Raw genomic sequence first — 112271 nt, forward strand, 5'->3', positions numbered from 1 at the left:
GCGCGGAGCCGCCCGCCGGGCCGGCGTCGGGCGCGGACGGGCCGCCGGCCTCGCCGCCGGGCCCGGGCGGGACGGCCAGCCGACGCCGTCGGCCGGTCGGCGTGGGCGCGGCGGGCTCGGGCGGCGCGGGCGCCGGACCGGCCGGCAGGGCGTGCTCCAGCCCCGGGTAGACGGGGGTCTCGGTGCCGCCGGGCAGGGCGAACCCGCCGGAGGAGTCCTCGGTGCCGGGCAGCGCGCGGCGGCGCCGGGACGGCCGGGGCTCGGCGTCCCCGCCGTCGTGGCCGGCCGGGGCCTCCGGGGCGGTGTCGCCGCCGCCCGGGCCCAGCGCGATCGGGGTGCGTGCGGCGCCCTCGCCGGCGGCGGCCCGGCGCTCGCCGTCACCGGGGGCCGCGCCGTTCGGCTCGCCGGGGCGCCCGTCCGGACGCCCGCCGTCGACCGGGACGGCGTAGGCGGTGCCGGAGCGGCCGTCGTCCTTGCCCCAGGGGTCGTTCTGCGGGCCGTTCGGGCCGCCCAGGCGCTGGCGCCCGTACGCGGGGTCGTTGCCGGTGCCGTTCCACTGCTCGGGGACGGCCCGTTCGATCCGGGCGGGGGCGTTGGGCCACTGGTCGGCGGGGATGTCCGGGGCGACGGCGCCGGCCGGGGCGGTGGGTTCGGCGGCCTCGCGGCCCGGCTGCTCCGGGGCGGCGGGCGGCAGCTCCACGGCCGGCCGGCCGCGGCGTCCGCGCCGCTGCTCGACCACCGGCTCCTCGCCCGGCGCACCGGTGGCCGGGGACGGTCCGGCCGCGGCCTCGGCTCTCCGGGCGTCGGCGGAACCGTCCGGCGCGCCCTCCCGGGGGCCCTCGGCCGGGGCCTTCGCGGGGGTGCCCTCGGCGGTGGCCGGCTCCTCGGCCGGGGCCGCGGCCGGCAGCTGCGGGATGCCCGGCAGGTCGGGCAGGACGGCGCTGTCGCTCTCCTTCGGCCGGTCCGACCGGCCCTCGGCGGACGCGCGCTCGGCGGCGGCCTTGGCGGCGGCCGGGTCCAGCGGCAGTTCCACGACGTACGTGGTGCCGGCGCGTCCCGGCAGCTCGTGCGGCTGGAGCACCCCGCCGTGGCGCTCGACCACCGCGCGGGCTATCGGCAGGTGGACGGGGCTGCCACCGCGTCCCGGGCCGCGGATCTCCACCCGGGCGACCTCGCCGCGCTGGGCGGCGGCGAGCACCACGGCCGGCGTGTCCGCGCCGGCCGGCGGCAGGGCGGGCGCGCCGGGGGCGGCGAGTCCGGGGGAGGGCAGTTCGGGGGCGACGTCGTCCAGCGCGAGGCCGATGCCGCTGACGTCGGCGACCAGGTGGGCCAGCGCGTGGGCGAGCCGCTGCTCGTCGGCGATCACCTCGACGGCGGCGGCGTGCACGGAGAACCGCACCCGGCCCGCGCCGACCAGCTCGCCGGCGTGCTCGACGGCCCGGCGGACCACCTTGTCCAGGGCGACCGGCATCCGCTCGGCGCTCTTCCGCCCGGCCTTGCCGCCTTCCGTACCGCCCTTGCCGCCGGCCGCGGCGTCCTTGCCCTCGGCGGCGCCGCTCTCGCCGGCCTCGGAGCGCTGGTGGGCCAGCACGCCCTCGATCAGCTTGCCGTAGCGGCGGCACTCGTCGGCCAGCCGGCGCAGGGTCCAGTTGGCCTCCGGCCAGAGCTGCCCGGCCGGGTCGGTGGCGAGCGCGTCGATCCGCCGGTGCAGCGCGGTCAGCGCGCCGCCCAGCTCGCTCTCCAGGACGGCGGTGAGGTGCTCGTTGCGGGCGACCAGCGCCAGCTCGCGGCTGCGGTCGGTGAAGGTCATCACGGCGCCGACCAGCTGGTCGCCGTCCCGGACCGGGGCGGTGGTGAGGTCGACGGTGACCGGGCGGCCGTCCTTGCGCCACAGCACGGTGCCGCGCACCCGGTGCTTGCGCCCGGAGGTCAGGGTGTCCAGCAGCGCGGACTCCTCCAGCGCCAGCGGGGTGCCGTCGGCGCGGGAGTGCTGGATCAGCGGGTGCAGCTCGCGGCCGCCCAGCTCGCTGGCCCGGTACTCCAGGATGTGCGCGGCGGCCGGGTTGACCAGGACGCAGCGGCCTTCGAGGTCGACACCGAGCACGCCCTCGGCGGCGGCCCGCAGGATCATCTCGGTCTGCTTGTGCTGGCGGCGCAGCTCCGCCTCGACGCCGAGCCGGCCGGTCAGGTCGCGGACCAGCAGCAGGAGCAGGTCGGAGGAGCGGGAGCCCTCGCGGTAGGGGTCGTAGGGCGCCGGGGGCGCGTAGCCGGCGCCGGTGCCGGTGCCGGTGCCGTCGTCGTCGAAGTCGTTGCCGGAGACCTCGACCGGGAAGGTGGTGCCGTCGGTGCGCCGGGCGGTCATCCGCACCGGGCGGTCGAGGGCCTCGTCCTCGCGGGCGGCGGGCCGCATCGAGCCGGGGATCCGACTGGGGTCGAACTCCGGGAGCAGGTCGAGCACGCCCATGCCGACCAGTGAGGTCCCCGGTGCCTGGAGCGCCTGGACGGCCGCGTTGTTGGCATCGACGACGGTGCCGTTGCTGTTCACCAGCAGCAGCGCGTCGGGCAGGGCGTCGAGTATGGCGGCGAGGCGAGCAGCGCCTCGGATCGGCCTGCTGCTCACGTCGACAGGTCTCCTCGGCTCAGGGCAGCTCTCTCCGGAGACGGCAGTATCTCATTCTTCTTTGCGGCGGGGACGACCCGCCTAGTAACGTTGGCGGCGGTTGGTGCCGGGCCCCCGGGTTGTGGCATCATCACAGGCACAAGGAACGGGTCCGCGCACGTGGGCTTGCTCCATGTGGAGGAGGCTTCGCCTAGTCCGGTCTATGGCGCCGCACTGCTAATGCGGTTTCGGGGTTATTCCTGATCGAGGGTTCAAATCCCTCAGCCTCCGCCAGCCGAAGAGCCCCGCCGACGATCTCGTCGGCGGGGCTCTTCGCATGTCCGGAGCGCGCCCGGAGCACGCGCGGAGCATCTCCGGACATGATCGGAAGGGCGTTCGGCCGGTGGGTCCGGGGCGCCCGGATCAACCGATTTCGCCCCGCGCCGCAGGTCATGTAATGTTGTCCCCGCACCGCCCCGGAGGAACGTTCGCCAGGGCGAGCGCTCATAGCTCAACGGATAGAGCACTTGACTACGGATCAAGAGGTTGCAGGTTCGAATCCTGCTGAGCGCACCAAACCCCGCAAGACCGGGTCCGCCCGGCACTTGCGCTCATAGCTCAACGGATAGAGCACTTGACTACGGATCAAGAGGTTGCAGGTTCGAATCCTGCTGAGCGCACCAGCGAGAAGCCCCCGGCCATGGGCCGGGGGCTTCTGCGTTTCCCGGGCCCGTTCCGGCCCGGCCGGGGTGCCGCCCGGACACCCCTCGGCGCCCGCGACGGCCCGCGACCCCTGGCGGTACCTCGCGATACCTCGCTCAAGGGGTGAAATGCGGTTCTTTCGGGTACATCCCGTCCTGCCGGACGGAGGACCGCCAATCGGGTGTCATGCGGCCGAGAGCGCAAGTGTCGCCATATGACCGGCTCAGGATCGTGATTCCGTTTTGTCTGATCTTGTGTCCAGACTGCCCGGCCATCCAGGCCGCTCCGGCAGCCGATGCGAAGGAGAGCCGGATGAACCGACAGTTCCCGGCAGCGGCCGGCGCCGCGGTCCTGGCGACCGGACTGGTGATCGGTTGGAATCCGCCGCCCTCGGCCGCCCGGCAGGTTGAGCCGGACCGCCCGTCCGCCGGCCTCCACCAGGGCGGCGCCACCGCGCTCACCCTGTCCGAGTCCACCAACGACCCCGGCATCCGGCTGACCGGCACCGGCGAGCCGGGCGGCACCGTCGTGGTCACCGACCGGTCGCCCGGCGGCCAGGAGGACGACCTCTGCTACACGACCGTCGGGGCCGACGGCGGCTGGTCCTGCCTGCCGGTGGAGAACCTGGCGGACGGGCGGCACCGGCTCACCCCGTCCGCCGCCGATCTCGCCGGCAACCGGACCGCCGGCCGGCCGGCCGAGCTGGTGGTCGACACCGCGCCGCCGGACCGCCCGCTGCTCACCGCGCCCGCCGCCGGGGAGACCGTCCGGGTCGCCCGGCCCCGGCTGTCCGGGAAGGCCGAACCGGGGGCGCGGGTGATCGTCACCGCGGGGCCGGACCGTGGTGACGGGCCCGCGCGGATCGTCGCCTGCGGAGCGACGGCGGCGGTCGACGGCAGCTGGACGTGCACGGCCAACCGGGACCTGACGGACGGGGAGCGGTGGCTGATCGTCACGGCGACCGACCCGGCGGGGAACAGTACGGCGGCCGAGGCGGTGGTGGTCCGGGTGGAGACGATCGGTCGGCCGGCGGTGACGACGCAGGTTCCGCTCCCGCCGTTCCCGACGCGGACGCCCACACCCACGCCCACGCGCACGCCGTCGTCGGCGCCGACACCGTCGCCTGCGCCGTCGCCTTCAGCGTCGAAGGCCGCGGCGCCTTCGCCGGTGGCCACCCCCTCGCAGGACGCGCCCTCGGCTCCCCGGCCGTCGGCGGCCGCCCCGTCGCCGACGGTCACCGCGCCGCCGTCGCCGACACCCTCGGTCCCGGTACCGGCGCGACCGTCCCCGGCCGCTTCCGCTCCCACTCCCACTCCGGCCGGGCGGCCGTCGCCCGTCCTGCCGGCGGCCCCGGTCCCGACCGTCGCCGTTCCCGCCCCCGCTCCGGCCTCGCCCGCGTCCGCCGCCGTGCCCGCCACTGTGCCGGCCCCCGTTCCGAGCGGGCTGCTGCCGTTTGTCGTGCCACCGGCCATCGGCTCGCCGGCCGGGGCGGCGGCGCCCACTCCGACGCCGACACCCACGCCCGCACCCACGGCGCCCGGCCCGGCTCCCGCTCCGGCCCTGTCCGTCCCGAGCCCGACGTCCCAGGCTCCGACGCCCCGGGCTCCGGCTCCGTCGTCGGCCTCGGCCGTCCCCTCCGTCGCCTCCGTCCCCTCCCTCGCCTCCGCCGCCCCGGACCGGGAGCGGGCCGAGCGGGCGCCGGCCGCGCCGCCGCCGGGCGGGGCACGGCCGACGGTCCGGGCCGCGGGCGCCGCAAACAGCGCCGCCGTGGCCGAGACCGCCGCCGAGGAGCCGTCGTCGCCGACGGCCGCCGACCGACACCCGTCGGACGGCTGGCGGGGCGTGCTCGCCGCGGTCCTGCTGGTGCTCACCGGTATCGGGTTGATCACTCGTCGGGTGATCGGCCGGGGATCCGGTCCCGGGCGGCACTGAGCCGCTCACCCCTGTCCGCTCATGTGCCTGCGCGTCAGGTCCGGTCTCGGATGATTCGTCAGTAAATGTCGACACGCACCGGTTCAAATGTCGCATTTGATGACGTATGAACTTAGCCTGGCCCTGGCACTGCCCGTCAGATCCGGGCCGCCCGTTGCGCGACACACTGAACCTGAGGATCCGTGCATGGACGTCACCCGCGATTCTTCGCAGCGACCCGACCACCTGCCCAAGACGCTTCCCCCGGGAATGCCGGAACGTTCCGCCTCGGGCTCCAGCCCGCTGGCGAGGGCGACGAGGGCATCCAAGCCCGCCCAGCCGACCGACCACGGCCCGGCCACCACCCCGATCGCGGTGGTCCCGGGTCCGGCCGACGGCAGGCACATCGACCTGCGCGATCCGCTGGAGCTGGCGGACCCGGTGGACCCGGCGGCCCGCCCGACGCCGACCGCCCCGCTGCCGCCGGTGGCCTCGACGGTCCTGGCCGCGGACGAGCCGGAGGGCGCCCCGGCCGGGGCGGCGACCGCCGTCACCTCGCGCCGGCCCCCGCGCGCCGACCAGACGCTTCGTGAGCGCACCGCCGCCGCCCTGCCCGGCTGGGTCGCCCTGCTCGGGCTGCTGCTCGGCACGGCCGCCGTGCTGCTGGTGCTGCTGCGCGACGGTGTCATCCCGTACTGGGACGTGCTGCCCGACCTGCGCACGGAGGCCGCCCGGGCCGCCGGCGGGGCCGAGGTGACCGCCCGCTCGGTGGCCGCCGTGGCCGCCGCCGGGCTGCTCGTCGTGCTCTCGCTCGCGGGTCTGCTGGCCAACGCGGGCGGCGAGACCCGGGTGCTCACCCGCTGGGGCCGCTACCGGGGCACCGTCCGCCGCACCGGTCTGGTCTGGGTCAACCCGCTGCTGCGCCGCCGTCGGGTGGACGTCCGGCTGCGGCACTGGCGCAGTGAGCCGGTCAAGGTCGTCGACCGCACCGGGACCCCGATCGTGGTCCGGCTGCTGATCGTCTGGCGGGTCAAGGACACCGCCCGCGCGATGCTGGCGATCGAGGACCACGAGAGCTACCTGCGCGAGCAGGTCCAGGCGGTGCTCACCCGGACCGCCTCGACGCTGCCCTGCGACAGCAATGCGGCGCCCGGGCCCGCGCTGCGCGACGGCCAGTGGTTCGCTGACGAACTGACCAGGGCGCTGGCCGCCGAGGTCGCGCCGGCCGGGCTGGAGGTCTACTCGGTGCAGCCGCTGGCGCTGGACTACGCGCCGGAGGTGGCGGAGTCGATGCGCCGCCGCCGACTGGCCGACCTGGACGCGGGCCTGCGCACCGTGCTGGTGGACGACGCCGTGGAGGCGGCGGCGCTCGCCGTGCGCCGGCTGGAGCGCGCCACCGCGCACGAACTGGACGAGGCCGCCCGGAGCGCGCTGATGGAACAGTTGCTGGTCGCCTTCGTCGCCCCGGCCGGAGTGGCCGCCTCGGTACCGCCCCCGGCCGCCCGGGCCGGGCGGAAGGAAGGACGACCGGCATGAGGATAGCCACCGGCACGGACGCCGCCGCGGTGCTCGCGGACGCGGACGACACGGCGTTGATCGGCTTCGAGGAGAGCCTCGGTACGATCCCGGCGATCACCGGCTGCGCCTGCCCGAACTGCGTGGTGCGGCCGCGCGCCGCCCGCCCGGCGGAGCCGTACGGGGGAGGCCGAATACACCGTGCGGTGCGAAATACCTGCCTGGCCACCACGGTGCTGGCCGGCGCCGGAGTGGTCGGCCTGACGGCGGGGGCCGGGGCCGCGCACGCCGCGCCGGGTAAGCAGGGCTGGGACGGCTCGAAGTACTGGTTCAAGAACGGCGACGGCGAGTGGCGGTACACCAGCCACTACAGCGTGTACACCGACGCCGTGGGGTCCGGCGATGCCGGCTCGGCCGGCACGCGGACGGCCACCAACGGCTCGGCCGGTTCGGGCGGGATGCGCCAGGGCTGGGACGGTGAGAAGTACTGGTTCAAGAACGGCAGCGGCGAGTGGCGGTACACCAGCCACTACGACGTCTACCTGAGCCGCACCGGCCAGTCCGGCGGCGGGGCGGCCGCCTCGGGCACCACCACCACCGCGCCCGCCCAGGCCGAGACCCGGTCCGGCGGCCGCCTGGAGTCCGCGATCGAGTACGCGCTCGCACAGCTGGGCAAGCCGTACGTGTGGGGCGGCGACGGCCCCTCCGGTTACGACTGCTCGGGGCTGGTGCAGCAGGCCTACCGGCGGGCGGGCATCAGCCTGCCGCGGGTGGCCGACGACCAGTACGCGGCGACCACGCCGATCGGCGCGGGGCAGCTGCGCCGCGGCGACCTGCTGTTCTGGTCGGACAGCGGCCGGGCCTCGGGCATCCACCACGTCGGGATCTACCTCGGCAACAACAAGTTCGTCGAGGCGCCCCGGCCGGGCAAGACGGTCCGGGTGTCGACGATCAGCAGCGGCTTCTACCCGACCCACTTCGGCCGGCCGTAGGGGAGGGCCCAGCGGCCCGGCCCGGGAGAACACGAAGGGGCGCGCCGTCCGGCTGCGGACGGCGCGCCCCTTTCGGGTGACGGTGCTCAGGCGGAGGCTTCGTCCAGCAGGGCGGTCTGCGCCGGGGTGAGCTCCAGCCCGGCGGCGGCCAGCAGCGGCGGGAGCTGGCCGACGGTACGGGCGCTGGCGATCGGGGCGGCGACGGTCGGCCGGGCCGCGAGCCAGGCCAGGGCGACGGTGGCGGGCTCGACGTCGTGCTCGGCGGCCACCGTGTCCAGCGCCTCCAGCACCTTGGGGCCGCGCGGGTCGCCCAGGTAGCGGCCGGCGCCCTCGGCCCGCGCGCTGGCCACCTCGGCGCCGCCCGGGCGGTACTTGCCGGTGAGGAAACCGGAGGCCAGCGCGTAGTACGGCACGGTGGCGAGGCCGTGCGCGGCGACCACGTCGGCCAGCGGGCCCTCGAAGGTGCCGCGGGAGACCAGGTTGTAGTGCGGCTGGACGGCGGTGTACGCGGCCAGGCCCTCGCGCCCGGCGAAGGCGAGCGCCTCGGTGAGCCGCTCGGCGCCGATGTTGGAGGCGGCGACGGCGCGCACCTTGCCCTCGCGCACCAGCGCGTCCAGGGCGGTGACGAACTCCTCCACCGGGGTGTCGTCGTCCTGGTGGGTGTAGTAGAGGTCGATGTGGTCGACGCCGAGGCGGCGCAGCGAGCCCTCGGCGGAGGCCTTGATGTTGGCCGCGCTCAGCCCGCGGGCCTCGGGGTGCAGGCCGACCTTGGTGGCGACGACCACGGAGTCGCGGTTGCCGCGGCTGCGCAGCCACTTCCCGATGATGGCCTCGGACTCGCCGCCGGTGTTGCCCGGCACCCAGGAGGAGTAGGTGTCGGCGGTGTCGACGAAGTTGCCGCCGGCCGCCGTGTAGGCGTCGAGGACGGCGAAGGACTCGGCCTCGTCGGCGGTCCAGCCGAAGACGTTGCCGCCGAGGGAGAGCGGGAACACCGAGAGCTCGGAGTTGCCGAGCTGCACGTAACGGGGGGCGTCGCTGCGGGAATCGGTCATGGTCCGAGTCAACCCGATCGGCCGGGCCGGCATTCCGTGAACGAGGCGTACTTCACACGCCCGTTGCACGTCCGCAGCACGGAGACCGGGTGTCGGGGTGGTCCGCGGATTCGTTAGAGTCCCTGCCATGGCTGACAACGAGTACGACCCCGCCGGCAGCACCCAGATGTTCCGGGCCTTCGTCGAGGAGACCCCGGCACCGCAGGCGCCGGGCTCCGTCAACACCTACGGCAACACCGGCGGCGGCAGCCGGACCGGCGTGATCGCGATCATCGCCGTGGTCGCCCTCGCCGTGCTGGGCGCCGTCGTCTGGCTGGCCGTCAAGTAGTCCTCGCGGTGGAGTGCCTGGCGGTCCGGTGGCCCGCGGGTGCCGGTCCCTGTTCCCTCAGCAGGGCTTCCGCCAGGCGTCCAGTTCGAGCTTCTTCTGCATCGAGCTGAAGCCCAGCGCCTTGGTGCGGCCGCAGAACTTCTCGGTGCCCAGCTTGTACTCGACGTGGAAGACCGCCTTGCCCGCCTGGACGAAGGGGGAGAGGCGGGCGCACTCGTCGAACTGCGCGCACTCCTCGTTGACGGCGAAGTCGAAGTCGTTCAGCAGCGCCGGGACCTGCTCCAGGTCGTTCTTCAGACCGATCGCCAGGCCGCGTTCGTGGGCGAGCGAGGCGAGCATGCGGTTGTAGCGGAGCTGGTCGTCCGCGGTCAGCGGGAAGCCGCTGTTCTGGTTGTAGGCCTCGATGGTGTCGGGCTCGACGGCGTCGAAGCCCTTCTGCCGACACATGTCGAAGCGGGCCGCCATGAGGGGCTTCAGCTGGTCGATCTTGCGGATGTCGAACCACTTCTCGCCCTTCCAGCCGTTGCCCGAGCCCTGGAGGGCCTGGGCGAAGGCGGCGGAGTCGGGGCGGAAGTCCTCCCAGGAACCGGCGTTGATGTAGCAGATCACCTTGCGGCCCTTGGCGTGCAGGGCCGCGACCACGGAGGCGTCGGTCTCGAAGCCGTCGACGTCGTAGACGGGGACGTCGACGGACTGGTCGACGGAGCCGCCGAGTTGCCACTGCCAGGCGAGGCCGGGGGTGGGCTGCCAGCGGGCGCCGGTGGTGCCCGGGACGGCGGGGGTGCCGGGGGTTCCCGGGGTGCCGGACGGGGCCGACGGCCGGCCGGACGCGGTCGGCGAGCCCGGGCCGGTGGTGGCGTCCGGGGTGACCGGCGTGCCGGGGGTGCCCGGCGTGGCCGGTGCGTCCGGGGTGGCCGGGGTGCTCGGAGCGCCCGGGACGGGGGCGGCGGTGGCCGCCGGGGGCGCGCTCGCGCCGGTCTCGGCCGAGGTGTCGTCGTCCGAGCCGGAGCTGCTGCACGAGGTCGCCAGCAGCGCGGTGGCGGTGGCGAGGGCGAGGGCGGCCCACACGGGCCGGGTTGCGCGGGTCACGGTGCACGGACTCCGGATCGGGTCGGATGCGTTCTCAGATGGGTTCGGTGAGCGGCCGTCCGGCGGTCAGCTGGTGCGGCAGGGTGCTCCAGGGGTTCTCCCCGGCGCCCGGCACCGCGCAGCCGACCCCGGCCCGGCGGGCGGCGATCAACGCGGCCACCTCCGCGGCCCGTTCGGCGGGCACGTCGTAGACCAGGTGGCAGAACCGGGCGGCGGCGTGCCGGCCGGTCCACAGCGGCAGGGCCAGCGCCTGGTAGGCGGCCCAGTCGCCCTCGAAGGTGACCAGCAGATCGGCCAGGCCGACCTCGGCGTACCCGGGGTCCGGGTGGTCTCCGTGGCCGAACACCACGGTGGCGCAGCCGGCGGCCCGGGCCGCGGTGGCCAGGCGCCGGTAGTGCGGCAGCGCGCCGGGCGCGGCCGACACCTGGTCGAGGTAGACGCCGGAGATGCCGTGGCGCTGACGGTAGGTCAGGATGTCGTTCACCACGGCCGCGTGCGACCGCCGGCCGTAGTCGGTGTCGGCGTAGCCGAGCAGCGGCAGGCCGGCCTTGCGGAGCTTCTCGGCGGCCTCGGTGAAGACGTGGTCGGGCTCGCCCGGACCGTCGGCGAGGTTGAGCACGACGGCGGCGATGCGCTGGGGATCGGCGGCGGCGACCGCCTGCCAGGCCGCCGGGTCCACCGCGGGGTGGACGTACAGCGGCACCAGCAGGCGGCCGTCGGGGTGGTTGCCCCCGGTCATGCGGTGACCAGTTCGGTGGAGAGCCAGAGGTCGCGCAGCGTCTCGTCGAGCCCGGTCTCCGGGCGCCAGCCGAGCACCCGGGCGGCGGCCGACACGTCGGCCTGCTGCCAGGAGACGGCCGCGGAGCGCTCGGAACCGGCGCCGCTCTCGTCGATGCGGCCGGCGAACCCGGCCGCCGCGACCAGACCGTCGGCGATCGCCCGGACCGGCCGGGCCTGCCCGGAGGCCAGGTTGAGCACCCGGGGCAGCGCTTCCCGGGCGGTCACGGCGAGCGTGACGGCACGGGCGACGTCCCTGGCGTCGACGAAGTCGCGGTGGGCCGAGAGGTCCCCGACCCGCACCACTCCGTCGACACCCTCGGGCGCGGCCCGGCGCAGCTCGGCGGCGAGCCGGCCGGGCAGCGAGCCGGCCGGGGCCCCGGGGCCGACCGGGTTGAACACCCGCAGCACCACGGCGTCCAGCGGCGAGCCGGCCACCGCGAGGGAGCCGGCCAGCTTGGTGGCGCCGTAGACGCCGACCGGGCGGGCGTCGGCGTCCTCGGCGAGCGAGTCGCCGGGGGCGCAGACGCCGTACTCGCCGGCCGAGCCGATGTGCACCAGCCGGGCCTTCGGGGCGCCCCGGCCGAGCGCCTCGCAGAGCACGGCCGGCCCGCGGGCGTTGACCTCGGCGAGGGTGACGGCGCTGCCGGAGACGGCGCCGGCGAAGTTGACCACCGCGTCCGGGGCGAGCACGGCCAGGTCCTCGCCGAGCGGGCCGGCCTGGGCGGAGGCCAGGTCGAGCCGCAGGTCGTGGTCGGGCCGCCGCCCGGCGGTCAGCACGGTGGCGCCGGGCAGTGCCCGCAGGGCGGCGGCGGCGTGCCGGCCGAGGAAGCCGTCGGCGCCGAGCAGCAGGATCCTCACGCGGCCCGTCCGTCGTTCTCGGGGCCGGCGGGGACGGTCGCGGCCGTGGCCGCGGTGGCCGTCGGCTGCCCGTCGGCGGCCTCGGGTGCGGTTCTGGCGGCGGGGATCGGCAGGGGCTGGCCGTTCGGCACGGCGTACAGGCCCTCGCCGGGGGCCGGGGCGGCGCTGGCCGGCTCGCCCGGGAGGAGCAGCGAGCGGTTGAGCGCGAACTCGGCGTTGGCGCGGTCGTAGTCGTCCGGGCGGCCGATGTCGAGCCAGTAGCCGTCGAACTCGTAGGCGGACGGCGGCGTCTGGGCGCCCAGCAGGTCCAGCACCAGCTCGTCGAAGCCCAGCGGCAGGCCCGGGGTGTACCGGGCGAGCGCGGCGCGGGAGACGCCGTAGACGCCCATCGAGACCCGGTAGTCGATGCTCGGCTTCTCCTGGAAGCCGGTGATCGAGCCGTCCTCGGCGGTCAGCACGCCGAAGTCGATCTTCACCTGGCGGGCGTAGGTCGCGATGGTGAGCGGGGCCCCGGACGCCTCGTGGTGCTTGAGCACCCCGGCGAAGTCCAGGTCGGTGAGGACGTCGCCGTTCATCACCAGGAAGTTGTCCGGCAGCCGGTCCTGCATGGTGAGCAGCGGGCCGAGGGTGCCGAGCGGGCTGTCCTCGACGGCGTAGCCGACCCGCAGCCCCCACTGGGAGCCGTTGCCGACGTAGGCGCGGATGATGTGCCCGAGGTGGCCGATGGCCAGGGTGACGGTCTGGAAGCCCGCGGCGGCGAGCTGGCGCATCACGATCTCCAGGATCGCGTGCTGGTCGCCGATCGGGACGAGTGGCTTGGGAAGCGCGGTGGTGTACGGGCGGAGGCGTACGCCCTTACCGCCGGCCAGGATCACTGCGTGCATGTGGTTCCCCCACAGAAGTCGGTTCGACAAGGGGCCTTCGGTGCCGGGAGCGGACGGAAGGCGGAGCCGGGTCAGACGTTGTAGATGTCGGTCTTGTAGCGGGCCAGGTTCGCCGGGTCGCGGAAGAACTCGATGGTCTGCTCCAGACCCTCGTCCAGCGAGAACCGGGGGGCCCAGCCGGTGGCGGTGCGCAGCCGGGTGGCGTCCGCGACCAGGCGCATGACCTCGGAGTTGGCCGGGCGGATGCGCTGCTCGTCCTCCTTGACGGTGACGTCCACGCCCATCAGCTTGCCGACCAGGGTGACCAGGTCGCCGACCGAGATCTCGCCGCCGGTACCGGCGTTGAAGGTCCTGCCGACCACGGTCTCGGCGGGGGCGGTGCCGACCGTGCGGAAGGCCAGCGCGGTGTCCTTGACGAACATGAAGTCACGGGTCGGACGCAGGTCGCCGAGGGTGATCTCGGTCTCGCCGGCGGCGAGCTGGGCGATCACGGTCGGGATGACGGCGCGCATCGACTGGCGCGGGCCGAAGGTGTTGAACGGGCGCAGGGTGACGACCGGGGTCCCGAAGCTGGCGTGGTAGCTGTCGGCCAGCCGGTCCCCGCCGGCCTTGGAGGCGGCGTACGGGGACTGGGTGTTGATCGGGTGGTCCTCGGTGATCGGCACGGTCTGCGCGGTGCCGTAGGTCTCGCTGGTCGAGGTGTGCACCAGGCGGGGGATCTCCTGGTGGCGCACGGCCTCCAGGACGTTCAGGGTCCCGGTGACGTTGGTGTCGACGTACGAGTGCGGGGCCAGGTAGGAGTACGGGATCGCGATCAGGGCGGCCAGGTGGTAGACCGCCTCGGTGCCCTTGACCAGGCCGTTGACGGAGCCGGGGTCGCGGACGTCGCCGAGGACGATCTCGACGGAGTCCAGCACCTCCTTCGAGAGGGTCTCCAGCCAGCCGAACGACGAGAACGAGTTGTACTGGACCATCGCGCGGACCCGGTGGCCGTCGGCCACCAGGGTCTCGACGAGGTGGGAGCCGATGAATCCCTCGGCTCCGGTGACGGCGACGCTGCTCATGGTGAATCGCTTCCTGTGTCTTCAGGGGACGTGTCGTGCGGGCCCGGCCGGGTGGTGCGACGGTGTGGTGACCCGGCCGGGCCGGTACGGGTGGTGCTGTTCCGTCGGTGCGGGTTCCGTGGTGCGCTGTTCAGCTGTTCGGCGGTGCCCGTTTCAGCGGTGCTTGGTGGTGCGGCCGAGCACGGGCCCGGCGGTGCTGGTGAGGACGGCCGCCGCACCCCCGCAGCCGATCAGCTGCAGGACGGTCGGGTCCCAACCGGTCAGCAGCCCGGCGCACTCGGCGCCTGCGGCTGCCAGACAGATGAGGGCGGTGCTCCAGCTGAGCCCGAAGGCGTTCAGCAGCAGCGCCAGCCAGAGCGAGCCGCCGAGCAGCAGCAGCGCGCCGAGCTCCGGGACGCCCAGCGCCGGGGCGCCGGGCCAGAGCACGGTGGCGGCGGCGTCGAGGGCGGCCACGGTGGTGAGGTAGATGAACAGGCAGCCGAGCAGCACGCCGCCGGTGCGGCGGGCGAACTCGACCGGGGTGTGACTGGTGCGCAGCGCGGCCACCGCCATCGCCCGGTAGCGGAAGAGCAGCCACTCGGCGAGGCCGAGGCTCAGCGTCAGGGCGATCATCGCCGGGCCGGTCGGGCTGGCCGAGGCGCCCTGGGCGCTGCCGGTGCTCACCGCCTGGTGGACGGTGACCCCGAGTCCGGCGATCAGGGTCAGCGTGCCGACCGCGAGTCCGAACAGCAGGTGCGGGATCTCCTTGTGCAGCGGCAGCCGCAGCGGGACGGGTTCCGCCTCGGCGCGCCGGCAGCGCAGCAGCTCGCGGGCGGCGAGCCCGACGGCCAGGCCGAGCGAGGCCAGCAGCACCGCGGTGCGGACGGCCTGCGGCACCGAGACGGCGAGCACCACGCCCGCGCCGACCGCCGACGGTGCCAGCGCCAGCAGCAGGAACTTCTCCCGGCCGAGCACCAGCAGCACGGTGGCGGCCGCCAGGTAGCCGGACTGCCCGGCGGCGAAGCAGAGCGCGCCCAGCGGTCCGCCGACCACGTACCCGGCGGCGGCCGCGGTCAGCGCGCCGAGCGGCGCCCCGATCGCCAGGCAGGCCGCGGCCGACCGGCGCCGGCCGCGGCCGAGCCAGGCGTACGAGCGGTGGGCCAGCGCCTGGTTCCAGGACCAGCTGACCAGGGTCGCGACGGACAGCGCGAGCATGCCCGAGGGCAGGCCGAAGCGCATCCGGTCGGCGGCGAACAGGTTGGCGCCGAGCAGGTAGCCGAGGCCGGGCAGGGCGAACACCAGGCCGCGCACGACGCACCGCCAGGGATCGGCCCGCCAGGGGTTGGCGAACTCGGCGCTCGGCCCGGGGTAGCGGCGCTCGACCCGTTCGAACAGCTCCTCGGCGACGGTGAACGCGTCGGGGCGGCCGTAGAGCAGACCGGCCTGTTCGTCGGAGAGGCCGTCGGCCTCCAGGAAGGCCGCGATCTCGTAGGGGTGGACGGCGTCGGCGCAGATGTCCTGCAGCCGATCGGCGAGTTCGTCCAGCGGGTCGGGGGAGAGTTCGAGCTGGTCCGCGTCCGGCCCGGGACGCTGCGCGGGCAGGGTCGGGCGGCGCCGCTTCAGCGGCAGCACCCGCAGCTGGACGGTCTCGTCGGCCTCGTTCGGAACGAGGCGCAGTGGCCCACTCATGCGCCCACCTCGCTGCGCTCGCGCTCGGTCGGCTGCTCCCAGTCCGGGTCCGGCGGTCCGTCGGTGACGGCGACCACGCCCTCGGGCAGCCAGCGGGCGGTGCCCAGCAGTTCGGTGTAGATGCCGCGGAAGCCGTCGATGTTCTGGCGGAGCGTGAACTGCTCGATCACCCGCAGCCGGGCCTGCTCGCCGAGCCGGGCCCGGCGCTCCGGATCGCGCAGCAGCTCGATCGCCGCAGCGGCCATGGGCTCGGGCTCGCGCGGCGGGACGACCAGGCCGGTGTCGCCGACCGCCTCGCGCACGCCGCCGACGTCGGTCGAGACGGTGGAGCGGCCGCAGGACATCGCCTCGATCAGGGTGAACGGGAAGCCCTCGCTGATCGAGGAGAGCATCACCACGTTCCCGGCCGCGTAGGCGTCGGTGATGTCCGCGACCCGGCCCTCGAAGACCACCGAGTCGCCGGTGCCGAGTTCGGCGGCCAGCGCCTCGCAGGCCTCGCGGTAGGCCTCACCGCCCTTGGGGGTGCCGCCGAACAGCCGCAGCCGGGCGTCGGGTATCTCGCGCCGCACGATCGCGAACGCGCGGATCAGCGTCTCCAGGTCCTTGATCGGGTCGACCCGGCCGGCCCAGCTGAGCGTCGGGGTCTCCGGCTCCGGCCCGGCGGGCGGGAAGGCCGCCGGGTCGACGCCGTTGTAGACGGTGCGGATGTGCGCGGAGGGGGTGCCGCCACGCTCCTCCCACCGCCGGTTGTACCGGTTGCCGGGGGTGACCAGCGCGGCCCGCCGGTAGCTCTCCTCGGCGAGCATCCGGTAGAAGCCCAGCAGCAGGGCCTTGACCGGCCAGCGGTAGGGGCCGGTGCGGTAGCCGAGGTAGCGCTCGCGCAGATAGATGCCGTGCTCGGTGAGGAGAAACGGTACGCCGAACTGCTGAGCGGCTATCAGCCCCGGGAGCGTGGCCAGACCGCCGCTCGCGGCGTGCGCCACGCCGTCGCGCGGCGGCTCGACCGACAGCGGGCGCAGCGCGTGCTCCAGCAGGTCGGTGGCGTTCAGCGCGTCGTGCATGGTGGGCCGGGAGACGGCGGTGGAGAGGTAGTCGCGGGTCCAGACGTGCTGGAGGGTGCGCAGGGCGCGCTCGCTGCGCAGCGCCGGGCTGAGCAGCCCGCGCTGGGCGAGGTCGGCGAAGCCGTAGAGCTCGGTGCCGAAGTGGGTGGTGTAGACCGGGTCCAGGAGGGAGTGCAGGAACCGTTCGTAGGCGTTGAGGAAGCGGCGCATCTCCTTGCCGCGCGGGGCCTTCGCCTCCGAGGCCGGGCCCCACAGCGGGGCGGTGGTGACCGACCGCACGTTGGCGGGCAGCTCCCAGGCCAGTGGTTCGTGGCCGGTGCCGGTGACGGCGATGATGTCGAAGTCGACGTCCGGCATGCCTTGCACGAGCTGGTCGCACCAGACACTCACACCACCGTGCTGGTGCGGGTACGTCCCCTCGGTGAGCAGGGTGACGCGCATCTGTGTCCCCCCTCCTGTTCTTGCCTCAAGCTCCCGGCCGAGCAGGCCGGTCCGGGTGGTGCCGGTGGCGGCCGTGCTGCGGTCCGCCACCGGGTTCACCTGTCTAGCGGGTGCCGGGCGAGCCGGCGGTCTTCCTCGCGGGTTCGGCCTTCCCCCCGGAGGCCTTGCCGTGCTGCTGCGGAGTACCGCCGTGGCCGACGGCCTTTCCGTCGGTGCCGCTCGCCGTACCCGAAGTCGTACCAGCAGAGACGTTCCTGCCGGCAACCGGGGCCCCGCTACCGGGGATGAGAGTCGGCGCCTCGGTGCGGTCGGTGTCGCCCGGACCGGCCGGGACGGCGTCCACGGTGCCCTGCGGGACGACCTTGGTGTCGGCCGGGGCCGGGGCCGGGACGGACTTGGCCGCGAGGCTCGGGCTGGTGCCGGCCGGGGCGGCCGGGGTGCCCGTGGCGGGCAGCGTCAGCAGGACGCCGCTCTGCAGCTGGCCGGGCTTGACCCAGCCGGAGAGCGAGCCCGCGTAGGCGGTGCCGAAGCCGGTGGTGCCGATGGCGAGCTGCTGGACCGTGCCGGTCGGCATGGTGGCCTCGATCTGGACGCCGGCCGGGGCGCTCACCATGACGGTGTCGCCGGTGCGGTAGGCGGTGACCTGGCCGGAGGCGAGGGCGGCGTTCCAGGCTGCCCGCCGCTGGAACTCCTGGCCGATCTCCTTCTGCGCGAGATTCACGACCGGGGCGTTGTCGGCGTGCAGCGACCGGTAGGTGGAGAGGATCTTCTCCAGCACCGGGTAGACGATCCGGTCCTCGGACAGGTTCGACTGGTGGATGAAGTGCGGCCGCGGGTCGTTGTTCAGCACGTGGCCGAGGTCGATCCGGGCCTCCAGAGGCACGATGTACGACTGGTAGCCGGTGTTGACGTCCAGCGGCGTCGGCAGGCAGGTGGAGTTGGCGTTCTGGCAGATGCCGCTGCCACCGTTGGCGACGCTGGTGTAGATCCAGTTGTACTCGTCGGTCTCCTCCTTCGCCGTGGCGGCGTTGTAGAAGACGTTCATCGGGTAGCGGGGCACGGTCAGCGCCGCGCCGACGGCCCGCTGGCCGGTCTCGCGGGAGGCGTCGCTGGCGGTCCACTTGACCCCGTTGGCGGCGAGCGCCGGGGCCAGGTACGGGTTGTCGCTGGTCTCCTGAGGCGCCGTCAGCAGGCCGGAGTGCTCGCCGGTGACCAGCTCGGTCTTGTCCAGCTGCAGGCCCCGGGCGGCCGCCCAGTCCAGGTTGTTCTTGATCTGGGAGGAGATGGTGGCCTGGTCGACCCAGACGGTGCTGCCCGAGGAGGTCTTGGTGCACTTCCACGGCACCACCGAGACGTCCTGGAGGCAGCCCAGGTACGGGTGGGTGTAGGTGTGGTTGATCCACCGGTAGCTGGTCTGGTCGGCGATCATCTCGTCCACCACCGGGTCGGTGGTGGTCTCGTGGTCGGACTTCCAGTCCTCGCTGCCACCGCCGTTGAACACCATGTCCAGGGTGAAGCCGTGGTCGAGCTGCCACTGCTTGGCGTACTGCGCGTCGGCGACCGTCATCCGGATCGGGTTGGCGGTCTCCGGGGTGCCGGGCGGGCAGGTGACGTCGCCGGGGGTGCACTTGAGCACGGTGTCCCAGCGGTCGTCGGACAGGAAGACGTCGTCGACGTGGGCCGCGAAGTAGTTGCGGTCGTAGCCCAGGTGGACGCCCTGGGTTATCCAGTCGACTATGCCGCGGGCCAGCAGGCGGTACTGCTGCTGGTACTGGTTGTAGACGAAGGTGACGACCAGTTCCTTGCGACCGGCGTGCTGGTACTCGCCGACCAGCGAGCCCTTGGCGGTGCTGTTCGGGATCGGGACCTCGACCAGCGGGGTGAAGCTGGAGCCGGCCGGCAGGGTGGCCAGCGGGGTGGCCAGGTAGCCGTAGCTCTCCGAGACGGTCGGGTCGTTGTCCTCGAACGGGACGGCGCCCTTGAGGTAGTTGAACGGTCCGCTCAGACCGGCCGTGGTGACCTGGCCCTGGAAGCCGTCCAGGGTCCCCATGTAGCCGGGGTTGACGGCCCAGTTCAGGCCGACGTCGGGACGGGCGTAGGTGTACGCGTCGACCTGACGGACGTTGAACGCGGCCTCGTAGGCGGCGATCGCGGTCATCTCGGCGGAGCCGGCCGCGAACGGGTTGTCGTTCGGCAGCACGATGCCCTGGTACTTGCCGCGCGGCTGGCCGTTCAGCGTGTCGCTGAGGAAGGCCGCGTCGATCACCGGGCGGTTGGCGTCGTTGAGGTCGACGAGCTTGTACGGCGTGCCCTGGCTCTTGAGTTCGGCGGCGATCGCGGCCGTGGCCGGCCCGCCGTCGCTGATCACCAGGACCGTGAGATCGATCCGGGGCGTCGTGGTGGCGTGCGCGAGGGACGACTGCAGGCCTCCGGCCAGCAGAACGGCTGCCGCACAGGCGGCAACTCTTCGGGTCGCTCGACCCATGTTTTTCTTCCTCCCCTGGGCAGGGCGCTCCGCTGCTTGCGCTCGCCCGCCCTCGTAGCTGGTCGCGGGCAGCAGGCTGCCCGGCGCCCATCCTGATGGAACATCCGTAGCAGGAGGGACCGAACGGGCAGGAGTGCAGCGAATCTGTTACCAACGTTCATGGTCGTGCCATGAGGGCGCTGATTGTGGCCGAAAGCGCATCGGCCACGCAAATAATGAATTAAAAATTAAAACCCGGAACCTAGTGTTACCGCTGTTCACCCATCGTGCGGCCCGGTGGCTGAACGGGACCCTACACTGGCGGCGTTGCCCCTGACACTCTCGCACATCCTGCCGTTTCAGTGGGCAGGTTCATGCAATATCGCTCACGGTTGTGCAACGTCACCGTCCGAATATCCAATGGAGGCCGCCGAGTGACCGAGCCGCAGACCGAAACCGCCGCAATTCCGGCCGCCCGCAGCCTGGGTCTGCTCGGCGCCGTGAACGCCCGCGACCTGGGCGGCTACCGGACCGCGGAGGGGTTGCTGCTGCGGGCCGGCGTCGCCCTGCGCAGTGACGGCCTCAGCCGGCTCACCGACGAGGACCTCGCACGACTGGCCGGGCTGGGCCTACGGCGGATCGTCGACCTGCGCAGCCCGGCCGAGGTGCGCGAGGCCGGCGCGGACAGGATCGTCGACGGCATGGCGGTCCATCAAATGCCGGTGTTCGCCACTGACTTCGACGTCCACGCCACGCTGCGCGAGGCGCTGGCCGATCGCGATCCGGGCAGGCAGCGCGCCCTGCTCGGCGGGGGCCGCGCCGACGCCATGATGACCGGCCTCTACCGGTGGTTCGTCACCGACCGGATCGCACGCGAACGGTTCGCCGGCGTGCTGCGGTTGCTCGCCGATCCGGACGGCGCTCCGCTACTGTTCCACTGCTCGGCCGGAAAGGACCGCACCGGCTGGACGGCGGCCGTGCTGCTGACCGCGCTCGGCGTCGACCGGGAAACGGTGGTGACGGATTATCTGCTCACCAACGAGCGTTCCGCCGCCGTCGTCACGACGGTCCTGGAGGGTTTCCGGACCCGCGGGCTGATGGACGAGCCCGAGCTGCTGCTGCCGGTCTTCCGGGCCGAACGGAGCTACCTGGAGGCGGCCTTCGAGGAGGTCGAGACCGGCTGGCCGGACTTCGGGGCGTTCTGGGCCGACGGCCTCGGTCTGGACGGGGCCGTGCTGGCGGGTCTGCGGGCCAATCTGCTGGCGCCCTGAGTCCCGCGGGCGCCCGGACGCGGCCCGGCGCGGTCCGGGGCCGGCCCCGGACCGCCGTGCTCAGCCCTCGGCGGTCAGGCCCTCGCGCAGCTGGGTGAGCGTGCGGGTCAGCAGCCGCGAGACGTGCATCTGCGAGATGCCGATCTCCTCGCCGATCTGCGACTGGGTCAGATTGCCGAAGAACCGCAGCATGATGATCCGGCGCTCGCGCGGCGGAAGCTTGGCCAGCAGCGGCTTGAGCGACTCCCGGTACTCCACGCCCTCCAGCGCGAGGTCCTCGTAGCCGAGCCGCTCGGCCAGCGGGCCCTCGCCGTCCTCCTCGCTCGGGCTGGAGTCCAGCGAGCTGGCGGTGTACGCGTTGCCGACCGCCAGGCCCTCCACCACGTCCTCCTCGCTGACGCCGAGGCAGGCGGCCAGTTCGGCCACGGTCGGGGAGCGGTCGAGGCGCTGGGAGAGCTCGTCGCCGGCCTTGGTGAGCGCCAGCCGCAGCTCCTGGAGCCGCCGGGGCACCCGCACCGACCAGCTGGTGTCCCGGAAGAAGCGCTTGATCTCGCCGACCACCGTCGGCATCGCGAAGGTCGGGAACTCGACGCCGCGCTCCGGGTCGAACCGGTCGATTGCCTTGATCAGCCCGATCGTGCCGACCTGGACGATGTCCTCCATCGGCTCGTTGCGGCTGCGGAAACGCGCCGAGGCGTAGCGGACCAGCGGCAGGTTGAGCTCGATCAGGGTGTCGCGGACGTAGGTGTGCTCCGCGCTGCCCGGATCGAGGGCGGCCAGCCGCCCGAACAGGGAGCGGGAGAGCGTCCGGGTGTCGAGCCCGGCGTCCGGCGCGGCCGCGGCGCGCTGGAGCGGGATCTCCGCGGCGCCGGCCGGTGCAGCGTGGATCTCCGCAGTGCCCACATCTGAGGACATGCACCCACCCCCTCGTGACTGACGGTCCAACGGGTGCCGCCGTCGGAACGTTCCCGTGCTCGCGCCGGCCCCCTCGCACCCTCCATACCGGCTCACGGTCCCCGGCAAACCCGAGCGTCGCAAGATGTCACGCGGCGGTGACGCGCCGCTATCGCGGCGTCACACCCGGGGTGCGGTCAGTCCTCCCAGGAGTTGCCGGTCCGCAGCCTGGTCAGGATCCGCGACAGCAGCCGTGAGACGTGCATCTGGGACATCCCCAGCTCGGTGCTGATCTGCGACTGCGTCAGATTGGCGAAGAACCGCAGCATGACGATCCGGCGCTCCCGCTCGGGCAGCTGCACCAGCAGGTGGCGGACCATGTCCCGGTGCTCGACCTCGGCCAGCGCGGCGTCCTCGTAACCGAGCCGGTCGAGCAGCGCCAGCCCGCCCTCGTGCTCCTGGGCGGCCTCCAGCGAGGCCGCGTTGTAGGCCCGTCCGGCGTCCAGGCAGGCCCGGACGTCCTCCTCGGGGATCCGCAGGCTGGCGGCGATCTCCGGCACCTTGGGGGCCCGGCCGTGCACCACCGTCAGCTCCTCCATCGCGCCGCTGACCTGCACCCAGAGCTCCTGGAGCCGGCGCGGGACGTGCATGGTGCGGACGTTGTCGCGGAAGTAGCGCTTGATCTCGCCGAGGATGGTCGGCAGCGCGTAGGTGGGGAACTGCACGCCGCGGCCGGGGTCGAACCGGTCGATGGCGTTGATCAGGCCGATGGTGCCGACCTGGACGACGTCCTCCATCGGCTCGCTGCGGCTGCGGAAGCGGGTGGCGGCGTAGCGCACGAGGGGGATGTTGACCTCGATCAGCGCGGCCCGGACCCGTTCGCGCTCGGGGGTGTCCGGGGGCAGCTCGGCGAGCCGCTCGAAGAGCACCCGGGTGAGGGTGCGCACGTCGACCGCGGGTCGGCCGCCGGGGCCGCGCAGGCGGTCCGGGCGGAGCTCGCCGGCCGGGCTGATCACGGCGGCCAGCACCTCGTCGTCCGGCGCGCTCCCTGGTGTCCGCACGGACACGTCACCCCTCCCATAGTCGACAACGGTGGGACCTGCGGACCGGGTGTCGCGTCTCGTCACCGCCCTCGCCATGTCCGGCAAAACCGGTCATAGCATCACAAGGCGGGCGCATGTCGGGCAAGTACCGCGCGGAGGTGTGTTGGTGCGCCGCAGGGCCGGGCGGGGTGCGGCGGCGGTGCGGGGGAGGGGCCGGGCCGGGACGGCGCAAGGCGCCCCGCCCGAATGCCGGGCGGGGCGCCGTGGGCCGTCGGGCTCAGACCTCGATGTCGGCGATCACCCAGGTGGCGAACTCGCGCCACTGGGCGGCCGCGGCCTGGTGGGCCGGGTGGGTGAGGTACGCCTGGAGCGCCTCGCGGTCCTCGACCAGGCTGTTGATCGCGTAGTCGTGGGCGATGTCGCGGTCGGTGGTGTTCCAGCCGCACTCCCACTCGCGCAGCTCGGGTACGAGCGGGCCGAGCTCGGCGAAGGCCTTGGCGCCGGCGAGCGCGCGCTCGTCGTCCTTGCTGACGCCTTCGTTGAGCTTGAACAGGACCAGGTGGCGGATCACGGTGCCGCTCCTCGCGGACGGGGTCGGGTGTCGGGCCCACCGTAGCCGGTGGGGTGCGGGCTATTTCACCAGGCCGGTCATGAAGGTGCCGACGGCCTTGGCGGCGTTCGAGATGCCTTCGAAGCCCAACTGGACCAGCTCGGCGGCCCGGGCCGGCGAGGTGATGATCGTGTAGAGCACGAAGATGAGCAGGAGGACCATTCCGATCTTCTTCGCCTGCGCCATCCGTGACCTTCCTCCCTGCCGTGGGCCGTCGTCGCTCGGTCCCCGAGCGGCCCGGTGCAACGGGCAGCTTATCCACCCGGACGGCCTATCAAGTGAGCGACGCGTTCACCTGCCGGGACGAAGGTCCCCGCGACAGGGGCCTTTCTCCGGGTGCCGGGGGCGCCGGAGGGCGGCAGGATGGTTGATGTACCGAGGATCTGGCAGGAATCCCCGGTACGTGGATCCGGAGCTCCCCGCTGTGGGACCGGGCGCCGCGGCTTCCCCCCGACGCGGCCCCGGTTGTGGGACTCCGCCGGGGGAGCGGTCAGTCCCCCCGAACCGCTCCCCCTCTTCCAGGCTCCGTACTCGACAGGCGTTGGTGGTCATCGGCCGACGGGTACGGAGCCCTTTCCGCGTTCGAGGGTGCGCGGGAACGCCGAAGGCCCGTCCGGTGAACCGGACGGGCCTTCGGGCCTGCTGGCGGTAGCGGTGGGATTCGAACCCACGGTGGAGTTGCCCCCACACACGCTTTCGAGGCGTGCTCCTTTGGCCGCTCGGACACGCTACCGAGGGGAACTCTACCGGACGGGTGGCGCGGGAACGAAATCCGTTCCCGGGGCGGGTTCAGCGGTGGGTGTCGAAGAAGGCGCGCAGCTGCTCGCCGCACTCGTCGGCGAGGACGCCCCAGATCACCTCGGGGCGGTGGTTGAGCCGCCGGTCACGCATCACGTCGAAGAGCGATCCGGCCGCGCCGGCCTTCTCGTCGAGGGCGCCGTAGACCACGCGGTCGATCCGGGAGAGCACGATCGCGCCCGCGCACATGGTGCAGGGCTCCAGGGTGACGACCAGCGTGCACCCGCTCAGCCGCCACTCGCCGAGCTTCGCGGCCGCCTCGCGGATGGCCACCACCTCGGCGTGCGCGGTCGGGTCGCCGACGGCCTCGCGCTCGTTGTGGCCGCGGCCGAGGACCTCACCGTCCGGGCCGAGGACGAGCGCCCCGACCGGGACGTCCCCGGTGGCCGGCGCCAGTGCGGCCTCGGCGATGGCGAGGCGCATCGGCGCCGCCCAGCGGTCGCGGACCGGGTCGGGGCGGACGGGAGCGGGCAGCGGCGGGATCGGGCGGACGGACTGCATGGCATCCAGTGTCGGGCATGGCGCGGGTCCGGCCGTCCGGACGGCGGACACGGGGCGTTACCGGACGGCCTCCAGGACCTCGCCGCAGCCGAGCGCCTCGGCGATCTCCTCCAGGGCGTCACCGGGCACCGCGCCCTCGCCGCTGAGGGCGGTCAGCTCGTCGGCGGCGAGGCCGAACTCGGTCAGCAGGTGGGCGTCGCCGAGCGGGCCGACCGGGACGCCGCCGGGGTCGTCGCCGTCCTCGTCGTCCTCCTGCTCCTGGGCCTCGGTGCCGTCCTCCAGCTCGGCGACCAGGTCGTCGAGGTCGCCGAACTCGCTCTCGCCGGCCTGGTCCACCAGCTCGTCGGTGAGGACGGAGCCGTAGGAGCTGCGGGCCGCGGCGGCGCCGTCCGAGACGAAGATCCGCGGATCCTCCTCGCCGTCCACCCGGACGATGGCGAACCAGGCGTCCTCCTGTTCGATGAAGAGCAGGACGCTGTCGTCGTCCTGGGCCGCCTGACGGGCCAGGTCGGCCAGGTCGGCGAGGGTTTCGACGTCGTCGAGCTCCGTCTCGCTCACATCCCACCCGTCCTCGGTGCGAGCAAGCACTGCAGCGAAGTACGCCACCAGGGACACTCCCAAGATCTCGGTCTCGGCTGTCGGCGCTCGCGGGCGACGCGGTACTGGCCGCCCCCGCGCCAGAGGCGGTCCGCTGTTCGGACCGTCCCATCGGAATCGTGACAGAAAGCAAGGCTCTGCGGGGGGTGTTCTGCAGCGCGTCTTTGCAGGTCGTGTCGGAAGGGTTGGCCGTCGGACGGTGAACGGACGACCGGGTGGCAGCGGGAGTGTGGAGAAGCCGTGGAGGGCCTGTCAGAAACGGAAGGTTCGCATCCGCATGGCCTCGCGCATCCGGCGCTCCTTGGTCCGGCGGGGCTGCACCCGCTCGCGCAGTTCGCGGGCCTCGGTCAGCTCGCGCAGGAAGACGGCGCGGCGCCTGCGGCGCTCCGCCTCGGTCTCCGGCCGGTCCGGGGGCGGGCCCGAGTGGGGGCCCGACGGGGTTGCGGCCCCGTCCGCCGAGCCGTCCCCGGGGTTCGGGTTGCTCGTCATAGGACCTGACTTTCCCAGATCGGCCGGATTGATACCACAGGAGGCCGATCCGTCCGGACGTTCTCGGCGGGTCACGGCGCGTGACGGCGAGTGACGTGCGACCCGTCACCCGCCCGGCGTCGGGCGCGGCCCGCCCTGGCACGGCGTGTCGTACGGGCGTCCGTACCCGGGCTAACCTCGATGCATGCGGATCCACGTCGTCGACCACCCCCTGGTGGCCCACAAGCTCTCCACCCTGCGCGACGAGCGCACCGACTCGCCGACCTTCCGTCGCCTGACCGACGAGCTGGTGACCCTCCTCGCCTACGAGGCCACCCGGGACGTCCGCACCGACGAGGTGGAGATCACCACCCCGGTGGCCGTGACCACCGGCACCCGGCTGTCCTACCCGCGCCCGCTGGTGGTGCCGATCCTGCGGGCCGGCCTCGGCATGCTGGACGGCATGACCCGGCTGCTGCCGACCGCCGAGGTCGGCTTCCTGGGCATGGTGCGCAACGAGGAGACCCTGGAGGCCTCCACCTACGCCACCCGGATGCCGGACGACCTCTCCGGCCGCCAGGTGTACGTGCTCGACCCGATGCTGGCCACCGGCGGCACGCTGGTCGCGGCGATCCGGATGCTGATCGAGCGCGGCGCCACCGACGTCACCGCCGTCGTGCTGCTGGCCTCGCCGGAGGGCGTCGCGGTGATGGAGCGAGAGCTGGCCGGCCTGCCGGTCACCGTGGTCACCGCGGCCGTCGACGAGCGGCTGAACGAGAACGGCTACATCGTCCCGGGCCTCGGCGACGCGGGCGACCGGCTGTACGGCACGGCGGGCTGAGTCCCTCCGGCCCACCCGAACGAAGCGGAGCCCCCCGGCGCGGTGCCGGGGGGCTTCGTCCGTCCTGCGGGGTCCGGTGCTCAGCAGCTGCCGGTGGTGCTCGGGGCCGGGACCGGCTTGGTGGCCAGGGCCAGCGCGGCGGCGGCCTGGGTCTCGTCCAGCAGTGCGTTGTAGCTGTCGCCGATGACGAAGTCCACGGTGGTGTCGGTCCGGGCGTCGGCGGTGCTGGTCGCGCCCGCGATCACCGAGCCGACCAGGGTGGACGCCCCGGCGCCGGCCGCTCCGGCGATCACCTGGGCGGTGCCGGGCACCTTCTTGTCGAGCTCCGCCGGGGCGTTGCCGACCTTGCCGATGGTGAAGCCGCGCTTCTTCAGCTCCTCGGCGGTGCGGGCGGCCAGGCCGGCCTTGGCGGTGGCGTTGTAGACGTTCACGGTGACCGCCGCCGGCTGCGGAACGGCCTTCGGGTCGATCGGCGCGGTGGCCGAGCCCGGCGCGGTCGGCGCCGCCTCGGTCGGGGCGGCCAGCGGCTTGCCGGACGGGGTGGCGCAGGCCTGGGCGGAGGCGCTCTTGCCCTTGCCGCTGAAGATGTCCCAGAGCTGGACGCCGCCGAGGCCGATCAGGGCCAGCGCGAGCACCGCGGCGATCAGCGCGAGCACCCTGCGGCTGCGCTTCGGCGGGCGGCCCAGCCTCGGGTAGGAGTTGCCGGTGATCCGGTACTGCTTCCCCTTCAGGCCTTGGGGAGTCAACATGCTCACGGTTTGTCTCCCCCTCGTGCCGGGGCGGGGATCGGGTGACGGTGGGCCGGGCGCGGTGCCCGCGAAGGCGGTGTCACGCGAACGCGGTCGCGGCCGTAGTCAGCAGATTAGTGCCGTACAGCGGTGAAGGTACTAAACGATCATCATCAGGAGTACGCCGGTACCCGAATGGCGGCACCGCGACCGCACCCGGGTACGAACGGAACCGCCCTCCGGAATCCCGGAGAGCGGTCCGAACGCGTACGGGGCCGGGCCGGCCGGCCCCCGGGTCATTCCATTTCGAGGACGCGGGCGTGCAGCACCTGGCGCTGCTGGAGCGCGGCGCGGACCGCGCGGTGCAGTCCGTCCTCCAGGTACAGGTCACCGTGCCACTTCACGACGTGCGCGAAGAGGTCCCCGTAGAAGGTGGAGTCCTCCGCCAGGAGGGTTTCCAGATCCAGTTGTCCCTTGGTGGTCACCAGCTGGTCCAGTCGCACCGGGCGCGGGGCGACGTCCGCCCACTGGCGGGTGCTGGTACGGCCGTGATCCGGGTACGGCCGCCCATTGCCGATGCGCTTGAAGATCACACGGAAAGCCTACCGTTTGGGCGGCGGATGGCGCAGCAGCCGCGACGCCGCCACGCGCACCGGTACCGGCTGCGGGCGGGGGATTGCGGCTGTTTCATGGGAAATGTCGTGTAGGTCCCGCGCGGCTGCCGTCCTTTCGTCCGGCCCGCCGCAGCGCTCTGGAGGGTGACCGATGTCCGCTGCCGTTCCGACCGCCGTCCGGGAGATCGCCGACGGGTACGCCTTCGCCGGTCCCGCGCTGGACCTCGGCGCGGTGCTGCTGGACGGCACCGCGTACGCCGACGCCCCGGTCCGGGTGCCGCTCGGGGTGCTCAACCGGCACGGGCTGGTGGCGGGCGCCACCGGCACCGGCAAGACCAAGACCCTCCAGCTGATCGCCGAACAGCTGTCCGCCCAGGGCGTGCCGGTGTTCCTCGCCGACATCAAGGGCGACGTCTCCGGGGTGGCCGCGCCCGGCGAGCCGGGCGAGCGGACCGCCGCCCGGGCCGCCGAGGTCGGCCAGGACTGGACGGCCCGGGGTTGCCCCGCCGAGTTCTACGCGCTCGGCGGCCAGGGCACCGGCATCCCGCTGCGGGCGACGGTCACCAGCTTCGGGCCGCTGCTGCTGGCCAAGGTGCTGGACCTGAACGAGACCCAGGAGTCGTCGCTCGGCCTGGTCTTCCACTACGCCGACCGCAACGGCCTGGAGCTGTACGACCTCAAGGACCTCACGGCGGTCATCACCTTCCTCGCCTCGCCCGAGGGCAAGGAGGAGCTGAAGGGCATCGGCGGGATCTCCGCCGCCACCGCCGGGGTGATCCTGCGCTCGCTGACCCTGCTGGAGAACGAGGGCGCCGGGGCGTTCTTCGGCGAACCGGAGTTCGACACCGCCGAGCTGCTGCGGCGGGCCGAGGACGGCCGGGGGGTGGTCTCGGTGCTGGAGCTGCCCGCGGTGCAGGACCGGCCGCGGCTCTTCTCGACCTTCCTGATGTGGCTGCTCGCCGACCTCTACCAGGAGCTGCCCGAGGTCGGTGACCTCGACCGGCCGAAGCTGGTCTTCTTCTTCGACGAGGCGCACCTGCTGTTCAAGGGCGCCTCCAAGGCCTTCCTGGAGGCGATCACCCAGACCGTGCGGCTGATCCGTTCCAAGGGGGTGGGAATCTTCTTCGTCACCCAGACGGCGAAGGACGTGCCCGGGGACGTGCTGGCGCAGCTGGGCAACCGGGTGCAGCACGCGCTGCGGGCGTTCACCCCGGACGACGCCAAGGCGCTCAAGGCGACCGTCTCGACCTTCCCGAAGTCGGCCGCGTACGACCTGACGGAGTTGCTGACCTCGCTGGGGACGGGCGAGGCGGTGGTCACGGTGCTGTCCGAGAAGGGCGCGCCGACGCCGGTCGCGGCGACCAGGCTGCGGGCGCCGCAGTCGCTGATGGGACCGCTGGAGCCGGGGGCGCTGCGCGCGGCGGTGGACGGGTCGGCGCTGCTGGGGCGGTACCGGGACGCGGTCGACCGGGAGTCGGCGTACGAGAAGCTGGCGGCGCGGGCGGCCCGGCCGCAGGCGGAGCCGGTGCCGGCGGGGGAGCGGGAGCCCGCGCGGGAGCCTGAACGGGCGCCCGGGGCGCGGCGGGAGAAGGCGGACGCCGGGCTGCTCGGCTCGCTGCTGGCCAACCCGGCGCTGAAGTCCTTCGCCCGGTCCGCCGGGACGCAGCTCGGGAGGGAGATCTCCCGGAGCCTGTTCGGCACGTCCCGGCGGCGCCGGTGAGGGCGTCGGTGAGGGACCGTCGCCCGTGGTGTCAGCGCAGCGCGGCGCCGATCCGGTCGAGTGAGGAGAGGCGCATCAGGCCGTAGTTGTAGAACTCGACCTCCGGCACGCCCAGCGCGCGCAGGACGGCGATCTTCTCCGCGAGGTTCGCCGGGCCGTCGCAGTCCGAGGCCATCGGGCGCAGGATGACCGCCATGTCCTGCGGACGCACCCCGTGCAGGGCGAAGGCGGCGACCTTCTCGCGCACCGCCTCCGGGGTGCGCGCGTAGCCGAGCGTCTCGATCTGGTGGGCGGCCTTCGCCAGCCCCGGTAGGTCGATCCCGGACAGCCAGCCGGTGCCCGGCCCGCCGCCGTCCATGAAGGTCAGTCGCATGCCGTGCCGCGCCGCCTCCTCGGCGACCTCGGCGGCCAGCGAGGTCACCGTCGCCGCCGAGGCGTCCACGTAGGCGGCGACGGCGCCGTCCGCCAGCTCGTCCAGCGCGGCCGGCTCTGCGGCGGCCGACTCGTCGGCCAGCCGGCGGCGCAGCTCGGTGCGGACCGCCGCGGCCACCTCGTCGGCCGGCACGCCCGCGCGGACGGCCGCCGTCCGGCAGTGCGCGCAGAAGCAGAGGCCGAGCAGCGCCTCGGCGGCCGGGCCCAGCTCCTCGAAGTAGCGCTCGTGGTGGTAGCCGTGGCGCAGGCCGTGGAAGTGCAGCGACTCGGCCCGGATCGCGTCCACGCCGTACCGGGCCAGCTCCGCCACCAGGGTGTGGGCGTACTCGCGGACCTCCGGGTGGGCCGGGCACAGCTCGGTGAGGTGGCGGTCGCCGAAGGCGTTGGCGGGCGCGCAGTCCGGGTGCTCGAAGCCGAGCCGGTCGTTGTGGCAGAACACCGTCCAGGCGTGCAGCTTCAGCCCGCGCCGGCGGGCCTCCTCGGCGGCCTCGGCGAAGGGGTCGCGCTCGCCGATCGCGGTGGACGGCACGGGCCGCAGCCGCCGGCCGGACCAGCGGGCCGGGTCGGGGCGGAAGTAGGCGGCGCCCGGCTCCAGGTAGCGGATCACCCGGTGCGGGTTGTGCGGGAAGACGTCCCGGGCCTCGTGGTAGACCGAGGCGAGGGTGACGCCGCCGACCCCGGCCCGGTCGGTGAGGTTGCCGAAGAAGGTGTCGGCGCCCTCGTCGAGGAGGTCGGTGGCGAAAGCGAGGACGGACGACTCCACGGTGCGGCTCCGGAGCAGGGGGCAGGTGCCTGCTCACGCTAACCGCCGGGGTGGGAATGGTCTATACCTGGCCGGGGTGGCGCGCTCAGATGCCCAGGTCGTCGAGTTCCTTGAGCAGCGCGGAGCCCGGGCCGGCCGGGTCGGCGGCGCCCTTCGGGCCGCTCTTCGGGGTCCGCTCGCCCCGGTCGCGCAGCAGCCAGGCGCCGGCCAGGCCGCCGACCAGTCCGCCCAGGTGGCCGAGCCAGCTGACGCCCTGGGCGCTCGGCAGCACGCCCAGCAACAGGTACGAGTACATCGCCGCGACGACCACGCCGATCACGGTGTCCACCAGGTTGCGGTCGAAGATCCCGCGCAGCACCACGTAGCCGAAGTACCCGTAGACCACCCCGCTGGCCCCCGCCGTGACGGCTTCGGGCCGCTCGAAGAACCAGACCGTCAAGCCGCTGGCCACCACGATCAGCACCGTCGCCAGCAGGAACCGCTTCATGCCCCGGTACGCGGCGAGGAAGCCGAAGGCGAACAGCGGCCAGGAGTTGGCCTCGATGTGGTCCCAACCGAAGTGCAGCAGCGGCGCGGTGAGGATGTCCGGCAGCTCGTCCAGCCGCCCGGAGTTCACCCCGTACTCGTACGAGAGCCGGTAGTCGTCGAGCCAGTTCGCCACCTGAACCGCCCAGATGACGGCCAGTGCGCCGAGCATCGTGAACAGCGCGGCGCGGGAGTCACGGAGCAACCGGGCGAATCGCGGGGACATAACCCGACTGTAGGGCCGGGGTGGGTGGTTGGTCACCCCACTAAGGTGAATCCTGCGCATCCCGCCCGAAGGCCCGCACCCGGGTCCGGGCGGCCCCTTATCCCACCGTGCCGAGAGGTGACCCTCCATGAGTGTGCGTCCGCCGCTGCCGTACGAGTTCCTGCCGCAGGTGCCGTCCTTCCCGCTGACCAGCGAGGACATCACCGAGGGCGGGACGCTGGCCAAGGAGTTCAGCTACGGCGGGGACAACCTCTCGCCGCAGCTGGCCTGGTCCGGTCTGCCGGAGGGCACCCGCTCGATCGCCGTCACCTGCTACGACCCGGACGCCCCGACCGGCTCCGGCTGGTGGCACTGGCTCGCCCTCAACCTGCCCGCCGACACCACCGGCCTGGCGCGCGGCGCCGGCGCCTCCGACGCCGACCTGCCGGGCGAGCGCTCGTTCCACGCCCGCAACGACTTCCCGGGCAACAAGTACGACGGCGCCGCCCCGCCGCCCGGCCCGGCCCACCGCTACGCCTTCGCCGTCCACGCCCTCGACGTGGACGCCCTGGACGTCTCCGCCGACGCCCCGCCGGCCCAGGTCGGCTTCAACATCACCTTCCACACCCTGGCCCGCGCCGTCATCACCGCCGAGTTCGGCGCCTGACCCGCCGCCGGAGCCCCGACGCCGCCGTCCGTGACCGCACGGGCGGCGGCATCGTCGTTTCGGCCGGGTACTCGGGCCGGGAGTTCAGGCCGGGCCGGCGGCGTGGGTGGCGCGGGTGGCGAGGGCGCGCAGGCGGGTGCGCATCTCGGGGGGTGAGTGGACCTCGAAGTCGCAGCCGAGCATCAGGAGGCGGACGGCCAGCCAGTCCGGGGCGTCGGTGCGGGAGCGGAAGCGGCAGCTGTGCTCGTCGATCGGCTCGATCTCGTCGGCATCGCCGTAGCCGCCCATGCGGTGGCGGGCCTCGTCGGCGGGCAGCCGGAGGGTGGCCTCCAGGGTCGGGGTGGGGGACTGGCGGCGGAGCTTGCTCGCGACGTACGCGGCGGCGTCCTCGGCGGGCAGCGGGCGCGGGGTGAAGCGGGCGCCGGTGGCGAAGGGCTCGCCGATCCGGTCCACCCGGAAGAGCCGCCAGTCGTCCCGGTCGAGGTCGAAGCCGACCAGGTACCAGCGGCGGCCGGCCGAGACCAGGCGGTCCGGCTCGACCTGGCGCCGGGTCTTGGCGCCGTCGCCGGCCCGGTAGGCGAAGCGCAGTCGCTCGCGGTTGGCGACCGCGCCCGCCAGGACGGTGAGGTCCTCCGGGTCGACGGTCGGACCGTCGCCGCTGAGCAGCGGCAGGGTCGCCCGGTCGAGGGTGGCGACCCGGTGCCGGAGCCGGGCGGGCAGCACCTGGAGCAGCTTGCCGAGGGCGCGCACCGAGGCCTCCTCGATGCCGACCACGGCGTGCCCGGCCGCCGCCCGCAGGCCGACCGCGATGGCCACGGCCTCCTCGTCGTCGAGCAGCAGCGGCGGCATCGCGGTGCCCGCGACCAGCCGGTAGCCGCCGACCGGCCCCATGGTGGCCTCGACCGGGTAGCCGAGGTCGCGCAGCCGGTCGATGTCGCGGCGGATGGTGCGCGGGCTGACCTGGAGCCGGTCGGCGAGCTCGCTGCCGGGCCACTCGCGCGGGGTCTGGAGGAGGGAGAGCAGGCTGAGGAGTCGTGCCGGGGTGTCCGTCATGGGATCAGGGTGCCCGAAGTGGCGGTCAGGATCTGACCTAGATGCCCGTTAGTTTCGTCGACGTGCTGAAGAGGAACGGCGACGAGGAGCGTGTGGTGGGCAAGGGCAAGGCGGCCGATCCGGCGGCGGACGCGGTGGCGAAGGCGGTGCCGGACGCGGCGGCGGACCGGCGGAGGTGGATCGCGCTGGCGATCGTGATGACGGCCTCGTTCATGGACCTGGTGGACGTCACGATCGTGAACATCGCGATCCCGAGCATCCAGGAGTCCACGGGCGCGTCGTTCTCCGCCGTGCAGTGGGTGACCGGCGGCTATGCGCTGGCCTTCGCGATCGGATTGATCACCGGTGGTCGGTTGGGTGACATCTACGGTCGCAAGCGACTGTTCCTGATCGGAATGGCCGGTTTCACGCTCGCCTCGGCCCTGTGCGGTTTCGCGAGCGGTTCCGAGATGCTCGTCGCGATGCGGATCCTGCAGGGCGGGACGGCGGCGCTGATGGTGCCGCAGGTGCTGTCGATCGTGCACGCGACCTTCCCGGCGGAGGAGCGCGGCAAGGTGTTCGGCCTGTTCGGCGCGGTGGTCGGACTCGGCGCGGTCAGCGGCCCGCTGATCGGCGCAGTGCTGACGGAGTGGGACGTGTTCGGCCTCGGCTGGCGCCCGATCTTCCTGATCAACCTGCCGGTCGGCATCGCCGGCCTGCTGCTCGGCCGGGTCTTCATCGGCGAGTCGAAGGCCGAGCGGGCCCTGAAGCTCGACCTGCTCGGCGTGGTGCTGGCCAGCGCCGGACTGCTGATGCTGATCTACCCGCTGACCCACGGCCGGGAGGCCGGCTGGCCGCTCTGGGGCCACCTGGTGATGGCCGGCAGCCTGCCCGTGTTCGCGCTGTTCGTCGTCTACGAGCGGATGAAGACGCGGCGGGACGGCTCGCCGCTGGTGGAGCTGTCGCTGTTCCGGGTGAAGTCCTTCGCGGCCGGCATCGGCGTCCAGCTGACCTTCGGCGTCGTCACCGGGATCTTCTTCCTGGTCTGGACCCTCTACATGCAGCTGGGCCTCGGCTGGAGCCCGCTGAAGGCCGGCGCGACCGGCATCCCGTTCTCGCTCGCCTGCTCGACGGCGGCCGGCGTCTCCGTGCAGCAGCTCGTCCCCCGGTTCGGCCGCAAGGTGCTCCAGGCGGGCGCGCTGGTGATGGCGTCCGGTGTGCTGGTCTACATCGCGGAGGCGCACCGGTACGGCACCGGCATCGCGCCCTGGCAGATGGCGCTGCCGCTGGTGCTGATGGGCGCCGGGATGGGCCTGATCGTCGCGCCGATCACGAACGCGGTGCTGGCGGAGGTGCCGCGGGAGCACGCCGGCTCGGCGTCCGGCCTGATCAACACGGTGAACCAGGTGGGTCTGGCGCTCGGCCTGGGTCTGGTGTCGGTGGCGTTCTTCGGCGCGGTGCCGACCGGGACGGTGGCCGGCGAGCCGTTCGTCGGGGCGTTCCAGCACGCGATGTGGTGGGTGCTCGGGGTGCTGGCGGTGGTGTTCCTGCTGATGTTCGCGCTGCCCGGGCGGCAGAAGGCGGCGGGTGCCGGTTCGACGGCGGCGGCGGATTCGGAGCAGGACCAGGAGCCGGAGCAGGAGCTGGTCCTGGTGTAGCCGTCGGGATCGTGCGGAGGCCCCGGTCGCGCGCTGTGCGCGGCCGGGGCCTCTCGTGTGCGCACCGGGGGAGTCCTCAGGCGTCGGCGCGCCGGTAGCTGCTGCCGTCCTTGGCACGGATGAGGAGCCGCCCCTCGACGAGGTAGCGGCGCAGGGCCGGGAAGTCGTCGTGCACCGTCCGCAGGGCGTCGTTGACCTCGCGCTCGGTGTAGGAGCGGTCCGGCTCGAAGAGCGTCCGGGCGAGGTGGTCGAGCAGCTGCTCGCGGCGGGCGGCCCGGCGGGGTACGGCGATCAGCCGGCCGTCGGGGGCGAACAGCGCGGACACGGCGGGGGCGACGGCGGCATCGGTCATGTCCCGAGCGTCGCGCGCGGGGCGGCGGTGGGCAACGGGTTTTCGGCGCCCGACCGCGGTGTCAGACCCGGGCCTTGGCCTTCGCCTGGGCCTCCTTCGCCGCCTTCTCCTCCTTGGCGGCGCGCTTCACCTCCTGCTTGGTGGCGCGCACCTGCTCCAGCGAATCCGGCCCGGTGATGTCCGCGACCGAACGGAACGCCCCCTCCTCGCCGTACACTCCGGCCGCCTCCCGCCAGCCCTCCGGCCGGACGCCGTACTGCTTGCCGAGCAGCGCGAGGAAGATCTGCGACTTCTGCTTCCCGAACCCCGGAAGGGCGTTGAGCCGGCTGAGCAGTTCGCGCCCGGTCGCCACGTCCTTCCACAGCGCACCGGCGTCCCCGTCGTACTGCGCCACCAGGAACTGGCAGAGCTGCTGCACCCGCTTCGCCATCGCCGCCGGATACCGGTGCACGGCCGGTTTCTCGCACAACAGCGCCACGAACTCCTCCGGGTTGTAGGTGGCGATCTCGTGCGCGTCGAGGTCCTCGTGCCCCAGCCGCTGCGCGATCGTGAGCGGCCCGGTGAACGCCCACTCCATCGGCACCTGCTGGTCCAGCAGCATCCCGACGAGCGCGGCGAGCGGGCTCCGGCCGAGCAGCTCGTCGGCCTGAGGCTGCTGCGCGAGCCGCACGGTGACGTTCATGGGATGCCTCCTCGGAGCGTGGACTCGGGTCGCGCCCAGTCTGCTGGACGGGGGGTGAGGCGGCCGCGTCAACACGCCATGACCGGGTGATTCCTTGGAACCAGGCGGTGGTTCGTCGGCGGAACTATCCGGACCGGAAACACTGGTGATGGAAAGGCGGGTGGTGAACGGGTGAGTCGAACGGCACTCGACCTGGATGACGGGCTGCTCGCGCAAGCAGCCCGGGTACCGGGTACGGCGACCCCGGCCGAGACGGTGGAGAAGGCCCTGCGCGAGGCGCCGGCTGTGCGGAGGCCGTCGGCGGCGTCGGCTACTCCAGACCGAGGGTCATGTGGGGGTAGCCGAGGTGGATCCGGTCGCCGAGCCTGATGTCCAGGGTGGCGATGAACGCCTCCAGGCGGGCGGTGGCCCGGTCGACCGTGTCGGCGTCGCCCTTGAACTCGAACTCGACGAAGTCGCCGAGGCCGGCCACGCTGTCGAAGGCGACGGCGATCCCGTCGACGTGCCACTCCTCGCGGGTCTTGTCGACGACGGTCAGCTCCGTGAAGTCGAGCGAGCCGAGCAGCCGCCGGACGGCCTCGGCGTCGCCGATGCCGCTCTCGTACTCGTCGCAGTGCGTCTTGACCGGCGACGCGATGGGATGGAACCGCTTGAAGTTGACCGACGCCCCCGCCCCGTCCTCGACCCGGACGCGCAGCCACTCGGAGACGACGGCGTTGTCGAGGAAGTCCCGGTGCGGCGCGTTGTAGTACGTGTCGACCTGCCGCGTCGGTCGGCCCGGCGTGGCGCCGAGGGCGGTGAGCTGATCCTTCAACTCGGCGGAGGGGCTGAGAAGTCGGAACTTCTGCTCGACCTCGATGTACTGCATGGTGTGTGAGCCCCTGTCAGTGGTCGAAGTCGCCGGTGCGGAGGGCGGTGAGGAAGGAGGCCCAGGCGGCGGGGGTGAAGGTGAGGGCGGGGCCGTTTGGGTCCTTGCTGTCACGGACGGGGACGGCGTGGGGGGAGCCTTGGGCCACCTCGACGCAGTTGCCGCCGTTTTGCCCGGAGTAGCTGCTCTTGCACCATCGGGCGCCACTCAGATCGATCGCTGGGGACATCGTTGCTCAGTCCTCTCATGATGCCGTGGATCAGGTCGATCGACTCCGACTCTGACAGGGCAGATGCTCTTGCCCGATCATAGTCAGTTGACCAGTGCTCCACCTGATCCACTTCATCGATGAAATGCCCCCGGTCGAGGCTCTCGGAGTACACCCGGTGTCGCCCCTTTGGCAGTTCCAGAAGCACCATGCCGGGGAACCAAGCGCGGGAAGCGGAGGCGAACGGAAGCACCTGCACGATGATGTTCCGCCGGGACATCGAGTCGAGCACGTGTTGTAGCTGCTCCAGCATCACCTCGGCGTTGCCGACCCGCCGCTCCAGGGTTGCCTGCTCCAAGACCGAGATGAGTAGAGCCGGGTTGTCGCCGGCGAAGAGGCGTGTCTGGCGTTCCAGGCGTCCTTTGACCAGTGAGTCGACTTCGTCGGGGCCGAGGGTGTCGTTTCCGTCGGCGAACAGCGCGCGCATGTAGCGCTCGGTCTGAAGTAGGCCCGACATGTGGCCGGTCTGCAGCTCTCTGATGGTCCGGGCTTTGGCTTCCGAGCGAACGTATTCCTGAAACCAGTCGGGGTGGTGGTCGTGCAGGTACGGTGCCACCAACTCGTAGCTGCGGATGAGTTGACCGCCGGCGTTCAGGGCCTTGTCGAACTGGACGACGTCCCGCATCGTCGGCAAAGCCTTGCCCAGCTCGAACTGGGAGACCCGTGTCTGATGCATGTTCACGATCTGGGCCAGCTCCTCCTGGCTCAGGCCGGCCGCCTTCCTCCAGAACGCCAGCTCATCACCCCACTGCCTGGGGCGGTCTCCGGGCTCGACCTTGCGGCGGGCCATCGTCCCCCACCTCTCCCCGGCGTCAAGAACGCCTGAAGTCTCTTGTGGAATCGCTTGGTTACCCAACGCTCACAGGTCGAGACTCATTTCGCAACCGATTCCGCGAAACCCACCCGCTCTCATTTTCGACAGCGGATGTGGATCGTCAGCGAATGACAGGAGAGCTAATATGACCAACAATCAGGAAGTCCCCTCGATCGTCATCGAACGCAACTTCCCCCCGTGCCGCTGCCCCCGCTGTGGCGACGCCATCCCAGAGGCCCGCTTCCGCAGCGCCGACCTGCTGCCCGCCGCTCCCGCCGCCGTCCCCCGCCCCGTCGCCCCGGCTCGCCCCTACCGCCCCGCCCAACAGGGCGAGGTCGTGTTCGACGCCCGTACCGCCCGGTGGGGCGTGTTCATGGGCGAGCAGCGCGGCAAGGTCCACCTGCGCCCCCGGAAGGGTGGCGTCGAGTGGGAGGCCGACCCCCGGTGGCTCGTTCGGGCCGACGGCGTGCAGGGGGAGTGAACGGTCGCGTGAGCATCCCCGGACGGCCGGTCGAGCCCGAACGGCGGTGTGCCGCAGCCGTGTTCGATGGGATCCGGGCCGCGCTCGCGGCTGTCGGCATCAAGCTTTCCCCCGGTCGGCCCGGCCCGCAAGGGGCTTCGGGCGTGAAGCCGCACGTCCGGACGGAGGTGTGCGCCGTTCTGCTGATCGTCGCCGCCTCCGTCGGACTCTCGACCCTCGCCGCGCTGCTGGTGGATCCCGGGCGGCCCGGCGTCCGTCGGCTGGTGTGGTGGGCGGTGAACTCCGTCGCACTGATGATCGGTATTCCGGCCTGGGAAAGGAGGCGGCGAGGAGACGAGGGCGACCCGGCGAACTCGGTTTGTCCGCAAGGCGAGTAGCCAATTTGTCGGCACGGCGGAAAAGAGGAAACGGGAAACGCCCGCATTCCCCGTTCGGCCCGCCGATGCGCGTGCCACCATTCTTGGCGGAAGCAGGGGAGAGTCCGCTTCCGGTCCCGGGACGACGACAGGTGACCGGGTGGTTCCAGAGGAGGGGGTTGGCATGCGCATGTCCAGTTCGCCCGCGAGTGAGTTCGGCCCCGAGCTGCGCAGGCGGCGGCTCGCGGCCGGGCTGACGCTCACCCGGCTCGCGGAGCTGCTCAACTACAGCAAGGGTCACCTCAGCAAGATCGAACGCGGGCAGAAGGTCCCGCCGCCCGATCTGGCCCGCCGCTGCGACGCCCAACTGGGCGCCGGAGGCGAGCTGGAGAGACTGGCGCCGCCCGACGGGTCCGCCGGACGTGGAACGGGGGCGGGCGACATCGCGGCCGACGAGGAGTCCGTACTCCTGCGGGTCGACCGCGACGGCGTCCGCTGGCCCGGCGGCCTCGGGCGGCGCCAACTGCTCGCCGCAGGTGCGACGTCCGTGCTGGGGCTGGGCGTCGCGGGGGCGGCCGGACCGGGCCGGGCGGTGGCGCAGGAGGTGCAGGGGGCGCATGGGGTCCGGGAGGTGCCCCGGCCGGACGTCTCGCCGACGGAGATCTTCCGCGCCCAGTTCGACCAGATGCGCCTGCTCGGCCAGAGCACCGACCCCGCCCTGCTGCTGCCCATGCTCACCGTGCAGACCCACACCCTGCGCGAACTCGCCCTCCAGGCCGACACGGTGGCCCGCATCCGGCTGCTCGGCCTCGCCGCGCGGTACGCCGAGTTCGCCGGGTGGATGGCGCAGGAGGCCGGCGACAACCCGTCCGCGCTCTGGTGGACCGCCCGCGCCGTCGAGCTGGCCGAGGGCGGCGACGACCGGGACCTCGGCTCGTACACCCTCGTCCGCCGCGCCCTCGTGACCTTCTACGCGGGCGACGCCGCCGCCACCGTGGGCCTGGTCGACCCCGTCGCCCGGGACGGCCGGCTGCCGCCGCGCATCCGCGGCCTCGCCGCCCAGCGGGAGGCCCAGGGCCACGCCCTGGCCGGCGACCACACCGCCAGCCTGCGCAGCCTCGACCGGGCGCGCGAGCTGTTCGACCGGTCCGCCGCCGACGGGGGTGGCGGCGGACCGGTGCTCGGCACCGGCAACCTCGCCGACCCGGCCGCCATGGTCACCGGCTGGTGCCTGTACGACCTCGGCCGCCCCGCCCAGGCCGCCGAGGTGCTCGACCGCGAGTGCGCCGGGATCCCCGCGCACGCCGTGCGCACCCGCGCCCGGTACGGCCTGCGGCGAGCCCTCGCCCACGCGGCGGCCGGCGAGGCCGCGCATGCGTGCGCGATCGCCGCCGAACTGCTGCCGCTGGTCACCGGGTTGCGGTCGGCGACGATCGCGACCGACGTCGCCCGGCTGGACCGCGAGCTCTCCCGCTTCCGGGCCGACCCGGCCGTACGAGACCTCCAGCCGTCCCTCGCCGCCGCACTCCACCCCAGGTCCTGAGGACCCCGCCGTCGCGCTTCCCCGGCGCCGACCCGACCCGGCCGTTCCGGCCGTCCCCTTCACCGGAGAGGTGTTTCCGCCATGCCCGACATCTTCGTGAACTACCGCAGCAGCGACGAGGACACCGGCGCCGCCATGATCGAACGCGAGCTCTCCCGGCGGTTCGGCAGCGAGCGGGTGTTCCGCGCCAGCAAGTCGATCAAGATCGGCCGCCGCTTCCCGCAGGAACTCCTCACCGCCGTGCGCCGCAGCAGCGTGCTGATCGCCGTCATCGGCGACCGCTGGGCCGACGCCCGCACCGCCGACGGCTCCCGGGCGCTCGACGACCCCGAGGACTGGACCCGGCGGGAGATCGTCGAGGCCTTCGAGAGCGGCGCCCTCGTCGTCCCCGTGCTGATCGGCCGGGCCACCCGGCTCAACCGGCACGAGCTGCCGCCGGAGCTGGCCGAGCTGGCCGACTGCCAGTACCGCCGGCTGGACACCCGCAACGCGGACGGGGACCTCGCCCGGATCGGCGACGACCTCGCCGAGGCGGTGCCCCGGCTCGCCGAGGCGCAGCGGGAGATCGCGCGCAGCGCGGACGCCGGCGGCGAGGCCGGTGGCGACGTCCGCAACCGGGTCGGCCGGGTGGACGGCAGCGTCGTCCAGGCCCGGGACTACACGCACCGCCAGAGCGGCGGCATCGGCAACGTCGGAGGGGACGTGGGGACGTTCATCAACAACGCCAGTGGTCCGGTGCACACCGGGGACGGGCCGCAGCACAACGACCTGCGCAGCGGCGGCGTGCACTTCAACGGCGACGGCGGCAACTACGTGGAGCGCGGGACGGCGCAGCAGTGGTTCGACGGCCGCCGGGCGGAGCGCGAGGACCGGGACCGGTGACGGACGGCGGTACCTGGATCGACGAGGCGCGCGGGCCCACCAACACCGGGCCGGGCCCGCAGTACAACGTGTTCGGGGGAGACTTCCGGCTGCCCCGCCCCAAGGTGGATCCGTCCCGGGTGGCCCTTGACCACCGGCTCTGGCTGCAGCGCCGGTTCGTCCGGCCGCAGGGCTTCGACGAGGCGAGGAGCAGGCTGGAGACGCCCGGCACCACCGTTCTGCTCGCCGGGCCGCCCGGCAGCGGGCGGCGGACCGCCGCCGTGATGCTGTTGCACGAGCCGCAGGGCCCGACCACCTCGTTCGTCGAGCTGTCCTTCTTCCGGGAGAGGGAGGACACCACGGTCCCGGAGCCCGGTGACCGGTTGTTGCTGGACCTCTCCAACATCGCGGAGGAGGACTACGAGGCCGCCCAGGCGCTGCTGTACGGCTACTGGGGCAGGGTGGAGCAGGCGGGCGCTCGTATGGTCGCCGTCCTCCCCTCGGCCGACCAGGAGTTGTTGCTCCCCGCGCTCCGGCAGCTGGTGGTCGGGATCGGGCGGCCGCGAGAGCTGGCGGTGCTGCGCCGGCACCTGGAGTACGACCTGGTCCAGCTGGCCCCGGAGGACCTTCGCGGGGTCGAACTCACCGCTCATCTGCGCGGCTTCGCCATGCGTGATGTGCAGCGCTTCGCCGGCCTGGTGGCCCAGGCGAAGGCGGCGGCCCCGGCCGGGCCGGCCGCCGAGTGGATCAGCCAGGCGCTCGGCGCGCTCGGCGACCGGGCCGGGGAGGTGGCGCAGAGGGTCGCCGCCCTGGAGTCGGGCCCGCAGCGCGCGCTGCTGCTGTCGGTCGCGATGCTGGCCGGTGCCTCCGCGGACGCGGTCTTCCACCACGCCGACCGACTGCTCGGTCTCGTCCCGCACACTCCGGACGAGAGGCCGCTGCTGGAACGGGCCGACCTGGCCGAACGGCTCAAGGCGCTGCCGTCGTTGGAGATCGACGCGCGCGGTCGGATCCGCTTCGTCGCGCTGGCGTACGACGCGGCCGTCCGCACGCACTTCTGGACGTACATGCCCGGGCTGCGGGAGGGGCTCGGCCGGTGGGTGGAGGACGTCGTGCAAGCGCCGCACCCCGCGCTCGGGGCGGCGGACCGCCGGCGGCTGGTCGAACGCTTCGCGGAGCAGAGCCTGCGGGCCGCCGATTGGCGGGTGCTGCACGGACTCGCGGGCAAGTGGGCCGCCGACCCCCGGCGGGCGGCCGAGGCGATGACCGTGCTCCGGCTCGGTCTCGAACACGAGCGCTACGGTGCCGGGTTCCGGTCCAAGATTTACGAGTGGGCGATCGACCAGCCCTCGCCCACTCTGGCCCGGGTGCTGGCCCGAGCCTGTGTCGAGGTCATGGCCCGTACGCACCCGGACCAGGCCCTCGTCCGGCTGCATCACCTCGCGCGCCGGACCGGCCGGACCGGCCCGGTTGCGCAGGAGGTGCGGGAGACGCTGTACGAACTGGTCCGACAGGACGGCCGTTTGTACCTGAAGCTGCTTGCCCGGTTCTGGGACGGGCTGGCCTCCAGGCGTGATTGGCAGGCCGACGTCCGGCTCTTCCTGGAGCTGGTGTGTGAGCCGCCGCCCCGGCGTGCGGTGCCGGATGACGCGCTGGCCGCCACCTGGGCCAAGGTCCTGGCGGTGGCCGGGCGGGAGCAGTGGGCGGAGACGGCGCACCGGTGGCTGGCGGCCGTCCGGGTGGAGCCGCAGGCGGGTGAGCGGTTGCTGGACGTGCTGGTGGAGGCCGCCGAGGCGCGGCCGGAGCGGCTGACCGCGCTGTACCTGACCGCACACGCGTGGGCCGTCGACGGCCCGCGGGACGAGCGGTTCGCGCGGGCCGAGGTGGCGTCGCGCTTCTGGCAGAAGATCGACATCGCGCAGGGCATCGAGCCGGACGACCCGGTTCGGGCGCTGCGGTCCGAGGAGAGGACCAGGTGAGCTCCATGGAGAAGACGCGCACGGCGGCGCTGGCCGTCGCGGCCGGGGTGGTGCCCGCGGCGCTGGGGCTGGGGATGGGGTGGCCGGTCTGGCTCTGGTCGTCGGCGTCCGCGGCGGTGGTGGCGGTGGTGCTGCTGACCTCGGTGGCACGGGTGCGGCCGGAGGTCCCGCCGGCGGCTCCGCCCCCGCAGGCCGCCGCACCGGTGCCGCCCTACATCCCGCCGCCGGTTCCGCAGCCGCCGGTCGAGCAGCCCTACCGGTCGACCTCGGTGACGGGTGTGGCCCTGCCGAGCGCGGTGCCGGACTACGACTTCCTGTTCTCCGCGACGGTCTGGTTCCGGGAGTTGGGCAACCCGGGCGGTGTCGCCCACGCCGCGCCGGGCAGTCTGGCGATCGACGCGGTGCTGGCCCGCGCCAGGGCCGTCACCGAGCGCGAGCACCCCGGGCGGCCGGAGCTGGTCCGGCACCAGTTGGACGGTGTGCTCGGCACGCCGAGCCCGGACGGCTACGGGATCGTGGTCGCGATGGCCGGGCAGGTCGGTCTGGAGCTGCCGGAGGCGGACCGCCGACGTCTGGAGAAGCTCGCGGAGGTCCGCAAGGCGGAGGAGATCTGGGAGCACGAGCGGAGGTACGAGCGGAGCAAGCGCACGTACCTCGGTGAGGACGTGCTCAAGACGCCCGGCAGCGCGGTGGTGTGGTGGCTGTCGCGGAACGACGACGAGGTACAGGAGGCGGTCGACATGATCGGACCGCTGGCGCAGCTCGCGGCGGCGGCCAACGACCAGGCGGTGGACCTGCTGTATGAGCACCTGGTGGCGCCGGGCGCGGGGCGGGCGGACGAGGTGCCGTTCCTGAACGGCGTCGCGCCGGTGGCGGCCGCGGGCGGCGGTTCGGCCGGCGGGCCGGGGGCGGTGTTCGGCGGGGAGCCGGCGTTCGGTCCGGTCCGGCCGCAGAACCAGGAGCCTTCGATCATCGGCCCGTTGAACAACCTGATGCGCGACATCAGGCTCGCGCAGGCCGATGAGCAGAAGGTCTACGCCCACCGGGTGGCCCGGATCACCGAGGCGGCGGGCCGGCCCGAGGAGGCGGCGCGGATCCGGGCGACTCTCGGGGACGACGACGGGGGCGCGGCAGAGCCTTCGCCGGACGCGGCGCCGCCGGACGCGCCCGGTGGGGTGCCGGGGCAGCGGGTGTTCGTGGTGGGGCCGGTGCAGCCGCAGGGTGGGGGCGAGGCCGAGCCCGGGCCGGTGACCTCGGCGTGGGAGGTGCTGCGCGGTTCCGTCAGCGGGGAGCCGCGGGTGGCGGGCGGCGGGGCCGAGGAAGGGTGGGGTGGGGCCGACCAGTCGCACGAATGATCCAGTCGGGGGTGGCGAGTTGGGCAAGTGTTCGAGTGGGTCGGCAAATCTCATATGACTGTTCCGGTTCTCCGGCTGAGATCGTTGAACTCGGGTAAAGCTGATTCGGCCTTGTCGACGCGTCCAGAAAGGCTCGCCCGGTGTCCCAGCCGTTCGAACTGCCGTCCTTCTACGTGCCGCACCCGGCGCGGCTCAACCCGCATCTCGACCACGCCCGGGCCCATTCCTCCGGATGGGCCCGGGAGATGGGCATGCTGGAAGGGTCAGGGGTCTGGACGCAAGCGGATCTGGACGCCCACGACTACGGACTGCTCTGCGCCTACACCCACCCCGACGCGTCCGCCGAGGCGCTGGCGCTGGTCACCGACTGGTACGTCTGGGTGTTCTTCTTCGACGACCACTTCCTGGAGGTCTTCAAGCGGACCAACGACCGGGTGGGCGGCAAGGCGTACCTGGACCGGCTGCCGCTGTTCATGCCGGCCGACCCGGCCGCGGCCGTGCCCGAGCCGACCAACCCGGTCGAGGCCGGGCTCGCCGACCTGTGGCGGCGGACCGTGCCGGCGATGGGCGAGGACTGGCGGGTGCGGTTCGCGGAGAGCACCCGGAACCTGCTCAACGAGTCGCTCTGGGAGCTCGCCAACATCAACGCGGGCCGGGTCTCCAACCCCGTCGAGTACATCGAGATGCGCCGCAAGGTGGGCGGCGCGCCCTGGTCGGCCGGGCTGATCGAGTACGCGGCCGGGGCGGAGGTGCCGGCGGCGGTGTCCGGCTCGCGGCCGCTGCGGGTGCTGATGGACGCCTTCTCGGACGGCGTCCACCTGCGCAACGACCTGTTCTCGTACCAGCGCGAGGTGGAGGACGAGGGCGAGCTCAGCAATGGCGTCCTGGTACTGGAGAAGTTCCTGGAGTGCACGACGCAGGAGGCGGCCGAGGCCGTCAACGACCTGCTCACCTCGCGCCTCCAGCAGTTCGAGAACACCGTCGTCACCGAGCTGCCGCAGCTGTTCGGTGACACCGGGCTGGACCCGGAGGGCTGCGCCGCGGTGCTGGCCTATGTGAAGGGGCTGCAGGACTGGCAGGCCGGCGGGCACGAGTGGCACCTGCGGTCCAGCCGGTACATGAACGACGGCGGGGCGGCGGCGGACGCGTCGGGCACGGCGGGGGCGGGCGAGGCCGCGTGGTGGGACCCGTTCGCGATCGGCGGGGTCGGCACCTCGGCGCTGGACGTGCTGAAGTCGAACGGCGCCCTGGACGATCTGGCCGACGAGCTGGGCTCGTTGAGCCGGTCCGGGCCGGTGACCAAGGCCTGGGCGCCGACCGTCGGGGAGTCGCCGGTGGCCGCGCTGCTGGGGGCTCTCGGGATCGGGGCTCCCGGGGCCCTCGGGCGGGGGGCGACGGGTTCGGGCGCGTCGCTGGAGTCGCCCGGGACCGGTCCGGTCGGGGGTTCGCGCGGGGACGTCGCCCCCGGGGTGCGGCGGGCGCGGTCGCACGCGCACGTGCCGTTCCAGGCCGTCGGGCCGTCGCAACTGCCGGAGTTCCGGCTGCCGTTCAAGGTCGAGCTGAGCCCCTACCTGGAGTCCTCGCGACTGCACACCCTCGACTGGGCGGGCCGGACGGGCCTGCTGGAGATCCGGCCGGGCGACCCGACCGCGGGCGTGTGGACCGCCGAGAGCATGGCCGACTACGACCTGGCGCTCTGCGCGGCCGGCATCCACCCGGACGCCAGCGCCGACCAACTCGACCTCACCACCGACTGGTTGGCCTGGGGCACCTACGCGGACGACTACTTCCCGGTGGCGTTCGGCCGGACCGGCGACCTGGCCGGGGCCAAGGCCGCGCACGAGCGGTTCCAGCTGCTCATGCCGGTCGACGGCGAGCCGGGAGCGGAGCCGCTCACCGCGCTGGAGCGCGGGCTGGCGGACCTCTGGGAGCGGACCGCCGGGCCGATGACCGCCGAGGCGCGCGGAAAGCTGCGCGAGGCCGTCGTCACGATGACGCTGAGCTGGATCTGGGAGCTCAACAACCAGGTGCAGAACCGGATCCCGGACCCGGTCGACTACCTGGAGATGCGCCGGGCCACCTTCGGCTCCGAGCTCACGATGAGCCTCGCCCGGCTGGCGCACGGGGCCGTCGTACCGGCCGGGGTCTACGTCAGCGGCCCGATGCGCTCGCTGGAGAACGCGGCCGCCGACTACGCCTGCATGATGAACGACCTGTTCTCGTACCAGAAGGAGATCGAGTTCGAGGGCGAGGTGCACAACGCCGTCCTGGTGGTGCAGAACTTCTTCAACTGCGACTACCCGGCGGCGGTGCGGATCGTCGACGACCTCATGCACGCGCGGCTCGACCAGTTCCGGCACGTGGCGGCCGATGAATTCCCGGTGCTGTTCGAGGACTTCGGGCTGGACGGGCCGGCGCGGGCGGTGATCGCGGGGTACGTCAGGGAACTGGAGAACTGGCTCGCCGGGATCCTGGGCTGGCACGAGGGCTGCCGGCGGTACCGCGAGGAGGACCTGCTGCGGCACTTCGGACGGGAGGCGGCCGGGGCGCCGGGCACCGTCGCGGAGGAGGCCGTCGAGCCGGGTGGCGGGGTGCTGGGCGCGCTGCTGGTGCGGCCGACCGGGCTGGGGACGTCGGCGGCCACGCCGGCGGGCGCGATCGGCCGGGTGCCGGTCGGGTAGCGGGCCGTTCGGGTGGCCGGTCGGCCGGCCGGAGGGTGTGCGGCGGTCCGTCGGGGGTTCCGGCCCCGACGGGCCGCCGTCGTGCCGCGCTGCGCGCGCGGACGGGTGGCGGACTGGCTAGGGTGGCGAAACGGGGCATATCGTCACATACGAGAGGGCTTCGTCATGGCTGTGCTACCCGAGGGAACGCCCTGCTGGGCCGACGCGATGTTCGCCGACCTGGAGGGCGCCAAGGCGTTCTACGGCGATGTGCTCGGCTGGACCTTCGGCGAGTCCTCCTCCGAGTACGGCAACTACACCCAGGCCTACTCCGACGGCAAGGCGGTCGCCGCGATCGTCCCGCCGATGCCGAACCAGGAGGGCGAGGCGGTCTCCGCCTGGTGCCTCTACCTCGCCTCGCCCGACGCCGCCGGTACCGCCGAGAGGATCCGCGGCAACGGCGGCGAGGTGCTGATGGGCCCGATGGCGGTCGGCGAGTTCGGCTCGATGGTGATCGCCAAGGACCCGGCGGGCGTCGTCTTCGGCGTCTGGCAGGCGGGCACCCACGAGGGCTTCGAGAAGCAGGGCGCGCCGGGTGCGTACACCTGGGCCGAGGTGATCACCCGCGACGGGGCCGCCGCAGACGGCTTCTTCCCCGCCGTCTTCCCGTACGCCGTGAAGCGGATGGACTCCGGGCAGGTCGACTACAAGATCTTCCACGTCCGGGAGCAGCCGGTGCTCGGCCGGATGCAGGCGGGCCCGGAGGACCTGCCGCCCGAGGCGCCGAACTACGTCAGCGTGTACTTCGCGGTGGACGACTGCGACGCGACGATCGCCAGGATCACCGAGCGGGGCGGGAAGCTGTACTTCGGCCCGATGGACAGCCCGTTCGGCCGGTTCGCGGCCGTCGGTGACCAGCAGGGGGCGGCGTTCGGCGTGATCGACCTCGGGAAGACGTCCGGCGACGTGCCGGGCCTGGTGGCGGAGTGACCTCCGGCGGCGCCGTGCCGCGGGGCGAGCGGGCCGACCTGCTGCAGACGCTGGACAAGCACCGGGGCTTCCTGCGGCACACCGTCCGCGACCTCACCGACGAGCAGGCTGCCCGCTGCACCACGGTCAGCGAGCTGTGCCTGGGCGGGCTGATCAAGCACGTCAGCGGGACGGAGGCGCGCTGGATGCGGTTCGTGGTGGGCGGCGCGGAGGCGATGAGGGCCGAACCGGGCAGACAGGCGGACTGGCAGGCGCAGTTCCGGATGGCCGAGGGCGAGACCCTGGCCGGGCTGCTCGCCGGCTACGAGCGGGTGGCCGCCGAGACGGACGCGCTGGTGGTGAGCGTGCCGGACCTCGACCGGGTGCACGCGCTGCCGCAGGCGCCGTGGTTCGAGCCCGGCGCCGTCTGGTCGGTGCGGCGGGTGCTGCTGCACGTCATCGCCGAGACGGCGCAGCACGCCGGGCACGCCGACATCATCCGGGAGGCGCTGGACGGGGCGAAGACGATGGGCTGAGCGGGGGGATTCCCCGGGGCCGGCCGCTCAGAGCGTGACGCCGAGGAGGTCGCGCAGGGCGCGGTCGCCGTCCGGGGTCACCCGCAGGGCGCGGCCGGAGCCGATCCGCTCGACCCAGGCCCGGTCCAGCGCCGTCCGGCAGAGCACCGCGCCGAACGCGCCGCCCAGGTGGCTGCGCCGCTCCGTCCAGTCCAGGCAGGCGCGGACCACCGGTCGGCCGCCGGAGCGTCCGGCCCGGGGCGGCAGTTCCACGCCCAGGTCGGCCAGCCAGGACCGGCCGCGGTCGGTGAGGGCCGGGCCGTCCTCGTCCGCCACCAGGCCGCGGGCGAGGACGGCGTCGCGGACGGCCACGCCCAGGCGGCCGGCCAGGTGGTCGTAGCAGGTGCGGGCGCGGGCCTCGGCGCTGGTCCGGGTGGCCTCGCGCAGGGAACCGGGGGCGGGGGAGGAGGCCCGGTCCGGCGGCCCGGCCGGGAGCGGGAAGGACGCCAGGTCCTCGATCAGGGTGGCGGCCTCCGGGCCGGCCAGCCGGACGTACCGGTGCCGGCCCTGGCGGTCCTCGGCCAGCAGGCCGCCGGCGATCAGCCGGGACAGGTGCTCGCTCGCGGTGGACGGCGCCACCCCGGCGTGCCGGGCCAGCTCACCGGCGGTCCAGGCGCGGCCGTCGAGCAGGGCCATGCAGAACGCGGCGCGGGTCGGATCGGCGAGCAGACCGGCGAGGTGGGCGAGGGACATGGGTCCATGGTGCCGCGGACACGGTTCGGCGGGGGCCGAAACGTTTCGGACCTAGCGTGGCGGACATGGCCGATCCCACCACCTCCGCCGCCGTTGCCGTGCTCTCCTTCACCCGGTACGAGGACGTGACCGCCGCGCTCGCCGATCCGGCGCTGGTGCCGCCGCCCGCCGAGTCCGGGCCGGTCGGCGGCATGGCCTGGCTGCGCGCCACGGTGGCCCGGTTCAGCGCGGGCGAGCGGCACGCCGTCCGGCGGGCGTTCGTCGAGGGGGACCTCGCCGGGCTCGACCCGGACGCGCTGCGCCTGGCGGCGGCGGCCGGGTTCGAGGCGGACGTCCGGGTGCGGGCGGTCCGGGTCCTCGCGCAGGCGCTCGGGCTGGCGGAGCCGGAGGAGGTGGCGCGGGCCGTCGGGGTGGTCGCGCGGTCGTACTTCGTGGAGCGGCCCGAGGACCCGGAGGCCGACGCGGCGGTGGCCTGGCTGCTGCCCCGGATGCTCCCGGGGAGCGAACACGTGGGGGACGCCGGGGACGCCGGGGACGCCGAGGGCGTGGAACGGGCGGCCAACCGGATCGGACTGCTCGTCCAGGCCTGCGACGCCACCGCCACCCTGGTGGAGCACGCGCGGGCGGCCGGGGCCGGGGACGCGGATCCGCTCGGCGCCGCGCTGCGGCACGACCCGCCCGTGCGGACGATGCGCCGCCGCGCCGCACGGCCGACCGAGGTGGGCGGGGTGCCCGTGCCGGCCGGGGCGGACGTGCTGCTCGACGTCGCCGCCGCCCAGGCCGACCGCCCCGACCTGCCGCCGCTGACCTTCGGCGCCCCGCCGAGGCTCTGCCCCGGCCGGACGCACGCGCTCGCCGTCGCGTCGGGCATCCTGCACGGCGCCTCGGCCGTCCCGCCGGTCGAGGGCGGGGCGTCCGGGGGCGAGGCTTCGGCGCCCGAGGCGTCCGCGGCCGAGCCCGGTCCGGCCACCGACGACCGCGACCCCGTGGGGCTCGTGCCCGCCATGGTCGAGCACGTCCTCGCCCTCGCCGCGACGTGGACCGGGTGGGACGGCCGCCCGGTCACCGCCGACGGCCGGACGTACACCCCGCACAAGGCGATCCGCCGGGTCACCGACCATCTCCTCGACCACTTGGCGGAGCTGGAGGCCCGGCTGGCCGGTGAACCGACCCAGCCCGACCACTGGCACGCCTCCGCCGTCACCACCCCCGCCGACCTCGCGCCGTTCACCCCGGCCGACCTGGACGAGGCCCGCAGCCGGCTCACCCGGCTCGCCCGGATCTGGTCCGCCCGCCTCGCCGCGCTCGACCCCGACCAGCTCGACCGCTCGCCCGGAACCGGCTGGTCGTTCCGCCGGATCGCCTTCCACGTCGCCGAGTCCGCGTACTACGCGAACGCCGTCGGCGACCTCCGCCCGCACGAGAGGACCACGCCCCGATGAGCCGCGCCCCGCTGAACCACGCCCTGCTGGACACCCCGTTCGCCGCCCTGCACCGCCGCCCCGGCGAGCCGCTGCTGCTCCCCAACGCGTGGGACCACGCCTCCGCCGCCGTTCTCGCCGAGCAGGGCTTCGCCGCCGTCGGCACCACCAGCCTCGGCGTCGCGGCGGCGGCCGGGTTGCCCGACGGTGCCGCGGCCACCCGCGACGAGACGCTCCGGCTGGCCCGCCGGCTCGGCCGTTCCGGGCGCTACCTGCTCTCCGTGGACGTGGAGAACGGATTCAGCGACGACCCGTCCGAAGTCGCCGCGTACGCCGTCGAGTTGGTGTCGGCCGGGGTCGTCGGCATCAACCTGGAGGACGGCCGCCCGGACGGCACGCTCACCCCGACCGCCGTGCACGCCGCCAAGATCGCCGCGATCAAGGCCGCCGCCCCGGCCCTGTTCGTCAACGCCCGCACCGACTCCTACTGGCTGGCCCTGCCCGGCCCCGCCGAGGAGACCGACCGCCGTCTCGACGCCTACCAACTGGCGGGCGCAGATGGCCTGTTCGTCCCCGGCCTGACCGATCCGGCGGCCATCGAGCGGCTCTGCGCCGGCCTCGCCCGGCCGCTGAACATCCTCTGGACCCCGGCCGGCCCGAGCCTCCCCGAACTCGCTGCCCTCGGCGTCGCCCGGGTCAGCCTGGGCTCGTACCTCTACCGCACCGGCCTCGCCGCCGCCGTCTCCACGGCCCTCGCCATCCGCTCCGGCGCCCCGGCGGCGTCGGCCTCCGGCGACACCCCCGGCTACGCCGCCGTCCAGGCCCTGTACGCCGACGGGCGGTAGTCGGGGGCGGTGGTCGGCCGTCGGTCGGCCGACGTCAGTCGTTGGTCAGGTACCGGCGGCCCGGTATCTGCTCGAAGATCAGGTTGGTCCGGGTCTGCGCCACCGCGGGGTGGGTGGTGAGGTGGTCCACGACGAAGTCGCGCAGCTCCTCCGGGCCGGCCACGCCGACGTGCAGCAGGTAGTCGTCGGACCCGGCCATGTGGAACACCGCCAGCACGCCCGGCAGGTCGGGGGCGGTGCTCCGGAAGCTCTCGTTCTGTTCGCGGGTGTGCGCCCGGAGCCGGACCGAGATCATCGCCTGCAGCGGCAGACCGATCGCCGCGGGGTCGATCTCGGTGCGGAAGGCGCGGATGATGCCGCGCTCGCGCAGCGCGCGCACCCGCGCCAGACAGGTCGAGGGCGCGATGCCCACGGCCTCGGCGAGCGCGTTGTTGGGCGTGCGGGCGTTCTCGGCGAGGACGCGCAGGATCGCGCGGTCGGTGTCGTCGACGGGCGCCCGGTGGGCCTGCGGAAAATTCGGCACGCCGGTCAGAGTCCCCGACCGGGTCGCAGATCCGCAAGGCGGGAGTGCCGGTTTCCGAATCTTCTGCGGAAGGCTTTCGCTCGAATGGCGGAAAGTTCCATCCTGTCGGGCGAGCGGCCCTGGGCCGACCCCGTCCCCAGCGAACCCGGAGCGCCGCACCCATGAGCCCGACCACCGCCGTCACCCCCGCCGCCCCGGTGCACATCGACGCGGAGCCGGAGAGCGGGGACTTCGCGATACCCGTCGAAGGCCTCACCGACGGTGAGCGGCTGCGCGCCCTCGACCGGATGGACGGCTACCTGACGCGCAAGCGCCGGCACCTGGTCGGCTACCAGGCCACCCAGGAACTCGCGGGCAGCGCCCTCGACCTCGCCCGCTTCATGCTGAGCAACATCAACAACCTCGGCGACCCGTTCCAGAGCGGCGGCTACAAGCCGAACACCAAGATCGTCGAGCGCGCGGTGCTCGACTACTACGCGCGCCTCTGGCACGCCGGGCGCCCGTACGACCCGGCCGACCCCGAGTCGTACTGGGGCTACATGCTCTCCATGGGCTCCACCGAGGGCAACATGTACGCCCTCTGGAACGCCCGCGACTACCTGACCCGCCCCGGCGCGCCCCGCCCGGTCGCGTTCTACTCGGAGGACACCCACTACTCCTTCGCCAAGGCCGTCCGGGTGCTGGGCGTCGACACCTTCCACGCGGTGGGTACGGCGGACTACCCGGGCGAGTGCCCGCTCGGCGGCGACTGGCCCGCCGAGGTGCCCTCGCTGTCCGGACCGTCCGGCCACTCCTGGGACGGCCCCGGCGCCGTCGACGTGGACGCGCTGGCGGTCCTGGTGGAGTTCTTCGCGGCCAAGGGCCACCCGATCTTCGTCAACTTCAACCTGGGGAGCACGTTCAAGGGCGCCCACGACGACGTCCGGGGCGCGTGCGAACGGCTGCTGCCGGTCTTCGAGCGCCACGGCCTGCTGCCCGCCGGCGGCGGTGACGAGCGCCGGGGCTTCTGGATCCACGTCGACGGCGCGCTCGGCGCCGGATACGCCCCCTTCCTGCGGATGGCGGCCGAGGACCCGGGGGCGTACGGCTGGGCGCCCGAACCCGCCGCCGGAGCACCCGAGTTCGACTTCGGCCTCACGCTGCCGAACCGGGCGGGCGAGGACGTCGACCTCGTCGCGTCGATCGCGATGAGCGGCCACAAGTGGGCCGGCGTGCCGTGGCCGTGCGGCGTCTTCATGACGAAGGCCAAGTACCAGCTCGAACCGCCGACCCAGCCCGAGTACATCGGCGCGCCGGACAGCACCTTCGCCGGTTCCCGCAACGGCTTCTCCCCGCTGGTGCTCTGGGACCACCTCTCCCGGCACTCCTACCGCGACCAGGTCGAGCGGATCCGCCGCTCCCAGGAGCTGGCCGGCCACCTGGAGCGCCGGCTCCACGAGCTGGAGGCGGAGACCGGCGTCGAGCTCTGGCCGGCCCGCACCCCCGGCGCGATCACCGTACGGTTCCGCAAGCCCAGCGCCGACCTGGTCGCCAAGTGGTCGCTGTCCTGCGAGAACGTCCTGACCACCCCCGGCGACCCGACGACCCTGCGCGGCTACGTGCACGTCTTCCTGATGCCCTCGGTGGACCGCGCCAAGCTGGACGCCCTGCTGTCCGACCTCGCCCGCGACCCGGTCATCCTCGCCACGCGGGCCTGACCGGCGCTCCACCCTCCTGTCCGCCGTCAGCCGGGCGGGCCGGGGAGTCCATGAGGCGGGACTCCCAGGCCCAGGCGGCGATCTCGACGCGGTTGCGGAGGCCGAGCTTGCTCTGGACGGTCGCCAGGTGGCTCTTGACGGTGCTGAGGGTGATGAACAGGGCGGCGGCGATCTCCTGGTTGGTGCGGCCGCGGGCGATGGCGCGGATGACCTCGGTCTCGCGCGGGGAGAGCGGCTGGGCGGGGCGGGCGACCGGCGCCGGGCGGGTCGGGGCGAGGTCGCGCAGCAGGCGCAGGGTGATGGCGGGGGAGAGCAGGGCCTCGCCGGCGTGGGCGGCGCGGACGGCCTCGACGAGCAGCGCGGGGGCGGCGCCCTTCAGGACGAAGCCGACCGCGCCGGCGCGCAGCGCGCCGTGGACGTACTCGTCCAGGTCGAAGGTGGTGACGACGACCACCCGCAGCGGGTCGGCGACGCCGGGCCCGGAGAGGGCGCGGGTGACGTCGATGCCGTCGAGGCCGGGCATCCGGATGTCGACCAGGCAGACGTCGGGCCTTAGCCGGCGGGCGAGTTCGACGGCGGTGGCGCCGTCGGCGGCCTCGCCGACCACGGTGATGTCGTCCTGGTCCTCCAGGATGAGCCGCAGGCCGCCGCGGATCATCGCCTGGTCGTCGGCGAGCAGGACGCGGATGCTCAACGGGTCCTCTTCCCGGGGAGCGGCAGGGCGGCGCGGACCGACCAGCCGGTGTCCGGGCGCGGTCCGGCGGAGAGCCGGCCGCCGAGCGCCTCGACGCGTTCGCGCATGCCGATGAGGCCGTAGCCGCCGGGCTGCTTGTGCGGCCGGGTGCGGACGGGCGCGGCGTCGTCGGTGACCGTGACGGTGAGGGTGTCCGCTCCGTGGTCGATGTCGACGGTGGCGGCGCGCGCGTGTGCGGCGTGGCGAGCGATGTTGGTGAGGGACTCCTGGACGATCCGGTGGACGGTGGTGGCCACCTCGGGCGGCCAGGGGGTCGGATCGGTGGGCAGCCGCAGGTCCACCGCGGGGCCGTGGCCGTCGAACCGCTCGACGAGACCGGCCAGTTGCTCCGGACCGGGCACGGCGGGGGCGGTGCTGGCGACGTCCTCGGTGTCGCGCAGCAGGCCGACCACCCGACGCATCGAGGCGAGCGCCTCGCCGCCGGCGTCCTCGATCCCGGCGAGGGTGGCGTCCAGACTTCCGGGCTGCCGCCGGGCCACGATCCTGGCGGCCTGGGCCTGGACGACGACGCCGGTGATGTGATGGGCGACCACGTCGTGCAACTCCCTTGCCAGGGACAGGCGTTCCTCCCGGCGGACGGCCTCGACGGCGGCCCGTCGGCGGTGGTCGAGCAGGCGCAGGCCGAGCCCGGCAGCGAGCGCGAGGATCCAGACCTCGATCCCGACCCGGAACGGCGTGCCCGGCCCCTCGACGGTCAGCAGTCCGGCCGCCATCAGGGCCAGCCCGGCCACCGCGACCGCGGCCGCCTGCCCCCGGGCGAGCGTCCGCACGGCCGCGCCGCCGAGGACGAGCAGCCCCAGGACGGCGGCGGCCCCCGGCTCGCCGGGCAGGTGGGCGAGCCGGGCGGTCACCGCCGCGGCGCCCGCGAGCGCCAGCCCGAGGGCGGCGGCCCAGCCCGGGTGGCGCCCGCGGCCGAGCGCGACCAGGCAGACGGCGGTGCCCGTCGCCGTGTCGAAGGCCCAGACCCGGCCCTGGGCGGCGTACTGGACGGCCATGACGACCAGGGTCAGGGCGAACAGCACCGCCAGTGCCGCGTCGACCCGTGCCGCCGAACGCTTCGCTGTACTCACCCGGCTCACGCTAGGCGATCCGGGGCCGGCGTCGAACCGGCCGAAAGTACGACCCGGCGGGCGCGGACCGTCCCTTCGGCCGCTGCGGCGGGCGGCGGCGGTTGCCCAGGCTGGGCGCATGGTTGATCTCAGTTCCGCACCCACCCTGCTCGCCGACCTGCTGGCGGTCCGACCCGAGAAAACCGAGCGCAGTCCGCTGCTCTACGCCTGGTGGGCGCTCAATCTGGCCGTCCTGGCCGCGGCCGGCCACGGCCTGTTCCGCCTCGTCCGGTCGTGGCGCGGCAAGCGCGCGCGGCGCGGCTGACCGGGGGAGCACCATGAAACCGGTACTGGAAACCGTGCGGCTGGGCAAGCGGTACGGCCGCCACCACGCGCTCGTCGACGTCGACCTGAACGTCCCGTCCGGCCGGGTGACCGGACTCGTCGGCCCGAACGGCGCCGGCAAGTCGACCCTGCTGCAGCTGGCCTGTGGACTGACCGCTCCCAGCTCGGGCACGATCCGGGTGCTGGGCGCTCCGCCCGCCGCCGGGCCCGCCCACCTGGCCAGGGTCGGCTTCGTCGCGCAGGACGCCCCGGTCTACGCCGACCTCTCCGTCGCCGACCACCTGCGCCTCGGTGCCCGGCTCAACCCCGGCTGGGACGAGGCGCTCGCCCGCCGCCGGCTCGCCCGGTCCGACCTCGACCCCCGGCACAGGGCCGGCCGGCTCTCCGGCGGCCAGCGGGCGCAGCTCGCGCTGACCGTCGCCGCCGCCAAGCGGCCCGAGCTGCTGATCTTCGACGAGCCCGCGGCGGCCCTGGACCCGCTGGCCCGGCACGCCTTCCTGGACCACCTGCTGGAGTCGGTGGGCGAACTGGGCGCGGCCGCGGTGCTCTCCTCGCACGCGCTGCCGGACGTGGCGCGGGTGTGCGACCACCTGATCGTGCTGGCCGACGGGCGGGTCCAACTGGCCGGTGACGTGGCGGACCTGCTGGCGGGTCACGTCCTGGTCACCGGCCGGCGCCGGGACCTCGCGGCGCTGCCCGCCGGGGCGGAGGTGATCACGCCCGTCGAACCCGCCCGGGACGATACCCCCGGCGCGCCTGTCGCCGCCCCGGTCACCGCGGTGGTGCGGGCCGACCGCTCGCTGCTGGCCGGCGGCCCCTGGGCGGTGCGGGACGTCGGACTCGAAGAGCTCGTCCTCGCCCACCTCGGCCGGGCCGCCGGCGCCACCACCCCGACCTCCGTGGAGGACCACCGATGATCTGGCTGACCTGGCGCCAGTTCCGCGCCCAGGCGCTCGTGGGGCTGGCCGCCCTGCTGCTCCTGGCCGGGTACCTCGTCGTGCTCGGCACGCAGATCCACGACGCCCACGCCGACACCCTCGCGCACTGCGCGGGCGGCCGCGCCGACTGCGCCGGACCGCTCGGTGCCTTCGCCGACCGCTACCGCCTGCGGGCCGATCTGCTCGGCTACCTGCTGCTCGCCGTCCCCGGCGCGATCGGCGTGTTCTGGGGCGCCCCGCTGGTCGCCCGGGAGCTGGAGGCCGGCACGCACCGGCTGGTGTGGAACCAGAGCGTCACCCGCGGCCGGTGGCTGGCGGTCAAGCTCGGCCTGGTCGGCCTGGCGGGCGTGGCCGCCGTCGGCCTGTACAGCCTGCTGCTGACCTGGGCGACCGGCCCGGTGACCGCCGTCCTCGGCAACCGCTTCGAACCGGAGCTCTTCGCCTCGCGCGGTCTCGCCCCGCTGGGCTACGCGGCCTTCGCCGTCGTGCTCGGCGCGACCCTGGGCCTGTTCCTGCGCCGCGCGGTCCCCGCCATGGCGGCCACGCTGGTGGTGTTCGCCGCGCTGCAGATCGCCGTGCCCGCGCTGGTCCGCCCGTCCTACCAGGAGCCGGTGCGCACCTCGGTGCCGCTCACCGCCGAGCTGATCGGCCGGCTGACGAAGATCGGCACCTACGGGGACATCGGCGGTCTGCGGGTCCCCGGCGGGCCGTGGGTCGTCGAGACCAGCCCGATGCTCGACGCCGCCGGGCGGGAGGTCGGCCACTCGGCCTGGTTCCAGGACTGCATGGACCGCAGCTCGCTCGCCGAACTGCCCGGCTGCCTGGCCGGGGGCGGCGTCCATGTCGAGATCGCCGAGCAGCCGGCCGACCGCTACTGGGCCTTCCAGCTCCGGGAGACCGCGCTCTTCGCCGTGCTGGCGGCGCTGACGGCCGGCCTCGCGTTCCACCGGGTCCGGCGGCATCCCGCCTGACGGGGGCGGTGGGGACGGGGTGTGAGTGGCGGGCCGAAATTCGCTGGCACGGGCGTCGGCGGGGTTGTTACGCTCGCCGCTCCGTTCCGTCTGCCACGGGCCGCCGTGCCCTTCGAGAGGGTGTCTTGATGTTCCGGACCGCGCCGAGTGCGCCTCGCCACACTGCCTGACGGATCGTCGTCGAGGCCGCTCGGCCTGCTCTTGCTGTCATCGTTGACCTCCAGCAAGGAGCACCCCGGGTGTCCAGCACCACCAACACCACCGGTAACGCCGGCAATACCGGCAGCGCCGGCAATGCCCTGAAGACCGCCACCTTCGGCTGCGCCTGGTGCGGTCTGACCGTGTCCACGTTCGCCGCCGACGGCGCGCGGCGCAACCACTGCCCGTCCTGCCTGCACTCGCAGCACGTCCTCGACCACGTCGAGGGCGGCCCGAGCGCCTGCCACGGGCGGATGTCGCCGATCGCCATCGCCGTGCTGCGCACCGGCGACTGGATGCTCGTCCACCGCTGCGTTCGCTGCGACGAGTTGACGTCCAACCCGGTCTGCCGGGACGACAACCAGCTCATCCTGATGCGCATCGCCGTCCGGCCGCTGGCCCAGCCGCCGTTCCCGCTCGAAGCCTTCGGCTCCCTCTGAACCGCCCGCGCGAGAAGGAGGACCGACCGTGCCACGACAGAGGAACACCAACGGCCACCGCCGCCGGCAGCGCCCCAAGGACGTCCTGCACGCCCGGGGCGGGCACCGGGCGAACGACTTCCGGTGCGTCGGCTGCCGGCTGGACGTCCCGCTGGACGCCCCCGGCACCGCGCACCGCAACCACTGCCCGAACTGCCTGGCCAGCCTGCACGTCGACCGCCGGATCCCCGGCGACCGCGCCGCCGACTGCCGCGGGCGGATGGAGGCACTGGGTCTGGCCGTCCGCGCGGACGGCGAGTGGATGATCGTCCACCAGTGCCTGTCCTGCGGGGAGTTGAGCACCAACCGGACGGCCGGTGACGACAACCCGCTGCCGCTGCTGCGGCTCGCGCTGCAACCGCTGCGGGACGCGGGCTTCGCCCGTCGCACGCTGCTCAGCCTGTGACCCCGCCGGCCTGGTCACCGCCCCCCGCACGGGCGGTGACCAGGCCGGACTCGTAGGCCGCGATGACCGCCTGCGCGCGGTCGCGCACGTCGAGCTTGCCGAACAGGTTGGTGATGTGGTTCTTCACGGTGGAGTGGCTGATGTCCATCGAGCGGGCGATCCCGGCGTTGTCGAGTCCGGTGGCCATCAGCCGCCACACCTCCACCTCGCGGGGCGTGAGCTCCCCCGTCGTGACGGCGGGCGGTGGCGGGGCGCCGAGCGGCGCGCGGACGTAGGCGGAGATCAGCCGGGTGAGCAGGCGCGGGGCGACCACCGCCTCCCCGGTGTGGACGGTGCGGATCGCCGCGCCGAGGTCCTCCGGCGAGACGTCCTTGGGCAGGAACCCGTGCGCGCCGGCGCGCAGCGCGGCCACCACGTACTCGTCCATGTCGAAGGTGCTGAGCGCCAGGACCCGGCAGGACGGCAGGGTGCGGGCCAGCTCCTCGGTCGCGGCGACCCCGTCCAGGACGGGCATCCGGATGTCCATCACCACGACGTCGGGGCGCAGCCGGTGGGCGAGCGCGACGGCCTGCTGCCCGTCCTCGGCCTCGCCGACCACCTCGAAGGCGGGGTCCGGGGAGAGGATCAGCGACAGACCGCGCCGGACCAGCGGCTGGTCGTCCACGATGAGGACCCGGATCCCGGGCGTCGTCGCCGTCACTGGTGGACCGCCTCTCCGTGCTGGACGGCCGCCTCGGCCGTCTCGGCCGTCCCGGCCGGGTCTCCGTGCTGGACGGCCGCCTCGGCCGTCTCCTCCGCCGCCAGCGGCAGCTCGGCCAGCACCGTGAAGCCGCCCTCCGGCCGGGGCCCGGTCACCAGGGTGCCGCCGTGCAGGGCGACCCGCTCGCGCATGCCGATCAGGCCGTAGCCGCCCCGGCCCGCCCCGGGCTCGGCGTCCCGGGGCGGTGCGCCCCCGCCGTCGTCGCTCACCTCGACGGTGATCCCGTCCGCGCGGTACGCCAGCAGGACGGAGGCGCGGGCCGGTCCCGCGTACTTGCGGGCGTTGGTGAGGCCCTCCTGGACGATCCGGAACACCGTCAGCCCGAGCGTCGGCGGCAGCGGTCGCGGGGAGCCGTGTACCCGGAGGTCGGTCGGCAGTCCGGCCCGGCGGGACTCCTCCACCAGCCGGCCGAGGTCGTCCGCCCCGGGCTGGGGCGAGGCGGGGACGGCGTCCGGGCCGTCGTCGGCCCGCAGGACGTTCAGCAGCTGGCGCATCTCGCGCAGCGCCAGCCGCCCGGAGGACTCCAGGGTGACCAGGGCCTCCCGGACCACCTCCGGGTTCGCGAGGTTGGCGCGGGCGCCGCCGGCCATCAGCTGCATGGTCGTGATGTGGTGGGCCACGATGTCGTGCAACTCCCGGGCGATGCGGCGGCGTTCCTCGGCCACCGCGCGGTCGGCCAGCAGCCGGCGGTTGGCCTCCACCTCGCGCTGCCAGCGGGCGACCGCGAGGCCGGCGCCGGCCACGATGGCGGAGGACGCGGCGGCGGCGGTGCCCGCCTCCAAGGAGGGCACGCGGAACGCGCTCTGGCCCAGCATCGTCATCAGCGCCGTCGCCGCGGCGGCGCCGGTGACGACCGGCCAGGCGCGGTGCCGGGCGACCGAGTACAGGGCGACCGTCACGACGGTGCCGAAGTGGGTGCCCATCGGGGTCGTCAGGTCGACGGCGGCCTGGAGCGGCAGGACGACGGCGAGCGCCTGGACGGGGTGGCGGCGCCGGGCGAGCAGGGGCAGGCCCGCCAGCGCGAGGAGGACGAAGTCCGGCACGTCGACGCTCCGGGTGCCCGCCACCTCGCTGAGGAGCAGGTGGGCGAGCATGTCCAGGGTGCCGGTGACGACGGCCACCAGGGCGTCGGCCTGGGTCCACGGGAGGCCGCCCGTGCGGTTCGTGCGGCTCCGCGGCTTCTCCGGGTCCTGCGGCACCTCGTCCACGTCTGCCGCCCCGGGGCGCTGACGCCCGTCCATCCTCGTCCTCCCGGCCGACCAGCGCTGATGCCCCCATTCTGGCACCCGCCCACCCTGCCCCGGATGGTCCCTCCGGCCGAACTCGGGCGGCCCGGGACCAGGAGCACGGTCCCGGTTCCGGGCCGCCGGGGGGACCGGGGGCCCCGGCGCGGATCGTCCGCTGCCCGGACGCCCGGCACCCCCTCCACCTGATGGTCTGGAAACCGGCCGGGAACCCCCGGCCGACTTGGCCGACGCTCGCGTCCATCAGCCGGAGGGCACCGTGATCCGCGCACTGACCGGATTCTCCACCAGAAACGCGTGGAAGGTCATCGTCCTCTGGGCGGTCCTGGGGCTCGGGCTGACCGCGCTAGGGCCGATGCTGCTCGGCCGGGTCACCGACTCGCAGACCGCCGACTTCCTGCCGAAGAGCTACGACTCGGCCGCCGCCCTGCGGATCGCCGAGGAGCAGTTCGGCGTGAAGCCCGACGCCACCACGGTCACGGTGCTGGTCGCCCGGAGCGACGGCAAGGCGCTCACCGACGGCGACCGGCAGCGGATCGAGACCGAGGCGGCGGAGCTCGGCCGGCGCCGGGTCGTCATGCCCAGGGCGGAGGACGAGCCGTCGTTCCTGCTGCCCGACCGCTCCCAGACCCCCCGGATCGCCCCCGCGATGACGGCGCCCGACCGGAGCTTCGAACTGCTCTCCGTCGAACTGACCGGCAGCACCGTGGACGAGGGCGTCCAGAAGGTCTACCGGGTCTTCCGGGACTCCGCCCGCGCGCAGTTCGCCGACGCCGGGATGCGCACCGGGTTCACCGGCGGCCTCGCCGAGGCCACCGACAGCGCGGACGACAACCGGACCGCCGCGCTCATCGGCAGCAGCCTGATCATGGTGCTGATCGTCCTGCTCAACGTGCTGGTGTTCCGCAGCGTGCTCGCGGCCGTGCTGCCGCTGCTCGTGGTCGCGCTGATCGGTGGTGTGGCCGGAGGCGCGGTGGCCGGCGCCGCGGCGCTCACCGGCCTGCGGCTGGACGCCTCCACTCCGAGCCTGATCTCCGTCGTCCTGCTCGGCATCGGCGTCGACTACCTGCTGTTCCTGCTCTTCCGGTTCCGCGAGCACCTGCGCGCCCGGCCCGACCAGCCCGCCCGCGAGGCCGCCGCCGAGGTGTCCGCCCGGGTGGGCACCGCGATCACCTCCGCCGCACTGACCATCGTGGCCGCCTTCGCCACCCTGGGCGTGGCGAGCTTCGGGCAGTTCCGCTCGCTCGGCCCGGCGATCGCCGTCGCCGTCCTGGTCATGCTGCTGGGCAGCCTCACCCTGATGCCGGCCCTGCTCGCCGCCTGCGGCCGCGGGATGTTCTGGCCCTCCCGCAGCCTGGACCGGGAACCGCGCGGGGGCGTGGCCGCCCGCTACGGCGCCTTCGTCGCCCGGCGCCCGGTGGTCCTGCTGCTCGGCTCCGTCGCGCTGCTCGGCGCCCTCGCCGCGGGGATGACCGGGATCCGGATGGACTACGGCCAGGGCGGTGGCTCGAAGACCGCGGCCGCGGCCACCGCCGCGGAGATCTCCCGAGCCCTGCCGGCGGGCGTGTCCGACCCGACCACCGTCTACGTCACCGCGAATGACGGCGGCACCCTCGACCCCGCCCGGCTCGACGGACTCTCCCGCGCCCTGGCGAAGGCCGACGGTGTCGGCCAGGTGGGCGGCACCGTCCTGAACGCGGACCGCCGCGCCGCCCGGATCGACCTCTTCCTCACCGCCGACCCGCAGAGCGCGCGGGCCCGTGACCTGGTGTCCGGCCCGGTCCGCGCCGCCGTCGCCGCCCACACCCCCGCCGGCACGAGCGCCCACGTCGGCGGCACGGCGGCGATCTTCGCCGACGTCTCCGTCGCCGTCGACCACGACCTGAGGGTCGTCTTCCCGGTCGCCGCCGCCCTGATCGCCCTGATCCTGCTGCTCCTGCTGCGCAGCGTGCTCGCCCCGGTGGTGCTGATGCTCGCCGTCGGGCTCGGCTTCTCCGCCACCCTGGGCGCCGCCACCCTGCTGTTCCAGCACGTGCTGGACGAGCCCGGCGTCAGCTTCACCCTCCCGCTGGTGCTGTTCCTGTTCGTCGTCGCCCTGGGCACCGACTACAACATCCTCATCACCGACCGGATCCGTGAGGAGATGCACCGCCCCGGCCCGGCCCGCGCCGCCGTGGCCCGCGCCGTGCGCCACACCACGCCCGCCGTCGCCACCGCCGGCCTGGTCCTGGCCGGCTCCTTCGCCACCCTCGCCACCACCCCCGGCAGCGCCCAGATCGCCTTCGCGCTGACGCTCGGCATCCTCCTCTCCGCCGTCGTCCTCTCCCTCGCGCTGGTCCCCGCCCTGGCCGCCCTCCTCGGCCGCGCCCTCTGGTGGCCCCTGCGCCCCACCCCGGCCCCGGCCCCGGCCCCCAACCCGACCCAGCCCCCGACCCACGTCCTCACCCCCTGACCGGGCGCCCGCCTGCCCCGGGCGCCCACGGAGGCCCGGCCCCCCACCCCGAGGGCGCCGGGCCTCCGGCCTGCGCGGGAGGGCTCAGCGTTCCCCGTGGAGCGCGCTGCTCAGGCTGTGCGCGTTCACGAGGTAGAGGCTGTCGATGATGTCGAGGCACCGGGCCCGCGTTTCCTGGTCCCCCTGGCGGTACAGGCGCAGCACCGTCTCGATCAAGTCGCCCTGGACGACCGTGTTTCCGCGCGGCCGGGTCCCGTGGTTCGGCGTCGAGACCATCGCCAGGGCCCGACACGCTTCAAGCGTTCGGGAGGGCAGGCGCAGGGTGGACCGGGACAGCGAAGCGGCCAGCGGCTCGGGGTGCTCGAAGAAGGCAGGACTGGAGAGAAAGGAACTGATGAGACCGTCCGCGACCTCCTGCCGCAACGAGGCCACGGCGCGCATGGATTGGGCCGCGGCCTGACGCACCTGCGCGTCGTCGTCGTGGAACATGCCGGGGAGCAGCGGCGCGCCGCGCGAGGGATCGTCGGCGACCGCCCGCGCCGCACCCCGGCGTGCCGCCGGAAGCAGGGACCTCGGGCCGGCGGGCAAGCCGGGGAGCAGCCGCTCCCGTACGGCGAGCGCCGTCCAACTCGCTCCGGCCTGCGGTGCCGCGAGGTCGGGCCCTTCGAGTGCTCGGACCAACTGCGGTGCGAAGCGCCCGGTGTCCTGGAGGAGGGCCCAGGTCAGCAGTTCATTGGGTGCGTGGGCGACGTGGATCTCCACAGGGGCGTCGGCGAAGAGGGCTTCGGCGAGATCGAGGGCCGGGCCCGGGGCGTGGCGCACGAGCGCGAGCACGGGGTCGGCGGCGCACACCCGGACAGCCGCGCTGGTGTCCCGCACGAGTCGTTCCAGCAGTGGCAGCAGCGCCCGCACCGGCGCGTCCGTCGTCCTGAGCAGCCCCCCGATGGCCAGGGCGGCCGCTCCTCGGGTGGAGTTCGTTCCCGTGATCCGGAGACTCGCACCGTAGTCCTCCTCCCGGTGCGACCCGGTCCGGACCGGGTCGGCCGGTGGGTCGGGATCGTCCACACAACCGCTCAGGAGGCCGATCGTGGTCGGATGGTCGGCCACGTCCACCGCCCTGTCGAGGATCGCGTGGCAGACGGTCCGTCCCACGTGTTCGCCGGCCACGAGCCGGGCGTGCTCGCAGAGCCGTAGGAGGAGGTCGGCTCCGACGCCCGGGGTGACGCCCTCGATCAGGGCGGTGAACGCGGGGAGGGGGATGCCCTCGTCGAACCTGCACCCCAGCCGGGCGAACCGGTGCGGCCAGTGGCCGGCCGTGGTCCCGAGCAGCGACGCCAGCTCGGTGGCCCCGCCCCTCGGGCGCTCGCCGCTCCATTCGACGCCCTCCTGGGTGTACTTGCGCAACGCGCGCAGCCACTGGGAATCCGTCATGCGATCGCCGGCCGACGAGGCGATCGGGGGTTCGACCCAGTGGGCTTCCACCGGACGGGTGTCGCGCAGGGAATCCCGTCCGAACTTGCGTTCCAGCTCGCCGAGACGTCTCCTCGCCTCAGGGGTCAAACGTCCCTCGTCGACGGCTTCGAGCAGCTCGTACTGGGCGCGCCCGAAGAGGTCCCGGTGCTCGGGGGTGCGTTCGTGGTCCGGGTAATGACGGAGAAGGGTCCGGAGCAGCCGGAGCAGGGTCTCCTCCCCGCAGTTCCGCGTTGCTGCGGAGATGAGTTCGCGCGAGGCCTGGTAAGGGCTGTCGAGCCAACCGAGACCGAGGCGTCCGGGAGCCGCGGTGAGCCACCTCAGCGCCTCGTCCGGCCGGTTCCACGTGGCGTAGGTCCGGCAGGCGAGGAAGTTCGGCGCCCATCCCTCACCCGCCGCCAGGATTCCCATGGCCTCCACGACGGCGGAGGGCTCCCGCTCGGCCAGGGTCCGCAGGGCGTTGTGCGCCGCCGCGTACAGGGCGTCGCTGATGCCGGGTTCGAACGAGGAGGGCGGATGCGTCCACCGGGACTGCGGGACGTCCGCCTCCGGGTCGGCGGCGTGGTTCGACTCCACCACGGCGATCACGAACGGCAGCACGTGGTCGAGTGCGCCCCTGGGTGCCGTCGCGGCCGTCTCGACGACGAGGGATCCCAACCGGGATCCGCCGGGTGTGGGCAGGTGCCCGGAGTCGAACGGGTCGCTGTAGCCGGCGGCGGCGGTCCGACGGAGCGCCCGGGTGAGGAAGAACCCCAGCACACGGATCGCGGATTCCGCGTCCTGCTGGGCGAGTTGTTCGAAAAGGCCCCAGAACGCCGCGCCGGTGCCGATCCGCCAGTCGGTGCTGTCGTCGAAGTCGCCGCGGTCGATGAGCCGGCGGACCAGGGCGACGGAGGACGGTGTGGGCCACCTGCCGACCCACTCGCGGATCCGCCGCCGCCACGCTTCGTCGGCGTCCACGTACGGCTCGACGAGTTCCAGCACCCGCTCGGGGCGCTGTTCCGTGCACCACTCCAGTTGCCGGAAGACCAGCGGGACCGTTCCCGGGTCGGCGAGCCACCGTTCCCACCGGCCCGTGTCGGCCGCGTCGAACCACGCGGGCCGGGCCAGCAGCCCTCGTAGCCGCTCCGCGGTGACCCCCTCTCCCCACGCGAGCGGGTCCAGGACGGCCCAGTCCTCGCTCGTGGCGTCGAGTTCCTCCAGTACGGCGAGGGCGATGAAGTGCAGGTGCGGCCGGACCCGTCCGGAGGTCAGCAGGCGGACCACCGTGCGCCGGAACTCCGCACGGTCCGTACTGCGCAGGTGCTCCAGCACCTGCCGGGTCTGGGCCCGACGGAACAGGGCCTGGCCGCTCGCCGCCAGGAAGTCATGGAGGTCGTGGCCGGCGCCGACGAACGCGCGGGCGAAGAGGTAGTCGAAGTACGTCTCGTGGAAGAACCCGGTGCGCTCGCCGTCCGCCTTGAACAGGACTCCGGCCGAGACGAGCACGGCCAGATCGGCTCTGGCGAAGCGGTCCAGCAGGGCGTCGGGGACGGTGAGGGTCTCGCGCCGGCTCATCTCGTCGACCAGCCGGCCGGTGATCTCCGGCCAGGCACCGGCGGGCAGCGAACGCTCGATCGTGCGGCGGGTCTCCTCCGTGTACCGGGCGTAGAGCTCCTGGAGGCTCCGGTACGGCGCCGTCCGCGCGGTCGGCGAGAGCCTGCCGAAGACCGCGAGGTGCAGCGGGGTGCGGAGGAGTTCCAGCGTGTCCGCGCCGAGTGCCCGCGCCGAGGTGCCGTCCGCTTCGAGAACGGAACGCACGGCCTCGTCGTCGAGGGGGCCGAGGGCGAAGCGTTCCGTCCTCCCCTCCTGCCTGACCAGGCTCGTCAGCCGAGGGTCCTTCTCGACGTCGACGGTCCTGGCCACCAGGACGATCCGGACGTGCGGTGAGTCGGCCAGCGCGTCGAGCATCTCGTCCACGGCCTCGAAGGCGTCGGGCATGCGACCGCTGTAGCTGCTCGCGGCGTCGAGCTGGTCCACGACGAGCAGCGCCGGGGTGTCACTCGCCATCCGGGCGAGCAGTGCGGCAGGTGAGGCGGGCAGAGCCAGTCGACGTCCCACGGCCTCGGCGGTCCGGTCGTCCGCGTCCATCTCGTCCATCCGGAAGGGCAGTACGGGCCACCCCCGGTCCTCCGCCAGGGCGACGACCTCGCCCACCACGGTGGACTTCCCCATGCCGGCGGAGCCCTCGCACACGATGGTCGTCGGCGCGTCCTCCGCGACCAGCCGGGCGAACAGCTGCTGCGCGTAGGGGCTGGTGGCCAGCCCGAAGGTCGGGCGCAGCCGGTCCGCGCGCAGGAGGAACCGTCGCTTGACCGCGTGGACGGCGCGCAGATCGGTGTCCGCGGTGTCCGGCTGGGGCGCGCCGGAAGTGACGACGACGAGGTTCGCGTGGTTCTCGATGACGCAGCCGGCGCCGGGTGGGCCGGCGAGCCGACCCGAGTCGGCGGGCGGCCCGCTGCTTCGCCCCGCGCCGTGCTCGCGCACCAGCCGCTGCAGACGCGATGCCGCCGCCTCACGCTCCCCGGGATCGAGCCGCCCCAGCAGGTCGATGAAGCGGTCCTGCCAGGCCACGGCGCGACAGTGGCAGACGGCCCGGGCCTCCGCCTCGTCGGCCGTCCGCAGCTCGGCCGCGGTTGCTGTCAGACGGTCCCGCTCCGAGTGTTCGTCCGCTCCGCCCACCCGGGCGAGCCAGGCTGCCATTCGGGGCAGGAACGACGGCCAGTGGGCGGTTCCCGCCGAATCCACGACGGCGATACCGGCGTCCGTCGCGACGAAGAACAAGGATTCCGGCAACACGCATTCCCCCTGGTCGGTCGCCGCCACGATAGCCGGTACAGCCGGCCGGTGCGGGGAATTCCCCGATACCGCCCTCCGCTGCGCCCATCTCCTCAACCAAGCGCCGTGGAAGGCACGTTCGTCGTGGTGGCGGAGGTGTTCCGACCGGCATCCCGGGCGGTGGGAAAGGAGGAAACGGGAAACACGAATTTCCTCTGCGGAGCGCCACTGCGCGGTGTCAGAGTGGGCGACAGGGTGATCTGGGGAAGACCGGCAGCCCATCGGGCCGCCGTTGTGCGAACAGGACGGAATTCTGCATGCCTTTGATCTTCGTGAATTACCGGACCGGTGACGAGGAGGCGACCGCCACGCTCGTGGACCGCGAGTTGTCGCGGGTGTTCGGCACCGGGAACGTGTTCCGGGCGAGCAAGTCGATCGCACCGGGGAGCCGCTTCCCCCGGGAACTGCTCACGGCCGTGCGGCGCAGTAGTGTGCTGCTGGCCGTGATCGGCCCCCGGTGGCTGGAGGCGGGGGAGCCGGGTGGGCGGATCCCCCGGGAGGGCGAGGAGGACTGGACCCAGCGGGAGATCGCGGAGGCGCTCGACACCGGAGCCGTGGTCGTCCCCCTACTGGTCGGCGGGGCGAAGCGGCTGCGGCACGAGGACCTCCCGGCCCGGATCAGGGGCCTCGCCGACCGCCAGTACTGCAGGTTCAGCCACCGCAACGTCGGCGCCGACCTCGGGAAGCTGGTCGACGACCTCGTGAAACTGCCCGAACTCCACGCCGCCGCACGGGACAACGGGTACCTGCGGGCCCCGGCCCCGTCGGAGGAACGCCTGCCTCGGGCCGGCGGGGCCCAGGTGATCCAGCACACGCAGCACGGGGGGATCGGGAGGGTCGGCGAGTTCTCCGGGACCTACATCCATGAGGCCGGGGGGCCGGTCCACACGGGCAGCGGTCACCTCTACCAGTACCTGCCGGGTGACGAGCGGTCATGACCAGGGCCGACCGGATGCGGGTACCACCGGCCGCGGACGTCTTCGCGGGCATCTGCCGGAGCGTCGAGGCGTACTGCGCCGACACGGCGCTGCCGTGCGGGCCCGCGACACCGTGCGAGGCCGGTGTGCCGCGCTCCTGGGAGGAGCTGAGGCGTCACGCCCGCGACTCCGTTCCCGGTGGCTCCGAGCGGATCGCCGCTTGGCGTTGTGTCGCACACCACATCCGCGAGGAGTCGGCGACCGGCGGCGAGCGGATCTGGACGCTGACCGCCGTCGGGCTGCTCGCTCCCCGGCTGCGCGGAGCGGCGTACGCGATCGCCCGCCGGACGGGAGCCGAACGGGCCGATGTCGGGTCCGCACTGCTGCTGGGAGTGCTGGAGGGCGCGCGGAGCGTCCCGGAGCCCTCGGCGGACGTCGAACGGCACCTGATGGATGCGGCGTTCGCCGCCGGCTGGCGGACCGGGCGACGCGGTTCCCAGGAGGTCCCGGTGGCGGAGCGGGGCGAGGAACGGGACGGGGCGGTGCCCCTGTTGGCGGTCCGGACGCCCGCCGGCGTCGTGTCCGTCGGCGCGATGTCCGGGAGGCTGCTCCAGCGGGTCCAGGGCGAACGCCTGGGTGCGCTGGCCCACCGCCTGGGCCTACTGCCGCACGTGCGCCAGGTCCGCCGGACCAGCCGGTCCCGGCCCGGCGGACCGCACGGCGCCGGCCGTCGCACGACGGGCGAGCAGTCCGCCCTGTTCGAGATGCCCGAGACAGGAGGAGGCGTCCATGCGGGGCCGTCGTGACGAGTTCGTGCCGTTCTCGGTGGTCTTCGGCCTCCCGGCGGAGGTCGGCCTGCGGATCGCCGCGAACGCCCTGGGCCTGAGCCCGGCCACCGCGTACCGCCGGATCGCCCGCGGGGACTTCCCCTGCGCCCTGCGCAAGGTCGGCCGGACGTACGTCGTACGGATGCCGGACCTGATGCGCGCACTGCGCATCCAGGACGTGCGCGTCCACCACGACGACATCGAGGCGGGCGCCCGCTTCGCCGCCGGGAGCACCGACGACTGACCCCGGACGCGACGAGGTTCCGGGCCGCGCCGCGCGGCCCGGAACCTCGTGGGGGCGTCCGGTGCTCAGCCGCCGCCGTAGGTGGCCTGGGTGACGGCGAAGACGTTGCGGCTGCCGGTGGTCTCCTGCAGTGACCACAGCAGGTCGGGGTTGGTGGCGTCCTCCCAGTAGGAGAGGCCCTCGCCGCCGCCCACCCAGGCGAAGGTGGACGGGCCGCGAATGGATCAACAGCCGTCCACGCTAGGGCCGTTTTGAGCATGTCCGCAACATCCCGAGAAGGGTCGGCCGCGCCCCGTAGGGCCAGGGCGCGGCCGCATCGAACAGGCGCCCAAGACCGAGGCGGGCTGACTTCGGGAGCGCGATCGATGAACTTCGAGGTTTACCGCCAGGGATGTCTCTTGATCGCTTTTGGAGTTGGTGGCAAAGCGCAGCCTCCACTCGTTGCCGGTCGGTGGTGGCGGGACATCGTCGCCGCGTTTGGGGCTCATGGTGCGAGGACCTCGCCGTGGTCCTCGTCGGGAAGCGGTTCGGCGAGCTGCGCGGCGAGCTCTGGATCCGCCAGGATCCGGGCGGTGGCGCGCCACTCGACGATCACGCGGTGCAGGTTGGCGTGGACGTCCAGTTCCACCGCGTCGCGGGTGGCGTTCACGAGGTCGACGACGAACTCTCGAACCTCGTCGGCCGACAGATGCCGACTCCAGGGAAATACCTCGGGGAGCGCGAGACGGACGGCGCGGGCCCCCTCGTCGCTGGTGATCAGCGCGGCGAACAGGCGGGCGGTGACGTCTGCGGTCTCCTCGCGCTGGCGGTCGTGGCGCTCGGTGGTGAGGTACAGATCCTCGCCGTCACGGCGCGTGACGTGAACGCGCTGGGCTTGTTCAACGGTGTCCGCGACGCGCTTGGAGTTCTTCGACAGATCGGAGAACGACACAGTGAGGGTGGACATGGGGCGACGCCACTTCGGAATGTGTTCCGAAGTCAATCGAGATGCCCGTCGAGATCGTCACCGCCCGGTGCCCGCCCTGTCAGAGCCGGCTCGGCTCCACCAACGGCCGGTCGAGGTTGTCGAAGGACGAAGGCCCGGGCCGCTGAGCGGTCCGGGCCTTCCACCGGCGGAGGATACGAGATTCGAACTCGTGGATGATTGCCGCCAACACGCTTACCAGCTGTTCGGCCGGCTGTCCGGAAGGGTCCGCATGTGCTCTGGCCTGCGGCGGAGCGTCCGGCCGCCAAGGTTCTGACGGCAATGGACGGAAGTGAACGCAACCAGAACCGCAACCAGAGCGGGGCCGTGCTCCGCCCGGCCCGGTGGTCGTGCCGGCGGGTGACCGGGGGCACGACGCACTGCCGTCGGGCGTAATGGAAGGACCCGCACCGCGGCGGACTCTGCGGGGGCTGCCGGGACCGATCGAGCCGGTGCCGAGTGCCGCGACCGGAGGAGGACGGCGGTGAGGGACGATGAGCGGTGAGCAGCCGGCCGGCGCAGCGGGGCCAGACCGGTCGGAGGGGGCGGCGAACGTCTGTTGGGAGCGCTGCTCGATCAGGCCCACGAGCTTCCGCCCCCGCTGATCGCCCCGCTGGTCGCCGACGTGGTGCGCGGGTTCGGCGGCCGTGACCCGGTGCTCCTGCTGCAGGACTACGGCCAGCTGGCGCTGGTGCCGCTGCCTGGGCGGGGGCTGGACGCGGGGGAGCCGGTGCCGATCGACGGTTCCCCGGCGGGTGCGGCCTTCCTGCGCGGTGTTCCCGTCGAGGAACCGCAGACCGGCGGGGTGCGGGTGTACCTGCCGTTGCCGGACGGCGGTGACGAGGCGGGGGTCCTGGCCCTTGATCGAGTGGCGCTGACGCACCGGCCCCGACCACGGCGTTTGTCACCCGCCAGGTGGGCCCGGTAGGGGCGGAGTACCGTGGGGATGTCGGAGCGGCCCGATCCCGCCGCTCCCCGGAGGCCGACCCTCGCGCGGCGGCCCGTACCCGTACCCGTACCCGTGCCCGCGGACAGCCGGCGAGCCATGTCGGACGGAACCGGTGCCGCGATCCCGGAACTCCGTCCGGTCGGGGCGTTGACCGAACGGGCAGACAGGAAAGGCGGGGTGGAGAGATGTCGGTCTACGTGAAACTCTCGGCCGACGCCTGGGCGCCGGCCGAGCCCTCGAAGGGGCCGTTGGACCTGCAGTACGAGGACAGTGTGGACGGCGTCACCTTCGAGTACGACCTGCACCCGAGCGGTGCGCTGCGCGTTCTGCGGGTCTTCGAGGACACGCCGTACCGGATCGAGGTCTGCTTCGGCCCCGGGGCGTGGCTCCAGGTCGTGGGCAACTACCTGCGAAGCGGCGCCGAGTACTGACGGCACCGACGGCGGTCCGTTCCGGGCGAACCGCGGGCCCTCGGCGGCGGTCGCCCGGCTGCTCAGACGCGCCCGTAGCGGACCGCCTGGTCGGCCAGTTCCCGGGCCATCTCCTCGGAAACGGTCGGACGCGTGCGGTGGATGGCGTTCAGATAGTCCTCGGTGCCGGGTTGGGTCCGCTTCCCCGTGTCGAGGGTGCGTTCGAAGGTGCTCTGGGCGACCGCCATGGCGACCTGCCGGATGTCGGCGGGGGTGAAGCCCTCGCTGGCTGCGGCGAGGACCGCCGTGTCGGCCGCGGTACCCGTTTTCGCCGTGTAGTCGGCCCACAGCGCGTCACGGGCCGTGGCATCGGGCGGCCCGACCGGCAGGACGTAGTCGAACCGGCCGTGGCGCAGGAACGCCGGGTCCAGGGCGGCCACCGAGTTGGTGGCGCAGACGAGGAGCCGGCCGTCGCGCTCACGGAACCGCACGATCGACTTGAGGAGCTCGTTGACCACGCCGACCGACGTGGGGGCGGCGAGGCTGCGCGTACCGGCGACCTCCTCGACCTCGTCGATGAAGAGCAGCACGTGGTCGAGCTGTGCCACTTCCTCGAAGCGGCGGCCGAGTTCGGTGGCCAGCCCGTCCTCGGACGCGAGCCGGGAGGGGAACAGCTCGATGAACGGCCAGCCGAGCCGACCCGCCACGGCCTTGGCGAACGTGCTCTTGCCCGTGCCCGGCGGACCGAACAGCACGACCGCGCGGGGCGGTTCCACCCCGTGGGCGTCCGCCAGCTCGGGGTTCGCCAGGGGCAGCACCAACCGCCGTTCGATGAGCCGCTTCTCGTCGGTCATGCCCGTGAGCCGTTCCCAGAGGCCGGCTTCGGGCATGACCGCGCCCAGCATCGCCAGGACCGTCGGGCCCTGGGGGCTGACGACCTCCGACTTCTCGAAGTACGTGAGCCCGCGGTGGCGGCGGAACCCGGAGTCGGCCAGCGCGGTGGCGCCGGTCTCCTCCTCGGGCAGCAGCGCTGCGACGATCCTGGCACCGGCGTCCCGCAGCCGGCGCTCCAGCGCGGACAGCAGGGCGCTGCCGACGCCCAGGTTCCGCCAGCCGGGGTGCAGGGCGATGCGCAGCACCCATGCCCGGTCCCCGTCGACCCGGCCCACCGCCGCGCCCACGAGACGTTCGTCGGCGACCACGACGACGCCCGGATCACGTGCCTGCAACGCGGCGACCACGTCGGAGAGGCGGAAGACGGCGGCGCGGTCCGTGGTGGCGCTCTCCGTGTCGAGCCGGACCACCGCTTCGAGGTCGTCCGGTGTGAAGTCCCGGACATGCCAGACAGCCATGCACCGCCTCGATCGAACGTCGCGCGCCCCGCCCCTCGGACCCATCATCGGCCGACCCGGGTGTGGCCGCCTGCCCGGGCGGAGCGGCCCGGCGCGGGCCAGGGTCCCGCGCGCCCGGGTCCCGCGCGCGCCCGGGGCCGTTCACCGGGGCCGTTCAGCCGAGCAGGAGTTCCGCGGCCGGGGTGTGGTTTCCGGTCGCGGAGGCGCCGGCCATGGCCGAGGCGGCGGTCGCCGGATCGGTGCCGGGCGGCACCACCAGCAGGAGGAAGTGGTCCTGGAGGCCCCGGGTGACGCTGATCGTCGCGTCGCGGCCGGTGAACCAGTTGATCCTGACCGTCAGGCCGTTCGCCGCGATGGACCGGGGCACGCCGTTCCAGGCCTCGGTGTCGAGGCCGACCCGCAGGATGCGCCCGTAGTGGGCGCCGAGCGCGGTGATCAGGTCCGGCAGTTCGGCGAGGACGTGGTTCGAGCGGGGCCACCAGGCCCCGTCGAAGACACCCTCCCGCGACATCGTCGGCTCCAGCGCCAGACGTGGCAGCAGCGGGGCACCGGGCACCGTCCATGGCCCGGGGGAGGAAGGAATGGGGAGGGGGATCGGCATCATCTGAGGCCGCCCGTCCGGTCCGCGAGGGACCCGTCATGACCCAGGGCGACGTCGACGCTGATGCCGGTGTCCGGAATGTCCTCGGTTGCTCTCCACGTTACTCCGCCGTAGCCTCCCCCGGCCCGACCGGCGCGGGAGTAGCCTCGGAGACCTCCAGGGCATCCCGTATCCCGGTCCCCGTTCCGGCTTCGTTCCGGGTGCAGGACAGCCCGGCAGGCCCCGCCCCGGCGGGCGGCCGGAGACGGGAACGGTGAACGCCGTGACTACTCACTCGCCCCAGCCGGCCCGGCTCGGCCACGGTCTCACGGTCGCCGACGCCATGGAACCCTGCGACTACCGGATAGCCGACGACAGCATCGTCGACCAGGCCGACGACATCCTCCGCGGCGCCCACCTGGACTACCTCCTCGTTCGCGGCCACGACGGCCGGTGCGAAGGGCTGGTGACCCGCACCGGACTCCACCCGTTCCTGGCCCGCTCCTGGTCCACCGACCGGACCGCGATCAGCGCCACCTCGCACCAGCGCGGCCCGTTCGCCTGGCCGACCATGGGCCTGGCCCTGGCCGCGCTCGCGATGCGGATCAAGCACTCGGCGGTCCGGCCCGTCGTCGACGAGGACGGCTACATCCTCGGCGTCCTCACCGCGGACCGCGCCACCGGTCTGCTCGCCGTCACGCCGACTCCGTGAAGCCGTCGCTGTCCGCACCGTGAGAACCAGTCGGACCGACCGGGACGGGAACCGGGACCACGGCATGACGAAGGCCTGACCGCAGTGCGGTCAGGCCTTCGTCCCCCCGGCTGTCCGGGGCGGTCGGATGCGTCCCGACCAGCGGTGGAGCGACCTGCTCGCCAGGCTCCGGACGGCGCTGAACGAGCGTGAACGCAACCGGAACCACAACCGGGCGCCGCATCGAGGTGATGGTGATCCCGGCCGGAGCTATGAGGGCATCACCCCGTGGATGCGGGAGAGGGTGAACACGCGGTCGTCATCGCGCAGGTGGCACCAGGCGTGGAGGTAGGGGGCGTCCAGTTCGAGTCGGCTGAGCGTGCGGACCGTCGTGGTGCCCGAGGTGGCCACGTACTCGATCGTGATGGCCTGCCCGTCGTTGACGGCATGGGCCAACTGGCGGACATCGGTGAAGGAGAGGTTGCGCGCCCACCCGGCGATGATCTCCTCGGTGTCGCTGTCGTAGGGGCGGCCGTCGTACGGATCCGGCTCCGGGACGTCCTGTGGGGCGTCCCGCAGACGGGCGGCGAGGGCGCCCAGGTCGACGGCGGTCCGAACGTCCGCGGGGCGGCCGCCCGCCCGCTGCGGGCGGGACCCGCCGCCGGGAAGGGGGGCCGGGCCCGCCGCGCGGGGGCGTTGGGCCCGCTCGATGCGGACGGACCCGTCCGGCTTCTCGGCGACGGGGGCGTAGCCCGCGGACCGCAGTGCCGCGAGCGTCTTGTCAGGTGGGGTCCGGCTGATCAGCACGGTCGGCGCCAGCAGCCGCAGTCCGAGCTGGGTGAGCTTGCGGTGCGCGGCCAACTCGGCCAGGAGGGCCGGCTCCTCGCCGTGGATCACACAGGCGGTGGCGACGACACGCATCCGGCCGTGGCCGCGCGCCGTGTCGTGGATCAGGTACGAGAGCGGCTGGGGGAGCGGTTCGACGGCGACGTCAGCCAGATCGGCCGTCAAGGTGTCGGGGGTCAGACCGGCATCGAGGGCGCGGCGGACACTGGCCGGGCTGAACCGCCAGACGGACGCCGTCCCGACGCTCTCCCGGTCCGCGACGGCGTCCAGCAGCGCGAGGAGATGCGCAGCCGGTGTACCGGCGACCACGGCGGTGAGATCGCTGCCGAACCGGGCGGTCCTGCTGGCGGCGGGCAGTAGCCGTCGACAGGCATCGGTCAGGGCTGCGTCGTCGTCGGCCAGCAGGGCGGTCCCGATCGGGGACAGGGCCCCGCGGGCGAGTGCGCCGAGCAGTTCCGCCTCGCGGATCAGGGTGGCGAACGGCGTGGCGTCCTGGGGGAGTTCGTCGGCGAGCGGGCGGAGCCAGACGAGTAGCGCCCCCAGTTCCGCCGGGTTCGCCGAGCCCTCGCCGGCCGGGAGTCGCGCCGCAGCCGTGAGCAGCCCGTGCCGAGCCTGAAGGCAGCCTCCACAGGCCGGTGCCCCGGTGAGTGCCGGCAGAGCCTTCCCGTCCTCGTCGCGGTTCCCGCCAGGGGTCAGCGGCAGTGTCCACCAGGCCCGGAGGAGCACGGCGAGCTGGTCGGCCGGTTCTTCCACGGCCCAGGTGTCGTAGTTGGCGGTGGCCGCGACCCGGTCACCGCTCCGGGTCAGTAGCCCGGCCGCGCTCGCCGCCTCCAGCACCAGACGCACCACGATCTCGTCGCACCGTGCTGCCTTGCCGATCCGGGACAGCTCACGGGCGCCGACCCCGCCGGCCTTCAGCCGAGCCGGGGGAGCGACGGCGCACACCCCGAGGACGGACACCGCATGGGCGGCGAACGCCATCAAGGCGGAAGTGGCCTCCCGGTCGATGTCCGAGACGGTGGTGGGCACCGACCGCACAGCTGGCGGGGAGGGCGTGAAAGGGGCGTGCCAGCCGGAGCCGCGCAGCGCGAGTGCCACCTCCGCGGGCATACGGGCCGGCCCGTACCGGTGGCGGTCCCGGATCAGTAGCCCCCGCTCCAGCGCCCACTGTTCGCCGGGCGCGGAGTCGGCCGGAGTCCCGAACATGATGAAGCCCGGTCGCTCCGGAGCCTCACGCGCCCGCCGCTCTAGGAGCTTCCGGGTGCCTGCCGGGGCCTTGGCCACCAGCGCGGCGACCCGAGCCGGATCGCTGTGATGGTCGACCAGCGCCGCCAGCCGGCTCTCCTTCCTGCTGGCGGCGGGTTTGACATCGAGTTTCGCCAACATGCGGCCCAACTCGTCGGAGTTCGAGCCTGCGAGCAGTCGTACGAGCGGTGCGTCGAGCCCCAGGGGCGAGCTCCACGCGTTTCGCAGCGGCGCCGCCATCAGCAGCAGCCCATTGTCGGCCGGCCACACCAGAGCACGATCGGCCAGCGCCTCCAGGGCGGCGTCCAGCCCGTGGGCGCGGTCACCGTGGGTCGCGTCCAGGAGACGTTCCAGATCCTCCCGCGACCCGGTGGTCAGCGCCGCGATGGCCTCCGCCACCTGAAGACACGGCAGCGCGAGCCGGGGCAGGACCAACGCCACCGACGCCGGACGCTGGAGCCTGTCCGCCAGTTCACCGACCGACCGCGGCTCCGGAGCCGACACGGCGTCCGGGCGCGCCGCCAGGACGCGTTCCAGCCCAGCCGCGTCCAGGCCACGCAACCATGTGGCCAGCGGCGATCCGCTCTTCGTACTGATGGGGCACCTCACTACACCGAAGGACATCCATGGCCCGCCGGAACCAGCCGGGAGCACAAGGATGACGTGTCAACGGAGCGGTAGCGACGAGTGCCCGGACCACTGGGCGGTCCGGGCACCCGGTTGCCCTGGCGGGCAGCGGCGGAGGATACGGGATTCGAACTCGTGAGGGTTGCCTCAAACACACTTTCCACAGCGACCACTTGTCTCGGCGCTCCGCACGCCACTTCCCGGGAGCGGAGATCGGTCGGCAGCCCTTGCCGGACGGCACACCCGGCGCCGTCAAGCCCTGAACGGGGGACGCCGCCGGTCGCTCACCCCAGGCCGGCGCAGGTTCCGGCGTCGACGAGGCCCTGCCACGCCTTCCCGACGGCCTCCCGGTCGGAGACGTCGTAGAAGTTCACGGACACGGCGAACTGGCGCCGTCCGTCCGCCGAGCCGAACATGCCGCTGCTGTAGCCGGGGATGCCACCGGTGAGGCCCCAGTACAGCCCGCACGGCGTGTCGTACCGCATGAGGCCCAGACCGTAGTCCTTGCCGTCGCCCAGGCCGGTGGTGCGCTGCATCTCGGCGAGCTCGGCGGGGCGGAGCAGCTTGCCTCCGAGCAGGCCGGCGATGAAGCGGTTGAGGTCGGCGGTGGTGGAGATGCCGCTTCCGGCCGGGCCGGCCCAGGAGGGGTTCTCCAGGGTGACGTCGACCGGCCCGGTGGGCAACTGGAGGTATCCGTGGGCGTGCGGGCCGGGTATGAACGGCGAGCTGACGGGCATGGAGGTGTGGGTCAGGCGCAGCGGGCGGATGATCCGGCGCTCCACCTCCTCGTTCCAGGGGTGCCCGGTCACCTTCTCGGTGATCATCCCGGCCAGGACGTAGTTGGTGTTGGAGTAGTTCCACGCTGCGCCGGGAGCCGAGGACGGCGGGAAGGTGTTGGCGATGTCGACCAGGTCCTGGGCCCGGTAGTTCTTCCACCGGCCGCGCTCGGCCCAGTCGGGCTTGCTGAAGTCGAACGCCGGGGCGCCGGTGTGGTTGGGCAGGCCGCTGGTGTGGTTGAGCAGTTGGCGCACGGTGATGGCGGCGCCGTTCGGCACCTCACCGGGCAGGAGGCGCTCGATCGGATCGTCCAGGCCCAGCCGGTGCTCACCGGCGAGTTGGAGGACCACCGTGGAGACGAAGGCCTTGGTGACGCTGCCGATGCGGAACCGGCCGTTCTCGTCGACCGGCGCGCCGGTGGCGACCTCGGAGGTGCCGGCCGCGCCCCTCCACACCGGACGGGAGCCCTCCTGGACGGCGCCCAGAGCGGCCGAGGCGCCGCCCTGCTTCACCATGGCGGCCACTGCGGCGTTCAGGGTGTCCCGGTCCACCCGGGCGGCGCTGCTCCCGGCCGTCGGGCTCGGGCCGCCGTCGGCCGGGACACCCTGCGCCGACGTGGCCGACGCGGCCGGGGCCGCGGTGGCCAGCAGGCCGGCGCCGACCAGCGCCGTCACGGCCAACCGGAGCCGCTGGCGGCGCGGTCGCGTTCCTGGTGTGCCGTAGTCCGACAGAGTGCCGTTGTTCCCCGTCATGTGTCCCGCCCCTTCCGAACGGGCGGCGCCCTGCCGGCCTCCGCCCCCTTGGTGACACCCTGTCAGCTCGCTCCGGGACCAGTCCTCCGCCGCAGGTGCCGTCCGCAACCGATCCCTGGCGTGAGGTCTCCCCCTGGACGGGTAGGCCTCAGGTCGGGGACGGCCTGCCGGGTGGCGGCGGACGTCGGTTCAGCGGTGGGGGTTCTCCGAAAGGTCTACGAAGGCGGCGCCCACGGCATCGCCGCCGTTCCCGGAGGGGAGGAGGGGGTTCAACCAGAACCTCCCGGATCTCCTCCGGCGTCGGCCCCGCCGCACTGGCGATCGGCTCCCGCGCGTTCGGGACCGTTCGGGCGGATGGTGACGCAGATCACGGGTTGGTCGTCCACGGCGACGGCCGCGCGCTACCAGCACGCGGCGGGCCGCATCCTCAAGGATGTGGCCAAGCGCGTGGGCGGACTTATCTGGCAGGTGGCCAAGGGCGCGGACGGCGGAAGCCCGAAGGCTCCCGAGCCGGGGCGTTGAGACTGTGAACGACGAAGGCCCGGGCCGCTGAGCGGTCCGGGCCTTCGTGAAGGCGGAGGATACGAGATTCGAACTCGTGAGGGGTTGCCCCCAACACGCTTTCCAATTCTCACGAACGGGGTCCGTCTGGGTTCACGCCCGTCCTGGCCTGCGCCGGAGTGTGACCGGGCGCGTGGTCTGAACCCCGGCGAATTCCAGCGAATGAGACCAAAACTGAGACCAGAGTCTTGTAGGCCGGCTTCTGCGGCTGGCGTGGAGCTGGCTCCACATTGTCAGAGCCAGCTCCTATGCTCGCCGCGGACTATCACTGGGCTTGGGGGCGACATGGCGAGGGTGGAGCGCGAGTGCGCCACGCCGACGTGCAGCGCGGTGTTCACTGCCACAAACCGATACTGCACGCGGTGCCGCACCAAGGAACATGTTTGCGCCCACAGTGGCTGCGGCGCCAAGTTCTGGGCTGCTGGCAGTCGCTTCTGTTCGCGTCACCGCTACCCCACGCGGACCTGCAGCGCCCCGGGATGCGATAACACCATCACCGCAGCGTCAAACCTCGTGTGCTCCGCCTGTCGTGCCAAAGATAGGAGCTGTGCCTCTCCGGGCTGCGCCAACGTCTACCGGGGCAACGCGCTGCACTGCCGTACCTGCCTGACTCCCGTGCGACAGTGCGTGGCCCCGAACTGCTCGACGGTCTTCAGAGGCACGCAGAGCCGTTGCTGGCACCACCGAGCTAAGACTCGGGAGTGTGCCGCAGAGGAGTGCTTCAACGTCTATCGCGGTACGACTGTGCGCTGCATCGCATGTCGAACGTTTGAACGAGAATGCACCGTGGGCGGTTGCGCAACGGTCTACTGGGGTGATCGGAGCGCGTGCAACGAGTGTCGCAAGTCTGAGCGTGAGTGTCCTGACTGCGGTGAAACCTTCCACATGCGTACTTCCCGGTGTGGCCGGTGCTGGTGGCGCCAACTTCCAGCCACCGTACGAGCGGCGATGTCCCGTTCGAGTGGCAACGCCTACCGCGCTCGGAAGCTAGCCGCCCAGGTCGCTGGGCCTGTCTCAGCTGAGGAGTACGCCAGGGTCAGGGCGGAAGGACCGTGCGTGTACTGCGGTGATGAGGCGACTGAGATAGATCACGTTCGCCCGCTATCAGGGCACGGAGGTTGGGAGCATCCGTCGAATCTCGTCCCCGCCTGCCGGTCCTGCAATGCGAGCAAGAGTGACCGTCTGCTGATTGAGTGGGATCAGACGCGAGTGTTCAGAGCTGTAGCCGCATCCGAAAAGGTGGCGGCTGAGTACGAGCGACAGCTCAGCGACGTGGACGCGTACGCTGGCATTTGACGATGCGCCGCGTCGGGCCGCCTCAACCGCTCTCACGCTACTGGCTCCAGACCTCAAGGACCTTGGCCTGCTCGAAGGTGAGGTAGAGGGGAATACCGTGGGATGAAGTGGATTGGGCCGGACGCCGTCCGACTTGGGCGGCTGTGCGTGGGCTGCCAGGGGCTCGAACCCTGAACTTACGGGTTGGGTGAGTTGCGGAGGTGGTATCCCCTGCGCCGCCCAATTGGGGGATCGTGCAGGGCAACAAGGATGCGCGCCGGTGCTTCAACCGACCCAGATGGCACCAGGTGAGACCCGGCGCGCGAGGCGTCGGCCGGCGTCGCTGACTGGCCACGACCAGGACACGTCGGTGACCTGGCACCCGAAGTCGTCGGCGAGGGCTTGTACGAGCTTGGCGCCAACGCCCTGTCGGCGATAGGAGTCCGCCACCCAGATCAGGTCGATGAGCGGGCGCAGAGTGTCGTCCTCGTCGCCGTCCTTTGATCCGTCCGTCAGGTCCCAGCGGATGTGCTGGCTGGTGTCACGGGCGGCTAGGTAGCCGATGACGTGCTCGTTGGCCTTCAGTAGGTACGCCCGGACGTTGTCCAGGGTCTTCTTGGGCTCGGCAAGGTCGGACCATGAGTTGAAGTCGTAGTGGTTCTCCTTCTGCGGCATCCGCCCCATCTGGTGGGTCAGCTTCCGCCAGGCGATCGGCGATTCCGTCGTTACGACGGCCAAGTCGGCCCACCAGTCCAGGTTCCTGGGTGCCCGGACGCCGAACGCCCATGCCCCATGGTGAGAGGTGTGTTTCTTGCCGCCGTCCCAGTCGCCCTGCAGGCTCATGCCGCAGGGGCATTTGCCGCCGTCGGGGGTCTCCACGCTGCGGAACTGGACAGGAATGGCGCCGTAACTGAGATTCCGATCTCCGCCGCCTACCCATGGCCGGACCGGCGCGCCGTCCTGCTCGATGTACCCGGTCCATCGGTCCTCCCAGCCGGGGTGCTGCTCAGGAAACAGCTCCCGCTTTAGCTTCTCGACCGCTGGCAGCGTCGGGCGAACCCAAACACTGCCCGCGGTTGCTCGACCATTGAGACGTACTCCGTGCCGCGTGGCCTTGCCTCGCAGGAAGCGCAGAAAGATGCCGGGCGGTACGGAGAAGTCAACGCCGCGGACCAGCTCCCGTTCGCCAGGCGCAAGCCAGTCCTCGATGGGAAGTGCCAGTCGATCAGCGAGGACGTGGAGTCCGCTGAAGTCGTGGTTGAGCTCAGCGCTGCGCAGCGCTTCCACTGCCGCCTCGACCTGGCTAAAGGGAACTGGCAGGCCGACCCAGCTTGGCCCGGCGCCGAACGAGAGCGGGCCCCGATACCCGTCGAACCGGATGCGATCGAAAGACGTGTGTTGCGCCCTGGTGACGGCCTCTGTATAGGAGGTAGGAAGATCTGGGGAGCCTCCCCGCCGGGTCAAGGTATCGACGTACCCATCTCGGTCCAGTTCGACCAGGGCGTACCAGCGGTGGGCCCGGACATGGATCTTCCGAGAACTGGGGGCGCGTCGTCGATCGGGGTCGAGGTAGATCGTCCGCTCAGTCATGCGCTCTGCTCCTCGTCAGGTACCCCCGCACTCAGCTGCTCATCGGGTTGGAGCCTGCCGCTCTCGTCGGTGATCGTGGCGTGCGAAGCTGGTAGGACCTCCACGCGGAGCATGAGCCAGGGCGTGCCCTCCTGACCTGAGCTATCGGTCAGGATCATGTGGCGCACGAAGGCGCCCACCAGAAAGCTGCGCTCGGCGAGCTTGCTCAGGTAGCTCTGCAATGCCATCTCGGCGTCGCGGTTCTCACGCACGCCGGTCAGCTCGGATGCAATGTCGCAGTAGTCCTGGACTAGGCCCAGGAACTCCAAGATGAGGTCTTCATCCTCCTCGGGGAGACAGTCTGGCAGCGCGTACTCGAAGCTCATACTCGGCTTGATCATGTTCCACAGCGGGCTTCCGCGTGTGATCAGCTTCAGCCTCCGGGGCTGCGGGAAAGCCGGGTCGGGCACCAGCCTCAGCCGGCCTGGCGTGGCCGCGCCGAGCGAGCGCGTCCATGCGGCGTGCTCGGCCTTGATCTCGCGCAACAGATCCACCGTGAAGTGGCCTGGTTGGTCATCTACTTGCTTGTGATGCTTGCTGCACAGCAGGACCAGGTTCGTATGGCTGTCGATGGACGCGTCGTCCAACGCACCGGCTCTTGGCCCGCCCTTCGAGCGGGCGACTATGTGGGCCTCCTCGCCGAAGACCGAGGGGTCGTCCCAGTCCGTCCCGGGCGCCACCACCTGCACCCGGCAGATTGCGCACCTGCCGCCTGCTTCACCCCAGATGATCTTCCGGGTCTTCTCGGACACGGCCATGCACAGCACCCTGCCAGAGGAGTGGTGCCCAGCGGGTGCGAATGCGACGGTTCGGCCGGGGGCTGCCGGCCGTTCCCACTGGATCTCGGCAACTGCAACCAACTGCAACCACGGGACGACGAAGGGCAAAGGCGGAGGATACGAGATTGAGAGCCCGTGAACGCCACGGGGTGCGTTCAGTTGAACCTCTCATCCCGAGACCTGAGTTGTGCGATGCTCCAGACATGAAGAAGGAACCGGCCGGGTGCGACCACCCTCAGGGGACCTCCGTAGGCCAGTACAACTGCTGGAAGAAGGGCGAGACTGAGGTCCACTTCGAGGTCGAAGAGTGGCCGGAGCGGAAGACGCGGCGGCTCGCGGAGATCCTCTTCAGCGGTCTCGTCGAGCGCTCAGCCAACGAATCAGCTCCACCGGCAGAGTAAGCACGGTCGAAGGGGCATCAAGAACCCGTTCGAGTGGACCAGCATCAGCGCAGGCAAGCCCCGGCAGGACCGGATCTACGACGAGGCCCGGGAAACCGCCGACCCGGTCCGCCTCATGCGCATCCTCAGCATCTGCAGCGCGACCGCCACGAGATGTACGTGGCCGCCGCCCACCCGGACGAGAAGGTCGATCCAATCCAGGCGTGATCAACTGACAATCAGGTGAAATCCGGCGACACCGGCACCATCCTGGACCTACCCTTCCGGCATGACAGAGAGTGAGTCGCTGCCAGCTGCCAGCGCTTCCGGAGAAGTCGTACGACGAGAGCCGCAAAACGCCCTTGACGGGCTCCGAGACTTCCAGGACCTGATCCTAACCCGGCTCGACGACCTGGGGTTGCCGACCGAGGACGTCCTGGTCGCCCTCAACCACCGGATTGCCCTGCTGGCGACCACCGAGCACGCCCTGGCCGGCCTGAACGATGAACAGCGGGCGCGGTCGGCTTACATAGCCAAGATGATCATGGCGGGCTCCGTCGGGCTGTTCGATGCGGCGCTCAACTACCTCTGGGACGAGACGGTCATCGAGCTGCGGAAGCGCGTGATCGGCTACGACATCTCGTACTTCTACGCCGTCGCGGAGAAGAGCGAGAGCCGCCGCAAGGAGCTCAAGACAGCCGAGGACCTGGTCAAGCTCGACGACGCGAAGCTCCTCAGCGGGGCTCGGGAAATCGGGCTCATCAGCGACGTCGGCTATCACCAGGTCGACCACATCCGGTTCATGCGCAACTACGCCAGCGCGGCCCACCCCAACCAGGTCTCGCTGACGGGCCTCCAACTCGCCGACTGGCTGGAGACGTGCATCCGCGAGGTGATCACGCTCCCGCACAACACCGTCGTCGCCGAGATCAAGAAGCTGCTGGTCAACGTCCAGGCTGACAGGCTGGACAGCAGCTACCTGGCACAGGCAGCGGTCTTCTTCAAGGGGCTCCCTGGGGAGCAGGCGGACACCCTGACCATCGGACTCTTCGGGGTCTACACCACCATCGGCGGTGAGCCGCACACCCTCGACAACATCCGCGACCTCTGGCCGAAGCTCTGGCCCTACGTCTCTGAGGACACCCGGTTCTGGGTTGGCACCCGCCTCGCGCGCTTCCTGGCCAACGCCGACCAGGCTCAGGCCGTCCTCGCTCGCCAACTCATCGACCTTGTCCAGGGCGGAAGTTACCTGCCCGACGAGATCAAGGTTGCAGAGATGGCCGAGGCGGTCGAAGACCTGCTGAACGTGCATCTCGCCCGGGACAACTTCTACAACGAGCCCCGAGTGGCGCGACGCCTCGCTGAACTTGTCGGAGAACACGGGGCGGTCCCGGACAGCCTCGCGCGACAGTACGTCAAAACCCTGATCACGGTGTTCCTCACCAACGGCCACGGTGAGGCGTTCGCGGCCAACGAGATCTACCTGGACCTGATCAGCCGCTTCGACCCGGAGCAGGCATCGCTCGCCCTCCGAGCGTTCGCCGACGCCGAGATCTCAAGCCAGCTGCAGCGTCAGCTGTCCCAGAAGAAGTGGGACGAGCTCCTGAACGTCATCGACGTCAAGATCACGGGACGGCCCGAGCGCGAGCTCCTGCAGGCGGTCCGCGACTTCCCGGGCACCCCGGACAAGCTCCGTCTCGACTCCGGTATCAAGCGTCACCTCGCCGCGCTGCCGAGCTGAGAACCAAGCAGTCCCCACAGAACAGCCACGAACACCCGCTGCAGGCTTCCGGTCAGAACAGACCTTCTGCGGAGGGTTCGTGGCTGTTCTTCTTCCGGATTCCGGGAACCCGTCGGTTTCTGTTCGTGGTGACGGGAAGCGCTATGCGGGGCGGAAAGGGTGTGCAGCGGTGGGTCGCCGGTGCCTCGGGCGAAGTGTCGACGCCTGCCGTCGCCGTGGCTGCCGATGGAGGTGCGGAGGGGTGCGGTCTCGGCGGTCATGGAGGTCTTGGTTCCCACGAGGCTCCTTATGCCCAGGCGCCGACCAACGTCGGCTCGGGCCGGAGCTTGATCCTGGTTGCGATCTCGACCTGGGTCGAGAGCTCGGTGAGGGCCTGGGCGAAGCCCGTTGCGGTGGCGCCGTCGTGGGCGGTGAGGGTGAGGGTGCGGCGTTCCGAGCAGCGGATACCGTCTGCGATCTTGTAGCCGGGGCGGTAGCCGGTGTGCTCCAGCAGCCAGCCGGCGCTGGCCCGCAGGTGCCCGTCGCTGTCGGTGTGGACCGGACAGCCGGCGGCCGACCAGCGGGCGGCCTGGGCGGCGGTGACGGGTGGGTTGAGGAAGACCGATCCGGCCTGGCGGGCATCGGGGCCGTGGGGGTCGAGGAGAAGTCCACGGCGGTGACGGTTGGCGAGGACGGCGGTGGCCACCTCGGCCACGGGCGGTCGGGCGCCGACGTGGACGCCGAGTTCGTCGGCGAGCGGCTGGTAGCTGATCGGGGCAGCCGGTGAGCGGGTGAGGTGGAACGTCGCGGTGAGGATGGTCCAGCGGCCGGGGTCGTTCTTGAAACGGCTGTCGCGGTGGTGGAGGCGGCATGCCTGGGCGGGCAGGGTTCGCAGGCGGCCCATGTCCCAGTCCCAGGCGGTGAGGTGGTCGAGGGTGTCGGAGACCTGCTGGCCGTAGGCTCCGGCGTTCTGGACGGGGGCGGCCCCGACAGTGCCGGGTATGCCGGCCAGGCACTCGATCCCGGCGAGGTGTTCGGCTGCGGCCCACTGGGCGAGGTCGGCGAGCGGGTGGCCGGCCTGGACGGTCGCGGCCACCGTGTCGTCGTCCACCCGCTTCACGGTGATGCCCCGGGTGTTCATCACGGCGACGGTGCCCTCGTGGCCGGTGTCGGAGGCGATGACGTTGCTGCCGTGGCCGAGGGTGAGGGGCGCGTCCTCCTGCCGGTCGCCGATCGTGCGGACCAGTTCGAACCAGTCGTCGGGGTCGGCGATCTGCAGGACGTCGCTGGCCGGGCCTCCGAGCCGCAGGGTGGTGAGGGATGCGAGCGTGGTGCTGGGCACGGGTGGCCCTCCTAGGGTTCGTCGGTGATCGCCTTCAGGGCGAGGGTCCGCAGTGGGGCGAGGCGGGTGCGGTTGTCCTGGTGGTGGTAGACGGCGTTGGTGCAGATGGCCAGGTAGCGGCCGCTGGCCGGGGCGAGGTAGAGGCTGGTCCCGGTGAAGCCGTGGTGGTAGGCGACCCTGCCCTCGTCGGCGAGGATCCAGGCCAGGCCACGGTCGAGGCCCGGCTCGATCTCGGCCTGCGGCTGCATGCTGTGGGTGAGCCAGCGGCCCAGGGGAGCGCCAGCGGCGTGCGGGGTCAGCAGGTGGGTGGCGAAGGCGGCGAGGTCGGCCGGGGTGGTGAACACCCCGGCGTGGCCGGCGACTCCGCCGAGCAGGGCGGCGTTGTCGTCGTGCGGCATGCCCCACAGCCGGGGGCCGCCGGGCAGGCGCTGCTCGGTCGGGGCGACCTGAGCGGAGCGGAGCATCGGTCCATACGTCGTATTCGGCATGCCGATGTGCTGCCAGAGGTCGGCCGCCAACTCGTCCAGGCGCTGGCAGCGGTGGTGGGCCAGGGCCAGGCCGAGGAGGATGAAGCCGCGGTTGATGTAGCGGTGTCCAGCTCCGGGGCCGGCGATCAGCGGCTCTGCGCAGATCAGTTGGGCCAGCGGTTCGGTGCGGCCCCGGTACTGGTCGAGGCGGGTGTCGGCGCGCAGGCCGGAGGTGTGGGAGAGGATCTGCCGGGGTGTGACCTGGCCACCGGGGGCGTCGGCCGGGATGTCGGGCAGCAGTTCGCGGATCGGGGTGTCCAGAGTGAAGCCGTCGAGGAGGGAAGCGCCGACCAGCGGCCAGGTGGCCAGGACCTTCGTCAGCGAGGCCACGTCGTACACAGTGTCCGGCCCCGGCCGGGCGTCGCCGCACTCGGGGGCGACGATGCCGGAGGCCAGGTAGCCGGGCTCGGTGTCGAAGGTGCCGTGGGCGACGACTCCGCCGGGCACGGTGCCGTCAGCGGTCATCAGGTCCAGGCACTCGCGCATGTCGGCGAGCGCGTTCGGCTTCCACGGCACGGTGAGGGTCACGGCTACTCCTGGTCGATCGTCAGGTCGGCACCGAGCGCGGCCAACTTCGGCAGCAGGCTGCCGTATCCGCGCCGCAGGTGATACATCCCTCGGATCGTAGAGGTGCCCTCGGCGGCGAGGGCGGCGATCACGAGCGCGGTCACCGCCCGGATGTCCTCCCCGGCCACGCCGGCTCTGGTGAGGACGGAGCGGCCCCGGACGGTGATGACCGAGTCGGTCGCGTTGACGGCCGCGCCGAACGAGGCCAGGGCCGGCAGGTGGGTGTCGCGCTGGGTGTAGATCCGCTCGTCGATGCGGGAGGTGCCCTCGGCCTGGGTGAGGAAGGCGGTCAGCTGCGGCTGCACGTCGGTCGGAAAGCCCGGGTGCGGGCCGGTGGCCATCTGCACCGGCCGAGGCCCGGCCGGGGTGCTGACGGCCGTGCCGCCGTTCAGCGGGTCGAGCTGGATTCCGGCGTCGGCGCACACCGACACCAGCCCGTCCGGGAACGCGGCCGGCGGGAAGCCGTCCAGGTGGACGGTGCCGCCGGTGATGGCGGCGGCCAGTGCGAGGGTGGCGGCCTCCAGCCGGTCGGGCGGCACGGTGAACACCCCGCCCCGGATGCGGTCGGTGCCGGTGACGTTCAGGGCCGTCCTGCCCCGCCACTCGATGCCGACGCCGGCCTGCGAGAGCAGGGCGGCGGTGTGGGTGACCTCGGGCTCCACACTGGGGTTGAGGATCGAGGAGGTGCCCGGGGTGCGGGCGGCCAGCAGCATCGCGGTGACCGTCGCACCCAGGCTCGGCCCCCAGGAGCGGGTCTCGGCGTCGGTGATGAACGGCAGCCGCTTGCCGGTGAAGCGGGCCCGCACCCGGCCCCGGCTCACCTCGACCTCGGCCCCGGCGGCTTCCATCGCGGCCAGGTGCCGGTCGATGTAGCGGGCGCAGAAGGCGTCCCCGCCGGGGGTGGGGAAGGTGACCTTGCCGGCGCGGGCCAGCAGGGCTCCGCCCATCACCGCGGTGGTGCGGATGCGCCGTCCGAGGTCGTCCGGGATGACGGGGAAGTAGGAGTCGGCCGGTCGGGTGGCGAACTCGTCGCCGGTCACGGTGGCGTGGGTGCCGGTGCGGTGCAGGATGTCGGCGACGACCAGGGTGTCCAGGATCTCGGGCGCACCGGTCAGGGTGAGCGGGTCGTCGGCGAGGATCGCGGCGGCGTACAGGTGCAGGGCGATGTTCTTGCTGCCCTGGACGGTGGTGGTGCCGGCCAGGCGGCGGCCTCCGGTGATCCGCACGGCCCGCTGGTTGGTCGTCGTGGTGGTGTCCGTGGTGGGCATGGTCACCTTCCCTGGCTTCCGGCCGGGAAGAAGCCCCCGACCTGGGTCTTCGGGTAGAGCAGGGTGTGCGCGCCGATCAGGGTGGCGGGCTGGAGCACGGTGCCGGCGGGAACGATCACGCCGTCGCCGATCACCGCGCCGAACTTCGTCTGGCCGGTGGCGATTCGCCGGCCGTCGAGGTGGGCGCAGACCTCTTCGGTGGCCGGCTCGGTGACCGGCCCGGAGGTGACCCGCAGGCCGGTGGTGGACACGAACGCGCCGATGTTGACGCCGAGGCCGAGCACGGAGTCCCCGACGAAACTGGTGTGCTTCATGAAGACGCCACCGGTCAGCAGGGAGCGGGTGACCTCGGCGCCGAAGCCGATCTGGCAGCCGGGGCCGACGACGGTGTTGTCGCGCACCCGGGCGCCGGCCTCGATCACCGCGCCGGGGCAGACAAGCACCGGGCCAGTGACGTACGCGCCTTCGGCGATGACAGCTCCGGGCGCCACGATCACGTGGCCCCGAACGGTGGCGCCGGGCTCGATGGTCCCGGTCGCGTCCGGCAGCGGGATGTCCAGGTCGCCGGCCAGCAGGTTGGTGATGGCCTTCTTGAGGCCGAACACGGTCGGGCAGCAGTTCAGCAGCTCCAACACGACCGGGTCGGTGACGTGCTCGATGTCGACGTAGTACGCGGGGGTGGTGCGGTAGTCGATGCGCTCCAGCTCGGTGTGCAGCGCGGACGCGTCGGTCAGCCGGTGCATGGCTGGGTCTCCTCTCGGGCGAGCGAGTGGAAGAAGGAGGGCGGGGTCGGCGCGGCGGCCCCCAGGTGCCTCAGGAGGCGGGTACGTCGGGCGCGGTTGCCGCGCTCTGGAGGCTGGCGTCGGCCGGGTGGTGGTGAACAGCCAGGCCGAGGAGGGTGAGCACAGGCAGGTGCAGGGCGGCCCAGGATGCGGTGAGGAAGGTGCCGAGCCGGTCGCGGTCCGCCGGGGCGGCGTGGCGCCGGCTGGCGGGCGGCGGGGAGGTGCTGGGCGTTGGCATGGGAGGGCCTTCGGCAGCGGGGGAGGGGTGGACGCTCCCCAGTGAACTGCCCGGCGAAGGGCCGGATCCGTAGCCGGACTACGGCCCGTAGTCCGGCTACGGATCAGATGATTTGCACGCCCGCGCGGGTGGCGAAGTCCCGGACTCCGGGCAGCTTGCGGTCGTGCCGCAGCAGGGTGCTGGCGAGGTCGCGGACGGCACCCCGGCGGACTTCCTGCGGGGCTGCTTCCTCGGCGGCCAACAGAGCCCGGTAGCACTGTTCGGGCTTGCCCCACTGGTCGAACGCGCGGGCCACGTCGGTGAAGAAGCGCGCTTGACGTTCGGCGGTCGGCAGCGCGGTGGGGTCGATCGTGGAGGCCAGTTCGATCGCCCGGCCGGCGTCGCCGAGCTCGTAGTGCACCGACAACTCGTGCAGGGCGACGCCCTGGACGCCGTCCATCAGGCCGGAGGCCCGGCTGGCGGCTGCGGCGCTGTCGGCGGCCTCCCGGATTAGCGAGTGCGCGTAGGCCCGGTCTCCGGTCTTTGCGGCGGTGTAGGCCGCGGTGGCGTACAGATCACCACGGGCGGCCAGTCGGGCGGACTCGGGCACCGTGGTGTCGACGAGGAGGTCTTCGGCGGCGACGACCACGATGTCGGTTGCTCGGGCCAGGCTGCCCTGCCGACGCCAGGCGCTGGACACCATCCGCTGTGCCTCGGCGACCACCAGCGGGTCGCCGCCGTCCCGGGCGGCGGTGAGCGCGCGGTCGGCGGTGATGGCCACCAGGTTGTTGTCGCCGATCTTGATGCACAGTCGGACCGCGAGGTTGTAGAGCTGGGCGACGTTCACGGCCCGCTCCTCGGTGCTACCGACAATTTGGGCGGCGGCGATCCGGCTCGGCAGGGCCTCGGCGAGCGCGTCGTACTGTGCTTCCTTGAACTCGCGACGAGACGTCAGGAGAGAAGCGGTGACGGACTCGTGGGTCGGCTCGCTGCGGGGTGCCGGAACCCGTCCCGTCCCGTAGAGCAGCAGATCTTCCAGACCGGCCAGCGGTGAGGTCGTCTCAGCGTGTGCGGCCTGCTGGCCTGCGACCGGGGTGAACAGGGCGGCAGCCGCCAGGGTCAGGAACGGGCGGCGTCGCACATCGTCCTCCTCGGCAGCGGAACTGCTCGTCAGCGTAACGGAGGTGGACTTGCGAGGGCGGGACCTTGGCCGGTCGGAGGCCGGTTGCGGTAAGGCCATCAGCTCGCTGAGATCGCAGCGCAGTACCTGCGCGAGGCGCCGGAGCAGGGTCAGGTCTTTCACTCGCTGCAAGTCCCGTTCGACCAGCGACATCCAGACCTCGCTGCGGTCGAGCTCAGTGGCGAGACGGAGCTGGGTCCACTCCATCTCGGCGCGACGGAGCGCGATGAACTTGCCGAACGTGATGCCACTGCCCCTCACGCTGGCCCCCATGCCGTGTTGAAGCCGCTACGGATCGCTACCGTACCGGTGGTCGGGGGCCGCGGTGTGGGGCTTTCAGTACCGTGCCAGCGTTCACCGCACTGTCCGGCGGGCTTGGGTCGGGCTGCGCCTTGCTGGCCCCTAAAGATCTTGCCCTGAAGATTATTTGCGTTGTCCTCGCACCCCTGGGCGAGGGCAACTCCATCCGCTGCGAGGTGCAGGCGAGGTAAGGACTCCTTGCCTCACAACTTGCTCCGCCTTGGCGGTGCCGGGGGTAAGCATCGCTTATCCCACAACTTGCTCCGGCTTCCGCTGGTCTGACGTCAGTTCGAGATGTGGGTGAGCCTTGCAGGCCGGGCCAGTGGACGTTACGGCGTGCGGTGGAAGCTCGGCCATCTCCTCGACGGCAGGGCGTTCACGACGGGGCGTACACGCGAGCCCCCTATTAGAGGGGGGCTCGCGCGTGAACGCTGGGTCGCGTGGACGGCGTGTGCGCCTCCGTGATCGCTCTACCTGTGATTTCTTTGCCGAGCGTGGACGGTGTGAACGGCTCTCGCAGGGCCCTCTGCGGAAGGCGCGCGTGGACGGTCCCGTGTGCGGTCCACGCCCGGAAGGTGCCCCGTGGTGGCGATGATCCGCCCGTTCACCGGCGGGGCGGTTGCGATGGTCGGCGCTGCCCGCTGGCCGAGGCGGTCACCCCGGTCAGTCCGGTCGGTCGCAGCCACCGGGCTGACCGGAACTCTGGTCACTGCGGTCGGTCAGTACGAAGGACTGACCGGGGACTCGGTCACTGCGCTGTCCCCGGTCACCGCGCTGGCAGTCAGGAGACGGCGGTGATGTGCCGGGCGGAGGGGCGGTAACGGGCCTGCTGGCCGCCCCCGGCGCCGCCGGCGGTGCCTTCGGCCTTGACCGCCAGCCCGCTCTTGACCAGGCGGTCAAGGTGGCGGCGGGCCTTCTCGATGTCGGCGCGGTCGGGATTGGCCTCGCCGGTCAGGGCGGTCGCCAGGTCACGAGCGGTCAGGCCGTCCGTGGCAGCGCGCAGGAGGGTGACCGGATCCAGGGTCGGCTCGACGTAGGTGGTTCCGCGCTGGTGGTCGTGAACGACCGGCAGCGGGCCGATCTCGCCGGTCACGGTCTTGAGGTGGTGGATGGTGACCGCCGGGTCGCCGGCCTCTCCGGCGATGAACAGGACGCTGCCCGCTCCGGCGGTCAGCCAGGTCGAGCCGTACACCCGGTCCAGGGTGGGTCGCTGGCCGCGTGGCGCGTCGGCGGTGGCCTTGCGCTGGTGGTGGAGCTCCATGATCTGGACGCCTGCGCGCAGGGCCCGCATGCGGGCGTTGTTGAAGGCGACGGCCAGGGAGTCGTCGACGAGGGTGCTGACCGCGTCCTTGAGGCTGTCGATGACGATGGTGTCGGCGCGGTGGGCGGCGGCGAGTTCGGCGAGGAGATCGGGTTCCTTGTCGAGGGTGGCGGGGAGCGGCCCCTGCCACACGGCGAGGCGGTCGCGCAGGTGGGCCTCGTCGGCAGGCAGGATGCGGCGGGCCATGGCGCGGGCGATCTGCTGGGGGCGGTCCATGGCGAGGTAGAGGACGCGTTCTCCCTCTGCGACGGGGAGGTCGAGGACGGCGGCCTGGAGACCGAGGCGGGCGAGGACGACCTGGTGGGCGATGGTGGTCTTGCCGACGCCGGGCGCGCCGACGATCATCAGGCTCTCGCCGGAGGCCCAGGCGGTCTGTTCGCGGGTGCCCCACAGGGGCTCCTTGTCCGCGCCGGTCTTGGTGACGAAGTCCCAGCCGTTGACGATGTAGCGGGACAGGCGGCTGTTGCCGGAGGCCAGGGCGCGTTCGTGCTCGGCACGGATCTCGGTCTCGACAGCCGTACGGATCTCGTCCGGGTCGGCGCCCGGAGTCAGCGCGTGCTGGACCGTGCGGATGCCGGTGGCATGCAGTGACCGCAGTTGGGCGTCACGGCGCACGATCTGCGCGTAGTGGTCGGCGTTGTCGGCCGAGGGCGGCGCGACGGCGACGAGTTTGTGGAGGTACGACGCGCCCCCGATGCGGGAGAGGTCTCCCCTTGCCCGCAGGTGGTCGGTGAGGGCGATGGGGTCGGTGGGCGCGTCCTCGGCGCGCAGGGCCAGGATCGCGCGCCAGATGGTCTCGTGGGCGGGCCGGTAGAAGTCGCCCGCGTCCAGAATGCCGCGGACCTGCTCCACCGCCTGGTGGTTCAGCATGCAGGCACCGAGGACCGCCTGTTCGGCGTCGACGTTGTGCGGTGGTTCCCCGAGGGCGGGGCCAGCGTGAGCGTTCGACGCGTCGCCCCGTCGCCGGTCGTTGGATGACGGCTTTGACGGCGGGGCCGTAGGCTTGTCCACAGCGGTGTCCTCACTCGGAGGCGCTGGGCGGCTACCCGGTTCCTCCGTTGTCGACTGTTCCAGGGATGGGCGGTTTCGAGGTTCTGCTTCGGCCCTCGGCGTTCGTAGCGCCGGGGGCCTTTGCGTTGTCCGCGATGTCGGGTGGCTGGCCCGGCTTCGCGATGCGGTTCGGCTTAGTTGCGTTTCGCTTTGCATCACGTTAACGTCGTGCTCGGCGCATTGCAAATGGGCTTAACGACGATGCATGGAGGGTTGACCGTGGCTGGCGCGGATCCGAGACAGCGACTGGAAGGGGAAGAGAACGTCGCCCGGCGCATCAAGATGGAGCGCGAGGCGCGCGGGTGGAGTACTGCCACGCTCGCCGAGCGGCTGACTGAGGCCGGCTACCCGCTCAACCAGTCGGCGGTGTGGCGCATCGAGAGCGGCGAACCTCGCCGGAGAGTCAACCTGGACGAGGCCATCGGCTTCGCCAAGGTCTTCGACATCTCCCTGGACAACCTGGTCGGTCCGCCCGAGATCGCCGCGAACGCTCACGTGAAGCGGCTGCTGGCCGAGTTCGCCGAGAGCTGGCAGAAGTCCGTCGCCGCTCGCAAGGAGATGGATCGCGCCCATGACGCGCTCGATGCCTACGGCGCAGCCCACCCGAACCTCGCCGAACTCATCAGCGCGATGATCACCCGGATCGTGGCTGACGAGGCTGGTGACGACCACCGATCGCCGAGCTTTCCGCCCGGCTCGTCCGACGCCCAGGGTCTCGTCGACCCGGGAGCCGCAACGTAGCCCGTCGCCCCCAATGGCGGCCCTGGTCGCTTGAGGGCGCCTTCTGCGCGCTGCCGAGACCGCACGTCACTCCTGCCGCTGATCCAATGAGGACCAGATCATGCTGGACGTTTGGTGGTTTGGTGCGGCCGTAATCAACCGCTAACGTCCCCTCCCGCCGGTCCGACCACGGGCTTTGCCCGCCCGTGGAGCCTCGACCCGTCATGCCTTCCGCGACCCTCGGCGCTACGAACGCCGGGGTCACAACGCGGGCCCATACAACCGATTTCGCCCATCCCTGGAACACCGACAACGGCGGCGCATAGCCGAAAGCGCCGCCGGGATAGGACACCCATGCCCGAAACATCGTTGGAGCTTGCCCGGGTGGCCCACGCTCTCGGCACTACCGAGCGCGTCCTCCTCCGCCTGATCGCAGATCAGGGCGGTGTTGCAGCAGACCCCACGCTCGTCGCCCTCACGGTCGAGGAAGCCGCTCGCCGCCTCGGCGTCGGCCGGACGACGATGTACGCCCTGGTCGCCTCCGGCGAGGTCCCGTCCGTGACGATCGGCCGTCTCCGCCGAGTGCCCGCCGAAGCGCTCAAGGAGTACGTGGCCGCCCGCACGGCCGCCGCCGCTTCGAACGTCGCCCTTGCGGCCTGAGGGGGCGCAGATGGCGAAGACCCGCAAACCCAACGGCGACTCCTCGATCTACGAGGGCAGCGACGGCCGCTGGCACGGCCGCGTCACGGTTGGCGTCAAGGACGACGGCACCCCCGACCGCCGCCACGTCAGCGCCAAGACCCGCCTCGAGGTCACGGCCAAGGTCCGCAAGCTGGAGAAGCTGCGCGACAACGGCACCGTGCCCAAGGCCGGCCAGAAGTGGACGGTCGGCAAGTGGCTGACCCACTGGATCACCGAGATCGTGCCCGGCACTGTCGGCGAGAACACGTACGCCGGATACGAGGTCGCTGTCCGCGTGCACCTCGTTCCCGGCCTCGGCGCGCACCGACTGGAGAAGCTGGAGCCCGAGCACCTGGAGCGCTTCTACAAGAAGATGCAGGCCAGTGGCAGCGCCGCCGGGACTGCCCACCAGGCCCACCGCACGGTCCGGGTAGCCCTCGGCGAGGCGGTACGGCGCCAACACCTCACCCGTAACGTGGCCACGATCGCCAAGGCCCCGAAGCTCGAGGAGGAGGAGGTCGAGCCGTTCGAGATCGAGGAGGTCCAGGCGCTTATGGAGACGGCGCGTAAGCGCCGCAACTCCGCCCGCTGGATCTTCGCGCTTGCCCTCGGCCTGCGGCAGGGCGAGGTGCTCGGGCTCCAGTGGAAGGACGTCGACTTCGTCCGAGGCGTCGCCTGGGTCAAGCGCGGCCGGCTGCGGCCCAAGTACCAGCACGGCTGCGGCGACCGCTGCGGGAGGAAGCCCGGCTTCTGCCCGCAGAAGGAGCCGATCCGCCGCGAGACCAAGGACACCAAGTCCCGAGCCGGGCGACGCGCGGTGCCGCTGCCCGAGCAACTCGTCGTGATCCTCCGGCTGCACAAGGAGGAGCAGGACCGCGAGCGGGCGCTCGCGCGCGACCTCTGGACGGACAAGGGCTACGTCTTCACCTCGGAGACCGGCGAGCCGCTCAACCCCAGCACTGACTACCACCACTGGAAGCGGCTCCTGCGCGAGGCCGGCATCCGCGACGGCCGCCTCCACGACGCCCGCCACACCGCCTCGACCGTCCTGCTCCTGCTCGGCGTCCCCGAGCGGATTGTGATGGCGATCATGGGCTGGTCCTCGACCTCAATGACCCAGCGCTATCAGCACGTCACCGAGCCGATGCTGAACGACGTCGGCAGGAAGATCGGCGTGGCGCTGTGGGGTGGGGCGACGGAGCAGGGCAACCAGTCACTGTTGGCAGACCATAAGGCATGAATGACCGTTGCCGCCCTGCTTGAGTTGCATGTGCAGTTGAAGCAGGGCGGCAGCGCCCGTCCTGGTGCGGCTCTCTCGCCAGCAGCGTCAGCCTGTCGACGAGTCCATCTCGGCCCAGATTCTGAGGATGGGGGCCAGTGTGTTCACCACTGCGTCGTCCATGTCATCCGGCTCTGCGCAGATCGCTCGCCCGGAGGCATCACGCGTGACCAGCGAGATTTGCCCAGCTGTCTTACCGTCGCGAGTGGCCGCGTACACCGTCAGCGCTTCCATGCGATCCAGCCGGTCCCGAGCTGGGAAGAATACGGTCCCCAGCTCTTCCTCCCGTTTGGTGGGAAACGCAAACCACGACTCCGCGATTACAAGTACCCCATCGGCGTTCATGGCCTTCACCTGACTGGCCAGCTTCTCGAAGGCGAGGATCTTCGAGTTCTGGTTGTAGAAGACGAGCCCACCCATTTTGATCAGCGTGCCTCCTCGGTAAAGAAATACGAAGGTTCCATGCTCTCCGTCCGTCTCCATGAGCCGTCGAGCGTTCGCCATGAACCCCGGTACGGCGTCGATGGGTCCGCTGGTCGGAATCTCGGCCCGACTGCCGTAACGCTCAACGGACTTTGCGATCATCTCTTCGTCACGCTCGATGACCAAGGAGGTGGACTCGATCTCGACACCTTCCACCAAGTCGAAATGAGCCTCCAGATCGTCCTTGGCGTCCAGCATGCAGTGCGGGCGCGTGCCTGATACCTGAAGGCTCGACGTCACACACTCTCGGTCATGTGTCTCTAGGTCGCACACAGGCACGCCAGCCACCAAGTGGCCTTCGGCGAGCAACTCTTCGAGTCGCGTATACGCCTCGCTCGTCGCATCCAGGAGCTCCCACGCGGGCAACGCCTTGTCCACCCAGCGCCGCCTGACGGTCATGGTCCCGAAGGGCGGCCGGTAGCGTTGCATGACGTCGTTTGTGATCTCTCGGATCGACATCCTGGGCGGATACTTCGATGACGTGCCAATGGCGCGCTGAAGCCAGTCCTGATGCCATACGACCTGAAGCTCACTGAGAAGCTCTAGATCAGCCTCCTTCGTGATGCGGTTACGCGACTTCACGATCCACCGCATGATCTCATTGCTGCCGGAACTCTGCTGGAACCGCGTGTACCACTCGTCGAAGCCGATGAGTTGAGCTTTCTGCTTTTGCAGCAGCCAGGTCACATTCCGCAGGTTCTGGACCAACGAGTTCATGGTCAACCTGAACTCGTGCGGGTCGAAGTACACCTCATGCAGCCGGTGCCATTGGGCGTGGCAATCCATCAGCCGGCGATGGGCGTTGGGCATCGGACACGGCTGCGCGGCGTCATCTGAGGTCATGCACAGATGCTAGGTGTGTCCCCCTTGCCGCACCTGACAATTTTCCGGTCACATCGAACAGCCGCCACGGCCCTGATCGTGAAGCTGGTGGAGTTGGCCAGTGGTAGCGGTGGCGACGGCGCACCAGGGGTGGATCTGCTGGCCTCACCGTGGCTACTCCGTCATGGCGCGGGGGCCAGTCGGATGGATCCAGCTGGCGACTGAGACCAAAACTGAGACCACGAGACGACGATGGCCCCGACCGCTAGGCGGTCGGGGCCATCGTTTGCCCAGGTGGGCAGAGGCGGAGGATACGAGATTCGAACTCGTGAGGGGTTGCCCCCAACACGCTTTCCAAGCGTGCGCCCTAGGCCTCTAGGCGAATCCTCCGAGGGAGATCTTAGTACATGTTTTGGGGTGGTCGCGACCACGTATGTCGGGGGTGAGGGGTGGGGGTGGCCTGCGGATGCGGGGGTGGGGGTGGTGGTGGAGGGGTGGGGCCGGGATCCGGTAGTGTTGGGGGCAGCCCCTCGTGTGGCGCCATCTTTTTGAACCCCCCCAGGGCCGGAAGGCAGCAAGGGTAGGAGAGCTCTGGCGGGTGCGCGAGGGGTCCTTGCGTTCCCGGGGCGGGGCCGGGGGAGGCCGCGTTTGTCGGTCCGTCCCGATATCGTCGGTGGTGTGTCCCTAGCCCTGTACCGCCGCTACCGCCCCGAGACCTTCGCGGAGGTCATCGGGCAGGAGCACGTGACCGCTCCGCTCCAGCAGGCCCTGCGCAACAACAGGGTCAACCACGCCTACCTGTTCAGCGGCCCGCGCGGCTGCGGCAAGACGACGAGTGCGCGCATCCTGGCCCGCTGTCTGAACTGCGAGCAGGGGCCGACGCCGACGCCGTGCGGCGAGTGCCAGTCCTGCCGGGACCTCGCCACGGGCGGGCCCGGGTCGATCGACGTGATCGAGATCGACGCGGCCTCGCACGGTGGTGTGGACGACGCGCGCGAGCTGCGTGAGCGGGCGTTCTTCGCGCCGGTGCACAGCCGGTACAAGATCTTCATCCTGGACGAGGCGCACATGGTGACCTCGGCCGGCTTCAACGCGCTGCTGAAGGTGGTGGAGGAGCCGCCGGAGCACCTCAAGTTCATCTTCGCGACCACCGAGCCGGAGAAGGTGATCGGGACGATCCGGTCCCGGACGCACCACTACCCGTTCCGGCTGGTGCCGCCCGGCACGCTGCGCGACTACCTGGCGGAGGTGTGCGGCCGGGAGGGGATCCAGGTCGAGGACTCGGTGTTCCCGCTGGTGGTGCGGGCGGGGGCCGGGTCGGTGCGTGACTCGATGTCGGTGATGGACCAGCTGCTGGCCGGCGCGAGCGAGGGTGGCGTCACGTACCAGATGGCCACCGCGCTGCTCGGGTACACGGACTCGGCGCTGCTGGACGAGGTGGTGGACGCGTTCGCCGCGCACGACGGGGCGACCGTGTTCCAGGTGGTCGACCGGGTGGTCGAGGGCGGGCACGACCCGCGGCGGTTCGTCACGGACCTGCTGGAGCGGCTCCGCGACCTGGTGATCCTCGCCACAGTGCCGGACGCGGGGGAGAAGGGGCTGATCGACGCCCCGGCGGACCGGGTCGCGGTGATGCAGGCGCAGGCGGACGCCTTCGGGGCGGCCGAGCTGAGCCGGGCGGCGGACATCGTCAACACCGGGCTGACGGAGATGCGCGGCAACGCGGCGCCCCGGCTGCAGTTGGAGCTGATCTGCGCCCGGGTGATGCTTCCGGGCGCGTACAGCGACGAGCTGTCGTTGCAGGCGCGGTTGGACAAGCTGGAGCGCAGGGCCGCGGCCGGTGGGCTGGCCGGCGGGACGGTCGGTGGCCTGGCGGCGGGTGCCGGGATGGCGCCGGTCGCTCCGGTCGCTCCGGTGGTGATGCCGGAGGTCGCGCAGCCGGTGCAGCAGCCGGTGGCGCCGGTGGTGCAGCAGGCGGTGGCGCAGCCGGTGCAGGCCGCGCCGGCACCCGCGCCCGCGCCCGCGCAGCCGGCCGGGCCGGCGCCCGGGGCGTGGCCGATCAAGCGGAGCTTCTCGCCGGGCGGGGAGGCGCCGGCGCCCGCACCCGCAGCCGCGCCCGCTCCGGTGGCCCCGGCCCCGGCCCCCGCCCCCGCTCCCGCCCCGGCCCCCGCGCCGGTCGCGGCGGCCGGTGGGCAGCCGTCGGCGGCGGCGCAGCAGGGCGCCGCGCAGGTGCGGCAGCTGTGGCCGCAGATCCTGGAGGCGGTCAAGAACCGGCGCCGGTTCACCTGGATCCTGCTCAGCCAGAACGGCCAGGTGGCCGGGTTCGACGGCAGCGTGCTCCAGGTCTCGTTCATCAACGCGGGCGCCCGCGACAGCTTCGTCAGCAGCAACAGCGACGACGTGCTGCGGTCCGCGCTGTCCGACGCGCTGGGCGTGGACTGGCGGATCGAGTGCATCGTCGACCCGTCGGGCGGCACGGGCAGCACGGGTGGCACGGGCAGCGCCGGCGGCGGCGGGGGAGGGGGCGGCTGGGGTGCCGCGCCGGCGCGTCCGGTGGCGTCCGCGCCCCCGGTGCAGCCCGCCCCTCCGGTGCCCGCGCCCGCACCCGTGGCCGCGCCCGTTCCGCAGCCGCAGGCGGCGCCGGTCGCACCGGTGCCCCCGCCCGTCCAGGCCCCGCCGCCGGCGGCTCCGGCGGCCCCGGCGCGTCCGGCGCGGGTGGTGGCTCCGGAGGACGACATCCCGGAGGAGGACGACCCCGATCTCAACGAGGAGGCGTTCTCCGGCCAGGAGCTGATCATCCGCGAGCTGGGTGCCACGGTGCTGGAGGAGATCCGGCACGGTGGGAACTGACCAGCACGTAGGCTCGTCGAGGACGTACCAGAGGACGTAGCAAGCGCAGACCGAACGCAAGGAGTGAGCCGTGTTTCCCGGTGGTGGCCAGCCCAACATGCAGGCGCTGCTCAAGCAGGCGCAGAAGATGCAGCAGGACCTCGCCCAGGCGCAGCAGGAGCTGGCCGAGGCCAAGGTGACCGGTTCGGCCGGCGGCGGCCTGGTCGAGGCGACGGTGAGCGGTTCCGGGGAGCTGGTGGCGCTCACCATCGCCCCGGCCGCCGTGGACCCGGAGGACACCGAGACGCTGGCGGACCTGGTGCTGGCGGCCGTCCGGGACGCCAACCAGGCCGCGCAGAAGATGCAGGCCGAGCGGATGGGCCCGCTGACCCAGGGCCTCGGCGGCGGGATCCCGGGCCTGCCGTTCTGAGCGTGGTCAGGGGCGGCCCGAGAGGGGCCGTGACGGTCCGGAGTTCAGCCGATGGACCTGTGTGATTTATGCGGGAGTCGGGCGTCGGGCGGTGTGCCCGGCGTCCGATTCGTTGGATGATGGCACCGGAGCACCCCCTGCGGGTGCCACCGGTCCAACCCGAGGGAAGGCGCGACGTTGTACGAGGGCGTGGTTCAGGACCTGATCGACGAACTGGGCAGGCTGCCCGGCGTCGGGCCCAAGAGCGCGCAGCGGATCGCCTTCCACGTCCTGCAGGCCGACCCGGTCGACGTCCGCCGGCTGGCGCACGCGCTGCTGGAGGTCAAGGACAAGGTGCGGTTCTGCGCAGTCTGCGGCAACGTCGCGGAGGCCGAGCAGTGCCGGGTCTGCCTCGACCCGCGTCGTGACCTCGCTGTCATCTGCGTCGTCGAGGAGCCCAAGGACGTCGTCGCCATCGAGCGCACCCGGGAGTTCCGCGGCCGTTACCACGTGCTGGGCGGCGCGATCAGCCCGATCGAGGGCGTCGGCCCGGACGACCTGCGGATCCGGGAGCTGCTGGCGCGGCTCGCCGACGGCACGGTCACCGAGCTGATCCTGGCCACCGACCCCAATCTGGAGGGGGAGGCGACCGCCACCTACCTGGCCCGGCTCTGCAAGCCGATGGGCCTGAAGGTGACCCGTCTGGCGAGCGGCCTGCCCGTCGGCGGGGATCTGGAGTACGCGGACGAGGTCACGCTCGGTCGCGCCTTCGAAGGGAGACGACTGCTCGATGTCTGACCGGACGATCAACCAGCAGCCCCACGCGCCCCACCAGGCCGGACCGGAAGAGGACCGGCGCGGCCCGCAGGACGCGCAGCACGATCCGCACGCCCCGCACACGCACGGGCACGGTTCGGAGCCGGACGACTTCGCGGTGCAGATCGCGGACTCGGTGGAGAGCTTCGTGCTCTCGGTGACCGAGGTCGCCAAGGGTGACGAGCCCGGCAGCGCCGTCTCGCTGCTCCTCCTGGAGGTCTCGCAGCTGCTGCTGGCCGGCGGCCGGCTGGGCGCCATCGAGGACGTCGTCCCCGACGACCGCTTCGAGCCCGACGCCGGGCCGGAGCCGGACGGCGAGCAGCTGCGCGAGCGGCTGGCCGAACTGCTCGCGCCGATCGACGTCTACCACGAGGTGTTCGACCCGTACGGGCCGCCGGAGAAGCCGAACGCCTTCCGGATCTCGGACGACCTGGCCGGGGTGGTGGGCGAGCTGCAGCACGGGCTGACCCACTACCGCGAGGGCCGGGTCAGCGAGGCGCTCTGGTGGTGGCAGTTCTCGTACCTGTCGAACTGGGGCACCACCTGCACGGCCGTGCTGCGGGCGCTGCAGTCGCTGATCGCGCACGTCCGGCTGGACAGCCCGATCGGGGCGGCGCCGGACGGCGCCGACACCGACAACGACGGACTCACCGACGAGCAGCTGGAGCAGCAGGCCGGCGACCTCATGGCGGCGGAGCTGGGGCTGGGGCGGTAGCCGCGGCGGAGGCCCGGGCGGGGCCTCGGCGCCGGGCCGGGCCGCGGACTGTGACGGAAGCCTCACTCCGCCTCCCGGGGCGGAAAACCCCGGGGCGTCCGTCCGTTCGTCCGCCGATTCTCCGGAACGGCGGCGGCCCGCCCGCAGACCTGCCGGTCCGGGTATCCGCACCCCCGCTCACCTGCCGAAACGTGTGTCTCATCATATGGAAAGCGGGGGGCGGAGCACCCTCGCTCGGTAGACTGGCGCCGACCGCACTGCCCCCGCCACCCGGGGGTGCGGGGGCCGATCGCCCCCGGAAGACGACACAAGTCGAGGAGCGCACGTGGGCCTTGTCGTGCAGAAGTACGGCGGCTCATCCGTTGCGGATGCCGAGGGCATCAAGCGCGTGGCCCGTCGAATCGTTGACGCCAAGAAGGCCGGCCATGAGGTCGTCGTCGTGGTGTCCGCGATGGGCGACACGACGGACGAGCTCATCGAACTCGCGGAGCAGGTGTCACCTCTCCCCGCCGGCCGCGAGTTCGACATGCTGCTGACCGCTGGAGAGCGCATCTCCATGGCGCTGCTGGCCATGGCGATCAAATCCCTGGGCCACGAGGCGCAGTCGTTCACAGGAAGCCAGGCCGGCGTCATCACCGACTCCGTCCACAACAAGGCGCGCATCATCGACGTGACGCCGGGCCGCATCCGCACCGCCCTCGACCAGGGCAACATCGCGATCGTGGCCGGTTTCCAGGGCGTGTCGCAGTCCAGCAAGGACATCACCACGCTCGGTCGCGGCGGCTCGGACACCACCGCGGTCGCCCTCGCCGCCGCCCTCAAGGCGGAGGTCTGCGAGATCTACACCGACGTGGACGGCGTGTTCACCGCCGACCCGCGCGTGGTGAAGAAGGCCCGCAAGATCGACTGGATCGCGTACGAGGACATGCTGGAGCTGGCCTCGTCCGGCTCCAAGGTGCTGCTCGACCGCTGCGTGGAGTACGCGCGCCGCTACAACATCCCGATTCACGTACGCTCGTCCTTCTCGGGCCTCCCCGGGACGATCGTCAGCAACGACAACCCGAACCAGCCCGAAGGGGGCGAGATGGAGCAGGCCATCATCTCCGGAGTCGCCCATGACACGTCCGAGGCGAAGGTCACGGTCGTCGGCGTCCCCGACAAGCCGGGCGAGGCGGCGCGCATCTTCCGCGCCATCGCCGACGCCGAGATCAACATCGACATGGTCGTGCAGAACGTCTCCGCGGCGTCGACCGGTCTGACCGACATCTCCTTCACGCTGCCGAAGACCGAGGGCCAGAAGGCCATCGACGCGCTCGACCGGGTCAAGGAGGGCATCGGCTACGAGTCGCTCCGCTACGACGACGCGATCGGCAAGATCTCGCTGGTCGGCGCGGGCATGCGCTCCAACCCGGGGGTCACCGCGACCTTCTTCGAGGCGCTCTCCGCGGCCGGCGTCAACATCGAGCTGATCTCCACCTCGGAGATCCGCATCTCGGTGGTCACCCGCGCCGAGGACGTCAACGCGGCCGTCCAGGCCGTCCACAGCGCCTTCGGGCTGGACAGCGAGACGGACGAGGCCGTCGTGTACGGAGGCACCGGGCGATGACCCGGCGGCCGAACCTCGCCGTCGTCGGCGCCACCGGCGCGGTCGGCGAGGTGCTGCTCGGCCTGCTCTCCCTCCGCCAGGACATCTGGGGCGAGATCCGTCTCGTCGCCTCCCCGCGCTCGGCCGGCCGCAAGGCGGTCGTGCGCGGGGAGCCCGTGGAGGTGCTCCCGCTGCGGGAGGAGGCCTTCGACGGGATCGACGTCGCGCTGTTCGACGTCCCCGAGGAGATCGCCGCCCGCTGGGCGCCGATCGCGGCCGCCAAGGGTGTCGTGGTGGTCGACAACTCCGGCGCGTTCCGGCTGGACGACGCCGTTCCGCTGGTGGTGCCCGAGGTCAACGCGGCGGCTGCCCGGATGCGCTCGCGCGGCATCGTGGCGAGCCCCGACTCCACCACCCTGACCATGATCGCGGCGATCGGCGCGCTGCACGCCGAGTACGGCCTTGAGTCGCTGGTCGTCGCCTCCTACCAGGCCGCCTCGGGACTCGGCCGGGTCGGCGCGGACGCGCTGCGCACCCAGCTCGCCCAGGTGGCCGGCACCGACGTCGGCGAGCAGACCGGCGACCTGCGCGCGGTGATCGCCGACCACGGGCCGTTCGCCGCCCCGCTGGCGCTCAACGCGGTGCCCTGGACCGGGGTGCTGACGGACGGTGGCTGGTCGTCCGAGGAGCGCACGGTGCGCGACGAGTCCCGCAAGATCCTCGCGCTGCCCCGGCTGAAGGTCTCCGCCACCTGTGTGCGGATCCCGGTGGTGCGCACCCACGCGCTCGCCGTGCACGCGGTGTTCGAGCGCGAGGTCACCCAGGAGCACGCCCGGGAACTCCTGGCGGAGGCGCCCGGGGTGGTGCTGTACGACGACCCGGCGGCGGGCGAGTTCCCCACGCCGAACGACGCGGTCGGCACGGACCCGGTGTGGGTGGGGCGGCTGCGGCGGGCGCTGGACGATCCGAACGCGCTGGACCTCTTCCTCTGCGGGGACAACCTGCGCCGGGGCGCGGCGCTGAACGCGCTCCAGATCGCGGAGCTGGTGGCCGCCGAGGGCGGCGACGCGGCGCCGGACACCGACCCGGGCTGGGACACCGACCCGGTCTGACCGGGTCCGGGCCGGGACACCGACGCGGGCTGACCGGGCCCGGTGCGGACGGTGCCGGGGCTCTGCGCGGGATGTTCGCCGACTGTGCCAGGAATCCTCGCCGAATCCCCTGGGCGCCCCTTCCGTCCATGCGGAAGAATGTCCGCCGGGCTGGGCAACCATGACAGGGGATCGAGTGTCCAACGGGCGTGGCGAACGTGATGGTGGGGGCAGGGACGGGCATCTCGGCGAGAGCCGCAGTGTCGTTCCCGTCGCGTGTCCAGTGGCCTGCGGACAGGCCGGAAGATAGCCAGATGACGGCAGTCGCACCCGGCGCCGCGGACTCCGGCGCCGGTAGCACCGGCACCGCCGCCGGGACCAGCGAGGATCTGCTCACCGAGACCTATCAGGCGCACTACCGCTCTCTGCTGCGACTGGCCGCGCTGCTCCTCGACGACCTGTCGAGCTGCGAGGACGTCGTCCAGGAGGCGTTCATCCGGGTGCACGCGGCCCGGCGGCGGGTGCGCGAACCCGAGAAGACGCTGGCCTACCTGCGGCAGACCGTGGTCAACCTGTCCCGCTCGACGCTGCGGCGCAGGATCCTCGGACTGCGGTTGCTGCAGAAGCCGATGCCTGACATGGCCAGTGCAGAGGAAGGCGCCTACGATGCGCTGGAGCGTGACCAGTTGAAGGTCGCTCTGCGGGGTCTGCAACGCCGTCAGCGGGAGGTTCTGGTGCTGCGCTACTTCGTGGACATGACGGAGGCGCAGGTGGCGGAGACCCTGGGCATCTCGCTCGGTTCGGTGAAGGCGTACGGCTCACGAGGGCTTGCCGCGCTGCGGGTCCAGATGGAGGCCGGGCATGGCTGAGAACGACGGTACGGGCACGGGCGGGGGTGCCGCGTTCGGCGGGGGCGCCGCCTTCGACGGGGAGGAACCCCGTGAGCGCGAGGAGCGGCTGGTCCGGGAGCTGATGCAGCGCGCCGTGGCCGAGGTGCAGCCCGCACCCGGCGGCCTGCAGCACATCCGGCGGGCGGTGCCGCGCCGGCGGGCCGTCCGGCGCGGGGCCTGGACGGGCGCCGCCGCGGTGGTGGCCGCCGCCTCCTTCCTGATGCCGGCCCTGCACACCGCGGACCACCTCGGCCTGTCCGGTGGTCCCGGCTCGCCCGGAACCGCGAGCGGGAGCGCCTCCGCCACCGTCACGGGCACCGTCCCCGGCGGCGCCACCGGCACGCCCGAACCGCCCCCGGCCACCGACCTCGGGCTGCCGGTCGTACCGGGCATCCCGTCCGGCACCGTCGGCGGCTCGCCGAGCGCCGGCCCGAGCACCACCCGTCCCGCGCCCGGCACCGTCCCCCCGGCCGCCGCCACCACCACCGGCGGGAGCGACGCCCCGGCGCCGGCGCTGTGCACGCGCTCCGACCTCGGGCAGGGCGCCACGCAGCTCGGCGCCGCGGACGCGGAAGGGAGGATCTACGGCTCCTTCACCGTGACCAACGTGTCCGGGCGCAGCTGCCAGCTGGGCGGGCCCGGCTCGGTCACCGTCACCGGCGTCGCGACGCCGGACAGCGGCCGCGTCCGGATCGCCTTCCACACCGCAGGCGACCCGGCCACCGAGCTGCCCGCGCCCGGCCCCTCGTCCGGACCCGCGACCGGGAAGGACGCGGGGAGCGACGGCCCCGTCCTCGTACCCCGGGCCGGGTACCGGGTGGACTTCGCCTGGATCCCGGACCCGGCGGGCTGTTCGACGCCGGGAGGGACGGCCTCGCCGAGCGCCTCCACCGGGTCCGGGCAGCCGGGCACGTCGGGCGGCGGCGGGACCTCGGGCGGCGGTACGTCCGGGGGCGGCACGTCGGGCGGCGGCGGGAGTTCGGGCGGCGGTACGTCCGGGGGCGGCACCTCGGGCGGCGGGACGACGGGGGGCGGCGGGCCCGTTCCCGGCGGTACCGCGAGCACCGGACCGGGGGCGGGCCCGGGCGCGGTGCCGGGTGCGAACAGTGGTGGCGGTTCCGGCGGGACCGGCGGTGACACGGGCGGCTCGGGGAGCACGGGGGGTACGGCCTCCGGCGGCGGCTCGGCGGGCACCGGCGGCGGCGCGGCCGGCGGGGTCCAGACGAGCGGACCGATGACCTCGGCGGGCGGTACCAGCGGGGTGCCCGGGGTGGTCCCGGCGTCCGATCCCACCGCGGAGCCGACCACGCCGCCGCGTCCGAGCGCGACGACGGCGGGGACGCCCACCGGGGCGCCGAGCCCGTCGGCCACCCCGACGGCCGGCCCGAGCAGGCCCTCGACGAGCGTGACCCTGGCGTACACCCCGGCGCCGGGCAATCCGGCCGCCGCGACCGCCGTCCTGCCCGGCGCCTGCGCGGGGACGGTGTACCGGACGCTGCCGCAGCCGGTGCCGGCCGACGCCCCGGCCGGTGCGCCCCGCACTTCCCCGTCGGCGGGGTGATCTGTCGGCTGCCGGCTGCCGGTGGGCGGGGTGCGGGGTGCGGTGCGCAGGAAGTCGGCGGGTCCGACTTCCTGCTCCGGCGGTGGTGTTCGGTGCGTTCGGAGCGGGTGACGCAGGTCGACCGGTCCGCACATTTTTCGGGGGTGCGGGGGCCCTGGGGGCGGGCGAGGTGTGAGGAGTGGTTACCGTGGGGGGTGTGTACCGGTTTCTCCTCACCCCGCGCTGGCTGAGCGGCACCGCGCTGGCCGTCGCGGCCGTCGCGGTGTGCGTCTGGCTCGGCTCCTGGCAGCTCGGCCGGTTCGAGGACCGGGTCTCCTCGCACCAGGAGATCAGCCGGGCGGTGGCCGACGGCGGCGCCCCCCGGCCGCTCGACGACGTGCTCGCCGCCGACCGCCCGCAGGTCACCACCGACACCGTCGGCCGCGCCGTGACGGTCACCGGAACCTTCGAACAGGAGCACCAACTGCTCGTCCCCAACCGCGTGTTGGACGGCAAGCAGGGCTACTACGTGCTCACCCCGCTGCGCACCGCCGACGGCCGGACCGCCGCGGTCGTCCGCGGCTGGGCGGCCGGTGAACCCCCGGCCGGGGCGACCGTGCCCGCGCCGGCCGGTGAGGTGACCGTGACCGGCCGCCTCCAGGCGGGCGAGACCAGCGGCAGCGGCGGCGCCGTCGCCGGTGGCCTCCCGGACGGGCAGCTCGGCACGATCAACCGGGCCGCGCTCGTCAACAAGCTCGCCCTGGACGGCTGGTACGACGGCTGGGTGTCCACCGACACCGCGCCGGAAGGGTTCACCCCCGTGCCGACCGTGCAGCCGCAGGGCGGTGACGGGCTCTCCCTGCGCGCGTTCCAGAACCTCGGCTACACGCTGGAGTGGTTCGTCTTCGGCGGCTTCGTGGTGTTCATGTGGTTCCGCCTGGTGCGCCGCGAGGCGGAGGCGGAGCAGGACCGGGCCCTCGGGCTGGACCCGGTCCTGGACTGACAGCGGACGGCCGGTCGTCCGGCCCTCCGGTCAGCGGGTCGGCTTCGCCGGCGGAACGGCCGGAACGGCCGGCTTGGCCGGGACGGTCGGCACGCTCGGAGCCGGCGTCGGTACCGACGGTGTCGGCGCCGTGGGCGAGGGTGGGACGGTCGGCGGCGGGTTGTCGCACCGGCGGGCGCTGTTGTTGCCGTTGCCGCCGCCGTTGTTGTGGTCCGAGTCGTAGGTGTCGGTGTGGTGGCGCGTCTTGCGTCCGCTCTTCGAGCCCTTGGACCCCTTGGACCCCGTGGACCCCTTCGAGCCCGACTTGGCGAGCACCACCACGCCGCCGTCCTCCCCGGCCCGGGCCACCTCGACCGTGGTGGTGCGGAACGCCGCACTCACCACGGTCGAGGTGGCCGTCGGTGACGGGGACCACGACGGCGACGGCGAGGCGGGCGGCGGACAGGCCGCGCTCCCGCCGCCGTCACCGCCGTCCTGGCCCGAGCAGCCGGTGAGCACCAGCACCCCGGCCACCCCCGCCCCCACGATCGTCAGCAGGCGCCTCACCCCGTACCCCCCCGTTCCCGCGTCCCCTACGGCCGCGCGTCCGCCCGATTCTCGCCCACCGCCGCACCGCCGAGGTGCCGGCGGACGAACTCGATCTCCAGCCGCAGCTGCTTGATCCGCTCGTCCACGACCAGCGACCCGTGCCCGGCGTCGTACCGGTACACCTCGTGCGGCTTGCCGAGCTGCTCCAGCCGCTCGACGTAGTTGTCGATCTGCTTGATCGGGCAGCGCGGGTCGTTCACCCCGGCGCTGATGTACACCGGCACCCGCACCTGATCGACGTACGTCAGCGGCGAGGAGGCCGTCCAGCGCTCGGGCACCTCCTCCGGCGTGCCGCCGAAGAGCGTGCGGTCGATCGCCTTCAGCGCCTCCATCTCGTCCTCGTACGCCGTCAGGTAGTCCGCGACCGGCACGGCGGCGACGCCGAGGCTCCACAGCTCCGGCTGCGTGCCGAGGCCGAGCAGCGTGAGGTAGCCGCCCCAGGAGCCGCCGGACAGCACCAGCCGCTCCGGATCGGCCAGCCCGCTCGCCACCGCCCACTCGCGCACGGCGGCGATGTCCTCCAGCTCGATCAGCCCGACCCGCTCGCGCAGCGCGTCCGTCCAGGCCTGGCCGTAGCCGGTGGAACCGCGGTAGTTGACCCGGACCACCGCGAAGCCGTGGTCCAGCCAGGCGGCCGGTCCGGCGGCGAAGGAGTCGCTGTCGTGGTGGGTCGGGCCGCCGTGGACCTCGAACACGGTCGGGAACGGTCCCTCGCCCGCTCCGGCGCCGGCCGGCCGCTGGACCAGCGCGTGCACCCGCCCGCCGGGCCCGTCCACCCAGACGTCCTCGACCGGCACCGAGCCGGGCGGGACGGCGCCGGGCGCGCGCAGCACCACGGTGCCGGCGGTGGACCGCACGGCCGACGGCTCGGCGGCGGAGGACCAGAGGAACTCCACGGTGCCGTCCGGGCGCGGGGTGGCGCCGCCGACGGTGCCGCGCGGGGTGTCCAGCCGGGTGAGCACGCCCTCGTCCAGCGCGTACGAGAACAGCTCGCTGCGCGCCTCGTACTCGTGCTCGATCAGCAGCGTGCGGGCGTCGGGCCGCCACTGGGCGGAGAGGTCGCCGGGCAGCTCGCGGCCCTGCTCGTCGCGCAGCCGCAGCGCCGTCTCGGTGCCGGTCGCGACGTCCCAGATGATCGGCTCCCAGCGGCCGGTGCGCTGGTGGGCGACCAGCAGCCGGGTGTCGCCGTCGAGCGGCGCGAAGCCCAGGCAGGCCACCCCGTGCGGCTCGTCGTGGCCGGTGACCTCGTCCAGCTCGGCCACGGTGGTGACGTCGGCGCCCTCGGCGGGCAGCCGGACGACCCGGATCGCGCCGTGCATGGCGTCGCCGTGCTCGGTGTGGTCGATGGCCAGCAGGGTGCCGTCGTGGCTGAGGTCGCCGACGCCGCCGTACTCGGCGTGCCGGTAGATCTCGACGGCCTGCGCCGCACCGGGGCGGCGCAGGTGCAGGGTGGTGCCGCCGTCGTCGGTGGAGCGGCCGACCACCACGTGCCGTCCCGGCCCAGGGCCAGGCCCGCCTCGTAGGACGGGGCGAGGCCGGGGACGGCCTCCTCGTCGGGGCCGTCGGCGCCCTCGGGGCGGCCGGCGAAGGGCTGACGGCGCCAGATGCCGAACTCGTCGCCGTCGCTGTCGTCGAACCACCAGATCCACTCGCCGTCGGGGGACAGCTCGGCGTCGGTGGTGCCATTGGGGCGGTCGGTGACCCGCCGGTGGGTGTCGGTGGCGCGGTCCCAGGCGTAGACCTCGTAGGTGCCGCTGGCGTTGGACACGTACAGCGCCCGCTCGGGGGCGTCCTCCGCCCAGTCCGGCAGGGAGACCCGTGCCGCCCTGAACCGCTGCTCCCACGCCGGTACGGCGCTCTTCTCCTCGCTCATCCACCCATCCAACCCGATCGGGGGGAGGAAACGGAACGGGAGGGCGGAAGGGAAGCGGAAGGGAGAGGGGACGCTCCGCGATGCGACCCCCACCCTCCCGCGCCCAGTGGCTCACCCCGTGCGGCGCGGCAGCAGCTGGACCAGGCCCGCGAGCAGCACCTCCAGCACCGCCAGCGCCGCGAGGCTGCGCCCGAACGCGGTGGCCGGGTTGTCGGCGGCGTAGTACAGGATGCCGATCAGTGCGACCCCGAGCGCCCCCGCCACCTGCTGGACGGTGGCCACCAGGCCCGCCGCCGAGCCGGCCAGCCGCGGTTCGACGACCGCCAGCACCGCGGACGTCACCGGGGCGATCACCAGGCCCATCCCGAGCCCGTCCACGAACAGGCCGGGCGCCAGCCACCAGACGCTGCCGGTGGTGCCCGTGGCGTGCACCGCGAGCCCGAGCAGGCCCAGCCCGGCGGCCATCAGCAGCCCGCCGAGCGCGATCGTCTGCCGGCCCAGCCGGGCGGTGACGCGGTGCACGGCGGTGGAGGTCACCAGGTAGCCGAGGCCGATCGCGGTGAAGACCAGGCCCGCGCCGAGCGCGTCCAGGCCGCGGCCCGGCTGGAGGTAGAGCGCGAGCACCAGGAAGAACGACCCCTGGCCGAGCGAGAAGGCCAGCTGCGCGAGCAGGCCGGTGGTGAACGCGCGGCCGGCGAACAGCCGGGTGTCCAGGAGCGGTGAGCGGCCCGCCAGGCCGCTTTGGTGCTGGTGGACGGCGAAGAGCGCGAGCAGGGCGATCGAGGCGCCCAGGCAGAGCCAGGTCCACAGCGGCCAGCCGGCCCCGGGGCCCTGGATCAGCGGCAGCACCAGGCCGGTCAGCGCGACGGTGACCAGCGCGACACCCACCGGGTCCAGGCCCGGCCGGTGCGGGGCGCGCGACTCGGGCAGGCAGCGCCGCACCAGCGCCAGGGCGGCCAGGCCGACCGGCAGGTTGAGCAGAAAGCAGCTGCGCCAGTCCAGGCCGAACAGGTCGGCGCGGATCAGCACCCCGCCGATCAGCTGGCCGAAGACGGCGCCGATCCCCATGGTCAGCCCGTACATCGAGAACGCCCGGGCCTGCGCGGCGCCGCTGTACGCCGTCCGCAGGATCGCCAGCACCTGCGGGCTCATCAGCGCCGCCGCCAGTCCCTGGGCCACCCGGGCGGCGACCAGCGCGTCCGCGGTCG

At 72.8% G+C, this 112271-nt stretch carries 100 protein-coding genes, 5 tRNA genes, 1 other RNA gene and 3 pseudogenes (1 of these 109 running past the window's edge); 54 read left to right on the plus strand and 55 right to left on the minus strand.

Features of this window, described 5'->3' with window-relative positions; translation table 11 throughout:
- Positions 1 to 2620: PAS domain-containing protein (locus tag ACFU9E_RS00005; protein WP_380714685.1), on the minus strand; the 2620-nt coding region annotated here is incomplete at its 3' end.
- Between the two features lie 179 nt (positions 2621 to 2799).
- On the opposite strand from ACFU9E_RS00005, the gene ACFU9E_RS00010 reads away from it, so the two are divergent.
- The 6 genes from ACFU9E_RS00010 (at position 2800) to ACFU9E_RS00035 (ending at position 7719) form a co-directional block, all read left to right on the plus strand.
- A tRNA-Ser gene (locus ACFU9E_RS00010) sits at positions 2800 to 2893 on the plus strand.
- A 206-nt stretch (positions 2894 to 3099) separates the two neighbouring features.
- Positions 3100 to 3175, plus strand: a tRNA-Arg gene (locus ACFU9E_RS00015).
- Between the two features lie 31 nt (positions 3176 to 3206).
- Positions 3207 to 3282 (plus strand) — tRNA-Arg (locus ACFU9E_RS00020).
- A 331-nt stretch (positions 3283 to 3613) separates the two neighbouring features.
- A complete protein-coding gene (locus tag ACFU9E_RS00025) occupies positions 3614 to 5233 on the plus strand; it encodes an Ig-like domain-containing protein (protein WP_380688902.1) in 1620 nt (539 codons plus the stop codon).
- A 186-nt stretch (positions 5234 to 5419) separates the two neighbouring features.
- Complete coding sequence (locus ACFU9E_RS00030) at positions 5420 to 6748, plus strand: SPFH domain-containing protein (RefSeq protein ID WP_380714686.1); 1329 nt, start codon at positions 5420 to 5422, stop codon at positions 6746 to 6748.
- Entirely contained in the window at positions 6745 to 7719 is a 975-nt protein-coding gene (locus ACFU9E_RS00035; protein ID WP_380688906.1) for a C40 family peptidase, read from the plus strand. The genes ACFU9E_RS00030 and ACFU9E_RS00035 overlap by 4 nt, the downstream gene beginning before the upstream one ends.
- Before the next feature lie 86 nt (positions 7720 to 7805).
- On the opposite strand, the gene ACFU9E_RS00040 is transcribed toward ACFU9E_RS00035, so the two are convergent.
- Positions 7806 to 8771, minus strand: a complete 966-nt coding sequence (locus tag ACFU9E_RS00040; protein ID WP_380681725.1) for an aldo/keto reductase — start codon at positions 8769 to 8771, stop codon at positions 7806 to 7808.
- A 127-nt stretch (positions 8772 to 8898) separates the two neighbouring features.
- On the opposite strand from ACFU9E_RS00040, the gene ACFU9E_RS00045 reads away from it, so the two are divergent.
- Positions 8899 to 9099, plus strand: a complete 201-nt coding sequence (locus ACFU9E_RS00045; RefSeq protein WP_380681723.1) for a hypothetical protein — start codon at positions 8899 to 8901, stop codon at positions 9097 to 9099.
- Between the two features lie 57 nt (positions 9100 to 9156).
- Here the strand turns inward: ACFU9E_RS00045 and ACFU9E_RS00050 are convergent, their stop codons facing one another.
- The 8 genes and pseudogenes from ACFU9E_RS00050 to ACFU9E_RS00085 form a co-directional block, all read right to left on the minus strand.
- A complete protein-coding gene (locus ACFU9E_RS00050) occupies positions 9157 to 10188 on the minus strand; it encodes an endo alpha-1,4 polygalactosaminidase (protein WP_380681721.1) in 1032 nt (343 codons plus the stop codon).
- A 34-nt stretch (positions 10189 to 10222) separates the two neighbouring features.
- On the minus strand, positions 10223 to 10927 hold the full coding sequence (locus tag ACFU9E_RS00055) for a spherulation-specific family 4 protein (RefSeq protein ID WP_380681719.1): 705 nt from the start codon (positions 10925 to 10927) through the stop codon (positions 10223 to 10225).
- A complete protein-coding gene (locus tag ACFU9E_RS00060) occupies positions 10924 to 11826 on the minus strand; it encodes an NAD-dependent epimerase/dehydratase family protein (RefSeq protein ID WP_380681717.1) in 903 nt (300 codons plus the stop codon). The genes ACFU9E_RS00055 and ACFU9E_RS00060 overlap by 4 nt, the downstream gene beginning before the upstream one ends.
- Positions 11827 to 12002: 176 nt before the next feature.
- A pseudogene (locus ACFU9E_RS00065) lies at positions 12003 to 12710 on the minus strand (NDP-sugar synthase); the annotation flags it as partial.
- A 71-nt stretch (positions 12711 to 12781) separates the two neighbouring features.
- Complete coding sequence (locus ACFU9E_RS00070; RefSeq protein ID WP_355360689.1) at positions 12782 to 13774, minus strand: GDP-mannose 4,6-dehydratase; 993 nt, start codon at positions 13772 to 13774, stop codon at positions 12782 to 12784.
- Between the two features lie 153 nt (positions 13775 to 13927).
- On the minus strand, positions 13928 to 15442 hold the full coding sequence (locus ACFU9E_RS00075) for a hypothetical protein (RefSeq protein ID WP_380681715.1): 1515 nt from the start codon (positions 15440 to 15442) through the stop codon (positions 13928 to 13930).
- On the minus strand, positions 15439 to 16944 hold the full coding sequence (gene pelF / locus ACFU9E_RS00080; protein WP_380681731.1) for a GT4 family glycosyltransferase PelF: 1506 nt from the start codon (positions 16942 to 16944) through the stop codon (positions 15439 to 15441). Before pelF ends, ACFU9E_RS00075 begins: the two co-directional genes overlap by 4 nt.
- 103 nt (positions 16945 to 17047) lie before the next feature.
- Positions 17048 to 19429 (minus strand): hypothetical protein, encoded by a 2382-nt coding sequence (locus ACFU9E_RS00085; protein WP_380681713.1) that lies wholly within the window; start codon positions 19427 to 19429, stop codon positions 17048 to 17050.
- A 413-nt stretch (positions 19430 to 19842) separates the two neighbouring features.
- Here ACFU9E_RS00085 and ACFU9E_RS00090 point away from each other — a divergent pair, with 413 nt between their 5' ends.
- On the plus strand, positions 19843 to 20679 hold the full coding sequence (locus tag ACFU9E_RS00090) for a tyrosine-protein phosphatase (RefSeq protein ID WP_380681711.1): 837 nt from the start codon (positions 19843 to 19845) through the stop codon (positions 20677 to 20679).
- A 60-nt stretch (positions 20680 to 20739) separates the two neighbouring features.
- Here the strand turns inward: ACFU9E_RS00090 and ACFU9E_RS00095 are convergent, their stop codons facing one another.
- The 8 genes from ACFU9E_RS00095 to ACFU9E_RS00130 all read right to left on the minus strand — a co-directional run bounded on the left by ACFU9E_RS00095 (position 20740) and on the right by ACFU9E_RS00130 (position 25611).
- Positions 20740 to 21594, minus strand: a complete 855-nt coding sequence (locus tag ACFU9E_RS00095; RefSeq protein ID WP_355360674.1) for an RNA polymerase sigma factor SigF — start codon at positions 21592 to 21594, stop codon at positions 20740 to 20742.
- 176 nt (positions 21595 to 21770) lie between these two features.
- Positions 21771 to 22640: an RNA polymerase sigma factor SigF gene (locus ACFU9E_RS00100; protein WP_380681708.1), complete on the minus strand. Its 870-nt coding sequence runs from the start codon at positions 22638 to 22640 to the stop codon at positions 21771 to 21773.
- A gap of 253 nt (positions 22641 to 22893) precedes the next feature.
- Positions 22894 to 23187: a Dabb family protein gene (locus ACFU9E_RS00105; RefSeq protein WP_355360671.1), complete on the minus strand. Its 294-nt coding sequence runs from the start codon at positions 23185 to 23187 to the stop codon at positions 22894 to 22896.
- A 60-nt stretch (positions 23188 to 23247) separates the two neighbouring features.
- Positions 23248 to 23388 (minus strand): hypothetical protein, encoded by a 141-nt coding sequence (locus tag ACFU9E_RS00110; protein WP_320437731.1) that lies wholly within the window; start codon positions 23386 to 23388, stop codon positions 23248 to 23250.
- Between the two features lie 481 nt (positions 23389 to 23869).
- Positions 23870 to 23959 (minus strand) — tRNA-Ser (locus ACFU9E_RS00115).
- A gap of 56 nt (positions 23960 to 24015) precedes the next feature.
- Positions 24016 to 24525, minus strand: a complete 510-nt coding sequence (gene tadA, locus ACFU9E_RS00120) for a tRNA adenosine(34) deaminase TadA (protein WP_355360667.1) — start codon at positions 24523 to 24525, stop codon at positions 24016 to 24018.
- 57 nt (positions 24526 to 24582) lie between these two features.
- The gene (locus tag ACFU9E_RS00125; RefSeq protein WP_380681706.1) at positions 24583 to 25083 is read right to left on the minus strand and encodes a hypothetical protein; all 501 of its coding nucleotides are present in this window, start codon (positions 25081 to 25083) and stop codon (positions 24583 to 24585) included.
- Between the two features lie 291 nt (positions 25084 to 25374).
- The gene (locus ACFU9E_RS00130; RefSeq protein WP_380681704.1) at positions 25375 to 25611 is read right to left on the minus strand and encodes a hypothetical protein; all 237 of its coding nucleotides are present in this window, start codon (positions 25609 to 25611) and stop codon (positions 25375 to 25377) included.
- Between the two features lie 184 nt (positions 25612 to 25795).
- On the opposite strand from ACFU9E_RS00130, the gene upp reads away from it, so the two are divergent.
- Entirely contained in the window at positions 25796 to 26431 is a 636-nt protein-coding gene (gene upp, locus ACFU9E_RS00135) for a uracil phosphoribosyltransferase (protein WP_355360658.1), read from the plus strand.
- Between the two features lie 80 nt (positions 26432 to 26511).
- Here the strand turns inward: upp and ACFU9E_RS00140 are convergent, their stop codons facing one another.
- Positions 26512 to 27180: a LytR C-terminal domain-containing protein gene (locus ACFU9E_RS00140; RefSeq protein ID WP_380681729.1), complete on the minus strand. Its 669-nt coding sequence runs from the start codon at positions 27178 to 27180 to the stop codon at positions 26512 to 26514.
- A gap of 275 nt (positions 27181 to 27455) precedes the next feature.
- Positions 27456 to 27752, minus strand: coding sequence for a type II toxin-antitoxin system VapB family antitoxin (locus ACFU9E_RS00145; RefSeq protein ID WP_030061387.1), 297 nt, complete (start codon positions 27750 to 27752; stop codon positions 27456 to 27458).
- 172 nt (positions 27753 to 27924) lie between these two features.
- Here ACFU9E_RS00145 and ACFU9E_RS00150 point away from each other — a divergent pair, with 172 nt between their 5' ends.
- On the plus strand, positions 27925 to 29493 hold the full coding sequence (locus tag ACFU9E_RS00150) for a helicase HerA-like domain-containing protein (RefSeq protein WP_380681702.1): 1569 nt from the start codon (positions 27925 to 27927) through the stop codon (positions 29491 to 29493).
- Between the two features lie 31 nt (positions 29494 to 29524).
- Here the strand turns inward: ACFU9E_RS00150 and ACFU9E_RS00155 are convergent, their stop codons facing one another.
- Complete coding sequence (locus tag ACFU9E_RS00155) at positions 29525 to 30688, minus strand: hypothetical protein (protein ID WP_380681700.1); 1164 nt, start codon at positions 30686 to 30688, stop codon at positions 29525 to 29527.
- A gap of 85 nt (positions 30689 to 30773) precedes the next feature.
- Positions 30774 to 31439 carry a rhomboid family intramembrane serine protease gene (locus ACFU9E_RS00160; protein WP_380681698.1) on the minus strand — a complete coding sequence of 222 codons (666 nt, stop codon included), beginning with the start codon at positions 31437 to 31439 and terminating at the stop codon, positions 30774 to 30776.
- Positions 31440 to 31566: 127 nt separating this feature from the next.
- Here ACFU9E_RS00160 and ACFU9E_RS00165 point away from each other — a divergent pair, with 127 nt between their 5' ends.
- Positions 31567 to 32085, plus strand: coding sequence for a YbhB/YbcL family Raf kinase inhibitor-like protein (locus tag ACFU9E_RS00165; protein ID WP_380681696.1), 519 nt, complete (start codon positions 31567 to 31569; stop codon positions 32083 to 32085).
- Between the two features lie 84 nt (positions 32086 to 32169).
- Here ACFU9E_RS00165 and ACFU9E_RS00170 read toward each other — a convergent pair whose 3' ends face one another.
- The gene (locus ACFU9E_RS00170; protein WP_380681695.1) at positions 32170 to 33138 is read right to left on the minus strand and encodes a helix-turn-helix transcriptional regulator; all 969 of its coding nucleotides are present in this window, start codon (positions 33136 to 33138) and stop codon (positions 32170 to 32172) included.
- A 197-nt stretch (positions 33139 to 33335) separates the two neighbouring features.
- Between ACFU9E_RS00170 and ACFU9E_RS00175 the strand changes: the two genes are divergently transcribed.
- Positions 33336 to 34775 (plus strand): MFS transporter, encoded by a 1440-nt coding sequence (locus tag ACFU9E_RS00175; protein WP_380681727.1) that lies wholly within the window; start codon positions 33336 to 33338, stop codon positions 34773 to 34775.
- Positions 34776 to 34851: 76 nt separating this feature from the next.
- Here the strand turns inward: ACFU9E_RS00175 and ACFU9E_RS00180 are convergent, their stop codons facing one another.
- On the minus strand, positions 34852 to 35127 hold the full coding sequence (locus ACFU9E_RS00180; protein ID WP_380681694.1) for a DUF2087 domain-containing protein: 276 nt from the start codon (positions 35125 to 35127) through the stop codon (positions 34852 to 34854).
- A gap of 61 nt (positions 35128 to 35188) precedes the next feature.
- Entirely contained in the window at positions 35189 to 35809 is a 621-nt protein-coding gene (locus ACFU9E_RS00185; RefSeq protein WP_355360637.1) for an HhH-GPD-type base excision DNA repair protein, read from the minus strand.
- A 171-nt stretch (positions 35810 to 35980) separates the two neighbouring features.
- Between ACFU9E_RS00185 and ACFU9E_RS00190 the strand changes: the two genes are divergently transcribed.
- Positions 35981 to 36178, plus strand: a complete 198-nt coding sequence (locus ACFU9E_RS00190; RefSeq protein WP_380681692.1) for a type II toxin-antitoxin system VapB family antitoxin — start codon at positions 35981 to 35983, stop codon at positions 36176 to 36178.
- Here ACFU9E_RS00190 and cyaB read toward each other — a convergent pair.
- From cyaB to ACFU9E_RS00205, 3 genes are read right to left on the minus strand one after another with little or no spacing between them, the layout of a single operon-like run.
- On the minus strand, positions 36120 to 36677 hold the full coding sequence (gene cyaB, locus ACFU9E_RS00195; protein ID WP_380681690.1) for a class IV adenylate cyclase: 558 nt from the start codon (positions 36675 to 36677) through the stop codon (positions 36120 to 36122). The genes ACFU9E_RS00190 and cyaB overlap by 59 nt on opposite strands.
- A gap of 16 nt (positions 36678 to 36693) precedes the next feature.
- Positions 36694 to 36825, minus strand: coding sequence for a DUF397 domain-containing protein (locus ACFU9E_RS00200; RefSeq protein WP_380681688.1), 132 nt, complete (start codon positions 36823 to 36825; stop codon positions 36694 to 36696).
- Positions 36788 to 37735 (minus strand): helix-turn-helix domain-containing protein, encoded by a 948-nt coding sequence (locus ACFU9E_RS00205; protein WP_380681686.1) that lies wholly within the window; start codon positions 37733 to 37735, stop codon positions 36788 to 36790. The genes ACFU9E_RS00200 and ACFU9E_RS00205 overlap by 38 nt, the downstream gene beginning before the upstream one ends.
- Positions 37736 to 37904: 169 nt before the next feature.
- Between ACFU9E_RS00205 and ACFU9E_RS00210 the strand changes: the two genes are divergently transcribed.
- The 9 genes from ACFU9E_RS00210 (at position 37905) to ACFU9E_RS00250 (ending at position 48499) form a co-directional block, all read left to right on the plus strand.
- Entirely contained in the window at positions 37905 to 38240 is a 336-nt protein-coding gene (locus tag ACFU9E_RS00210) for a hypothetical protein (protein ID WP_380681684.1), read from the plus strand.
- An 8-nt stretch (positions 38241 to 38248) separates the two neighbouring features.
- The gene (locus tag ACFU9E_RS00215; RefSeq protein WP_380681682.1) at positions 38249 to 38617 is read left to right on the plus strand and encodes a hypothetical protein; all 369 of its coding nucleotides are present in this window, start codon (positions 38249 to 38251) and stop codon (positions 38615 to 38617) included.
- Between the two features lie 163 nt (positions 38618 to 38780).
- Positions 38781 to 40139, plus strand: a complete 1359-nt coding sequence (locus ACFU9E_RS00220) for a helix-turn-helix domain-containing protein (protein ID WP_380714687.1) — start codon at positions 38781 to 38783, stop codon at positions 40137 to 40139.
- A gap of 81 nt (positions 40140 to 40220) precedes the next feature.
- Complete coding sequence (locus ACFU9E_RS00225) at positions 40221 to 41021, plus strand: TIR domain-containing protein (RefSeq protein WP_380681810.1); 801 nt, start codon at positions 40221 to 40223, stop codon at positions 41019 to 41021.
- Positions 41018 to 42979, plus strand: coding sequence for a hypothetical protein (locus ACFU9E_RS00230; RefSeq protein ID WP_380681811.1), 1962 nt, complete (start codon positions 41018 to 41020; stop codon positions 42977 to 42979). Before ACFU9E_RS00225 ends, ACFU9E_RS00230 begins: the two co-directional genes overlap by 4 nt.
- A 5-nt stretch (positions 42980 to 42984) precedes the next feature.
- Positions 42985 to 44334: a hypothetical protein gene (locus ACFU9E_RS00235; RefSeq protein ID WP_380681812.1), complete on the plus strand. Its 1350-nt coding sequence runs from the start codon at positions 42985 to 42987 to the stop codon at positions 44332 to 44334.
- Between the two features lie 140 nt (positions 44335 to 44474).
- A complete protein-coding gene (locus tag ACFU9E_RS00240; RefSeq protein ID WP_380681813.1) occupies positions 44475 to 47015 on the plus strand; it encodes a germacradienol/geosmin synthase in 2541 nt (846 codons plus the stop codon).
- 165 nt (positions 47016 to 47180) lie between these two features.
- The gene (locus tag ACFU9E_RS00245; protein WP_380681814.1) at positions 47181 to 47984 is read left to right on the plus strand and encodes a VOC family protein; all 804 of its coding nucleotides are present in this window, start codon (positions 47181 to 47183) and stop codon (positions 47982 to 47984) included.
- On the plus strand, positions 47981 to 48499 hold the full coding sequence (locus ACFU9E_RS00250; protein ID WP_380681815.1) for a DinB family protein: 519 nt from the start codon (positions 47981 to 47983) through the stop codon (positions 48497 to 48499). The genes ACFU9E_RS00245 and ACFU9E_RS00250 overlap by 4 nt, the downstream gene beginning before the upstream one ends.
- A 27-nt stretch (positions 48500 to 48526) precedes the next feature.
- Here ACFU9E_RS00250 and ACFU9E_RS00255 read toward each other — a convergent pair whose 3' ends face one another.
- On the minus strand, positions 48527 to 49231 hold the full coding sequence (locus tag ACFU9E_RS00255; RefSeq protein WP_380681816.1) for an ArsR/SmtB family transcription factor: 705 nt from the start codon (positions 49229 to 49231) through the stop codon (positions 48527 to 48529).
- A 65-nt stretch (positions 49232 to 49296) separates the two neighbouring features.
- Between ACFU9E_RS00255 and ACFU9E_RS00260 the strand changes: the two genes are divergently transcribed.
- Together ACFU9E_RS00260 and ACFU9E_RS00265 are read left to right on the plus strand one after the other, a co-directional pair.
- Positions 49297 to 50673, plus strand: coding sequence for a hypothetical protein (locus tag ACFU9E_RS00260; RefSeq protein ID WP_380681817.1), 1377 nt, complete (start codon positions 49297 to 49299; stop codon positions 50671 to 50673).
- The gene (locus ACFU9E_RS00265; RefSeq protein WP_380681818.1) at positions 50670 to 51497 is read left to right on the plus strand and encodes an isocitrate lyase/phosphoenolpyruvate mutase family protein; all 828 of its coding nucleotides are present in this window, start codon (positions 50670 to 50672) and stop codon (positions 51495 to 51497) included. The genes ACFU9E_RS00260 and ACFU9E_RS00265 overlap by 4 nt, the downstream gene beginning before the upstream one ends.
- Positions 51498 to 51531: 34 nt before the next feature.
- On the opposite strand, the gene ACFU9E_RS00270 is transcribed toward ACFU9E_RS00265, so the two are convergent.
- On the minus strand, positions 51532 to 52020 hold the full coding sequence (locus tag ACFU9E_RS00270; protein ID WP_380681819.1) for an Lrp/AsnC family transcriptional regulator: 489 nt from the start codon (positions 52018 to 52020) through the stop codon (positions 51532 to 51534).
- A gap of 161 nt (positions 52021 to 52181) precedes the next feature.
- Here ACFU9E_RS00270 and ACFU9E_RS00275 point away from each other — a divergent pair, with 161 nt between their 5' ends.
- Complete coding sequence (locus ACFU9E_RS00275) at positions 52182 to 53717, plus strand: histidine decarboxylase (RefSeq protein WP_380681820.1); 1536 nt, start codon at positions 52182 to 52184, stop codon at positions 53715 to 53717.
- On the opposite strand, the gene ACFU9E_RS00280 is transcribed toward ACFU9E_RS00275, so the two are convergent.
- Together ACFU9E_RS00280 and ACFU9E_RS00285 are read right to left on the minus strand one after the other, a co-directional pair.
- Complete coding sequence (locus tag ACFU9E_RS00280) at positions 53695 to 54411, minus strand: response regulator (protein WP_380681821.1); 717 nt, start codon at positions 54409 to 54411, stop codon at positions 53695 to 53697. The two genes, ACFU9E_RS00275 and ACFU9E_RS00280, sit on opposite strands and share 23 nt — an antisense overlap.
- Entirely contained in the window at positions 54408 to 55541 is a 1134-nt protein-coding gene (locus ACFU9E_RS00285) for a sensor histidine kinase (RefSeq protein WP_380681822.1), read from the minus strand. The genes ACFU9E_RS00280 and ACFU9E_RS00285 overlap by 4 nt, the downstream gene beginning before the upstream one ends.
- Positions 55542 to 55659: 118 nt before the next feature.
- On the opposite strand from ACFU9E_RS00285, the gene ACFU9E_RS00290 reads away from it, so the two are divergent.
- From ACFU9E_RS00290 to ACFU9E_RS00310, 5 genes are all read left to right on the plus strand, one after another.
- Entirely contained in the window at positions 55660 to 55845 is a 186-nt protein-coding gene (locus ACFU9E_RS00290) for a hypothetical protein (RefSeq protein ID WP_380681823.1), read from the plus strand.
- Between the two features lie 13 nt (positions 55846 to 55858).
- A complete protein-coding gene (locus ACFU9E_RS00295) occupies positions 55859 to 56782 on the plus strand; it encodes an ABC transporter ATP-binding protein (protein ID WP_380681824.1) in 924 nt (307 codons plus the stop codon).
- Positions 56779 to 57774 (plus strand): ABC transporter permease subunit, encoded by a 996-nt coding sequence (locus tag ACFU9E_RS00300; RefSeq protein WP_380681825.1) that lies wholly within the window; start codon positions 56779 to 56781, stop codon positions 57772 to 57774. Before ACFU9E_RS00295 ends, ACFU9E_RS00300 begins: the two co-directional genes overlap by 4 nt.
- 299 nt (positions 57775 to 58073) lie before the next feature.
- A complete protein-coding gene (locus tag ACFU9E_RS00305) occupies positions 58074 to 58412 on the plus strand; it encodes an RNHCP domain-containing protein (protein ID WP_380681834.1) in 339 nt (112 codons plus the stop codon).
- A 28-nt stretch (positions 58413 to 58440) separates the two neighbouring features.
- Positions 58441 to 58857: an RNHCP domain-containing protein gene (locus tag ACFU9E_RS00310; protein ID WP_380681826.1), complete on the plus strand. Its 417-nt coding sequence runs from the start codon at positions 58441 to 58443 to the stop codon at positions 58855 to 58857.
- Here ACFU9E_RS00310 and ACFU9E_RS00315 read toward each other — a convergent pair.
- Both ACFU9E_RS00315 and ACFU9E_RS00320 read right to left on the minus strand, forming a co-directional pair.
- Positions 58847 to 59557: a response regulator gene (locus tag ACFU9E_RS00315; protein WP_380681827.1), complete on the minus strand. Its 711-nt coding sequence runs from the start codon at positions 59555 to 59557 to the stop codon at positions 58847 to 58849. The two genes, ACFU9E_RS00310 and ACFU9E_RS00315, sit on opposite strands and share 11 nt — an antisense overlap.
- Positions 59554 to 60858 (minus strand): sensor histidine kinase, encoded by a 1305-nt coding sequence (locus tag ACFU9E_RS00320; protein ID WP_380681828.1) that lies wholly within the window; start codon positions 60856 to 60858, stop codon positions 59554 to 59556. Before ACFU9E_RS00320 ends, ACFU9E_RS00315 begins: the two co-directional genes overlap by 4 nt.
- Before the next feature lie 262 nt (positions 60859 to 61120).
- Between ACFU9E_RS00320 and ACFU9E_RS00325 the strand changes: the two genes are divergently transcribed.
- On the plus strand, positions 61121 to 63313 hold the full coding sequence (locus ACFU9E_RS00325) for an MMPL family transporter (RefSeq protein WP_380681829.1): 2193 nt from the start codon (positions 61121 to 61123) through the stop codon (positions 63311 to 63313).
- Between the two features lie 84 nt (positions 63314 to 63397).
- On the opposite strand, the gene ACFU9E_RS00330 is transcribed toward ACFU9E_RS00325, so the two are convergent.
- Positions 63398 to 67525 carry a hypothetical protein gene (locus ACFU9E_RS00330; RefSeq protein ID WP_380681830.1) on the minus strand — a complete coding sequence of 1376 codons (4128 nt, stop codon included), beginning with the start codon at positions 67523 to 67525 and terminating at the stop codon, positions 63398 to 63400.
- A gap of 392 nt (positions 67526 to 67917) precedes the next feature.
- Between ACFU9E_RS00330 and ACFU9E_RS00335 the strand changes: the two genes are divergently transcribed.
- From ACFU9E_RS00335 to ACFU9E_RS00345, 3 genes are read left to right on the plus strand one after another with little or no spacing between them, the layout of a single operon-like run.
- Complete coding sequence (locus tag ACFU9E_RS00335; protein ID WP_380681831.1) at positions 67918 to 68598, plus strand: toll/interleukin-1 receptor domain-containing protein; 681 nt, start codon at positions 67918 to 67920, stop codon at positions 68596 to 68598.
- On the plus strand, positions 68595 to 69383 hold the full coding sequence (locus ACFU9E_RS00340; protein WP_380681832.1) for a hypothetical protein: 789 nt from the start codon (positions 68595 to 68597) through the stop codon (positions 69381 to 69383). The genes ACFU9E_RS00335 and ACFU9E_RS00340 overlap by 4 nt, the downstream gene beginning before the upstream one ends.
- Complete coding sequence (locus ACFU9E_RS00345) at positions 69367 to 69648, plus strand: helix-turn-helix domain-containing protein (RefSeq protein WP_380681833.1); 282 nt, start codon at positions 69367 to 69369, stop codon at positions 69646 to 69648. The genes ACFU9E_RS00340 and ACFU9E_RS00345 overlap by 17 nt, the downstream gene beginning before the upstream one ends.
- Before the next feature lie 65 nt (positions 69649 to 69713).
- Here ACFU9E_RS00345 and ACFU9E_RS00350 read toward each other — a convergent pair whose 3' ends face one another.
- Positions 69714 to 69842, minus strand: coding sequence for a hypothetical protein (locus tag ACFU9E_RS00350; RefSeq protein ID WP_380679662.1), 129 nt, complete (start codon positions 69840 to 69842; stop codon positions 69714 to 69716).
- Positions 69843 to 70132: 290 nt separating this feature from the next.
- The gene (locus ACFU9E_RS00355; RefSeq protein WP_380679659.1) at positions 70133 to 70594 is read right to left on the minus strand and encodes a prevent-host-death family protein; all 462 of its coding nucleotides are present in this window, start codon (positions 70592 to 70594) and stop codon (positions 70133 to 70135) included.
- Between the two features lie 512 nt (positions 70595 to 71106).
- Between ACFU9E_RS00355 and ACFU9E_RS00360 the strand changes: the two are divergent.
- Positions 71107 to 71474, plus strand: a pseudogene (locus ACFU9E_RS00360) (serine/threonine-protein phosphatase); the annotation flags it as partial.
- Positions 71475 to 71746: 272 nt separating this feature from the next.
- A complete protein-coding gene (locus tag ACFU9E_RS00365) occupies positions 71747 to 71992 on the plus strand; it encodes a hypothetical protein (RefSeq protein ID WP_380679656.1) in 246 nt (81 codons plus the stop codon).
- Positions 71993 to 72054: 62 nt separating this feature from the next.
- Here the strand turns inward: ACFU9E_RS00365 and ACFU9E_RS00370 are convergent, their stop codons facing one another.
- Both ACFU9E_RS00370 and ACFU9E_RS00375 read right to left on the minus strand, forming a co-directional pair.
- On the minus strand, positions 72055 to 73323 hold the full coding sequence (locus ACFU9E_RS00370) for an ATP-binding protein (RefSeq protein ID WP_380679654.1): 1269 nt from the start codon (positions 73321 to 73323) through the stop codon (positions 72055 to 72057).
- Between the two features lie 154 nt (positions 73324 to 73477).
- Positions 73478 to 73927 carry a DUF5994 family protein gene (locus ACFU9E_RS00375; protein WP_380714688.1) on the minus strand — a complete coding sequence of 150 codons (450 nt, stop codon included), beginning with the start codon at positions 73925 to 73927 and terminating at the stop codon, positions 73478 to 73480.
- 259 nt (positions 73928 to 74186) lie between these two features.
- Here ACFU9E_RS00375 and ACFU9E_RS00380 point away from each other — a divergent pair, with 259 nt between their 5' ends.
- Entirely contained in the window at positions 74187 to 74615 is a 429-nt protein-coding gene (locus ACFU9E_RS00380; protein ID WP_380679650.1) for a CBS domain-containing protein, read from the plus strand.
- Between the two features lie 249 nt (positions 74616 to 74864).
- Here the strand turns inward: ACFU9E_RS00380 and ACFU9E_RS00385 are convergent, their stop codons facing one another.
- Positions 74865 to 77084: a helicase-associated domain-containing protein gene (locus ACFU9E_RS00385; RefSeq protein WP_380679648.1), complete on the minus strand. Its 2220-nt coding sequence runs from the start codon at positions 77082 to 77084 to the stop codon at positions 74865 to 74867.
- 512 nt (positions 77085 to 77596) lie between these two features.
- On the minus strand, positions 77597 to 78841 hold the full coding sequence (locus ACFU9E_RS00390) for a serine hydrolase domain-containing protein (protein WP_380679645.1): 1245 nt from the start codon (positions 78839 to 78841) through the stop codon (positions 77597 to 77599).
- Between the two features lie 354 nt (positions 78842 to 79195).
- On the opposite strand from ACFU9E_RS00390, the gene ACFU9E_RS00395 reads away from it, so the two are divergent.
- Complete coding sequence (locus ACFU9E_RS00395; RefSeq protein WP_380679643.1) at positions 79196 to 79363, plus strand: hypothetical protein; 168 nt, start codon at positions 79196 to 79198, stop codon at positions 79361 to 79363.
- 987 nt (positions 79364 to 80350) lie between these two features.
- Positions 80351 to 80698 (plus strand): HNH endonuclease, encoded by a 348-nt coding sequence (locus tag ACFU9E_RS00400; RefSeq protein WP_380714689.1) that lies wholly within the window; start codon positions 80351 to 80353, stop codon positions 80696 to 80698.
- Positions 80699 to 80962: 264 nt separating this feature from the next.
- Here ACFU9E_RS00400 and ACFU9E_RS00405 read toward each other — a convergent pair whose 3' ends face one another.
- Together ACFU9E_RS00405 and ACFU9E_RS00410 are read right to left on the minus strand one after the other, a co-directional pair.
- A complete protein-coding gene (locus ACFU9E_RS00405) occupies positions 80963 to 82267 on the minus strand; it encodes a GNAT family N-acetyltransferase (protein WP_380679637.1) in 1305 nt (434 codons plus the stop codon).
- Entirely contained in the window at positions 82264 to 83064 is an 801-nt protein-coding gene (locus ACFU9E_RS00410; RefSeq protein ID WP_380679634.1) for an HNH endonuclease, read from the minus strand. Before ACFU9E_RS00410 ends, ACFU9E_RS00405 begins: the two co-directional genes overlap by 4 nt.
- Positions 83065 to 83288: 224 nt before the next feature.
- On the opposite strand from ACFU9E_RS00410, the gene ACFU9E_RS00415 reads away from it, so the two are divergent.
- Both ACFU9E_RS00415 and ACFU9E_RS00420 read left to right on the plus strand, forming a co-directional pair.
- The gene (locus ACFU9E_RS00415) at positions 83289 to 83486 is read left to right on the plus strand and encodes a hypothetical protein (RefSeq protein ID WP_380679631.1); all 198 of its coding nucleotides are present in this window, start codon (positions 83289 to 83291) and stop codon (positions 83484 to 83486) included.
- Positions 83487 to 83754: 268 nt separating this feature from the next.
- Entirely contained in the window at positions 83755 to 85206 is a 1452-nt protein-coding gene (locus tag ACFU9E_RS00420; protein WP_380679628.1) for a hypothetical protein, read from the plus strand.
- Between the two features lie 286 nt (positions 85207 to 85492).
- On the opposite strand, the gene ACFU9E_RS00425 is transcribed toward ACFU9E_RS00420, so the two are convergent.
- The 7 genes from ACFU9E_RS00425 to ACFU9E_RS00455 form a co-directional block, all read right to left on the minus strand.
- On the minus strand, positions 85493 to 86527 hold the full coding sequence (locus ACFU9E_RS00425) for a UDP-N-acetylmuramate dehydrogenase (RefSeq protein WP_380679625.1): 1035 nt from the start codon (positions 86525 to 86527) through the stop codon (positions 85493 to 85495).
- An 11-nt stretch (positions 86528 to 86538) separates the two neighbouring features.
- Positions 86539 to 87582, minus strand: a complete 1044-nt coding sequence (locus ACFU9E_RS00430; RefSeq protein WP_380679622.1) for a serine hydrolase domain-containing protein — start codon at positions 87580 to 87582, stop codon at positions 86539 to 86541.
- A gap of 2 nt (positions 87583 to 87584) precedes the next feature.
- Positions 87585 to 88889 (minus strand): UDP-N-acetylglucosamine 1-carboxyvinyltransferase, encoded by a 1305-nt coding sequence (locus tag ACFU9E_RS00435; protein WP_380679619.1) that lies wholly within the window; start codon positions 88887 to 88889, stop codon positions 87585 to 87587.
- 2 nt (positions 88890 to 88891) lie between these two features.
- Positions 88892 to 89632, minus strand: a complete 741-nt coding sequence (locus ACFU9E_RS00440; protein WP_380679616.1) for a hypothetical protein — start codon at positions 89630 to 89632, stop codon at positions 88892 to 88894.
- Positions 89633 to 89702: 70 nt separating this feature from the next.
- On the minus strand, positions 89703 to 89909 hold the full coding sequence (locus ACFU9E_RS00445) for a hypothetical protein (RefSeq protein WP_380679614.1): 207 nt from the start codon (positions 89907 to 89909) through the stop codon (positions 89703 to 89705).
- Positions 89910 to 90012: 103 nt separating this feature from the next.
- Positions 90013 to 91329 (minus strand): helix-turn-helix domain-containing protein, encoded by a 1317-nt coding sequence (locus tag ACFU9E_RS00450; protein WP_380679611.1) that lies wholly within the window; start codon positions 91327 to 91329, stop codon positions 90013 to 90015.
- A gap of 820 nt (positions 91330 to 92149) precedes the next feature.
- Positions 92150 to 93700 (minus strand): DnaB-like helicase N-terminal domain-containing protein, encoded by a 1551-nt coding sequence (locus ACFU9E_RS00455; protein WP_380679608.1) that lies wholly within the window; start codon positions 93698 to 93700, stop codon positions 92150 to 92152.
- A 258-nt stretch (positions 93701 to 93958) separates the two neighbouring features.
- Between ACFU9E_RS00455 and ACFU9E_RS00460 the strand changes: the two genes are divergently transcribed.
- The 3 genes from ACFU9E_RS00460 to ACFU9E_RS00470 all read left to right on the plus strand — a co-directional run bounded on the left by ACFU9E_RS00460 (position 93959) and on the right by ACFU9E_RS00470 (position 96380).
- Positions 93959 to 94480, plus strand: a complete 522-nt coding sequence (locus ACFU9E_RS00460) for a helix-turn-helix domain-containing protein (protein ID WP_380714690.1) — start codon at positions 93959 to 93961, stop codon at positions 94478 to 94480.
- Between the two features lie 333 nt (positions 94481 to 94813).
- Positions 94814 to 95119, plus strand: a complete 306-nt coding sequence (locus ACFU9E_RS00465) for a helix-turn-helix domain-containing protein (protein ID WP_380679602.1) — start codon at positions 94814 to 94816, stop codon at positions 95117 to 95119.
- Between the two features lie 10 nt (positions 95120 to 95129).
- Positions 95130 to 96380 (plus strand): tyrosine-type recombinase/integrase, encoded by a 1251-nt coding sequence (locus ACFU9E_RS00470; RefSeq protein ID WP_380679599.1) that lies wholly within the window; start codon positions 95130 to 95132, stop codon positions 96378 to 96380.
- 87 nt (positions 96381 to 96467) lie between these two features.
- On the opposite strand, the gene ACFU9E_RS00475 is transcribed toward ACFU9E_RS00470, so the two are convergent.
- Both ACFU9E_RS00475 and ACFU9E_RS00480 read right to left on the minus strand, forming a co-directional pair.
- Positions 96468 to 97745: a hypothetical protein gene (locus ACFU9E_RS00475; RefSeq protein ID WP_380679596.1), complete on the minus strand. Its 1278-nt coding sequence runs from the start codon at positions 97743 to 97745 to the stop codon at positions 96468 to 96470.
- A 284-nt stretch (positions 97746 to 98029) separates the two neighbouring features.
- Positions 98030 to 98114 (minus strand) — tRNA-Ser (locus tag ACFU9E_RS00480).
- Between the two features lie 134 nt (positions 98115 to 98248).
- On the opposite strand from ACFU9E_RS00480, the gene ffs reads away from it, so the two are divergent.
- The 10 genes from ffs (at position 98249) to ACFU9E_RS00530 (ending at position 108602) form a co-directional block, all read left to right on the plus strand.
- Positions 98249 to 98339, plus strand: an RNA gene (ffs, locus tag ACFU9E_RS00485) — signal recognition particle sRNA small type.
- A gap of 63 nt (positions 98340 to 98402) precedes the next feature.
- Positions 98403 to 100574 (plus strand): DNA polymerase III subunit gamma and tau, encoded by a 2172-nt coding sequence (locus tag ACFU9E_RS00490; RefSeq protein ID WP_380679593.1) that lies wholly within the window; start codon positions 98403 to 98405, stop codon positions 100572 to 100574.
- 70 nt (positions 100575 to 100644) lie between these two features.
- Positions 100645 to 100983, plus strand: a complete 339-nt coding sequence (locus ACFU9E_RS00495; RefSeq protein ID WP_380679590.1) for a YbaB/EbfC family nucleoid-associated protein — start codon at positions 100645 to 100647, stop codon at positions 100981 to 100983.
- Between the two features lie 177 nt (positions 100984 to 101160).
- Positions 101161 to 101760, plus strand: coding sequence for a recombination mediator RecR (gene recR, locus ACFU9E_RS00500; protein WP_030392621.1), 600 nt, complete (start codon positions 101161 to 101163; stop codon positions 101758 to 101760).
- Entirely contained in the window at positions 101753 to 102493 is a 741-nt protein-coding gene (locus ACFU9E_RS00505) for a DUF5063 domain-containing protein (protein ID WP_380679587.1), read from the plus strand. Before recR ends, ACFU9E_RS00505 begins: the two co-directional genes overlap by 8 nt.
- A 325-nt stretch (positions 102494 to 102818) precedes the next feature.
- On the plus strand, positions 102819 to 104099 hold the full coding sequence (locus tag ACFU9E_RS00510; protein ID WP_380679584.1) for an aspartate kinase: 1281 nt from the start codon (positions 102819 to 102821) through the stop codon (positions 104097 to 104099).
- Positions 104096 to 105190, plus strand: coding sequence for an aspartate-semialdehyde dehydrogenase (locus tag ACFU9E_RS00515; protein WP_380679581.1), 1095 nt, complete (start codon positions 104096 to 104098; stop codon positions 105188 to 105190). The genes ACFU9E_RS00510 and ACFU9E_RS00515 overlap by 4 nt, the downstream gene beginning before the upstream one ends.
- Before the next feature lie 293 nt (positions 105191 to 105483).
- On the plus strand, positions 105484 to 106038 hold the full coding sequence (locus ACFU9E_RS00520) for a SigE family RNA polymerase sigma factor (protein WP_355360468.1): 555 nt from the start codon (positions 105484 to 105486) through the stop codon (positions 106036 to 106038).
- Positions 106031 to 107620, plus strand: a complete 1590-nt coding sequence (locus tag ACFU9E_RS00525; protein WP_380679577.1) for a hypothetical protein — start codon at positions 106031 to 106033, stop codon at positions 107618 to 107620. The genes ACFU9E_RS00520 and ACFU9E_RS00525 overlap by 8 nt, the downstream gene beginning before the upstream one ends.
- 196 nt (positions 107621 to 107816) lie before the next feature.
- On the plus strand, positions 107817 to 108602 hold the full coding sequence (locus ACFU9E_RS00530; RefSeq protein ID WP_355360462.1) for an SURF1 family protein: 786 nt from the start codon (positions 107817 to 107819) through the stop codon (positions 108600 to 108602).
- Positions 108603 to 108632: 30 nt separating this feature from the next.
- Here the strand turns inward: ACFU9E_RS00530 and ACFU9E_RS00535 are convergent, their stop codons facing one another.
- The 3 genes and pseudogenes from ACFU9E_RS00535 to ACFU9E_RS00545 form a co-directional block, all read right to left on the minus strand.
- On the minus strand, positions 108633 to 109148 hold the full coding sequence (locus ACFU9E_RS00535; protein ID WP_380679573.1) for a hypothetical protein: 516 nt from the start codon (positions 109146 to 109148) through the stop codon (positions 108633 to 108635).
- A 26-nt stretch (positions 109149 to 109174) separates the two neighbouring features.
- Positions 109175 to 111063: pseudogene (locus tag ACFU9E_RS00540) on the minus strand (prolyl oligopeptidase family serine peptidase).
- 111 nt (positions 111064 to 111174) lie between these two features.
- Positions 111175 to 112271 carry the 3' portion of an MFS transporter gene (locus ACFU9E_RS00545; RefSeq protein ID WP_380679570.1) on the minus strand. The gene runs 322 nt beyond the window's last position, so 1097 of the gene's 1419 nt are visible here — the last part of the coding sequence; its start codon lies off the right edge, out of view — the gene reads right to left on this strand; it ends in the stop codon at positions 111175 to 111177.

This window comes from Kitasatospora sp. NPDC057595 (assembly GCF_042800875.1).
In the GTDB taxonomy this organism is placed as follows: domain Bacteria; phylum Actinomycetota; class Actinomycetes; order Streptomycetales; family Streptomycetaceae; genus Kitasatospora.

Coding starts and splice junctions, on each gene's coding strand:
- ACFU9E_RS00025 (WP_380688902.1), top strand. CDS start 3,614: ATGAACCGACAGTTCCCGGCAGCGGCCGGCGCCGCGGTCCTGGCGACC.
- ACFU9E_RS00030 (WP_380714686.1), top strand. CDS start 5,420: ATGGACGTCACCCGCGATTCTTCGCAGCGACCCGACCACCTGCCCAAG.
- ACFU9E_RS00035 (WP_380688906.1), top strand. CDS start 6,745: ATGAGGATAGCCACCGGCACGGACGCCGCCGCGGTGCTCGCGGACGCG.
- ACFU9E_RS00040 (WP_380681725.1), bottom strand. CDS start 8,771: ATGACCGATTCCCGCAGCGACGCCCCCCGTTACGTGCAGCTCGGCAAC.
- ACFU9E_RS00045 (WP_380681723.1), top strand. CDS start 8,899: ATGGCTGACAACGAGTACGACCCCGCCGGCAGCACCCAGATGTTCCGG.
- ACFU9E_RS00055 (WP_380681719.1), bottom strand. CDS start 10,927: ATGACCGGGGGCAACCACCCCGACGGCCGCCTGCTGGTGCCGCTGTAC.
- ACFU9E_RS00070 (WP_355360689.1), bottom strand. CDS start 13,774: ATGAGCAGCGTCGCCGTCACCGGAGCCGAGGGATTCATCGGCTCCCAC.
- ACFU9E_RS00075 (WP_380681715.1), bottom strand. CDS start 15,442: ATGAGTGGGCCACTGCGCCTCGTTCCGAACGAGGCCGACGAGACCGTC.
- pelF (WP_380681731.1), bottom strand. CDS start 16,944: ATGCGCGTCACCCTGCTCACCGAGGGGACGTACCCGCACCAGCACGGT.
- ACFU9E_RS00085 (WP_380681713.1), bottom strand. CDS start 19,429: ATGGGTCGAGCGACCCGAAGAGTTGCCGCCTGTGCGGCAGCCGTTCTG.
- ACFU9E_RS00095 (WP_355360674.1), bottom strand. CDS start 21,594: ATGTCCTCAGATGTGGGCACTGCGGAGATCCACGCTGCACCGGCCGGC.
- ACFU9E_RS00110 (WP_320437731.1), bottom strand. CDS start 23,388: ATGGTCCTCCTGCTCATCTTCGTGCTCTACACGATCATCACCTCGCCG.
- tadA (WP_355360667.1), bottom strand. CDS start 24,525: ATGCAGTCCGTCCGCCCGATCCCGCCGCTGCCCGCTCCCGTCCGCCCC.
- ACFU9E_RS00130 (WP_380681704.1), bottom strand. CDS start 25,611: ATGACGAGCAACCCGAACCCCGGGGACGGCTCGGCGGACGGGGCCGCA.
- upp (WP_355360658.1), top strand. CDS start 25,796: ATGCGGATCCACGTCGTCGACCACCCCCTGGTGGCCCACAAGCTCTCC.
- ACFU9E_RS00140 (WP_380681729.1), bottom strand. CDS start 27,180: ATGTTGACTCCCCAAGGCCTGAAGGGGAAGCAGTACCGGATCACCGGC.
- ACFU9E_RS00150 (WP_380681702.1), top strand. CDS start 27,925: ATGTCCGCTGCCGTTCCGACCGCCGTCCGGGAGATCGCCGACGGGTAC.
- ACFU9E_RS00160 (WP_380681698.1), bottom strand. CDS start 31,439: ATGTCCCCGCGATTCGCCCGGTTGCTCCGTGACTCCCGCGCCGCGCTG.
- ACFU9E_RS00165 (WP_380681696.1), top strand. CDS start 31,567: ATGAGTGTGCGTCCGCCGCTGCCGTACGAGTTCCTGCCGCAGGTGCCG.
- ACFU9E_RS00170 (WP_380681695.1), bottom strand. CDS start 33,138: ATGACGGACACCCCGGCACGACTCCTCAGCCTGCTCTCCCTCCTCCAG.
- ACFU9E_RS00175 (WP_380681727.1), top strand. CDS start 33,336: ATGACGGCCTCGTTCATGGACCTGGTGGACGTCACGATCGTGAACATC.
- ACFU9E_RS00180 (WP_380681694.1), bottom strand. CDS start 35,127: ATGACCGATGCCGCCGTCGCCCCCGCCGTGTCCGCGCTGTTCGCCCCC.
- ACFU9E_RS00185 (WP_355360637.1), bottom strand. CDS start 35,809: ATGAACGTCACCGTGCGGCTCGCGCAGCAGCCTCAGGCCGACGAGCTG.
- cyaB (WP_380681690.1), bottom strand. CDS start 36,677: ATGCAGTACATCGAGGTCGAGCAGAAGTTCCGACTTCTCAGCCCCTCC.
- ACFU9E_RS00205 (WP_380681686.1), bottom strand. CDS start 37,735: ATGGCCCGCCGCAAGGTCGAGCCCGGAGACCGCCCCAGGCAGTGGGGT.
- ACFU9E_RS00210 (WP_380681684.1), top strand. CDS start 37,905: ATGACCAACAATCAGGAAGTCCCCTCGATCGTCATCGAACGCAACTTC.
- ACFU9E_RS00220 (WP_380714687.1), top strand. CDS start 38,781: ATGCGCATGTCCAGTTCGCCCGCGAGTGAGTTCGGCCCCGAGCTGCGC.
- ACFU9E_RS00225 (WP_380681810.1), top strand. CDS start 40,221: ATGCCCGACATCTTCGTGAACTACCGCAGCAGCGACGAGGACACCGGC.
- ACFU9E_RS00235 (WP_380681812.1), top strand. CDS start 42,985: ATGGAGAAGACGCGCACGGCGGCGCTGGCCGTCGCGGCCGGGGTGGTG.
- ACFU9E_RS00245 (WP_380681814.1), top strand. CDS start 47,181: ATGGCTGTGCTACCCGAGGGAACGCCCTGCTGGGCCGACGCGATGTTC.
- ACFU9E_RS00255 (WP_380681816.1), bottom strand. CDS start 49,231: ATGTCCCTCGCCCACCTCGCCGGTCTGCTCGCCGATCCGACCCGCGCC.
- ACFU9E_RS00260 (WP_380681817.1), top strand. CDS start 49,297: ATGGCCGATCCCACCACCTCCGCCGCCGTTGCCGTGCTCTCCTTCACC.
- ACFU9E_RS00265 (WP_380681818.1), top strand. CDS start 50,670: ATGAGCCGCGCCCCGCTGAACCACGCCCTGCTGGACACCCCGTTCGCC.
- ACFU9E_RS00275 (WP_380681820.1), top strand. CDS start 52,182: ATGAGCCCGACCACCGCCGTCACCCCCGCCGCCCCGGTGCACATCGAC.
- ACFU9E_RS00290 (WP_380681823.1), top strand. CDS start 55,660: ATGGTTGATCTCAGTTCCGCACCCACCCTGCTCGCCGACCTGCTGGCG.
- ACFU9E_RS00295 (WP_380681824.1), top strand. CDS start 55,859: ATGAAACCGGTACTGGAAACCGTGCGGCTGGGCAAGCGGTACGGCCGC.
- ACFU9E_RS00300 (WP_380681825.1), top strand. CDS start 56,779: ATGATCTGGCTGACCTGGCGCCAGTTCCGCGCCCAGGCGCTCGTGGGG.
- ACFU9E_RS00320 (WP_380681828.1), bottom strand. CDS start 60,858: ATGGACGGGCGTCAGCGCCCCGGGGCGGCAGACGTGGACGAGGTGCCG.
- ACFU9E_RS00330 (WP_380681830.1), bottom strand. CDS start 67,525: ATGGCAGCCTGGCTCGCCCGGGTGGGCGGAGCGGACGAACACTCGGAG.
- ACFU9E_RS00335 (WP_380681831.1), top strand. CDS start 67,918: ATGCCTTTGATCTTCGTGAATTACCGGACCGGTGACGAGGAGGCGACC.
- ACFU9E_RS00340 (WP_380681832.1), top strand. CDS start 68,595: ATGACCAGGGCCGACCGGATGCGGGTACCACCGGCCGCGGACGTCTTC.
- ACFU9E_RS00345 (WP_380681833.1), top strand. CDS start 69,367: ATGCGGGGCCGTCGTGACGAGTTCGTGCCGTTCTCGGTGGTCTTCGGC.
- ACFU9E_RS00355 (WP_380679659.1), bottom strand. CDS start 70,594: ATGTCCACCCTCACTGTGTCGTTCTCCGATCTGTCGAAGAACTCCAAG.
- ACFU9E_RS00365 (WP_380679656.1), top strand. CDS start 71,747: ATGTCGGTCTACGTGAAACTCTCGGCCGACGCCTGGGCGCCGGCCGAG.
- ACFU9E_RS00370 (WP_380679654.1), bottom strand. CDS start 73,323: ATGGCTGTCTGGCATGTCCGGGACTTCACACCGGACGACCTCGAAGCG.
- ACFU9E_RS00375 (WP_380714688.1), bottom strand. CDS start 73,927: ATGATGCCGATCCCCCTCCCCATTCCTTCCTCCCCCGGGCCATGGACG.
- ACFU9E_RS00390 (WP_380679645.1), bottom strand. CDS start 78,841: ATGACGGGGAACAACGGCACTCTGTCGGACTACGGCACACCAGGAACG.
- ACFU9E_RS00395 (WP_380679643.1), top strand. CDS start 79,196: ATGGTGACGCAGATCACGGGTTGGTCGTCCACGGCGACGGCCGCGCGC.
- ACFU9E_RS00400 (WP_380714689.1), top strand. CDS start 80,351: ATGTCCCGTTCGAGTGGCAACGCCTACCGCGCTCGGAAGCTAGCCGCC.
- ACFU9E_RS00405 (WP_380679637.1), bottom strand. CDS start 82,267: ATGACTGAGCGGACGATCTACCTCGACCCCGATCGACGACGCGCCCCC.
- ACFU9E_RS00410 (WP_380679634.1), bottom strand. CDS start 83,064: ATGGCCGTGTCCGAGAAGACCCGGAAGATCATCTGGGGTGAAGCAGGC.
- ACFU9E_RS00415 (WP_380679631.1), top strand. CDS start 83,289: ATGAAGAAGGAACCGGCCGGGTGCGACCACCCTCAGGGGACCTCCGTA.
- ACFU9E_RS00420 (WP_380679628.1), top strand. CDS start 83,755: ATGACAGAGAGTGAGTCGCTGCCAGCTGCCAGCGCTTCCGGAGAAGTC.
- ACFU9E_RS00435 (WP_380679619.1), bottom strand. CDS start 88,889: ATGCCCACCACGGACACCACCACGACGACCAACCAGCGGGCCGTGCGG.
- ACFU9E_RS00440 (WP_380679616.1), bottom strand. CDS start 89,632: ATGCACCGGCTGACCGACGCGTCCGCGCTGCACACCGAGCTGGAGCGC.
- ACFU9E_RS00445 (WP_380679614.1), bottom strand. CDS start 89,909: ATGCCAACGCCCAGCACCTCCCCGCCGCCCGCCAGCCGGCGCCACGCC.
- ACFU9E_RS00465 (WP_380679602.1), top strand. CDS start 94,814: ATGCCCGAAACATCGTTGGAGCTTGCCCGGGTGGCCCACGCTCTCGGC.
- ACFU9E_RS00470 (WP_380679599.1), top strand. CDS start 95,130: ATGGCGAAGACCCGCAAACCCAACGGCGACTCCTCGATCTACGAGGGC.
- ACFU9E_RS00475 (WP_380679596.1), bottom strand. CDS start 97,745: ATGACCTCAGATGACGCCGCGCAGCCGTGTCCGATGCCCAACGCCCAT.
- ACFU9E_RS00505 (WP_380679587.1), top strand. CDS start 101,753: ATGTCTGACCGGACGATCAACCAGCAGCCCCACGCGCCCCACCAGGCC.
- ACFU9E_RS00515 (WP_380679581.1), top strand. CDS start 104,096: ATGACCCGGCGGCCGAACCTCGCCGTCGTCGGCGCCACCGGCGCGGTC.
- ACFU9E_RS00520 (WP_355360468.1), top strand. CDS start 105,484: ATGACGGCAGTCGCACCCGGCGCCGCGGACTCCGGCGCCGGTAGCACC.
- ACFU9E_RS00525 (WP_380679577.1), top strand. CDS start 106,031: ATGGCTGAGAACGACGGTACGGGCACGGGCGGGGGTGCCGCGTTCGGC.